Raw genomic sequence first — 113,173 nt, 5'->3', positions numbered from 1 at the left:
GGGAGGGGCTTACGGGACCCGGACGACCTGGCCCGCGTACGACAGGTTGCCGCCGAAGCCGAAGAGGAGGACCGGGGCGCCCGAGGGCAGTTCGCCGCGCTCCACGAGCTTGGCCAGGGCCAGCGGGATCGAGGCCGCGGAGGTGTTGCCGGAGTCGACGACGTCCCGGGCGACGATCGCGTTGACCGCGCCGATCTTCGCGGCCAGCGGCTCGATGATCCGCAGGTTCGCCTGGTGCAGGACGACGCCCGCGAGCTCCTCGGGGGCGATGCCGGAACGCTCGCAGGCCTTGCGGGCGAGTGCCGGGAGCTGCTGGGTGGCCCAGCGGTAGACGGACTGGCCCTCCTGGGCGAAGACCGGCGGGGTGCCCTCGATGCGGACGGCGTGGCCCATCTCGGGGACCGAGCCCCACAGGACCGGGCCGATGCCGGGGACGTCCCCGTCCTCCGCCTCGTCGACGGCCTCGACGATCGCCGCGCCCGCCCCGTCGCCGACGAGCACGCAGGTGGTGCGGTCGGTCCAGTCGCAGACGTCGGTCATCTTGTCGGCGCCGATCACCAGGACCCGGCGGGCTCCCCCGGCGCGTACCGCGTGGTCGGCGGTGGCGAGGGCGTGCGTGAAGCCCGCGCAGACCACGTTGAGGTCCATCGTCGCGGGCGACGAGGTCATGCCGAGGCGGGCGGCGACGCGGGCGGCCGTGTTCGGCGAGCGGTCGATCGCGGTGGAGGTGGCGACGAGGACGAGGTCGATGTCGTCCGGCGTGAGCCCGGCGGCGGCCAGGGCCTTGCCCGCGGCGTGCGCGGCGAGCTCGTCGACGGGCTCGTCGGGGCCCGCGACGTGCCGGGTGCGGATCCCGACCCGGCTGGTGATCCACGCGTCGTCGGTGTCGACCAGCGTCGCGAGGTCGTGGTTGGTGAGCACCTTGGCGGGCTGGTAGTGCCCGAGCGCTGCAATGCGAGTGCCCGTCATACCGGGACCCCCTCGGTGGTTCGTACATCCGGCAGGACCCCCCAGTCTTGCCAGCGACTGATGGGTAACCCCTGACGTAAACCGCCAACATTCCCCCGTATCGCTTGGCCGACCGTGACAAGGGCCCAGGTGGCGGACGGGGTGCGGGCGCTTCGCGGGAGGTGGCGGAGAATGGCCGGTGAAAGGGTCGGTTCCGCCGCGGTTTCGCGGCCGCACGGCCTCCAGGCGAGAGAAGCGGGTGCCACCACGATGGGACGGGTCACCGAACGACGGCGAGTCATACGGATCCGCGGTGGCGCGGTGAACTCCCGGCCCGACACCCTCGTCGCCGAGGAGCCGATGGAGATCCGGCTGAACGGGAAGCCGATCGCCGTCACCATGCGCACGCCCGGCGACGACTTCGCGCTCGCCGTGGGTTTCCTGGTCAGCGAGGGCGTCCTCGCCGCCGCCTCCGACGTGCGGAACATCGTGTACTGCGCCGGGGCCACGGACGACGGCCGGAACACGTACAACGTGGTCGACGTGCAGCTCGCGCCCGGGGTGGCCGTCCCGGACATCACCCTGGAGCGGAACGTCTACACGACCTCCTCGTGCGGGCTGTGCGGCAAGGCCAGCCTGGACGCGGTGCGCACCACGGCCCGTTTCCCGATCGCCGACACTCCCCCCGTACGCGTCACGCCCGCGCTCCTGTCCGCGCTGCCCGACCGGCTGCGGGCCGCGCAGAAGGTCTTCGAGTCGACCGGCGGGCTGCACGCGGCGGCGCTCTTCTCGGAGGACGGCGAGCTCCTCGACGTACGGGAGGACGTGGGCCGGCACAACGCCGTGGACAAGATCGTCGGGCGGGCGCTGACGGAGGGGCGGCTGCCGCTGGAGCGTGCGGTGCTGCTCGTCTCGGGGCGGGCCTCGTTCGAGCTGGCGCAGAAGGCCGTGATGGCCGGGATCCCGGTGCTCGCGGCCGTCTCCGCGCCGTCCTCGCTCGCCGTGGACCTGGCCGCCGAGACGGGGCTGACGCTGGTCGGCTTCCTGCGCGGGGACGACATGAACGTGTACGCGGGCGAGCACCGGATCGATACGGGAAGCCCGGCCTAGGGCCTAGTTCTTCGGCGGGTCGATCATCTGGAGGGTGAGGGTCGCCGGGGGTTCGGCGATGCCGGGGCCGCCCGCCTCCGTCCACGCGAGGATGTCGTCGAGGCAGTCCTGGTCCAGGGTGAAGCCGATCCAGGCCGCCCGGCCGCCGCGCCGCCGGCCCTCGGTGGAGGGCTGGACGACGACGATGTTGGCCTGGGCGCAGGGGCCGAGGCAGTCGCTCGTACGGACGGCGAGGCGGCCTCCGGAGGCCGCGGCGGCGGCGCGGAGGCGGGCGAGCTGGCCGGCGTGGTCGGTGCCGGGGTTCTTGCGGGGGTCGCCGCAGCAGCAGCCCCGGCAGACGACCAGGGAGCAGGGGCGGGCCCCGTACCGTATCGGGACGCGGGTCACTCGGGGCCGTCCAGGGTGATCGCGGAGACGGCGGCGACCGTGCCGAGGCGGGGGAAGTCGAGGTCGACGGAGGCCCGGTGCTCCTCGGCGGTGAGGGCGCTCATGGCGTCCTCGGCGAAGACGAGGTCGTAGCCGAGGTCGGCGGCAGCGCGGGCGGTGGACTCGACGCCGAGATTGGTGGCGATGCCGCCGATGACGAGGGTCGTGGCGCCGCGGGCGGAGAGCAGGTCGTGGAGTCCGGTGCCCTGGAAGCCGCCGATCGTGCGCTTGACGACGACCGCGTCCCGCTCGTCGACGAGGTCGGGGACGAGCCCGCTGCCGGGCGGCTGGGCGGCGACGTTCGGCCGCTCGACCCGGATGTGGACGACGGGCGCCCCGGCGGCGCGGAAGGTGTCGGCGAGCCGGGCGGAGGCCGCGAGGACGTCGGTGCCGGGCCGGGGGGCGAGGGGCAGCGCGACGATGCGTTCCATCAGGTCGACGAGGACGAGCGCGGTGCGGCCGGGATCGAGTGAGGGCATGGGAGCACCGTAGCGGTCCCGATGATCTTCACTGCGCGGGCGGGGGTGAGATCCGGCCTACGGCGGCGGGTACGGGGGCGGGCGCCGGGACCTCCGCCGGCTCCGGGTCCCGCGACCTGCGCTTCGCGATGACCGCGCAGACCATCAGCTGCATCTGGTGGAACAGCATCAGCGGGAGGACGGCGAGCGAGGCGTGCGCGCCGAAGAGGACGCTGGCCATCGGCAGCCCCGCCGCCAGGCTCTTCTTCGAGCCCGCGAACTGGATGGCGATCCGGTCGGCCCGGTCGAAGCCGAGCCGCTTCGACCCGTACCAGGTCACCGCCAGCATCACGGCGAGCAGCACCGCCTCGACGGCCAGGAGCAGGCCGAGGCGGGCCGGGGTCACGAGGTGCCAGATGCCGGCCACCATGCCCTGGCTGAAGGCGGTGTAGACGACGAGGAGGATCGAGCCTCGGTCGACGTACCCGAGGACCTTCTTGTGGCGGACGAGGAATCCTCCGACCCACCGGCGCAGGAGCTGTCCGGCCAGGAACGGCGCGAGCAGCTGGAGCACGATCTTGACCAGGGAGTCGGCGGAGAAACCGCCCGCCGCGCCGCCGAGGAGGAGGGCCGCGAGGAGCGGGGTGAGGACGATGCCGGCGAGGGAGGAGAAGGAGCCCGCGCAGATCGCCGCGGGGACGTTTCCGCGCGCGATCGAGGTGAAGGCGATCGAGGACTGGATGGTGGAGGGCACCAGGCAGAGGAAGAGGAGTCCGCTGTAGAGCTGCGTGGTGAGCACCGTCGGCACCAGGCCTCGCGCGGCGAGACCGAGCAGCGGGAAGAGGAGGAAGGTGCAGGCGAGGACGGTGAGGTGGAGCCGCCAGCGGCGGAGGCCGTCGAGCGCCTCGCGGGTGGAGAGCCGGGCCCCGTAGAGGAAGAAGAGGAACGCCACCGCCGCGGTCGACGCGCCCTCCGCGACCGTCGCGGCAGTGCCGGACGCGGGGAGGAGCGCGGCGAGGCCGACCGTGCCCAGGAGGGCGAGGACGTACGCGTCGACGGGGAGCCGCGCCAGGAGGCGGGCGGCGGTGCGACGGGGTGCGGGGAGGGTCATGGCCTTCAGCTCTGTCGTGTACGGGTGCCCTCCCATCCTGGTCCGGCGGATGGTGATCGGGAATCCCGTACAGCGCTCTGACTGTCATCGTGATTCGTGATGACAGGGCTCCGGGGGTCTCCTAGGGTCGTGCTCGTGTACGAACCCGCGCAGCTGCGCACCTTTCTCGCCGTGGCCCAGACGCTGAGTTTCACGCAGGCCGCGCGGCGGCTCGGGGTGCGGCAGTCGACGGTCAGCCAGCACGTCCGGCGCCTGGAGGAGGCGACCGGGCGGCCGCTCTTCTCGCGGGACACGCACAGCGTGGAGCTGACCGAGGACGGCGAGGCCATGCTCGGCTTCGCGCGGGCGATCCTCCAGGCCCACGAGCGGGCGGCGGCCTACTTCGGCGGGACGCGGCTGCGCGGGCGGCTGCGGTTCGGGGCGTCGGAGGACTTCGTGACGACCCGGCTGCCGGAGATCCTGGAGTCCTTCCGGCGCGAGCACCCGGAGGTCGACCTGGAGCTGACGGTCGAGCTGTCGGGGACGCTCCAGGCGCGGCTCGCGGCGGGGCGGCTCGATCTGATCCTGGCGAAGCGGCGCGGCGAGGACGGCGGGGGGCGGCTCGTCTGGCAGGACTCGCTCGTGTGGATCGGGGCGCCGGGGCTGCGCGTCGACCCGGATCGGCCGGTGCCGCTGATCCTGTTCCCGCCGCCGGGCATTACGCGCGCGCGTGCCCTGGAGGCGCTCCAGGCGGAGGGCAGGGCGTGGCGGATCGCGTGTACGAGTTCCAGCCTGAGCGCGAACGTGGCGGCGGCGCGGGCGGGGCTCGGGGTGATGGCGCACACGAGGAGCCTGGTGCCGCCGGGCCTCGTCCCGGTGCCCGGGCGGGCCGGGCTGCCGGATCTCGGCGAGGTCGACTTCGTCCTGCTCCGGGGCCGGCGGGGTGGCGCGGCGCAGGCCGCGGCGGACGCGCTCGCGGAGGCGATCCTCGCGGGCGGCGACCGGCTGCACCGGCCGCGCTGAGGGGCCGGCCGGGGCGGGCGCTACCCCCTCCCCGTACCCCCCGCGGACCGGCCACTCCGCCCGCGGACCGTCCTCCCGTGGGCAGGCGGTACAGATTCCGTGGAGATTCGCGTCCCGCGGACCCTCCGGGCGTTCGACACCAGGTGCGCCGTCGGGACGCTTCCCCCTGTTCACCTGGCCTGACCTGTGCGAACGTCGGATGTCCCGGCTTGGTGAAGGACCTCCCGCCGGGAAGGTCCGTGGGGTACCGTCACCCGCGCCGAACGGAGCGCGCCAGCGGTCCCTTTTCAGCCATCGAGCGGGCAGGCCCGGCACCCCCGAGGGAGGAGCAGGCAGTGCGCGAGTTCACCGTGCCGCCGGTCGCGGCGGCGCCTCAGGTCGGCGGTCTGGCGGACGCCGTGTTCGAGCACGCCCTCGCGGATCCCGAGCGGGTGGCTTTCGGCCGCAAGGGGCACGACGGCGTCTGGCGGGACGTGACGGCTGCGCGATTCCGGGACGAGGTCCTGGGGCTCGCGAAGGGGCTGATCGCGCAGGGCGTGCGGTTCGGGGACCGGGTCGCGATCATGTCCCGTACCCGGTACGAGTGGACGCTCTTCGACTACGCGCTGTGGACGCTGGGCGCCCAGCCCGTCCCGGTCTACCCGACCTCCTCGGCCGAGCAGGTCTTCTGGATGCTGCACGACGCCGAGGTCACCGCGTGCCTGGTGGAGCACGAGGACCACGCGATGACGATCGGTTCGGTGATCGACCGGCTCCCCCGGCTCCAGCGCCTCTGGCAGCTGGACTCGGGGGCGGGCGCGGTGGCCGAGCTGACGGAGGCCGGAGAGGGGATCGACGAGGAGGTCGTGCAGCGGCACCGGCGGGCGGTGACGCCCGAGTCCGTCGCGACCGTCATCTACACCTCGGGCACGACCGGCCGCCCGAAGGGCTGTGTGATCACCCACGCCAACCTCATGTTCGAGGCGGACACGCTGATCGCCCGCTGGGAGCCGGTCTTCCGGTCCCGCCCGGGCGACCAGGCCTCGACGCTGCTCTTCCTGCCGCTCGCGCACGTCTTCGGGCGGATGGTGGAGGTCGCGGCGGTGCGGGGCGGGGTGAAGCTGGGGCACCAGCCGGTGATGGCGGCGGCCGAGCTCCTGCCCGATCTGGCGTCCTTCCGGCCGAGCTTCGTGCTGGCCGTCCCGTACGTCTTCGAGAAGGTCTTCCACGCGGCCCGGCGCAAGGCGGAGGCGGCGGGGCGGGCGGCCGCCTTCGACAAGGCCGTCGAGGTGGCGGTCGCCTACGCGGAGGCGCTGGAGCAGAAGGCCTTCGGGGCGGGTCCCGGGCCGTCCGCCGGGCTGCGGGTGCAGCACCAGTTCTTCGAGAAGACCGTGTACACGAAGCTGCGCGCGGCCCTGGGCGGGCGGATGCGGCACGCGATGTCGGGCGGTTCGGCGATGGCCCGCCGCCAGGGGCTGTTCTTCGCGGGTGCCGGGATCACGGTCTTCGAGGGGTACGGCCTGACGGAGTCCTCGGCGGCCGCGACGGCGAACCCGCCGGAGCGGACCAAGTACGGGACGGTCGGGCAGCCGGTGCCGGGCACGACCGTGCACATCGCGGAGGACGGCGAGGTGTGGCTGCACGGCGCGCAGGTCTTCTCCGGGTACCTGGGCGATCCCGAGGCGACGGCCGCCGTCCTCAACGACGGCTGGCTGGCCACCGGCGACCTCGGCGCGCTCGACGCGGACGGCTATCTGACGCTCACCGGGCGGAAGAAGGAGATCCTGGTGACCTCGGGCGGCAAGAGCGTCGCCCCGGCCCGTCTGGAGGAGCGGGTGCGGTCGCACCCGCTGATCGCCCAGTGCATCGTCGTCGGCAACGACCGGCCGTACGTCGCCGCCCTCGTGACCATCGACCAGGAGGCGGTGGAGCACTGGCTGACGATGCAGGGGCGGCCGCACCTCTCGCCGGCGGAGCTCGTCCGCGACCCCGCGCTGGAAGCGGAGATACGCCGGGGGGTCGTCGCGGCGAACACGGTGGTCTCGCAGGCGGAGTCCATCCGGACCTTCCGGATCCTGGCGCACCCCTTCAGCGAGGAGCACGGGCTGCTCACGCCGTCACTGAAGCTGAAGCGGAAGGCGATCGAGCGGGCGTACGCGACGGAGGTCGAGGCCCTGTACCAGTGACACGAGACACCATGCCCCGGGGTCACGGTTCCTGACGGACCATCAAGTGATGGTGCGTCAGTTATTGACGGTTCGTCAGGCCGGTCACAGAATGCGGTTCACCCGACGGAGGGACGACCGACCGTGTCACGACCGATCCGCACCCTCGCCGCCGCAGCGGCGGCCCTGCTCCTCGCCACAGCCTGCAACTCCGCCTCCACCGGCGGAACTTCGGAGAAGCCCGGCGCCACCGGAACCGCCGGAGGAGGCGCCGTACGCGGAGTCACCGCCGACGCCGTCAAGGTCGGCGGCATCGTCTCCATGACCACGGCGAGCGGCTACTCGAAGAAGGACACCGACCTCGGCGCCAAGGCGCGCTACGACCGGGCCAACGCCGAGGGCGGGATCAACGGCCGGAGGATCGAGTACCTCGGCGCCGAGGACGACGGCCAGGACCCCGCGCGGAACATGGCCGCGGCCCGCAAACTCGTCCAGCAGGACAAGGTCTTCGCCGTCTCCCCCATGAGCTCGGTCACCTTCGCCGGGGCCGACTTCCTCAACGGCCAGAAGGTGCCCACCGTCGGCTGGGGCACGCTCCCCTCCTTCTGCGGATCGCCCTACCTCTACGGCTTCAACGGCTGCCTCGTCCCGATGCCCGGCGGCACCCTCAACCAGACCTGGCCCGAGGGCCTCGCCACCGTCCTCGGCGGCGCGAAGGGCAAGTCGGTCGCGCTGATCGCGGGCGACAGCGACGCCGGGAAGTTCGGCATCCGCACCTTCACCCAGGGCTTCAAGGCCGCCGGCTTCCAGCTCGCGTACGCCAAGGCCTCGGTCCCCGCGACCTCGATGCCGAGCGACTGGTCGGCGTACACCAAGGAGATCCTCCGCTCGGGCCCCGGCGGCGCCGCGCCCGACGTCGTCGTGTCCGTGATGCAGACCCCGTACAACATCGGGCTGTTCACCGCCCTCAAGCGCTCCGGCTACCGGGGCATCCTGACCGACCCGACCGACTACGACCCCGGCCTCCTCGCCAAGGACGCGACCCGGCAGGCGCTCGACGGCGTGCACGTGCTGCTCCAGTTCCAGCCGTTCGAGGCGGACACCCCCGCGATGGCGCAGTTCAAGGCGGACATCAGGAAGGCGGCGGGCAAGGACGTCCCGCTCAACATGCACATGATGACCGGCTACATGTCGGCCGACCTGTTCCTCTCCATCGCGGCGAAGGCGGGCAAGGACCTCACCCCCGAGTCCTTCCAGAAGGCCGCCGGCGGCTTCTCCGACACCGGCACCCTCGTCGGCGACCGCGCCGAGCCCAAGGGCCAGAAGGAGAGCTTCGGCTGCGGCGCGCTCGTCCGCCTGAAGAACGGCCGCTACGAGGTGGCGGTGCCGTTCAAGTGCTACCCCGCGATCCCCTTCGGCTAGGGGCTACACACCGTGGGTGACCTGCTGGGATTCGTCCTGAGCGGCCTGGTCTCGGGCGCGCTGTACGCGCTGCTCGCGACCGGGCTCGTGCTCTCCTACTCCGCCTCCGGGCTCTTCAACTTCGCGCACGGGGCCACCGCCTACCTCTGCGCGCTCGCCTTCCACGAACTCCACTCCGGCTTCGGCTGGCCCGCCGTGCCCACGGCGCTGCTGCTCGTGCTCGTCGTCGCGCCCGGCCTCGGCTGGTGCCTCGACCGGCTCATGTTCCGCAAGCTGGCCAAGGTCGGCGAGACGGCCCAGATCGTGGCCACGATCGGCCTGCTCGTCGCCCTCCCGGCCGCCGGGCTGTGGGCCGTCGAGCTCCTGCAACGGGCGGGGGCACCGGTCGTGCCGGCCGAGAACCAGTTCGGGCTGCCCGGCGTCGGCCCGAGCCCGGCCGTCGCCTGGCAGCCCCTCGACGGCGTCGGAATCGACTCCGACCAGCTGATCACCTGGATCGCGACCGCCGTCGTCGCGGCCGGGCTGTGGGTGCTCATGCGGCACACCCGGCTCGGGCTCCGGCTCCGGGCCGCCGTCGACAACCGCTCGCTGACGGAGCTCCGGGGCATCAGCGCCGACCGGCTGTCCTCCGTCGCCTGGATGCTGTCCTCGGGCCTCGCCGGGCTCGCCGGCGTGCTCGCGACCCCGCTCCTCGGCCTCTCCGCCCACGACTTCACCCTGTTCCTCTTCGTCTCCGCGACGGCGGCCGTCCTCGGGCGCTTCCTCTCCGTGCCGCTCGCCTTCGCGGGCGGGCTCGGGCTCGGGGTGCTCCAGAACCTGGTGGCCGGGTACGCCTCCTTCGCCGAGGACATCACCGGCTTCCGCACCGCCGTGCCGTTCCTCATCCTCTTCGGCGGACTCGTCTTCCTCGCCCAGCGGCGGCGCGCGGCCGGCACGGCCGCCGCCGACCCGCCGCCCGTCGACTACCTCGCGGGGAAGACCTGGGGGCGCCGGTGGGGCGGATGGCTGGTGGCGGGCGTGCTCCTCGCGGCCGCCTTCTACACCGTCACCACGCCGTTCTGGTCCGGGATCCTCGCGCAGGGCCTCGCGATCGGTCTCGTCTTCATGTCGTTCACCGTCGTCACGGGCCTCGGCGCGATGGTCTCCCTCGCCCAGGCCACGTTCGTGACGGGAGCGGCGCTCGTCGCGGGGCTGCTCATGAGCCACGGATGGCCGTTCGTGGCCGCGGCCGCCGTCGGCACGGCCGCGGCGGCACTGCTCGGCGCGGTCGTCGCGCTGCCCGCGCTGCGGCTCGGCGGCCGGTCCCTCGCGCTCGCCACCCTCGCCCTCGCGTTCCTGGCGGACCAGGTCCTCTTCCAGGTGAACTGGCTGCGCAACGGGGACATCGGCTGGGAGATCCCCCGCCCGGTCCTCGGCCCGATCGACCTCGGCGACGACCGGGCGATGGGCCTCGCCCTCGTCCTGCTCTCCGCGGCGGTCGTCGCGCTCCTGACCCGGCTGCGCGGCTCCCGCTGGGGCCGGGCCGTGCTCGCGGTCCGCTCCGCGCCGGAGGCGGCGGCCGCCTCGGGCGTCTCGGTCGTCGGCACGAAGCTCCTCGTCTTCACGGTGTCGGCGGGCCTCGCCGGTTTCGGGGGCGTCCTCTACGCCTCGTACAACACCCGGATCACGGCGACGGACTTCACCGCGATGACGGGCCTGGTGTGGCTGGCGGTCGTGGTCGCGGCGGGCGTGCGGCGGCCGCAGTTCGCGATGGTGGCGGGGCTCGCCTTCGCGGTGGTGCCGCACCTGATGACGACGTACGTGACGGAGTCGGCCCATCTGCCGGTGATCCTCTTCGGCCTGGCGGGGCTCGCGCTCGCCAACGACCCGGACGGGTACTGCGCGGCGTGGCCGGCGCGGAGGGCGGCGCGGGCGGCGCGGGCGGAGGCGGAGGCGGTGGCGGAGCCCGTACCCGTACCGGAACAGAGAACGGGGCCCGTACCCGTACCGTCCCCGGGGCCAGGGCCAGGGCCGGACGACGAGCGCACGCCCGCGCTCTCCCTGCGGGGCGTGCGCGCCGGTTACGGCGGCGCGCCCGTCCTGCACGGGGTCGACCTGGAGGTCAGGAGCGGCGAGACGCTCGTCCTGCTCGGTCCCAACGGGGCCGGGAAGTCCACCCTCTGCCGGGTGGCGGCCGGGCTGCTCCGGCCGGCCGCCGGGGACGTGCGCGTCCTCGGCAGGGACGCCACCCGGGACGACACCGTCCTGCGCTCCCGGCGCGGGGTGCGGCTCGCGCCCGAGGGGCGGGGGATCTTCGCCGGGCTCTCCATCGACGAGAACCTCGCCCTCCAGCTGCCCGCCTCCGAGGACCGCGACGCCGTGTACGCGCGCTTCCCCGCGCTCGCCGCCCGGCGTTCCGTCGCCGCGGGTTCGCTCTCCGGCGGCGAGCAGCAGCTGCTGGCGCTCGCCCCGCTGCTCCAGCGCCCGCCGGCGCTCCTCGTCGCCGACGAGCCCTCCCTCGGGCTCGCGCCCCGGGTCGTGGACGAGGTCTTCGGCCTGCTCACCGAGTTGAGGGCGAGCGGTACGGCGCTGCTGCTCGTCGAGGAGAAGGCCGCCGAGGTGCTCGGCATCGCCGACACGGTCGCCTATCTCGCGCAGGGCGGGATCGCCTGGTCGGGGACGCCGTCCGAGGTGGACACGGAGCGGCTCGCGGAGGCCTACCTCGGGACGGGAGCACGCCGATGAGCGGGAGAAACGAGGGACGCGAGGGAAGCGAGGGAAGCGAGGGAAGCGGGAGGGAGGGCGCGATGCTGTACGCCTCCGGGGTCGACGTCCGCTTCGGCGGCGTCCACGCCCTGCGCGACGTGAGCGTCTCCGTACGCCCCGGGGAGGTCTGCGGCCTCATCGGGCCGAACGGCGCGGGCAAGACCACGCTGTTCGACGTCCTGTCCGGGATCCGGCGGCCCGACGGCGGGAGCGTCGCGCTCGCCGGCGAGGACATCACCCGCCGCTCCCCCGTGTGGCGGGCCCGGCACGGCATCCGCCGGACCTTCCAGCGCCAGCAGCTCTTCGGGCAGCTGACGGTGGCCGACAACCTGGTGGTGGCCCAGGACTGGCGGGCCGGGCTGCGGCCCGGCGCGCGCCGGGAGCGGGCCGCGGACGTGCTCCGCGAGTGCGGACTCGACGCGCTCGCCGAGTCGTACGCGGGCGCGCTGCCGGTCGGACAGGCGCGCATGGTCGAACTCGCCCGGGCCCTGGCCGATCCGCCCCGCGTGCTGCTCCTCGACGAACCGGCGTCGGGGACGACCGCCGAGGAGCGCCGGGTGCTCGCGGCCGTCGTCCGTCACATGGCCGACGAGGAGGGCTGCGCGGTGCTGCTCGTGGAGCACAACGTGGCCTTCGTGATGGAGCTGTGCACGCGGGTCGTGGTCCTCGACCTGGGGCGGGTCCTGGCGGAGGGGACGGCGGCGGAGGTTCGGGCGGACCCGGCGGTGCGCGACGCGTACCTCGGGACGTCGGGCGGTGCGTCCCGGGCGGCGGAACAGGCGGGGGGCTGAGATCGTTGATCGCACGGGTGCCCCTGTTCTCCTGTTTCTCCCGTTCTCCGGGGCACCGCGACGACATGTACATCAGGAAAGGCCCACTCGTGAGCACGGACAACAAGGTCCCCTCCCTCGTCCTCAACAACGGTGTGCGGATGCCGCAGCTCGGCTTCGGCGTGTGGCAGGTGCCGGACGCCGAGGCGGCGGCGGCCGTGGGCACGGCGATCGAGGCGGGCTACCGCTCGATCGACACCGCCGCGATCTACGAGAACGAGCGGGGCACCGGCCAGGCCGTGGCCGCCTCCGGGGTCCCCCGCGAGGAGCTGTTCATCACCACGAAGCTGTGGAACAGCGAGCAGGGGTACGACTCCACGCTGCGCGCGTTCGACGCCTCGCTCGACAAGCTGGGCCTCGACTACGTCGACCTGTACCTGATCCACTGGCCGGTGCCGGCGAAGGACGCGTACGTCGACACCTACCGCGCCCTGGAGAAGATCAACGCCGACGGCCGGGCGCGGGCCGTCGGCGTCTCGAACTTCCTGCCCGAGCACCTGGAGCGGCTGCTCGGCGAGACCTCGGTCGTGCCGGCCGTCAACCAGATCGAGCTGCACCCGCACCTCCAGCAGGCCGCCTCGCGCGAGGTGCACGCGCGCCACGGCATCGCGACCGAGGCGTGGTCGCCGCTCGGCCAGGGCAAGGGCCTCCTGGAGGTCCCGGCGATCGTGGCGATCGCGAACAAGCACGGGCGTTCGCCGGCCCAGGTGGTGCTGCGCTGGCACCTCCAGACCGGGAACGTCGTCATCCCGAAGTCGGTGACGCCCTCGCGCATCCGCGAGAACATCGACGTCTTCGACTTCGAGCTCGACGCCGAGGACATGGCGGCGATCGCGGCGCTGAACGAGGACCGGCGGATCGGCCCGAACCCGGGGGAGTTCAACGTCGCGTGAAAGAGGGGACGGGGGACGGTGTGAGGCCCGTCGAGGCGGGCCTCTACCGCGTGCGGAACGTCGCGAGCGGGCTGCTCATGGAGGTGTACGAGGGCTCGGGGCGCGGCGGCGCGAAGGTCCGGCAGGGCGTCGAGTCCGGGACGCCCGGGCAGCACTGGCACGTCACGCCCGTGCCGAACGGCGGCGGGCTCTACCACCTGGTCAACGCGGCCAGCGGCAAGCGGCTCGACGTGACCAACGCGTCGACGGAGAACGGCGCCCTGATCCAGCAGTGGCGGCCGAACAACTTCGGCGCGCAGGAGTGGGTCATCGAGCAGGACCTCCAGTCGCCCGGGACGGTGGCGCTCGTCAGCTTCGTCAGCGGGCTGTACGTGGAGGTCGCCGACGGCTCCCGGGAGGCAGGCGCGGCCGTACGGCAGTGGGAGGACACCGACTCGCCGTTCCAGTGGTGGACGTTGGAGCCGGCGCCCTGACCGCCTGGGGGCCCGTCAGCCCTTGCGGGCGGTGTGAACCGTACGCGCCGTGAGGTGGAAAAGGTCGGAGCGGTGGTGCAGGGACCGCTCGTCGGCCGGGTCGAGGAGCACGTCGAGGGTCTTCGCGTCGTCCGCGTCGATCCGGTCGCCGAAGCCCTCGCGCAGCCGCCCGAAGTGCGTGAGCGCCAGCTCGCGGACGACCGGGGAGACGGGCGCGGGGATGTCGGTGAGGAAGGTGCGGGTGCCGGCGGGGGTCAGCCCGGCGGCGGCGAGCAGCGCCCGCCAGTCGTCCGGCTGGTCGACGAAGCCGGGGAGCCCGGCGCGCATCTCGCCGAACCAGTAGGCGTGGGCGGCGTCGAGGCGGGCCTCGAAGCCGGGCCGTCCGATGCCGATGTGCCAGGGCAGGTGGCGGGTGGAGAGTCCGCCCTCGAAGAGGGCGATGACCCCGCCGGGGCGCAGGACGCCGGCGAACTCGGCGAGGGCGGCGCCCTGGTCGCCGATGTGGTGGACGGAGTTGCCGGCCCAGATGAGGTCGGCCTCGCCCAGGGACGCGATGTCCTCCGGAAGCTGGGCGTGCCGGGTGGAGACCCGCGCGCCGAGCCCGTACGCCTCGGCCCGCTCCCGTACGCGCACGAGCAGCTCGGGAGTGCCGTCGACGGCGACGGTCTCGGCGGCGGGGAAGGCCTCCGCGAGCAGGCTCGTGACGACGCCGGGCCCGCTGCCAATGTCGAGGATCCGCCGCACGCCGTACACGGGCGCGAGCGTCCCGAGCCAGGCGGCGGCCTCACGGTAGGCGGGACTCGCGACCTCGGCCTGCCGCTCCAGGAGCGGGGCGAGCTGGTTCCAGTCGAGGTCGGCGCCGTCGTGGTGATGACCGTGCTGATGCTGGTGCTCGTGCTGGTGCTGCTGCTGGTCGTGGCTCTCGTGGCCGTGGTTCTCGTGGCCGTGGTGGGACGCGCGATGCTGACTCATGACTCCAGCGTGCGGCCGATGGGCGCGAAGCGCGAGAAATGTTGCCGGTCCGGCAAAGAACCGGCTCGGCTTTCTCAGCCGTACCGGAGGGCCAGCACCCGGACCGTCTCCGCCATCCGTTCGCGGAGTTCCTCCGGGGCCAGGACCTCCACCTCGGTGCCGAGGGCGAGGAAGGTGACCGTGGCGTGGGCGAGGGATTCGACGGGGAGGGTCGCGCGGGTCCAGCCGTCCCCGTCCTGGGTGCCGGTGGCGGTCAGGGCGCGGGCCGCCGCTCCTGTCAGGCGGGCGGCGCCCTCGGGGGTGAGGCGGACGACCGCCTCGCCCTCGTGGAGGCGGGCGAGGAAGTCGGTCTGGCTCGCGCGCCAGTGGGTGGCGAGGTCGAAGTCCTCCGGGCGGACGACCTCCTCGTCGGTGGCGGTGAGGGCGAGGATCTGGTCGACGCGGTACGTGCGGGGGTCGCCGGGGCCGGCGACCAGGTACCAGCGGCCGGCCTTGAGGACGAGGCCGTACGGGGCGAGGCGCCGGTCGACGTCGGTGGGGGCCTTCCAGCGGCGGTAGCGGACCTCAAGGACGCGCCCGGCCCGTACCGCCTCGGCGACCTCGGGCAGGAACGGGACCTCGTCCCCCTTCGCGTACCAGCCCGGCGCGTCGATGTGGAAGCGGGCCCGCAGCCGGTCGACGTGCTCGCGCAGCGGCGCGGGGAGCGCGGCGCGCAGCTTCAGCTGGGCGTCGGCGAAGTGCGCGCCGAGGCCGAGTCCTTCGGCGGCCCCGGGCATCCCGGCGAGGACGAGCGCCTCCGCCTCGCGCGTGAAGAGGTCGGTGAGCCGGGAGCGGTGTCCCGCGAGGAGCCGGTAGCCGCCGCGGTGCCCGGCGTCCCCGTACAGCGGCACTCCGGCGGCGTGCAGCGACTCGACGTCGCGGTAGACCGTGCGGACGGAGACCTCCAGTGTGTCGGCGAGCTCGGCGGCGGTCATCCGGCCCCGGGTCTGGAGCAGCAGGAGGATCGAGAGCAGTCGGCTGGACTTCACCGGCGCACGGCCCCTCAGCCGCGCCTGACGAAGCGGGCCAGGCGGTAGCGGGGGTCGTCGCGGGGGCGGTCCTGGTCCGGCAGGGCCGTGAGGGCGGCGGCGAGGACGTCCGTGGTCGCCGGGTCGCCGTCGTACCAGGAGGCGAAGTACCCGGCGCGCAGTTTCCGCACCGTGGCGCGCGGAGTGGCGCCCTGGCCGTGGCCGACGAAGTGGGTGCCGGGGGCGGGTGCCAGGCCGTGGGCGGCGGCGTGGCGGGTGACCGCCTCCGACCGGTCCGAGGCCACGGCGGCCGAGCGGCGGGGACGGAGGATCGCGTCGATGTCGCTGCCGACGTCGTGGGCCGCGTCCTTGTCGACGGTGGCGATCAGGACCCCGCCGGGCCGCAGCACACGCGCCGCCTCGGCGACGATCTCCGGTGCGAACGGGACGAGGTGCAGCAGCCAGACCGCCGAGACCGCGTCGAGGGAGGCGTCCGGGAACGGGAGCCGGCGCGCGTCGGCGCGCACGACGCGGCCCGGCAGCCGGGCCGCCGCCGTCCGCAGCATCGCTTGGGCGGCATCCGCCCCGTGGACGGACAGGCCCGGCCTGGTGAGGCGTTCGGTGACGAGGCCCGTGCCGCAGGCCAGGTCGAGGAGGGTACGGGCGGAGGCGGGGACCAGCCGGAGCACGGCCTGCGCCGCGGCCTCGGCACGCGGGACGCCGCCGCGGGTGCGGTCGTAGTGCGCCGCCTCCGCCTCGTAGTCGAGCAGGGTGCCCCGGCCGCCGGTCCCCGCGCCCGGCCCAGGCTCACGCATCGTCGTCACGGCACAGGCAGAAGGGGTGGCCCGCCGGGTCGAACAGCACCCGAACGTTCTCCCCCGGCTGGAACTCCGCCTCGGTGGCGCCCAGCGCGACCGCCTCCGCGACCGCTTCCTCCAGGTCGCCGACCTGGAAGTCGAGGTGCATCGTCGGGCGCTGGTCGCCCTCGGCCGGCGGCCACACCGGCGGCCGGTAGCCGTTCGCTCGCTGGAACACGAAGAACGGGCCCTGCGGCGAGGCGGCCACGACCTCCGTGTCCGGATCCTCGTGGCCGACGACGTGCCAGTCGAGCAGCTCGGCGTAGAACCTCGCGAGGGCGCCGGGGTCCGGCGCCTCGATCGTCGTGCCCCACCACATGCCGCCCGTTCGAGATCGCATGATCCGACCCTAACCGGGCGGTCCGACCAGCCGGTAGGTGTCAGCGCACGCCGTGGCCCGGGGCGATCCCCTCCACCCGTTCCGCCAGTGCGAAGTCCTTCTCGGTGACGGTCCCTCCGGCGGAGTGGGTGTTCACGGAGAGCGCGACCGTGTTGTAGCCGAGCGTCAGGTCCGAGTGGTGGTCCAACTCCTGCTGGATCTGCGCCACGTGCACGACGAGCGCCGTCGCCGCGAAGTGGTCGGCGAGGCGGTAGGTGCGGGCGAGGTGGTCGTTCTCGACGGACCAGCCGGGGAGCTCCCGCAGGCGGTCCTCGATCTCCTTCTGCGACAGCGGCTCTGTGGGCACGGTGTGCTCCCTCCGGTGGTGCGGGCCTCCAGGGACGAAAGCCTCCCGGACGGGAGGCCCCTGGGAGAAGTACCCGGGTCGTCCCTCTGGGATACCGTCTGACCATGACAACCGTCGCGACCGACACGGGCGTGGGAACGCTGCTGCGCGGCTGGCGCGAACAGCGTCGGCTGAGCCAGCTGGAGCTCGCGCTGCGCGCGGACTCCTCGGCCCGGCACATCTCCTTCGTGGAGACGGGCCGCTCCCGCCCGAGCGAGGACATGGTCCTCAGGCTCGCCGAGCACCTCGACGTCCCCGTGCGCGAGCGGAACGCGCTGCTCCTGGCGGCCGGTTACGCCCCCCGGTACGCCGAGACCCCGCTCGACGCCCCGAACCTGGAGACGCTCCGCTGGGGCATCCAGCAGCTCCTCGACGGGTACGAGCCGTACCCGGCGCTCGTCGTGGACGGCAGCTACACGGTGATCGCGGCCAACCGGGGCATCGGGCTGCTGCTCGACGGGCTCCCCGAGCACCTGCTCACGCCGCCGATGAACGCCATGCGGATCACCCTGCACCCCGAGGGTCTCGCGCCCCGCATCCGGAACCTGCGGGAGTGGCGCGGACACCTGCTCGCGCAGATGGACCGTCAGATCGCCCTGGCCCGTTCGGAGTCGCTGCGGGAGCTGTACGAGGAGGTGGCGGCGTATCCGCTGCCGGCCGAGGTCGACCCGGAGGACCGGCCGGACGCGGAGCCGTACCCGTACTTCGCGCTGCCGCTGCGGATCGAGCACGACGGGCACGTGCTGTCCTTCGTCTCCTCGATCTCGACGTTCAACACGCCGATGGACGTGACCGTCGCCGAGCTGGCCATCGAGACGTTCCTCCCGGCCGACCCGGAGACGGTCGCGTATCTGCGGGCCCTCGGGGACGAGTAGTTCTACCCCTGGGACGTCGCGCGCAGGGCCGTCCACTGGAGCGCGGCGAAGCCCGCCACGGTCATCGCCTGCATCGGGATCCAGAGGAGGCCGGCCGTGGTCGGCTCCAGCCAGGCGACCAGCGCCACGACGCTCAGGACCGCCCACAGGACGTTGGCGTCGACGACCAGCTTCACGGCGAGCGGCGACGGCTCCGGGCGGCTCGCGAGCAGGCCGACCCCGGCGGCGAAGAGAGTCAGGAAGACGCCGAGTTCGAGCAGCAGGGCCGCGTCGACGCCGAGGAGTTCCCCGAGGGGGCCGGAGGCGCCGAGGTAGGCGAGCCCGTTGGTCCCGGTGACGACGGCGTCGAGGGCGAGGAAGCGGCGCAGGGCGGTCGCCGGGCGGGTGGTGCGGGCGAGGCCGGTGAACAGGGCCTGGGACATGGCGGATCACCCTTCGTGGGGACGTACGTGCGGATGTTCTTGCAGGTGGTGGGCCCGGAGCCCGAGCGGAGTGCGCCGCCCGGGTTCCGGTGGTCACGAGCATGCCGGGCCGCCGGGGAGGGGTCGATTACCCGTCAGGTAATGACGCGGCCGCCGCGCGGGCGTTCGTCGTACTAGTCTTCGCGCCGGGGTGGCCGGAATTGGTCGCCCTCAACGGGGGGAGACAGCGCGATGGCGCGGAACAGACAGCGGAACACGCAGCAGAGCAGACCGCGGGCCGGCATGGTGGCCACGGCGGACGACCACAAGGTGACGCCCGCGGAACTCTTCTTCGACCTCGTGTTCGTGTACGCGATCACGCAGGTCACCGCCCTGATGGCGGCGCACCCCACCCCGGTGGGCGTCGTCGGCGGCATGGTCGTGCTCGCGCTGCTCTGGTGGTGCTGGTGCTGCTTCGCCTGGCTGGGCAACGTCGTCCGGGTCGACTCCGGCGGGGTGTTCGCCGTCCTCGTCACCGTCATGGCCGTCGTCCTCACGGTCTCGCTCGCCGTCCCCGAGGTCTTCTCGGACCGGCCCGGCGGCATTCCGGCCCCGCTGCTGTTCGTGCTCTCGTACGGCGCGGTGCGCGTCCTGCACCTGGCCTCGTACTGGGTCTCCAGCCCCGGCGACCACGCCCTCCGCGCGACCCTGCGCCGTACGGCGCTGGTCTCCGTGCTGCCGCCGCTGGTCCTGCTGCTCGTCGGCTGCGCGTACGAGGGACGGGTCCAACTCCTGCTGTGGCTGGGCGCGGTGGCCGTCGACTACGGCGGCATCTACGTGACCGGCTCCTCCGGCTGGCGGGTCAACTCCCCCGGCCACTTCGCCGAGCGGCACGGTCTCATCGTCATCATCGCGCTCGGCGAGTCCATCGTCGCGATGGGCGTCGGCGTCTCCGGCCTCCCCATCACCCTCGCCGTGCTCGGCGCCTCGACCGCCGGGCTGCTGCTCGCGGCCGGGCTGTGGCGGCTGTACTTCCGCGAGCTCGGCGAGGCCGCCGAGCACCGGCTCGCCTCCCTCGACGGCGACGACCGCACCCGCTTCGCCCGGGACACGTACACCTTCCTGCACCTGCCGCTGGTCGCCGGGGTCGTGCTGTGCGCGCTCGGCATGAAGAAGGTCCTCCAGCAGGTCGCCGACACCGGGCACTACGGGCTCGCGGAGCCGCTGCACGGGGTCGTGGCCTGGTCGCTGACGGGCGGCGTCGGCGTGTTCCTGCTCGGCGCAGCCGCGATCGTGCTCCGCACCTCGGGGCGGCGGCCGGTCGCCCTGGCCGTGGGCGGGGCGTGCTGCCTCGCGGCCGGGCCGCTCGTGGAGCTCGTACCGGCGCTGCCCGCGCTCGCGGTGCTCGCCACGGCGGTGGCGGTGCTGGTGTGGCTGCACGGCCACCGCGGGGTGAGGGCGGCCTCTCAGTAGGCCGCCTTCCGGTGCCGGACGAAGGCGCGCAGCCGGTCCGTGTCCGCCGTCGTCCAGCCGTCCGGCGGCAGGACGGCCGCCCAGCCGTCGACGGCACCGGCTCCGTACCGGTGGCCGTGCGGCGCGTCGACGCCGTACGAGACGGCCATGTCGATCGAGGTCTGCCAGAAGGCGACGAACGGGAACCAGCTGATCTCCGGCGTCACGTCGGGGCCGAGCGGCTCGTCGAGCCACTCGGGGCGGTCGAGGAGCAGGTCGGGCGACCACCAGACGACGGGGTCGGAGGCGTTCTGGAGGTAGACCGCGCGCGGGTGCTCCCAGGAGCCGGCGGGCAGGACGAGGTCGGTACGCGGGAACTGGGCGAAGCGGACGCGGGCGCCGCCCTCGTACTCCGGGCGCCAGACGGGGCTGGCCGGGTCGCGGTCCCGGCGGATCTCGCCGGAGATCGGGGAGAAGTGCGGCGGGCCCATGATCAGGGCGCCGTCGGTCCCGGCGAGGAGCGCGTCGGCGCTGCCGAAGCTCGCCTCGACGGCGTACGCGCCGAGGCTCTCGCCGGTGACGACGAACTTCGGCCGCCGCTCGGCGGGGAGCGTGTCGAGCTTCGCGCGGACGGCGTCGAGGAGGGCGCGGGTGGCCTGTCCGGCCTTCTCCTTGTCGACGAGGAAGGAGACCCAGCTCGGGAGGTACGAGTACTGGACGGCGACGATCGCGGTGTCGCCGCCGTACATGTACTCCAGGGACTCGGCCACGTTCGGGTCCACCCAGCCGGTTCCGGTGGTGCCGGCCACGGCGAGGACCGCGCGGTCGAAGGCCCCGGTGCGTTCGAGCTCGCGGACGGCGAGGCGGGCCTGCGCGTCGAAGGGGCTGGCGTCGGCGAAGGCGGCGGGCAGCGCGGAGGGCACGTACACCCGGACGGGTTCGCGGGACGGGCGGCCCGTCCAGGCGGTGAGGGCGGAGGGGCTGGGGGTCGAGCCGGTGAAGTTACGGCCCTGGTAGCCGAGGTCGCGCCACGGGATGAGGGAGCCCGGGCCGCCGGAGACGTGGCGGGAGACCGGGGGCTCGATGCCGTCCTTGGTGCCGCGGTTGGTGGCCTCGGCGATGCGGTCGGCGACGTCGACCACACCCCGGTCGAAGACGACGTCGCGGACGCCGACGAGGACGGCCAGGGCGGAGAGCGCGCCGCCGACGGCGAAGGCGACGCGACGGGGCATGAGTCGGCCGAGCAGCCGTATCAGGGCCAGGGCGCCGAGCCGCACGGTGCGGGCGACGAGGAGCGCGGCCAGGAGCAGGCCGAGGGCGATCAGGGCGATCATCGGCGTGTGCCAGGTGAGGGTGGGCGGGAGCCCCTGGAGGACCCGCAGCTGACGCTGCATCCGGGCGCTCTCGGAGATCAGCCAGACCGCGATGACCGGGCTGAGCAGCCAGTACGCCTGCCAGCAGCGGGTCCGGACGCGCTCTCCCGGGAGCCGGGAGGCGGGGACGAGGGCCCGGAACAGCCAGGCGAGGCTGGAGCCGAGGGCGTACCCGATGACGGCGGTGATGCCGCCGACGATCCCCTGGAGCAGCCACGGGCGGGGCACGAGGGAGGGCGTGAGGCTCGACCAGAAGAAGACGGTGGCTAACACGAGGGCGGTGAGATCGGGCCAGCGGCGGACGCGGTACGAGGGGTCGGGACGGTCCCAGTAGGGGCGCCGGGCGAAGGCGAGGAGACGGGCGGCGGGCGTCTTCGGGAGGCTCGGCGGGCCTGGGACGGGCCCGGCGGACCGATCGGGGCGGGTGTTCCGGTCGGTCGAGGTCATCCGTTCAGCCTCGTACGTCCGTACGCCTGTCCGCAATCGGAATTAAGTCCCGACCTCGGCCCGCCGGGCCTCGCCCGGCCTCACCCAGCCTCCCCCCTTCCCCTACCCGCCCCTCCCCTTGTCAGCGGACGGGGTCCTCCCGGGGGACCGGCGGCTCGGCGGTCGGAGCGGCGGTCTTCTGTGGTTCCTTCTCCGTCTCGGCGACGCGCCGGGCGCGGGCGGCCTCGGCGCGCAGCAGGGCCTGAAGGACGGCATACGGGTCGACGGGCATGGCGGAGCTCCTCGCGGTGCGAAGGGTGATGTGGGGGGTACTGCTGCCGGAGGGTCTGGCCCTCTCAGCAGCGCATCACCTCGCGCCGGGGCGCGTCACCGCGCGGGGCGGGTACGGGGGCGGGGGCGGGCACGTCGGTACGGCCCCGTCGCAGCGCCGCGCGGGACCGGTGCCGCGGAGCCGGCCGGACGCAGGTCCGGTGCCGCCTGGCCCGCCCGGGAAGCCCGGCCTCGGGAACGGCCGGGTCGAGGGTCTCGGTGGCGGGGTCGGAGGTCGGGGTGCCGGGCACGGCCGGGGACGCCGGGGCGGCTGGGCCGGCCGGGGCCACCGAGAGGACCGGGGCGGTCGCGACGAGGGGAGACGCCAGGGCGAGCGGCCCGCCCGTGCCGAGCAGGGCGGCGAGGACGACGAGGAGGACGGGCCACGCCTGCCGGACGGGCCACGCCCGTCGGCCCGGGGCGCGGCGCGGCCCGGTGCCCGCCGGGGTGGCGGGTGCCGTGGTCGTGACGGGCACGGGCCTCATGGAGATCCGTCCTGCCCCGCCGGGACACCGATAGGCCGCCCGGAGGGGCAGATCCGCCCGTGCGGCCTACACGCCGGGCCCGTGATTCACCGCCTCGGCGGTCAGGCCGCCGCGCGCTGCTTGCGGGCCGACATCCACGCGTAGATCAGCACGCCCGCGAAGAGGAACAGCACGCCCTGGTAGACGGCCGCGTAGCCGGAGCCCGCGACCAGCCAGAGGGAGAAGCCGAACGCGGCGAGGGCCAGAGCGGCGTCGCGGGCGAGGCGGGTGCCCTGGACGCGGTCGGACTGGCCGGAGAGGAGGAAGTAGATCTGCGCGGCGGTCGAGAGGAGGTACGGGACCGTGGCCGTGAAGGTGGTGACCAGGACGAGCATCTCGAAGACGCCCTGCGTGCCCGCCGTGTAGTTGTAGACCGTCAGGAGCGAGGCGAGGACGACGGTCACGGCGACGCCGACCGTCGGGACCCCGCGCCGCTTGCGGGTGAAGACCTTCGGGAAGAGGCCGTCGCGGGCGGCGGCGTACGGGGTCTGGGCGCTGAGCAGCGTCCAGCCGTTGAGCGCGCCGACCATGGAGACGAGGGCCATGCAGGCGATGGCCGTCCCGCCCCAGGAGCCGCCGAACATGACGTTCACGGCGTCGGAGAAGGGGGCGGTGGAGCCGACGAGCTGGTCGTGCGGGACGGTGCCGAAGACGGACAGCGTGCCGAGGAGGTAGATCACGGCGGCGCCGAGCGTGCCGAGGATGGTCGCGCGGCCGACGTTGCGGCGCGGGTCGCGGACCTCGCCCGCGCTGACGGCCGCGGACTCGACGCCGAGGTAGCTGAAGAGCAGGATCGCGGCGGAGGCCGAGATCGCGCCGAGGGCGCTGCCGTCGGTGGCCTGGAAGGGCCCGAGGTTGGCGCTGTCGAAGAAGAAGAGCCCGCCGACGGCGACGAGCAGCAGCGGGACGAACTTGAGCACGGTCGAGACGAGCTGCACGGCCCCCACGTACCGGGTGCCCGCGAGGTTGGCGAGCGCGGGGAGCCACTGGAGCAGGAGCGCGGCGGTGATCGTCGCGGTCTTCGACTCGTGGACCGGGATCAGGACGTCGAGGTAGCCGACGGCGGCGACGGCGAGGGCCGCGTTGGAGACCCAGGTGGTGATCCAGTAGGACCAGGCCGCGAGGAATCCGGCGAAGTCGCCGAAGGCCTCGCGGGCGTAGACGTACGGTCCGCCGGTCATCGGGAGGCGCCGGGCGAGGCGGCCGAAGACGAGCGCCAGGGCGATGGCGCCGAGGGTGAGGATGCCGAAGGCGACGAGGCTGATGGTGCCGTACGGGGCGACGGAGGCGGGCAGCAGGAAGATGCCGCCGCCGATGATGTTGCCGACGACCAGGGCGGTCGCGACCGGGAGGCCGAAGCTGCGGGCGTGCTTGCTGGCGGGGGTCGGGTCGGAGCCGCCCGCGGGCCCTTCGGGTCCGCTCTCCGTCGTCTTCGTGCCGGCCGTGCTCATCGGGTGGTGCGCCTTCCGTCGTGCAAATCCGGACCATCGTCCGGTAAGGGCGAACAGGCGGCCAAATCAGTGCGTATTGTCCCGTGCGGACGGCTCATCAACCGGAAGAAATGATTCCGCATCGCGTCCCGGCGGTGAAATCTCCAGCGGCACCTGCGGGCCCCGCCCCGCCGACTCCCGCAGCCACCGCCGCAGCACCCGGTGGATCCGCTCCGCCCCCACCAGCTCCTCCCCCGCCTCCACCGGCGCCGACAGCTCGGGCGGCGACAGCAGGAAGGGGTGGGACTGCTCGCCGCCGAGCCCACCATGGGAGCCGATCTGCTCCTCGAAGGCATGCACGGTGCCGGTGGCGGGGTCGTACATCGAGTTGACCATGATGTCCGCGACGTGCGGGAAGCCGTCCGTGCGGCGCACGGCCTCCGCCGCGCCCCGTCCGAAGAGTGCCATCGGCCCCTCGTCCGTGAGCTCGGCGACCGGCACCTCCACGCCGTCGCGGGCGAGCACCACCGAGCCGTGCTCCTCGCTCGCCACGAGCACGAAACCGACCCCGGGATGGTGGGCGAGGGTCCGCAGGAGGGCCGGGTGCCGCCGGTCGATCTCCTCGCGGGTCAGCCGGTGCGGCACGTCGGGGAAGGAGATCAGGCCGAGGTTGCCCGAGGCGAGGACGATCGGCTCGGACGGCTTGGACGGCAGCTCGCGCCCCTTCTCGCCGCGCTTGTCGAGCGGCCGGTGGAGCGCGCTGCGCAGCGCGTCCCTGGCCGCGTCCCGCGCCTCGGAACCGCTGCGGGTGCGGCCGACGCGGCGCGGCACGGGGAGCCCGCACCCGGCCCGTACGAGCTCCTTGAGGGAGAGGCCGTACGCCGACTCGAAGGTCTCCCCCGGGCTCTGGCCGTGGTCGGAGAGGAGCACGATCCGGTACGGCCTCGGGGCGTGCTCGGCGACGGTCGCGATCAGCGCGACGGCCCGGTCCATGCGGCTCAGGACCTGGTCGGTGTCGCGGCCGTGCGGCCCCGAGTGGTGGGCCACCTCGTCGTACGCGACGAGGTCGGCGTAGACGGCGGTGCGTCCGGCGAGCATGTCCCCCATCACGGCCGCGACGACGACGTCCCGCTCGACGACCGTGGCGAAGGCCCGGACGAAGGGGTACAGGCCGCCGCGCGAGACCCGGGGCTTGTCGCGGCGCACGAGGGCCCGGGTCGACTGGCGCATCTCGCGGACGATCTCGGTGACGAGCGAGCCCGCCGTGCGGACGGCGTTGGCCGGGTCGGAGAAGTACGCGAAGTACCCGGCGCGCGAGCGGTTGCGGCGGCCGCGCCGGGCGGCCATCGACAGGACGAGGGCCAGCTGGTCGGCGCCGCCGCTGAAGAGGTTGCCGCGGGAGGCCCCGTCGTACGTCAGCAGGCCGCCGCTCCCGGTGCGGGCCACGGCCCGGCGCTGGAGCTCCACGGCGCTGGCCGGGCGGTTCGACACCATGAGGCGGCCGGTGTCCTTCTCGTACCAGCGGAAGGCCGGCACGTCCTCGTTGGAGCCGTGCAGGATGCCGAGCTGGCTCGCGCCGGTCTGGCTCGACCAGTCGGTGCGCCAGGGCGTGAGCCGGTGGCCCGCGTCGATCCACTCGGCGACGGTGGGCATGAGCCCGTCGGCGACGGCGGTGCGCAGGACGTGGTGGCCGACGCCGTCGAGCTGGAGGAAGACGGTGCCGGGGTCGGCCTCGGGGGCGTCGTCGGCGGCGCGGGGGCGGGTGCGGCCCGTGAGGCGGTAGAGGCGGCGGCTGTAGGCGTCGTCGTCGCGGACGGCGAGCGCGGTGGAGGTGGCGGAGGCGACGGCCGACATGACGGCGGCGACCACCACGGCGGTCTGCGGGTCGGCGACGCCGCGCCCGTCCGGGATCAGCCAGAGGGCGACGAGCAGCAGCGAGCCGTTGAGGAAGAACACCAACAGGCCGAGGACGAGCGCCGGGACGAGGAGCAGGGCCCGGACGATCAGCGGCCAGACGAGCGCGCTGAGCACACCGAAGACCCCGGCGGCGGCGGCCGCGGTGAGCGCGGTGCGGGTGAGGCTGTCGCCGTCGGCGGACTGGAGCTGGAAGTCGGGGAGGAGCGCGGCGAGGACGAGCATCGTGAGCGTCGACACCGCCCACACCACGATCATCCGCATCACCGCTCTGCCCGCGGTACCCCAGCGGCCGGCGCCACCCCATCGCCCGTCTCCCACGCCCCATGCACCTTTCGCCCGTTTCCTGCCCCAAGCGTGGCACAACGCCCACGATCAGGCCGAGAAAGGGATACCCGGGGAGGGCCCGGGTGTGTCAGGTCGGGGGCGGGTTCGTGCGGATCCGCCGCCGGTTCGCGCGGATCCGCCGGTGGGAATGCGCCGACGGCCGTACGGGCACGTCAGCAGCCGTCGTATCCGGCCGTCGGCATGGAGAGGCGCCGGTGCACGCCCGCTCTCGCCCGCCCGTCGTACGCCGGTTCGTCCAGGGAGGCCGTCTCCAGGCGCACCCCGCGCCGCTCGCACTCCGCGCGGAAGCCCTCGACGGAGGTCAACGCGCGGGCGAGGACCCGCTCGTTGGCGGCCACGAACAGGTCCACCGCCCCCTCCTCCACGTCGGACCACAGGGCCGCGTGGTCGGGGCGGATGCCGTAGAAGAGCAGTTGGCGGGCGAGTACGTACCCCTTGTCGCGGGCCCAGCGGGCGCACATGTCGTGCTGGCCGCGCGTGTCGACCAGGAAGGGATCGGTGTCGAGCTCTTCGAGCGGGGTGAGGCTGGCGATCGCCGCCACCCGAACGTCGTCCATGGATGGACCCTACTGGGCTTCGGCACGGCCGAACATCCTCCGGAGCGCGCTCCGGACATTTACCCTCGTGGGGGAGGTACGGCACGAGCGCGGACATCGCGCCCGGCCGCCGAGGCGGTACGACGAGGTCCGAGGACCGGGAAGCGGGGGCGGCGGCATGCCGGTGGAGGTCACCTGGTGGGGTCACGCGACCTGCACGGTCGAGGACTCCGGGGTCCGCTTCCTCACCGACCCGCTGTTCACGCGGCGGCTCGCGCACCTGCGGCGGCGGCGCGGCGCGCTGCCGCCCGCCGACGCCACCCGCGCCGAGGCCGTCCTCGTCTCGCACCTGCACGCCGACCACCTGCACCTGCCCTCGCTGGCCCGGCTCGCGCCGGGGACCAGGGTCCTCGTGCCGCTCGGCGCCCCCGCCGCCGTACCGGGGCTGCGCAGGCTCGGGACGACCGCCGGGCTGCGGCTCACCGAGGTGGGGCCGGGCGACGAGGTGACGGTGGAGGGCGTGACGGTACGGGCCGTGCCGGCGTTCCACGACGGCCGCCGCCTGCCGGTCGGGCCGCACCGCTCCCCCGCCCTGGGGTACGTGGTCGAGGGCGAGGCGCGGACGTACTTCGCCGGGGACACCGGTCTCTTCGACAGCATGGCCGAGGACGTGGGTCCGGTGGACGTGGCGCTGCTCCCGGTGGGCGGCTGGGGCCCGTACCTCGGTCAGGGCCACCTGGACGCGGGCCGGGCGGCGCAGGCGCTCGCCGCGCTCTCCCCCGCCGCGGCGGTGCCGGTGCACTACGGCACGTACTGGCCGATCGGCATGGACGGGATCAGGCCGCACGAGTTCCACGCGCCCGGCGACGAGTTCGTCCGGCACGCGGCGGCGCTCGCGCCGAAGGTCGCGGTGCATCTGCTCGGCCACGGCGAGCGGGTGCGTCCGGAGGTCGCCAAGTGAGCCAAGGCCTCACGGGATTCACCGCCGCGGTCCGGGACCTTCCGCCGGAGTCGACGCAACAGGCCGTCGGCTACCCGTCGTTGTTCCTGCTCGTGACGCTCGGCGCGCTGGTCCCGGTGGTGCCGACGGGCGCGATCGTCAGCACGGCGGCCGTGGTCGCGTTCCACCAGTCCTCGCCCTTCTCGCTGCTCTGGGTCTTCCTCGTGTCGGCGTCCGCCGCGTTCCTCGGCGACATGGCGCTGTACTGGCTCGGGCAGCGCGGGGTGCACTCGCAGAGCGGCTCGCGGTGGCTGGGCGCGCTGAAGGGCCGGGTGACGCCGGAGCGGCTCGCGCAGGCGCAGGAGCGGCTCGACACCCACCACATGTCGGTGCTCGTCCTGTCCCGGCTCGTCCCCGCCGGCCGGATCCCCGTGATGCTGGCGTGCCTGCTCGCGGAGATGCCGCTGCGGCGCTTCGCCCGGGGCGACGTCGTGGCGTGCCTGGCGTGGGCGGCGACGTACCAGCTGATCGGGATCCTGGGCGGCTCGCTCTTCCCCGAGCCCTGGCAGGGGGTCGTGGCGGCGATCGGGCTCACGGCGCTGGTCAGCGTGGTCCCCGCGCTGTGGCGGCGGCTGCGGGGGACGTCCGACGCGGTGGCGGCCGGCGCGGCGAAGGCGGCGAAGGTGTCGCGTCCCTCAGGGCGCGAGCACCCGTGAGGTTCCGCCCGTCAGGGCACCAGGACCCGTGAGCCGCCGACCGGGAGGTCCCACAGGTCCTCGCGGGGCAGCCCGGCCTTCTCCCAGGCGGCCCTGACCCGGGTGAGGGGTTCGAGGACGGGCTCGGAGGAGAGGACGAAGGTGGCCCAGTGCATGGGGGCCATGCGGCGCGCGCCGAGGTCCTGGTGGGCCCGGACGGCCTCCTCCGGGTCGGTGTGGACGTCGCTGAGCCACCAGCGCGGGTCGTAGGCGCCGATCGGCAGCAGCGAAAGGTCGATGCCGGGGAAGCGGCGGCCGATCTCCCCGAACCAGTGGCCGTAGCCGGTGTCCCCGGCGAAGTGGACGCGACGGCCGGCCGGATCGGTGAGCACCCAGCCGCCCCACAGGGAGCGGCAGGTGTCCCAGAGGGTCCGCTTGGACCAGTGGTGCGCGGGGACGAAGTCGAAGCGCACGCCGTCGAGTTCGGCCGCCTCCCACCAGTCGAGCTCGGTGACACGGGTGAACCCCCGTCGGACGAACCACCGTCCGAGCCCTGCGGGCACGAACACCGCCGTGGAACGGGGCAGTCGTCTGAGGGTGGGGGCGTCGAGGTGGTCGAAGTGGTTGTGGCTGATGACGACGGCGTCGACGGGCGGCAGGTCCTCCCAGCGGACGCCCACCGGGGTGAGCCGGGCGGGGGTGCCGAAGATGCGGCGGGACCAGACCGGGTCGGTGAGGACGGTGAGTCCGCCGATCCGCAGGACCCAACTGGCGTGCCCCGCCCAGGTGACGGCGAGCGTGTCGGTTCCGGCGGCGGGCATCGGGCCCGGCTCGAAGGGGAGCAGGGGGACGTCGCGGAGCCCTTCGGGGCGGGGGCGTACGGCGCCCTCGCGGGCGAGGCGGGCCATCGCGCCGACGCCGGGGAGCGGCGCGGTGAGCCGGTCGGCGAAGGTCCGGGGCCAGTCGGCGCGGAGCCGGCCGACGGGTTGGAGGGTGGAGAAGGGAGGCGCGGGGGCGGTCGGGGCGGCCTGGACGGCGGAGGCGTCCTGGGCGTCCTGGGCGGTCGCCGAGGTGACCACCGGAGCGGGGGGTGCCGTGGGTTCGGTCATCTGCGGGCTCCGTTCTGCGCGGCTCGCGCGGGATCACCGGGTCGTGACCGGCGGGACTCGGGGCGTCGGCGGGTGGTCGGGGTCCGTGTCGGCGGTCGCGCGGCCGGGTTCACCGGAGCTCCTCCAGGGCTCCGGCGAAGTCCTCCAACGCCCGCTCCACGTGCGGGAGTTCCTCGGGGTTCCGGGCCGCCAGGGTCTCGGCTCGCTGCTCCTCGCCGGCGCCGAGGAACATCCGCGTACCGAACCGGACGCGCAGGGCGCCGAGTTCGTCGCCGAAGCGGTGGCCGCCGGGGGCGGGGGCGCCCAGGCGGTGGGTGAGGTGGTTCTCCAGCTCCAGGGAGTCGGTGACGCCGCAGGCGGCGAGTCCCGCGCGCAACGGCCCGAGGTCGACGTACAGATGGCGGCCGGCCTGCGGGGGCCGGGACAGCGCCCCGGCGGCGAGGACGGCGCGGTGCGCGGCGGCGGCGATCCGGCCGTGGACGGCGGCGGCCCGCCCGGCGCGTACGGTGACGTCCTCGGGTTCGTCGAGGGCGTGCGCGGCGGCGGGGGCGACGGGTCCGGTGACGACGGCGCCGAGGGCGGTGAGCACGTCGAGGGTCCGGGCCCTGCGGTCGGTCCAGCGGTCGGCGCGGGACGGGCCGGTGGGCGGGAAGCGGGCGACGGCGCAGGGCCAGGCGGCCGGGGTGAGCGCGCCGGACAGGTCGGCGAGGACGGTGACGTCGTCCGGGCACATCTCGGCGGGGCTGAGGAGCACGGTGTCCTGCGGGTGGTGGAGGGTGTCGCGCCAGGTCTCGTCGCTGACGACGTGCAGCCCCTCGGCGACGGCCGCTTCGCAGGCCTCGCGGACGAGTTCGGGCGGGGCGACGGTGGCGGTCGGGTCGTCGGCGACGGACAGCAGCAGGACGCGGGGGTCGCCGCCCTCGGCACGGACCCGCCGGACGGTCTCCAGGAGGGCGTACGGGTCGGGGACGCCGCCGCATTCGGCGGGGGTCGGCACGTGGTAGGCCGGACGGCCGAGGAGGCGTACCTGCGGGGCCCACCAGGCGGGACAGGGCCGGGGCATGAGCACGTCGCCGCCGTGGGCGGCGATCAGGGCGAGGAGGAGGGCGGGCGCGCCGGGGGCGGCGACCACGTCCTCGGCGTGGGACCGCAGCCCCCTGCGCCACCAGTACCCGGAGGCCGCCTCGCGCAGGACGGGACCGCCGCCGGGCGGTTCGGCGGTGGCGCGGCCGGCGGCCGCGGCGAGGAGGGCGGCGAGTCCGGGAAGGACGGGCAGGCCGCTGTCGGGCGCGGGCGGTCCGTACCGCACCGGCCCACGGCCGTCCGGGGCCGTCTGCCGCATCTCCCGTACCTCCATGAGCGCACGGGGGCGCCGGGCGGGCACCCCCGTGCCCTTTATACGAAGATTCGTGTGGTTCCGCCGCTTCAGGCGACGGTGATCGGGTGACGCACGACGGCGTTGAAGAGGTAGCCCTGCGTGTTGTGGACGGCCCGCTCCGGCTGGGTGTTCCCGGCCGCGTCGGTGGTCCGCGAGAGCAGGGTGGCGGGGCCGGTGCGGTGCGGGAGCCACGGCACGGTCCAGCGGACCCAGCCGCCCCTCCGGGGGGTGTCGAGGAGCCGGGCCGGCCGCCAGTGCTCTCCGCCGTCGACGGAGACCTCGACCCTGCGGACGGGGGCGTGGGCGGACCAGGCGCGCCCGGTGAGCCAGTGGAGCCGTCCGGCTTCGAGGGTGGCGCCGAAGGGGAGCTCGTACCCCGACTTGACCGTCTGGAGCGTGAGCGGCGCGCTGCCGCCGGGCGGGTGGGCGGGGCCGAAGAGGCGGTACCAGTCCGTGGTCCAGGGCGAGGTCAGCGGGCGGGTGGACACCTCGATGTCGCCGAGCCACTTGATCGACGAGATCCCCACCCAGTTCGGCACGACGAGCCGGACCGGGTGGCCGTGGTCGTACGGGAGGGGCTCGCCGTTCATCTCGTACGCGAGGAGCACGTCGTCGAAGGCCTTGGCGACCGGCAGCGGGCGGCGGACCCGGCCGAAGTCGACACCGCCGGAGACGTACGGGTCGTCCAGGCCGCGCGGCAGGAGGTCAACGGCGTCGCCCGCGATCCCGGCGCGGAGCAGCACGTCGGAGAGGCGCACCCCGCGCCAGCGTGCGGCGCCGACGGCTCCGAGCGTCCAGGCGGTGCCGGTGGCGGGCTCGCCCTGCTGGGTCGCGTAGAAGCTGCGGCCGTTTCCGGCGCACTCGATCAGGGCCGTACGGGTGACGGAGGGCAGGTCGCGGAGCTGTCCGTACGTGAAGTGGACCGGGTCGCGGCCGTGGAGGCCGTCGCCCCAGAGGGTGAGGCGCCAGTCGGCGGCGTCGAGGACGGGGGTGGAGGTGTGGTTGCGGACGAAGAAGCGCTCGTTGGGGGTGTGGAATCCGGTGTCCGCGAAGGCGTCGAAGCGGGCCTCGGCGTTGGTGCCGCGGACGGTGAACCACTCGGGCGGGAGGGGCTTGAGGATGCCGGGGGCGGCGGCCCCTGTGGCCGCGGAGGCCGCCGGGGCCGTGGCGATCCCGCCGAGTGCGGAGAGCGCCGGACCCGCGGCGAGCAGCTTCAGGAGGGTACGGCGGTCGGGCGCGGGCGAGTACGGCACGGAACTCCTCGGACGGTTCAGGGGGGGCGGCGGGCCGATCCTAGGGAAGCGGAGGGCTCAAGAAGAGGGTTTGGGCGGCCCGTTCATGGTGTTGTCACACGAGGGAGCGCCAGACCGACGCGCGCCGGCCGGAACGCGGAGGCGGCCGGAGCACGGAGGCGGCCGGATGCGGAGGCGGCCGAAACGCGGAGGCGGTCGCGGAGCCCGGCGGGCCAGAATGCGGCATGTCGATACGTGAAGCGATTCCCGAGGACGCCGCCGAGCTCGCCGCCGTCCACGTCCTGTCCTGGCGCGCCGCCTACCGGGACCTGCTCCCCGCCGCCTACCTGGCCGGTCTCGACCCGGACGAGCGGGCCACCGCGTGGCGCGCGCGGCTCTCGGCGCCCGACCGGCCCACCGTGCTGCTCGCGACGGATCCCGGCGGGCGGGTCGTGGCCTTCTCCTGCTTCCGCCCCTGGCCGGGCGAGGACCTGGACCCCTCGACCACCGCCGAGCTGTCGGCGCTGTACGCCCTGCCGGAGGCGTGGGGCACGGGTGTGGGCCGCGAGCTGCTCGCCGCGTCCGCCGACGCCCTCCGGGCGGCCGGGTTCCGGACGGCGGCGCTGTGGGTGTTCGCGGGGAACGCGCGGGCCCGGCGGTTCTACGAGGCGGCTGGGTGGCGACCGGACGGCGCGTCGGCATGGGACGTCACGGGCGGGAGGGAGCTGGAGGAACTCCGTTACGGGACGGCACTGTTCACCTGAGCCGATGTCCACATCGCAAGACTCAGGTCTCACTATGCGGCGAAAGTGCGTACGGTGGAGGCACGCACCCACACCGAGGGAGTCGTCCGATGACCCACGAGACCGCCACCTACACCCACGGCCACCACGAGTCCGTCCTGCGGTCGCACAGCTGGCGGACCGCCGCCAACTCGGCGGCCTACCTGGTGCCCGAGCTGCGCCCGGGGCTCGACGTCCTGGACGTGGGCTGCGGTCCCGGCACGATCACCGCCGACCTGGCCGCCCTGGTGGCGCCGGGCCGGGTGGTCGCGGTGGACGCCGCCGAGGACGTCCTGGAGAAGGCTCGGGCCGTCGCGGACGAACGCGGCCTGAAGAACGTCGAGTTCGCGGTCGCGGACGTCCACGCCCTGGACTTCCCCGACGACTCCTTCGACGTGGTCCACGCCCACCAGGTGCTCCAGCACGTCGGCGACCCGGTCCAGGCGCTGCGCGAGATGCGGCGTGTGTGCCGCCCCGGCGGGGTCGTCGCCGCCCGCGACAGCGACTACGGGGCCTTCACCTGGTATCCCGAACGGCCCGCCCTGGACGGGTGGCTGGACCTGTACCACCGGGTCGCGCGCGCCAACGGCGGCGAACCGGACGCCGGGCGGCGGCTGTTCGCCTGGGCACGGAAGGCGGGCTTCACCGACATCACGACGACGGCCGGCACGTGGTGCTACGCGACCCCCGAGGAGCGGGCCTGGTGGAGCGGCCTGTGGGCGGACCGGACGGTCGCCTCGTCCTACGCGGAGCTGGCCGTCTCCGGCGGCCACACGACCGCCGACGAGCTGGCGGCGATCGCCGAGGCGTGGCGGGAGTGGGGCGGCCAGGAGGACGCGTGGTTCATGGTCCCGCACGGCGAGATCCTGTGCCGGGTGTCCTGACGGCCCTTCTCGGACTCTCGGACTCTCGGACTCTCGGACTCTCGGACGGACTGCCTCCCGGCCTGACCCTCCCGGCCCCGACCCCGTCAGGAGAAGTCGTGGAATCCGTTGCAGTACGGATCCTGGAGCGGACAGCTCGGATGGGGAGTGGGTTCCGGCTCGGACGACGCGGGGTCGGGGTCGAAGTACCCCGGGGGCGGGGGCGGCAGGGCGAACGTCTCGCAGAGGCAGGCGCCGCACGGGCCCGAGAAGCGGGGCTCCGTGTGACGGAAGCGCGGGTGTCCGCACCGGCACTCGGCCGTCGCCCAAGCCGCCATGTCCGCCGCCTCCCCCTCCTGCGGGTCGCCCCGTCCAGCGTACTGCCCGTCAGCTCGACGGACGCATCCTGAACTCGTAGGCATACGGCAGGAGTTCATCGGTAATTTCTGCCCAGAGGTCACCGATGGTCTCGGCCCCCTCGCGGAGGTCCGCGACCTCGAAGCCCGCGTCGAAGACGGCGCGGGCTTCCGCCGTCCGCCGCTCGGCGAGCAGGAGCCGCGCTTCGAGGAGCCGGAAGGCACCCCGCGCCCGCACCGCCTCTGGCAGCCGGGCCCACACCTCCCGCGCCCGGCCGGGGCGCCCGGCGGCCAGCAGGGCGGTGAGCGTCTCGCGTCCGAGCGCGGCGGCGACCACCTGGTTCTCGCCCGCGCGGTCGGCGTGGTCGGCGAAGGCCTCGGCGAACCGCTCGGCGGCCCGTACCGGGTGCCCGTCCTCGCGGTCGGCGACCGCCAGGCAGTACAGCAGGGGCCAGCGCACGGCTGCCTCGCGCAGGCCGCGCTCCCAGCTCCGTACCGCCTGCGCGCGGTCGTCGGCGTGCCACTGGGCGATGCCGAGGTGGTACTCGGTGGAGGGGTCGGCGGGGGCGGTCTCCAGCATGTCCCGCCAGGGCGCGGAGACCAGGGGCGGTCCGGGCGGCGCGCCCTTCTCCGGTGCGGGCAGGACTCCGGCCTCCAACAGGACGCGCCAGGGCGCCTGTTCGGGTCCGAGCATCGACTCCGGGAAGGGGGTGCCGGGCAACTCGTACCGTCCGCGCAGGACTTCGAGGGCTCCCCAGCCCGATCCCTCGGCGAGGACGTCCCCGGGTTCGGCGTCGGCCGCGTGCGCGCGCCACGCCTCGTACGCCGCGTCGACCTCGGCGCGCGGCAACGCCCGCGCGAGCCCGTCCTCAACGGCCGTACGGGCCGCCGCCCAGTCCTCGCCGAGCGCCGTCGCGGGATCGGCGGCCACCGGTCCGTACGCCTCCATCCAGCTGAACTCCTCCTCGCCCGGCAGCTCCAGGTGCTCCAGCTGCGTGCGGGCGAGGCCCGCCTGCATCTCGGCGTAGCCGGGGGTGCCGGGTTCGGTGAGCCACTCCTGCCAGCGGCGGCCGCCGCAGCCGCCGCCCCAGACGAAGAGCTTGCGTCCGCGCAGGTGGTCGGTGGAGGCCTGGACGAGGCCGGTGCCGTCGGCGTCGAGGGCGGCGATCCAGCGGCGCTGCCCGTCGGGCAGGTCGTGGAACCAGTCGGCGGCGTGCTCGGCGGTGCGCGGGTACGACCGGTCGGCCCCGCCGTCCTCCGCCACGGGGAAGGGCGCGTGGCGCAGGCCGCGTTCGTAGCCGTGGTGCCAGGCGGCGTCCGCCGGAACGACGACACGGCGGTCCTCGGGTACGGCGATGTTGGACCACCAGTAGACGGGTGCCGGGCGCTCGTGCGGGTTGCGGATCCGGACGCCGACGCGGAGGAAGTCGGAGCCCTCGGGGAGCCACAGGTCGACCTGGAAGGGCAGGTCGCGCAGCCGCTCCCACTCCCAGAGGCGGAGCATCGGGCCGCCGTCGGGGGCGGGGACGAGGGCCGCGTGGAGCGGCGAGCAGGAGAGGGTGGTGTGGCCGGTGGCTCCGATGTTCCACTCGATGCCACCGGAGAACCAGGCGCCGTTGAGGGCGAAGGCGGCGGGCTGGAACACCGGGTTGCGGTAGAGGAGTTCGCGCCCCGTGGGCTTGTGGTGGAGGGAGTGGACCCGGCCGCCGAGCCCCGGGAGGACGGTGGCGCGGAGCCGGTCGTTCTCGATGACGATCGCGTCGAGACCGGTGGGCGTGCGCTCACGTCCGTACCCGTCGCGCACGGGGGCGGGAAGGAGGCTGCGGAGGGGCGCCCGTCCGAGGTTCCGGGCCATGTCGCGCGGGAGTCCGGCGAGGGTCGCCGGGTCGACCGCGTGCGTACCGTCGTGGGTCCGCAGGGCGGGCAGGGGGTTGTCCGGGCCCAGAGGGGCCGCGGGCAGCGTCAGTACGGCACGTCGTACGGTCGTCATCCACCCATGGAACACGGCGGGGCCTGCCGTGACCAGGGGTTCTACCGGCCGGAAAATCGCGGGCCCCGTCGGCGGAGCCGTCCTAGGGTGGAGGGTCGGCCGCCGCCGGGGCGGCCTCCGGGAGCACCACGGGAGTACGGGACATGAGCACGCAGCACACCTACAGGGTCATCGTGCGCGGCACCTTCGACGGCCTGTCGGAGGAGAGCCGGACGCGGCTGCTCGCCGAGGTGGAGGACCACGGCCTCGCCGCGATGCAGTTCACGGAGGAGGGCTCGCTCGCCTACGACCGGACGCTCAAGCACTTCTCGTACCGGCTCGTGGTCGTCTCGGACGCGGCGGACGGCGACGAGATGGCGGGCGCGCTCGCGGAGGAGCGGGTGGAGAACGCCCTGCGGGCGCTCGGTCACGGGTACAAGGCGCTGCGGTCGACGGTGACCGACCTCGACACGATGAAGATCAACTACAAGCGCTGAGGTCACCCGGCGGGGTCGTCCGGCGCGGTGATGGCCCAGCGCTCGTGGTCCCGCCAGGCCCCGTCGATGAACAGCATGGCGGGCGAGAACCCCTCCAGACGGAAGCCGGCACGCTGGACGAGCGCGCGGGAGGCGGCGTTGCCGGGCTGGATGTTCGCCTCCAGGCGGTGCAGCTCCAGGGGCCCGAAGGCGTACGCGAGGACGAGCCCGAGGGCCTCGCCGAGGAGCCCGCGCCCGGCGGCGTGCGCGAAGGCGCCGTAGCCCAGGGCTCCGCTGCGGAAGGCGCCGCGGACGATGTTGTTGATGTTGACGAACCCGGCGATGCGCCCGCCGTCCCCGTACCCCGTGTGCTCGCACACGAGGAATCCGGCGCGCGCGGGATCCCCGGTCAGCGCGCCCGCGTACGCGGCGTACGCCTCGGGGGTGCACGGCGGGTAGAGCCACGGCCGGTGGAGCTCGCGGCTCTCGCGGGCGCGGGCGGTGAACTCCTCGGCGTCGTCCGGGGAGAACGGCCGCAGGCCCACGCGGGGCCCGGTGGCGAGGAAGCGTCCGTGGTCGTCGGGCATGGCCTCAGAGTAGGACGCGACCACCGAGGCCGGTCAGGGGGCTGCGGGAGACGGCGGGGCCCAGCCGCCCGGCCTCGCCTTCCACGTCCTGGGCCGGGGTCGGTCAGCGCCGGGCGGTGCGGACCCGCGGCGGGCAGCTCTCGCCCTTGCGTACGACTCCGATCACGGCGGTGGCGCGGCGGCCCACGCCCGTACCGGCGGCCGGGTACTGCGTGCACACCCGCCAGTTCGACGGCCACACCACGCGCCGGTCCCGGCCGCTCGCGTCGTGGACGTCGAGGCGGGTGCGGCGCGGCAGCCGGGTGAAGACCCGCCACAGCGGCACGTCGAGCAGGTCAGGCATCGGGCGGGCCGGTATCGGCATGCCCGGCACGGCGGGCTCCTCGACCGAGCCGACGGCTACGGCGGCGAGTGCCAGGACGGCGCCCGCGCCGACGAAGGCGGCCCGCCTCACTTGCGCCTCCGGGCCGCGAAGTAGTAGCCGCAGGCGGCGCCGAGGAGGGCGGTCGCGAGCAGCGCCATGTAGAGCGGCATGGACACTTCGGGGATCAGGATCCGGATCTTGACCTCGCGGGTGTTCTCGAAGATGAAGACCAGCGTGAGGACGGCGAGCGCGATCATGGCGATCCGCCCCGGGGTGAAGGCTCCGCTGAACCGCGAGGTGCCCCCTCCTGGCGCCCCGGACTTCTGCTTGGGACTCATGGGACCCACCCTCTCCTCGGTCGTGCCGGCTTGGGACCAGAATGGGGCGCGTGAGGCCCCACCGTGACGGTGAGCAGAGCCGTACGGGTGACTTGTCAGACAACGAGGCCGGTTACGGTGGGGGCCGGACACCGCCCGGCACCGGGCGGAGAGCCGCACAGCGAGAGGCGAGGAGACGGCCGTGACGGTCAGCGGGCAGCGGCGACGGCCGGTCGTGGCGCTCTACGAGCGGATCGCGGACGCCGTCCACGACGGCACCTACCCGCCCGGTTCGACGCTCCCCTCCGAGCCGAAGCTCGCCGCCGAACTGGGCGTGAGCCGGCCCGCGCTGCGCGAGGCGCTGCTGCTGCTCCAGGAGGACGGCCTGCTCTCCGTGCGGCGCGGGGTAGGCCGGACCGTCAACGACCGGCCGCCGCGCCGCGGCTTCGAGCACGTCCAGCCGCTGGAGGAGCTGATCGGCACGGGCGGCCCGCTGCGCGTCCGGGCGCTGCTCCGGACGGTCGAGGAGCCCACCGACTTCACCACCCAGCACCTGCTGGCCCCGGCCCGCGCCGAGCTGCGGTTCTGGGAGACCGTGCTGACCGGGGAGGGCACGGCCGCGGCCCTCAGCCACGAGTGGGCGGCGGCGGACGACGTCCTGGACCGGGCGCACCCGGAGTTCGCCCGCGCCCTGCGGAGCGCGGCGGAGTCCACGGCCCCTGCGGGGCCCGCCCCCGCCGTCTCGATGCTCTCGGTGCTCGTCGGCGCCTCCCGCGAGACCGCGCTGAGCGCGCACAGCGGCATCACCGCGACGCTGCTCGGGCGGCGGCGCGGCGAGCAGCTCGGCCGCCCGGCGGACACCCCGGCGGTCCTGGTCACCCAGGTCGTACGGGTCGGGGACGTCCCGGTCCTGGCCGCGAAGCACATGCTCCCGACGGGCGCCCCGGCCCTGCCGGTCCTCCAGTCCCACTGAGCGGCGCCGAGGACCTCGGCCCGCCCCTGTCAGGGCCGTCACAGCGTGCGGTCCGGGTGTGGCGTACACTTCCCCGCCATGCACTTGTCTGACAACCCTGCCGCGCATGTCGCCCCCACCGTCTCCGAGTGGATCCGCCGCGCCCCCAAGGCCGTCCTCCACGACCACCTCGACGGCGGCCTGCGTCCCGCGACCATCGTCGAACTGGCGCGCGAGGTGGGCTACACCGCGCTCCCGACCGAGGACCCGGCCGCGCTCGCGGTCTGGTTCCGGGACGCCGCCGACTCCGGCTCCCTGGAGCGGTACCTGGAGACCTTCGCCCACACCTGCGCGGTGATGCAGACCCGCGAGGCGCTCACGCGCATCGCGGCCGAGTGCGCCGAGGACCTCGCCGCGGACGGCGTCGTCTACGCCGAGATCCGCTACGCCCCCGAGCAGCACCTCGAAGGCGGCCTGACCCTCGACGAGGTCGTCGAGGCGGTCAACGAGGGCTTCCGCGAGGGCGAGCGCCGCACCGGCGGCCGGATCACGGTCCGGACGCTCCTCACCGGCATGCGCCACACCGACCGCTCCCTGGAGATCGCGCGGCTCACCGTCGCGCACCGGGACAACGGCGTGGCCGGCTTCGACATCGCCGGCGGCGAGATCGGCAACCCGCCGGCCCGCCACCTCCCCGCCTTCCAGCACCTGAAGCGGGAGAACTGCCACTTCACGATCCACGCGGGCGAGGCCGTCGGCGCGGAGTCGATCCACGAGGCCGTGCAGGTCTGCGGCTCCGAGCGCATCGGCCACGGCGTGCGGATCACCGACGACATCGCCGAGGACGGCACGCTGGGCCGCCTCGCCTCGTACGTCCGCGACAACGGCATCGCCCTGGAGGTCTGCCCGACCTCCAACCTCCAGACGGGCGCCGCGAAGGACTACGCCTCGCACCCGATCGACGAGCTGCGCCGCCTCGGCTTCCGCGTCACGCTCAACACCGACAACCGTCTGGTCTCGGGCACCACCATGAGCGAGGAGTTCCAGCACATGGTGGACGCCTTCGGGTACGGCCCCGAGGTGTTCGAGGAGTTCACGGTCGCCGCCCTGGAGGCCGCGTTCCTGCCGCTCCCCGAGCGCCGGCGCCTGATCGACGAGGTCGTCCGCCCGGGCTACGCCGCTCTCTGACCGGCCCCGGTGCGCATCCGGCCCGGGTTCACACCAGGGCCGGTACGTCGAGGGTGAGGGTGCCCGTCTCCGCGTCGAGGACGCCGGGCACCCCCAGCGGCACGGTCAGCGCCGTCCGGCAGTGGCCGAAGCCCAGCTCCTCGACGACGGGCACGCCGAGGCCGCCGAGCCGGTCCACGAGGACCGCCCGCACCTCCTCGTACGGACCGCACTCCTCCCACGAGCCCAGGCCAATGCCCGTCACCCCGTCGAGCAGGCCCGATCTCAGCAGCTGGGTGAGGACGCGGTCGAGCCGGTACGGCTCCTCCCCCACGTCCTCGACGAGCAGCAGCCCGCCGCGCGCCGAGGCCCTGCCGGCCGGGGTGCCGAGGTCGGCGGCGAGCAGACTGACGCAGCCGCCGAAGGTGACGCCCCGGGCCCGCCCGGGGGCCAGCGCCCGGGCCGTCTCCAGGCCGAGGGTCCGTACCGACTCCGGCTCGAAGAGGGTCGCGCGCAGCGACTCCTGAGTGCGGGCGTCCACCAGGAAGGTGCCGGCCGCGACCATCGGCCCGTGGAGCGTGGCCAGGCCCGTGCGCAGGGCGAAGGCCTCGTGGAGGGCGGTGATGTCGCTGTACCCGACGAACACCTTGGGTCCGGCCGCCCGGATCGCCGGCCAGTCGAGGAGATCGACCATCCGCTGGGCCCCGTAGCCGCCGCGCGCGCAGAGGACGGCGGAGACCGTCGGGTCGCACCAGGCCTCCGTCAGCTCCCGGGCCCTCGCCTCGTCGGCGCCCGCGAGATAGCCGAGGGTCGGGTGGGTGTCGCGGACGTGCGGGGCGACGACCGGCTCCAGGCCCCAGCGGCGCAGGACGGCGAGCCCCGCCGCGAGCCGCTCCTCGGGTACGGGCCCGCTCGGCGCGACGACGGCGACGCGCGCGCCCGGCCGGAGCCGCGCGGCCCGCGTCAGGGGTTCCATGACGACCGCTTCCGCCGGGGTCATGTCCGCAGCTCCAGTGCGGGCACGTCCGTCCGGTCGAGACCGAAGGTCCTGACGTACAGGGCGAGTTCGGCCTCCAGAGCCCGGATCATCGTGTCGGCCCGCCGGAAGCCGTGCCCCTCCCCCTCGAAGCCGAGGTAGGCGTGCGGAACGCCCCGCCCCGCCATCCTGGCGAGGAAGCGCTCGGCCTGCGCGGGCGGGCAGATCACGTCGTCGAGCCCCTGGAGCAGCACGAACGGGGTGGTGATCCGGTCGACGTGCTCGATCGGGGACCGCTCCCGGTAGCGCTCGGGCACCTCGTCGAGGGGGCCGATCAGGCCGTGGAGGTACTGGGACTCGAAGTCGTGGGTCTCGTCGGTGGCCCAGCCGAGGAGGTCGAGGACGGGATAGATGATCGTGCCGCAGGCGTACACGTCCGTGGCGACGAGGGACGCCGCGGTCGTCCAGCCGCCCGCGCTGCCGCCGCGCACCGCGAGCCGCGCCGGGTCGGCGGTGCCCTCGGCGGCGAGGGCCGCCGCGACGGCGGCGCAGTCCTCGACGTCGACGACGCCCCACCGCTCGCGCAGCCGGTCCCGGTACTCCCGGCCGTAGCCGGTCGAGCCGCCGTAGTTGACCTCGGCGACGCCGATGCCGCGCGAGGTGAAGTACGCGATCTCCAGGTCCAGGACGAGCGGCGCGTGCCCGGTGGGGCCGCCGTGGGCCCAGATGACGTAGGGCGGGCGTTCGTCGGTGGGGCCGGTGAAGGCGGGGTGGTGCGGCGGGTGGACCTGCGCGTGGATCTCGCGCCCGCCGGGGCCGGTGAAGACGCGCTCGTGGGGTGCGGGGTAGTACGCGGGGTCGACGGCGTCCGCGTGGGCGGCGGCGACCACGCGCGCGTGGCCGGTGCCGGTGTCGAGCTCGACGAGTTCGTAGGAGCCGCGCGGCGACGCGGCGACGCCGACGACCCGGGTGTCCCGCACGGCGAGGGTGGAGGCCCACTCGGTCCAGGGCCCGGCCGCGTCGGCGAGCGTGCCGGTCTCGGGGTCGAGGATGCCGAGGGCGGTGGTGCCCTTGCCGTGGACGACGGCGATCAGCCCGTCGTCCAGCGGCGCGAACCAGGTGAGCCCGATCTTCCAGAGCGGCCCGGCGAACTCCTCCTCGCGCGGGCACAGCGCGACGGGTTCCGCCAGTCCCACAGCCTCCCCGGGCTCCGCCCGGTAGAGGTTCCACCAGCCCGTCCGGTCGCTCGCGAAGAGCAGCCGCCCCCGGGCGTCCCAGGCGACCTGGGGGATCGACTCCTCGGGCCCGCCGGCGACGGTCCGCTCCCGCGCGAACGTGCCGTCGGGGCCGACCTCGGCGAGCCGCAGCTCGGTGCCGTCCCAGGGCATACGGGGATGGTCCCAGGCGATCCAGGCCGCCCGGCGCCCGTCGGGCGAGAGCCGGGGACCGGTGACGAACCGGTGCCGGCCGTCGGAGAGCTCCCGCACGGCCGCGCGGTCCCCGGCGGCCGAGCCGTCGAGCGGCACGGCGACGAGGACCCGGCGCACGTCGGTCGGCGCGGGCCCGGTGAACTCCTCCAGGACGCACCACACCTCGTCCCGGTCCGGGTGGACCACCGGGTCGACCCAGCGCAGCCCGCCGCCGACGGCGGAGACGGGCGTGAGCGGCCGGGGCGCGGCGCCGGGCCCGTCTCCCCCGCCGGCCCCGGGCTCGTACACGTACAACCGCTGGTCGGGGAAGTGGCAGAAGACCACGAGCGGTCCGCCCTCGGCGCGCGGCGAAGCGGCCCAGGGCTGTCCGCCGTACTCGACGAGCCTGCTGCGGACGTTCCACGGCGCGGGGAGGACGGACTCCTCGGTGCCGTCGGCGCGCCGCCGGACGAGGGCGCGTCTGCCGCCCTCGTCCGGGCGGGGCGCGGTCCACCACAGCTCGTCGCCGACGGCCCCCACGTACTCGGGGCGGCCGTCGTGAGCGGCGGCGAGGGCCGCGTCGACGGGTGAGGGCCAGCTCCCGTACGGGGCGGTCCTCTTCATCATGGTCGCGGCCATCCCCGCTCCCCCTGTCACGGTCCCGGTCCTACGCGGACTTCAGATAGTGGTCGAGCACCCGGACGCCGAAGTGCAGCGCGTCCACGGGGACGCGTTCGTCGACGCCGTGGAAGAGCGCCCCGTAGTCGAGTCCGGGCGGCAGCCGGAGCGGCGAGAAGCCGTATCCGGTGATGCCGAGCCGGGAGAACTGCTTGGCGTCGGTGCCGCCGGACATGGTGAAGGGCACGACGTGCCCGTCCGGGTCGAAGCGCTCGACGGCGGCCCTGAGCTTGGCGAAGGTGGGCGAGTCGACGGGGGCTTCGAGGGAGACCTCGCGGTGGTGGTACTCCCACTCCACGTCGGGCCCGGTGAGCAGGTCCATGGTCGCGGCGAACTCGGCGTCCCCGCCGGGCAGGGTCCGGCCGTCGATGTAGGCGACGGCCTCGCCCGGGATGACGTTGACCTTGTACCCGGAGGACAGCATCGTCGGGTTCGCGCTGTTGCGGACGGTGGACTCGACGAGCGCTGCGGCGGGGCCGAGCTTGTCGAGGAGGAGCTCGACGTCGAGGTCGGGCGCGCGGGTGTCCACGTCGATCCCGTAGAGCGCGGCGAGCTCGGTGAGGGCGGCGCGGACGGTGGTGGTGAGGCGGACGGGCCAGGTGTGCGAGCCGATCCGGGCGACGGCGGCGGCGAGCCGGGTCACCGCGTTGGCGTGGTTCACCTTGGAGCCGTGACCGGCGCGGCCCCGGGCGGTCAGCTTGAGCCAGGCGGTGCCGCGCTCCCCCGCCGCGATCGGGTAGATCCGCGTGTCGGGCTGCGGGTGGAAGCTGAACGCCCCGGACTCGCTGATGCCCTCCGTGCACCCTTCGAAGAGGGCGGCGTGCCGGTCGGCGAGGAAGCCGGAGCCGTCCTCGGCGCTGGCCTCCTCGTCGGCGGTGAAGGCGAGGACGACGTCGCGGCGCGGCCGGACGCCCTGCCGGGCCCAGGAGCGGACGACGGCCAGGACCATCGCGTCCATGTTCTTCATGTCGACGGCGCCGCGCCCCCACACGAGCCCGTCGCGGATCTCCCCGGAGAAGGGGTGCACGCTCCACTCGGCGGGGTCGGCGGGGACCACGTCGAGGTGGCCGTGGACGAGGAGCGCGTCGGCCGAGGGGTCGGTGCCGGGGATGCGGGCCACGACGTTCGTCCGGCCCGGGGTCCGCTCCAGGAGCGTGGGTTCGATCCCGGCGGCGGCGAGCCGCTCGGCGACGTACTCGGCGGCCGGCCGCTCGCGGCAGTCGCCGTCGCCCCGGTTGGTGGTGTCGATGCGGATGAGCTCGGAGGTGAACGTCACCACCTCGTCGAGCGCCGCCGCGTCGGGGGCCGTGGGGTCGGAACCCGTGAGGTCGGGACCCCGGATCTCGTCAGCCATACTGCTCCTCCACCGCGGCCGAGACGATGGTCGTGACCGCCTTGAACGTGCGAATTGCCTCGTACATCGTCCCTCCGACGTACGACACGCGCCGCTCGCCGCTCCGCACGACCCCGGGAACCACCGTGGCGGCGGCGCCCAGGTGGTCCGCGTCGAACTCCACCTCGACGGTGAACGGGCCGCCGCGGACCGGCTCGTGCCGCACGGCGAGCGAGGTCGCGTCCTTGGCCGCCGCCCTGATGTCGGCGGCGGTCCGCGCCGGGGTCCGGCACACGGCCGCGTACCGCGAGACGTGGTCCTTGACGGCGACCTTGCGGGCCTCGGGCGCGTACCCGAGAGCGTCCTCGCAGGTCAGGTCGTCGCCGGTGACGAGGATGACCGGCACCCCGTACTCCGCCACGACGTGCGCGTTGAGCACGCCCTCGCTCGCCCGCTCACCGTTCAGCCACACGCCGGTGATCGAGTTCGCGAGGTACGTGTGCGCGAGGACGCCCTCCGCGCCGGCGCCCGTGTGGTACCCGACGAACGCGATCCCGTCGACGTCCCCGTGCTGCACGCCCTCGACCATCGACAGCGCCTTGTGCCGCCCGGTGAGCATCTCGACCCGCTCGTCGAGCCGCTCCAGGAGCAGGTTCCGCATGGTCCAGTGCGCCTCGTTGATCAGCACCTCGTCGGCCCCGCCGTCGAAGAAGCCCTGCACGGCCGCGTTCACGTCGGACGTGAACATGGCACGGCACCGCTCCCACTGCGGCGTGCCCGGCAGCACGTCGGCGGGCCAGGTCACACCGGTCGCGCCCTCCATGTCGGCGCTGATGAGGATCTTCATGCCTGGCACCGTACGCGCCGCCCGGCACCCCTACCACCCCTGTGGATAACCGCCGTTGGAGTGGACCAATGGTGCTCACCGGGACGGCGGTACGGATCAGCCGCCGAGTTCCCGATACCGCCGGGGATCCTCCTCGGCGAGTCGGCGCAGGACGGCGGCGGCCCGCTCCTCGGGCGGTGACCCGTCATCCGGAAGCCGCCAGAGGAACTGGCGTGCGTGCTGTTCCGCGTCGGGGGTGCCGTCGGCGCCCAGAGGCAGCCCGTCGAAGGTGACGACAGTGATGTCCGGCTGGTGGAAGTCCGTGGAGATCCACCCTCGTGCGAGTCCCCAGCGGCCGAGCAGGTCGGGCCGCTCGCGCAGTCCCGCGCTGATCAGCGCGGCGGTCCTGCGGGCCGGCCACGCCCAGCTCCGGTCCTGCTCTGCGCGGGCGATCTCGGCGTCGTACGCGTCGGCGTCGAAGCGGTACGCGACGGGGGCCTCCGGCAGTCCCAGCGGTGGTCTCGACGGCGTGTTCGGCCGTCGCCAGCCGTCCCAGACGACGTGGGCGCCCTCGCGCCGCACGGTCACGTAGAGGGCCCCGCAGCAGCCCTCGGTGCAGTACGCCTCCGCGAGGCGCACCTCCCGGGGCTCGGAGTCGGCCCGCAGCGCCCCGTCGTCAAGGAGTCGCTCGGGCGGCTCCGCCGGTCCGTGGCCGAAGAATGCCGGGACGAGGGGACGCCCATCGACGAGGAGCCGGGTCTCGACGACGTCCGGGTCGCCGGGGTCGGCGACGGTGACCTCGATGCGCAGCCGGGGCGTCTCCGAGGGGACGGCCGGCGTGTTCGCCCAGAGCCGCCGTGACGTGCGACGGATCCAGTCGACGCGACGGCGGGCCTCCCGGTCGAGCGGTGTGGCGGAGTCGCCGACGGCGGACAGGAGGGTGTGGATCGTCTCCTGGCGGCGCTCCGGCGGCCAGGGAAGGAGGTGCGCGGCGCCGCTGTGCAGGTCGAGGGCGAGCGAGACGAGGGAGGCCCGGTGGTCCAGGAGCGGTGGCAGCTCGTAGGCACGAGTGGCCACCGCCTCGAAGAGGGCGACGGCTTCGTCGTACGCCAGGATCTCGCTCTCGTAGTTCCGGCCGTGGCACATGCGGGTCAGCAGGTGCAGTGCGCGGGCGAGGAGACCGGAGTGGTCGGGATGCCGCCGGAGGAGGTCCGGGAGGCCGACGGCCTCCGCGACACGCCGGGCGTGCTCGGGGCCGAGTTCACGGGGTCCGGTCGGCAGGTCCACGAGGAGGTCGGCTGTCCCGTCCCCGGTGGCCAGGGCGTCGACGAACCCACGCAGGGCGTCCGCCCTGGCTCGGTGGATCAGCCACACGAAGGCGGAGGACGCACGGTCCAGGGGTTCCAGGGTCTCGGCGGCGTGCACGCCGACCTCGTCCAGGAGGCCCAGCGTGCGCAGGTACGGCACGTCCTCGGGTTCGCCGAGCCGGGAGAGGATCCCCAGCCCGGCGGTGACGGCGAGGAGGTCCGTCCCGTAGCGGGTGAGGTGTCGTCCGAACGCCCTGGCCCGGGTTCGGGAGGCGGGCTCGTCGAGCGCCGGCCAGGTCGCCACGGCCCGGTAGACGGTACGGGCGGCCGCGCCAGTCGAGGCGAGCGAGCGCGGGGCCCAGGCTCCGGCCCGGCCGGTGTCGGGATCGGCGATCAGGGGGGCGAGGGCTCCGGTGACCGCGGCACAGGCCTCACGCCAGGTGAGGCCCTCGCGTCGGCGGCCTCGTCGACGAGCTTTCTCAGGCAACGCGTACCCGCCGTCGGGCAGAGGCGCGTCAGGGGCCGCGTTCCGGAGATCGCGGGCGTAGGCGTAGAGGGAGGGTGCGAGCGTCGGGCGCTCGTGGGTGGCGCTCAACGCGCGGGGTGGAGCTCGATTCCATGAGTCATGGGGGCAGCGTGCCGGTCGGGGCGCCCGGAGCACCACCGATTTAAAAGGTCCGAATCGCGGCTCGAAAAGGGCGAAATATCGTCAACATGTGCGTATAGGCTGTCGGCCGCAGTTGTCGTACGACCTTTCGGAGAGCCCTCGGTGACCATCGCCATCACCCCGTCCGACACGTCCGCCGAAGCCGCCGAGAACGCCCCGGAGGCGATCTCGGAGCCGGAGTTCTGGGTGCCCTCTGCTCCGGAGCCCGCGCCCGTGGCGGAGAACGAGGTCCAGGACGACGACGAGGTACAGGACGAGGACGACGAGGGGGCCGACGGGCACGACCCCGTCGTCGTCCGTGACGCGCAGGACTTCGGGATCTACGCCCGGACCGGCGGCTGGGCGTTCGCGCTCAAGGTCGCGCGGAGTGTGCGGCCCGGTGGGCAGTCGGCCGAGGGGAACGCGCGGGCGAAGGTGTCGGCGAAGGCGTTCGCCGCGCTCGCCGGGTGCTCGCCCGACCGGGTCATGCGCTACTACAAGGCCTGGGACATGGCGGCCGACGACGGTCTCGTCCCGCAGTTCGAGGTCCTGGTGCCGGGCGAGGACGTCGAGCTGCCCGACGCCGACGTCTGGCTGTCGTACTACACCTCCCGCAACAGCGCCTCCTCCGTGCGCGGCCAGGCGATCACGGCGGCGGCCGAGGCCGAGGGCATCCGGCCGACCAAGGCCCTGGAGGTCGCCGAGAACCCGACGGCGCTGCGGGCCGCGATCCTCGCCGACCCCGGGACGGCCGAGGCCGCGCGCGGCGCGCTCCTCGACCGCATGAAGGAGGACCCGGCCCTCCAGACGGAGATGGCGCGGGCCATCGCCCGTACCGACGACCTGAAGAAGGCCGTGGCCAACGAGGCGAAGGCAGCCGACCGCATCGGGTACGTGCGGCAGATCGTCGAGAACGGCCAGATCAAGACCCCGGCCGGGCAGACGGTCGACGCCCCGGCCGAGCTGCGCGCCGAGGCCGAGCGCCACCTGTCGCTCATCGACGAGCTGGACGACTCCGAGGAGGCCGGCGAGTGGGCCGGCGAGGCGTACGACGCCGTGAAGGGGCTCGTCGCGAAGGCCGTCGAGGAGAACCCGGAGCTGCGGGTCCAGGAGCGGCGGACCAAGTTCTACAACAGCCTGCAGAAGGCGACCAAGGTCTTCGAGGAGCTCACCCTCGACGAGGTCATGGAGGAGGACATCTACGAGGCGGACATGCTCCAGCGCCTCGAAGCCCTCCAGGAGGCGATCGGCACCTGCATCAGCGCGCTGCGCAAGGCGACGACCACCTCCTGAGCCGTACGAGGGCCGGGTCAGTCCTGGTGGCCGAGCTGGAGGTCGCGTTCCGTGCGGCCTCCTCCGGCCATCTGGAGGACCGTGGCCACCGGCGGGTACCCGGCCGCGATGACCGTGTACTCGCCCGACGACAGGTCGACGAAGCGGAACGTCCCGTCGGCCCCCGTCGTCAGCGTGTCCATGACGTTCCCCGCCGCGTCGAGCAGGGTGACCCGGGCGTCCTCGACCGGGCGCCCGCCCCCGGCCCGTACCGTCCCCCGCAGCACCGCCCCGCCCGCCAGCTCGATGTCCTGGCGGGTCTCCCGTGAGGACTGCACGCTCACCGGCAGCGCGGCCGGCCGGAAGGCGGGGGCGCTGGCCGCGAGCGTGTACTCGCCCGCGACGAGCTCCGTGATGACGTACCCGCCCTCGCGCCCGCTGCGCGTCGAGGCGACGACCTCGCCGCGTACGTCGGTGAGGGTGACGGCCGCGTCCCGTACCGGCGTCCCGTCGGCGGTCACGACGTTCCCCGCGAGCCGCCCCGCGCCGCCGAGGACGACGTCGAGCTCCACCGGCCGGTCGCCGACGGTGACGGAGACGGCCTGCGGCTGGTGTCCGCCGGCGGCGGCGATGAGGACGTACGCGCCCCGGTCGGGGACGCTCAGCGCGTAGCGCCCGTCCTCGCCGCTCGCGCCGCGCCCGACCTGGCGCCCCTGGACGTCGATGAGCGTGAGCGCCGCCCGTGGCACGCGGCTGCCGTCGTGGTGCTGGACGGTGCCGCAGACCGCGACCCCGGAGTGGACTTCGTACGAGGACGAGGACGAGGACGAGGACGAGGACGAGGACGTGGGCACCGGCGCGGGGCCGGGGGCGGGACCGGTCCCCGGCGCGGGCGCCGCGTGCCGGGCGTGCGGGACGGCCTCGGTGAGCGGGCTGTGGTGGGTCACCAGCGGTTTCTCCTTGAGGAAGAAGGCGAGGACGAGGCCGAGCACGAGGACCGGCACGAGGTAGAGGAAGATGCGCGGCATCGCGTCCGCGTACGCCTGCACGTACGCCTCGCGCAGCGCGGGCGGCAGGGCGCGTACCGACTGCGGGGTGATCGACTCGGCCGGCGGGAGGGCCGTGCCCGCGCCGCCGTGGGCGAGGACGCCCGCCAGGCGGTCGCCGAGGGCGTCGTCGAGCCGGGAGGCGAAGAGGGTGCCGAAGACGGCCGCGCCGACGCTGCCGCCGATCTGGCGGAAGTAGTTGTGGGCGCTGGTGGCGGTGCCGAGGTCGGCGGGGCGCACGGAGTTCTGGACGGCGAGGACGAGGACCGGCATGACGAGTCCGATGCCGGTGCCGAGGACGGCCTGCCAGAGGCTGTGCTGGAGGCGCGGGGTGTCCGTGTCCATGCGGGAGAGCAGCCACATGCCGAGGACGGAGACGGCCCCGCCGACCACCGGGTAGATCTTGTAGTGGCCGGTGCGGCTGATGAGCTGCCCCGAGACGACGGAGGCGACGACGATCCCGCCCATGAGCGGCAGCATCAGCAGCCCGGACTCGGTGGCGGTGGCGCCCTCGACCATCTGGAGGAAGCTCGGCAGGTAGCTGGCGGCGCCGAAGAGGGCGATGCCGACGACCGCGCCGACGAGCGCGGTGACGGTGAAGACCGAGTCGCGGAACAGCCGCAGCGGGATGAGCGGTTCGGGGGCGAAGCGCTCGACGACCAGGAACAGGAGGGTCGTTACGAGGGCGCCACCGGCCAGGGCGAGGATGGTCCGCGACCCCCAGGCGTACTCCGTGCCGCCCCAACTGGTGAGCAGGACCAGGCAGGTGGAGGCGGCGGCGAGGAGCAGCGCGCCGAGGACGTCGAACCGCGCCCGCGCCACGGGCTTCGGCAGCTTGAGGACGACGGCGACGACGGCGAGGGTGACGAGCCCGAAGGGCACGTTGAAGTAGAAGCACCAGCGCCAGGAGACGTGGTCGGTGAAGAAGCCGCCGAGCAGCGGTCCGGCGACGGAGGCGAGGCCGAAGGCGGCGCCGATCAGCCCCATGTACCGGCCGCGCTCCCGGGCCGGGACGATGTCGGCGATGATCGCCTGGACGCCGATCATGAGCCCGCCGGCGCCCGCGCCCTGGATGGCGCGGAAGGCGATGAGCTCGTCCATGGACCGGGACCAGCCGGCGAGTGCCGAGCCGATGACGAAGACGACGATCGCGAAGAGGAAGACGCCCTTGCGGCCGAGGAGGTCGCCGAGCTTCCCGTAGACCGGCAGGCCGATGGTGGAGGTCAGCAGGTAGGCGGTGATGGCCCAGGACATCCGGTCGAGGCCCTGGAGCTCGCCGACGATCCTCGGGAGCGCGGTGGCGACGATCATCTGCTCCAGCGCGGCGAGGAGCAGCGCGAGCATCAGGCCGCAGAAGACGAGCCGGACGCGGCGGGGGTCGTGGACCACGGGGTCGGGATCGAGGGCGGGGCCGGGGCCGGACTGCGGACCGGGATGGGAACCGGGACCGGCGGGCGGGCCGTCCGCGGTCAGCGGCTCCGCGCCCCCCTCCACGTCTTCCGCGATGGTGATCGCACCCATGCACCTGCTCCCCTCGTCACGGCGTCTGCGCCGCGCGCATTCTTCGCATGCGGCGCGAACCGGGAGCAAGTCGGGCGGTACGGAGGCTCAGTGGGGTCCCGTGCGCCGAACGTCCCTGCGGTACGGCGCACTTGGGTCGCTCATCAGCGCGTTTACGGGAACGCCCGCGCCCCCTCGGTGCGCGGGGCTCCGGTACGGGGGGCGCGGGCGAACCACTCGAATCGGTGAACGCCCAGGGCGTTACTTCTCGACCTTCGCCGCCAGGTTGGCGAGCACGGCGTCGTGGATCCGGGCCAGGCCCTTGGGCGCGAAGGTCCGCTCGAAGAAGCCGCCGATGCCCCCGGCGCCGTTCCAGACGGTGGAGACGACGGCCCGGGACTTGCCCTCGCCGGCCGGGGTCACGGTCCAGGTGGTGACCATGGAGGAGTTGCGGTCCTTCTCCACGAGCTGCCCGTCGGTGGGCTCGGTGACCTCCAGGAGGCAGTCGCGGATCCGCTTGCTGGTGGCCTGGAGCTTCCAGTGGACGAGGGTGCCCTCGCCGTCGCCGCCCTCGCGGACCTCGTACTCGCTGTACTGCTCGGGGAGCACCTCGCCGCGCGTACCGCTGTAGTCCGCCAGGGCGTCGAACACCGTCTCCGCGTCCGCGGCGATGATCCGTTCCGTGGTGGCTTCGACCTGCGCCATTGACTTCCTCCAGCTCGTGGTTCCTCAGGGGTGTGGCCCAAGCGAACCACGCGGGGTCCGGGGCGCGAAATCCGGGCCTCCCCGGCAAAGGGAACGGATGCGCCGGACCGGGGCACCGGGCATGCCCACCCGAGACACCGGGCACCCCGACCCGGGGCACCGGGCACGCCGACCCGGGACACCGGGCACGCCGTCCACGGCACCTGACACGCCGTCGGATCCCCCTGACACGCCGTCCCGTCCCCTCCGTTCGGGTCAAGTCTGGGCGAATCGGGTCCTCACGGGCCCCGCACGGGACACAAACGCCCTATGACCCCACGCGCAGGAATGCTGATCGCCGCTGGAGCGCTGGTCGCCGGGACGGTCACCGTCCTGCCCGCCGCCTCCGCGGGCGCCGGTGAGCCGACCCCCCGACCGCTGCTCCCCCGACTCGCCTGGACCGGCTGTGCCACCCAGGCCTATCCGAAGCTCCAGTGCGCCACCCTGAAGGTGCCGCTCAACCACGACGACCCGGCCGGGCGGAGCATCACCCTGGCCCTCACCCGGGTCCCGCACACGTCGAGGACCTTCCAGGGCCCGCTGCTCGTGAACCCGGGCGGGCCGGGCGGCAGCGGGCGCGGGATGGCCGGGTACGTGGCGGCCTCGCTGCCGCCGAAGGTGGCCGCCGAGTACGACGTCATCGGATTCGACCCGCGCGGTGTCGGCAAGAGCGAGCCCGCGCTCGACTGCCGGCCCGGCCACTTCGCGCCGGTCCGCCCGGACTCGGTCCCGCGCGGGGCGGACGCGGAGAAGGCGGCCCTGGAGCGGGCCCAGTCCTTCGCCGAGGCCTGCGGCAAGAAGTACGCGGACGTCCTGCCGTACATCGACACCGTGAGCACCGCCCGCGACGTGGACGCCATCCGCGCGGCGCTCGGCGCGCCGCAGGTCAACTACCTCGGCTACTCGTACGGCACCTACCTCGGCGCGGTCTACGCCCGGCTCTACCCGGAGCGGGTGCGGCGCATGGCGCTCGACTCCGTCGTCAACCCGCACGGGGTCTGGTACGAGGACAACATCGCGCAGGACTACGCCTTCGACACCCGCCACAGGGACTTCATGGCCTGGGTGGCGCGCAAGGACACCACGTACAAGCTGGGCACGGACCCGGCGGCGGTCGAGGCGGCCTGGTACCGGATGCGGGACGCGCTGCGCGACAGCCCGGCCGGCGGGAAGGTCGGGCCGGGCGAGCTGGAGGACACCTTCCTGCCCGGCGGGTACTACAACGGGTACTGGCCGCGCCTCGCGAGCGCCTTCTCCGCGTACGTGAACGAGGGCGACGGGGAGCCGCTGAAGGAGGCGTACGAGCGGTACGGCGAGGCCGACGCGTCCGCCGACAACGGGTACTCCGTCTACACGAGCGTGCAGTGCAGGGACGCGGCCTGGCCGCGCGACTGGAGCGTGTGGCGCAAGGACAACTGGGACGTGCACGCCAAGGCGCCCTTCTCGACCTGGAACAACGCCTGGTACAACGCGCCCTGCGCCTTCTGGCCGGTGGCCTCGCTGACGCCGCCGGACGTCGCCAACGACCGGGTGGCACCGGTCCTCATCCTCCAGGCGACCGAGGACGCCGCGACGCCGTACGAGGGCGGGGTCGCCCTGCACCGGCTGATGAGCGGCTCCAGCCTGGTCGTCGAGCAGGGCGGCGGCAACCACGGCGTGACGCTCGGCGGCAACGACTGCCTGGACGGGCACCTCGCGGCCTACCTCGCCACGGGCACGGTGCCGCGCGGCAAGGACGGGGCGGAGGTGGACGCGGTCTGCGAGGCGCTGCCGGAGCCGGAGCCGGACCCGGTGGCGCCGGCGGCGAAGAAGACCGCTCCCGACAACGGCTCCACCGGCAACCGGGTCGGCGCTCTGCGCGCGGAGCCGACCGGCATGACCCTGCACGGGCTCCTCGGTCACGTGCGCTGACGCCTCCTCCTGACCTGGCAACGCCCGCGTCCTCCCAGGTCGCGGGCGTTGTCAGTGGCGTGCGCGAGGATGTGGGACATGACCAGCCACCTCACCCACGTGCCCGCTCCCGACGGCATCGCCCCCAGCCCCCAGTACAGCCACGTCGTGTGGGGGACCGGGCGGTTCGTCGCGATATCCGGGCAGTGCGCGCTGGACGCCTCGGGCGCGGTCGTCGGGGAGGGCGACGCGACGGCCCAGGCCCGGCAGGTCTTCGCCAATCTGGAGCGCTGCCTCGCCGCCGCGGGCGCGGGCTTCGGGGACGTGGTGAAGCTGACGTACTTCGTGACGGACGTGGCCCACCTCCCGGCGGTGCGGGACGCCCGGGACGCGTACTTCGCGGGCGCGCCGCTGCCGGCGAGCTCGGCGGTCCAGGTCTCGGCGCTCGTCCGGCCGGAGCTGCTGATCGAGATCGAGGCGTTCGCGCTCGTCCCGGAACAGGTCACGGACGGGGCCGGGGCGGATCTTCGTTTGATACGTTGACGCGCATGTTCCTCTTCCGTGCGTAGGAGTCCGCAGGTCGGCCCGTGGCCGACCCACAGGACCCTGCTGCCCTTTTCGAGGAACATCCGAGGTACTTCGCCATGTCCGCGACCTCCCCTGCCCCCGCACCCGTGCGTCCCGTCGCATCGGCCCCCTCCTACGCGGCCGTCCTGAGGCTGCCGCACGTCCGCCGCGTCTTCCTCTCGGCGCTGTTCGGGCGGCTCTCCTTCGGGATCGTCTCCTTCTCCCTGCTCCTCACCGTCAAGGCGAGCACCGGCTCGTACGCGGCGGTCGGCACGGTGATGGCCGTGTGGGGCCTCGTCACCGTCCTCCTCTCCCCCGCCCGTGCGGCCCTGGTCGACCGCTACGGGCCGCGTCGCGCCCTGCCCCCGCTCGCCGTCGGGCACGCGCTGATGTACACCGCGCTCGCGGTGACGGCGGCCCGGGGCACGTCGTCCGTGCTCGCGCTCGCCGTCCTCGCCGCCGCCGGGGGCGCCCTCACCCCGCCGCTGGGGCCGGTGACCCGGGCCCGGATGAGCGTCCTGATCGCCGACCGGGACCTGCTGCGGCGCGCGTACAGCCTGGACACGGTGGCGGAGGAGCTCCTCTTCGTCTCCGGTCCCTTGCTGGTGGGGCTGCTCACCGGCTTCGCGCCGCCCGCGGCCGGGCTCGCGGTCTGCGCCGGGCTCGTCCTGGCGGGGACGGCCGCCCTCGTCACGGCGCCGGGGATGCGGGGCGCGGGCGGGACGCGGCACGAGGACGCGGCGGAGGCCCCCGGGACGGGGTCGGCGGCGGCCGGGGCGCGTGCCGGGGTCGTACGGGCCGTGGCCGTCGCCGCCTCCCTGGGCGTCTGCCTCGGCGGCTTCGACCTCCTCCTGATCGCCTTCGCCGAGGAGCACCAGCGGCCGGGGGTCGTGCCGTGGGCGATGTCGGCCCTCTCGGCGGGCAGCGCGGTGGGCGGTCTGGTGCTCGGCGCCGTGGACGTGCGGATCCCCACCTCCGTACGCCTCGCGCTGCTCACGCTCGGGCTCGGCACGGTCCTGGCGACGGCCGGGCTGGCCCCGCACCCGTACGTCCTGGTCGGCTGGGTCGCGCTCGGAGGCCTGTGTCTGGCGCCCGCGCTGACGAGTGCCTATCTGCTCGCCGACGAGTCGGCGGCTCCCGGCCGCCGCACGCGGACCGGCGCCTGGGTCAACACCGCGTTCAACGCGGGCACGACGGCCGCCACCGCCGGGGCCGGGCTCCTCGTCGGCCGACTGCCGCTCGCCCTCTGCTTCGCGCTCGCCGCGCTCCCGGCCGTCGGCACGGCGCTCGCGACGCTGCTGCCGTCGGCCTCAGCCGTCGGAGCCGATCCGCGCGAGTGACTCCCGCGCCGCGCGGCCGAGCCGGGGGTGCGGCAGCGCGGCTTCGAGCGTCGGGCGGGCTCGCCGGTCCCCCAGGGTCCCGAGCCCCTCGACGCAGGCGAGCCCGACCCGCCAGTGCGGGTCGTCGGCGGGAAGTCGCCGCTCCAGAACGGCGATCAGGGACGGTACGGATTCCGGTGCGCGGAGCGAGGCGAGCAGCCGGACCGGCAGGAGGGCGTAGGCGACGCGGAGTTCGTTGGTGGCGAGCGCGGCGGCGGCGCGCGCGGTGCGCGGGTCGCCGAGCCGGACGAGGGCGTGGGCGGCGGAGACGCAGCGTTCGGGGTCGCGGTGGTTGAGGAGGAGGACGAGTGCCTCGAACGCCCGCCGGTCGCCCGCGAGTCCGAGCTTGAAGGCGGCGATCTCGTGGGCCCAGAGCGGCTGCCCGGGGGTGGCGAGGACGCGGTGCAGTTCCTCCGGATCGGTGGTGTCCGCGAGTTCCGTGAAGAAGGCGGGGAGTTCTCCGCCCGCATTCCCGATCTCTTCCCGCAATCGATCGATCATCGAGCAGAATTCGGGGTCCCGGGCGAAATCCTCGGCGTATTCCATGAATCCGACCCTATCCGCGATCCAGATCACATTTTCCCGACTCCCCAAGGCTGGCGCGCTCGTTACCGGCCGGTTAGTCTCAGGTGAGCGGGCCACCCCCCGCTCCGCACGACGGCCTGGTGACGCAGCCGTCCGTGTCTGTACGTCGGTTCGGCAGTTTCGACGGGACTCCGGGACAGAGTCCGTCGCCTTCTCTCCTCTCTTTTCTCCGCGCCCTTTTCGCGCGCGCTTCGCACTGCCCTCAGTCGTCACTCTTCCTCCCAGGAGTCCCCTGATGGACACCCCTCTCTCCACCATCGCCGTCGTCGGCCTCGGCACCATGGGCACCGGCATCGCCGACGTGCTCGTCCGGGCCGGCCGCGAGGTCATCGGCATCGACATCGACGACACCGCCACCGCCCGTTCCGTCGCCGCCCTCGAGGCCTCCACCGCCCGCGCGGTGGCCCGCGAGCGGATCACCGAGGAGGAGCGGCAGGACGCCCTGGCCCGCTTCCGCACCTACTCCGACCTCCAGGCGGCCGCCGAGGCCGACCTGGTGATCGAGGTCGTGCCGGAGTCGTACGAGGCCAAGCAGGAGGTCTTCCGGGCGCTCGACGGCATCGTCCGCGCCGACGCGATCCTGGCCACCGGCACCAACGCGCTCTCCGTGACCCGCCTCGCCGCCGACTCGGCGCACCCCGAGCGCGTTCTCGGCCTCCACTTCTTCACGCCCGTGCAGGCGATGAAGCTGGTCGAGGTCGTCTCCTCGGTCCTGACGGACCCGCGCGCGGTGGAGGCCGTCACCCGTCTGGCGGAGGAGCTCGGCAAGGAGCCGGTGGCGGTCGGGGACCGGGCCGGTTTCATCGCGGACGGGCTGCTCTTCGGCTACCTGAACCAGGCCGCGGCGATGTACGAGGCGAAGTACGCGTCCCGCGAGGACATCGACGCGGCGATGAAGCTGGGCTGCGGACTGCCGATGGGCCCGCTGGCGCTGCTCGACCTGATCGGCATCGACACGGCCCGTACCGTCCTCGACGCCATGTACGCCGACTCCCACGACCGGCTGCACGCCCCCGCGCCGATCCTCAAGCAGCTCAGCGAGGCCGGTCTGACCGGCCGCAAGACAGGCCGCGGTTTCTACACGTACGCGGCTCCGGGCTCGGCCGAGGTGGTGCGGGACGCCCTCACCCCGCTCACCTCGGCCGACGACGCCACGGGCCGCGAGGTCCGTTCGGTCGGCGTCGCGGGCTCCGGCACCATGGCCTCCGGCATCGCCGAGGTCTTCGCGAAGGCCGGGTACGAGGTCGTCCTCGCCGCCCGTTCCCAGGAGAAGGCGGACACGGCGAAGGCGCGGATCGCGAAGTCGCTGGCCCGTTCCGTCGACAAGGGCCGGATGACGGCCGAGGCGCGGGACACCACGCTGGCCCTGATCACCCCGGCGGGCTCGCTCGACCCCTTCGCCACGGTCGACCTCGCGGTCGAGGCGGTCGCCGAGGACCTGGCGGTCAAGCAGGAGCTGTTCGCGCGGCTCGACAAGATCTGCAAGCCGGGCGCGGTGCTCGCCACCACGACCTCCTCGCTGCCGGTCGTGGCCTGTGCCCGCGCCACCACGCGCCCGCAGGACGTCATCGGGATGCACTTCTTCAACCCGGCCCCGGCGATGAAGCTGGTCGAGATCGTCCGTACGGTGCTGACCGCCGACGACGTCCACGCCACCGTCCGCGAGGTCACGGCGAAGATCCGCAAGCACCCGGTGGACTGCGGCGACCGCGCCGGCTTCATCGTGAACGCGCTGCTCTTCCCGTACCTCAACAACGCGATCAAGATGGTCCAGGACCACTACGCGACCCTGGACGACATCGACGCCGCCATGAAGCTGGGCGGCGGCTACCCGATGGGCCCGTTCGAGCTGCTCGACGTGGTCGGCCTGGACGTCTCGCTCGCGATCGAGCAGGTGCTGCACCGCGAGTTCCGCGACCCGGGCCTCGCCCCCGCCCCGCTCCTGGAGCACCTCGTGGCGGCCGGCTGCCTCGGCCGCAAGACGGGACGCGGCTTCCGCGAATATGCCCGCCGCTGATCCGCGCACGACGGGCTGGGGCGGTCTCCTGAGCTCCCCGGGCGCCTCCGGTGCCCCGGGGGGCGCCCCCGGGAGCTCCCCGCCCCCACCTGGGCACACTCCCACTCCGATGCAGTACGTTCGGACCATGCCCAAGGCCGCGAAGACACCCCGTGCCACCTCCCCGTCGGACGCTCCCGAGAGCGCCGCCGGGACCCGCGCCGCCGCGCAGCGGCTCAAGATGCGCCGGGAGCTCGCGGCGGCGGCGATGGAGCTCTTCGCCACCAAGGGGTACGAGGCGACGACCGTCGACGAGATCGCGGCCACGGCCGGGGTCGCCCGGCGCACGTTCTTCCGCCATTTCCGCTCCAAGGAAGAGGCGATCTTCCCGGACCACGACGACACCCTCGTCAGGGCGGAGGCGGTGCTCAACGCGGCCCCGTCGCACGAGCACCCGCTCGACACGGTGTGCCGGGGCATCAAGGAAGTCATGAAGATGTACGCGGGGTCGCCCGCGGTCTCGGTGGAGCGCTACCGGCTCACGCGCGAGGTCCCGACCCTGCGCGAGCGCGAGATCGCCTCGGTGGCCCGCTACGAGCGGCTCTTCACCCGCTATCTCCTCGGCCACTTCGACGAGCTCGACCACCACGACGGCAACGACGACCCGCTGCTCGCCGAGGTGGCGGCCTCCGCCGTCGTCACCGCGCACAACCACGTCCTCCGGCGCTGGCTGCGGGCGGGCGGTCAGGGCGATGTGGAGGCGCAGCTCGACCACGCCTTCGCGATCGTCCGGGAGACCTTCGGGACGGGCATAGGCGCGGGCCGTCCGGCCCCCGCCACGGAGTCGAGGGAGGCCGCGCCGGCGCCCGTCGCGCAGGCCTCGGCCGCGGGTGACGTGGTGGTCGCCGTGGCCCGCACCGACGCCCCGCTCGACGAGGTCATGCGCACGATCCAAGAGGCGCTCAAGAAGGCCTGAACACCTCCACAGACACCTCTCGCACGAAGGCCGCCCCCGGTTTCCGGGGGCGGCCTTCTGCGTATCGTCCCAGTTCAGGGCGGATTTCGATCGATCATCGCTCATCCGAGACGCCCCGATGACAACTGAGAGAAATTGTTGGCACTGGGTGCCTTGTCACGTGACACGGCGTGCCATACGTTGATGTTGTCCGGGCGGCCGGAGCAGCGGGAAAACCCGCTCGCCGGCTGTCCCCGCGGGCCTTGGTCCCGTGCGCCCGGACGCCTGCGTCACAGGCACCCTCGCGCCCACCCGCGCGGCCACCGCACCACCCCGCGCCGAACCGACGGCACACCTCCACAGCAGCAGCAGCAGTCAGCTTCGTACCCCTCAGGCGTCCCTCCCTCAGGACGCTCACCGCCGGAGGCAACCCGTGAAGGAAATCCTGGACGCGATCCAGTCCCCGGACTCCTCGTCCGCCGACTTCGCGAACATCAAGCTCCCCGAGTCGTACCGCGCCATCACCGTCCACAAGGACGAGGCGGAGATGTTCGCCGGGCTCGAAAGCCGTGACAAGGACCCGCGCAAGTCGCTCCACCTCGACGACGTCGCGCTGCCCGAACTCGGCCCGGGCGAGGCCCTGGTGGCCGTCATGGCCAGCTCGGTCAACTACAACTCGGTCTGGACCTCGATCTTCGAGCCGGTCTCGACCTTCGGCTTCCTGGAGCGCTACGGCCGCCTCTCCGAGCTGACCAAGCGCCACGACCTGCCGTACCACGTCATCGGTTCCGACCTCGCGGGCGTCGTCCTGCGCACCGGCCCGGGCGTCAACTCCTGGAAGCCCGGCGACGAGGTCGTCGCGCACTGCCTCTCGGTCGAGCTGGAGTCCTCCGACGGCCACAACGACACGATGCTCGACCCCGAGCAGCGCATCTGGGGCTTCGAGACCAACTTCGGCGGCCTCGCCGAGATCGCCCTGGTGAAGTCCAACCAGCTGATGCCGAAGCCCGGCCACCTCAGCTGGGAGGAGGCCGCCTCCCCCGGTCTCGTCAACTCCACCGCGTACCGCCAGCTGGTCTCCCGCAACGGCGCCGGCATGAAGCAGGGCGACAACGTCCTCATCTGGGGCGCGAGCGGCGGACTCGGCTCGTACGCCACGCAGTTCGCCCTCGCCGGCGGCGCCAACCCGATCTGTGTCGTCTCCTCCCCCGAGAAGGCCGACATCTGCCGCTCGATGGGCGCGGACGCGGTCATCGACCGCAACGCCGAGGGCTACAAGTTCTGGAAGGACGAGAACACCCAGGACCCGCGCGAGTGGAAGCGGTTCGGCTCCAAGATCCGCGAGCTGACCGGCGGCGAGGACATCGACATCGTCTTCGAGCACCCGGGCCGCGAGACCTTCGGTGCCTCGGTGTACGTCACCCGCAAGGGCGGCACCATCACCACCTGCGCCTCGACCTCGGGCTACATGCACCAGTACGACAACCGCTACCTGTGGATGTCGCTGAAGCGGATCATCGGCTCGCACTTCGCGAACTACCGCGAGGCCTGGGAGGCCAACCGCCTGATCGCCAAGGGCAAGATCCACCCGACGCTCTCGAAGGTCTACTCCCTGGAGGAGACCGGCCAGGCCGCGTTCGACGTCCACCGCAACCTGCACCAGGGCAAGGTCGGCGTGCTCGCGCTCGCCCCGCGCGAGGGACTGGGTGTCTCCAACCCCGAGCTGCGCGAGCAGCACATCGACGCCATCAACCGTTTCCGCAACGTCTGAGAGCCCGGGGACCACTGATGACTGAGCGCAAGAAGGACCGTCCGTGGCTCATGCGGACCTACGCCGGTCACTCGACCGCCGAGGCGTCCAACGAGCTGTACCGGCGCAACCTCGCCAAGGGTCAGACCGGCCTCTCGGTCGCGTTCGACCTGCCGACGCAGACGGGCTACGACCCCGACCACGTCCTCGCCCGCGGCGAGGTCGGCCGGGTCGGCGTCCCCGTCTCGCACCTCGGTGACATGCGCCGGCTGTTCCAGGACATCCCCCTGGAGCAGATGAACACCTCGATGACGATCAACGCCACCGCGATGTGGCTCCTTGCGCTCTACCAGGTGGCCGCCGAGGAGCAGGGTGCGGACATCACCAAGCTCCAGGGCACCACGCAGAACGACATCGTGAAGGAGTACCTGTCGCGCGGGACGCACGTCTTCCCGCCCGGCCCCTCGCTCCGCCTCACGACGGACATGATCTGCTACACGGTCAACAACATCCCCAAGTGGAACCCGATCAACATCTGCAGCTACCACCTGCAGGAGGCCGGGGCCACGCCGGTCCAGGAGATCGCGTACGCGATGTCCACCGCGATCGCGGTCCTCGACTCGGTCCGCGACTCGGGCCAGATCCCCGCGGACCGGTTCGGCGACGTCGTCGCCCGCATCTCCTTCTTCGTGAACGCGGGCGTCCGCTTCATCGAGGAGATGTGCAAGATGCGCGCCTTCGGCCGCATCTGGGACAAGATCACCCGCGAGCGGTACGGGATCGAGGACGCGAAGCAGCGCCGGTTCCGCTACGGCGTGCAGGTCAACTCGCTGGGCCTCACCGAGGCCCAGCCGGAGAACAACGTCCAGCGGATCGTCCTGGAGATGCTGGCCGTCACCCTCTCCAAGGACGCCCGCGCCCGGGCCGTCCAGCTCCCCGCCTGGAACGAGGCGCTCGGCCTGCCGCGCCCCTGGGACCAGCAGTGGTCGCTCCGCATCCAGCAGGTCCTCGCCCACGAGTCCGACCTCCTGGAGTACGAGGACATCTTCGCCGGCTCCCACGTCGTCGAGGCCAAGGTCGACTCGCTCGTCGCGGAGTGCCTGGCCGAGATCGACCGGATCCAGGAGATGGGCGGCGCCATGGCCGCCGTCGAGTCCGGCTACCTCAAGTCGCAGCTCGTCTCCTCGCACGCCGAGCGGCGGGCCCGGATCGAGGGCGGCGAGGACAAGATCGTCGGCGTCAACATCTTCCAGGCGACCGAGGAGAACCCCCTCACCGCCGATCTCGACACCGCGATCATGACGGTCGACCCGGCCGTCGAGGCCCGTGTGGTCTCCGCCGTCGGCCGCTGGCGCGGCGAGCGCCAGGAGTCCACGGACCGGCAGGGCGGCGGCGACCCGTTCGTCTTCCCGACCACCCAGCAGGCCATCGAGCGCCTGAAGGAGGTCGCGCGGACGGAGGAGAACCTCATGGAGGCGACCCTGGAGTGCGTCCGCGCCGGTGTCACCACCGGTGAGTGGGCCGGGGCGCTGCGCGAGGTGTTCGGCGAGTTCCGCGCTCCGACCGGCGTCTCCTCCGCCCCCATCGCCGTGGCCGTCGAGGAGGGCTCCCCGCTCTCCGAGGTGCGCCGCAAGGTGTCCCGTACGGCCGAGGACCTGGGCATCGGCAAGCTCCGCTTCCTGGTCGGCAAGCCGGGACTCGACGGGCACTCCAACGGCGCCGAGCAGATCGCCGTCCGGGCCCGCGACGCCGGGTTCGAGGTGGTCTACCAGGGCATCCGGCTCACCCCGGAGCAGATCGTGGACGCCTCCCTGGAGGAGGACGTGCACGCGGTCGGCCTGTCGATCCTCTCCGGCTCGCACGCGCAGCTCGTCCCCGACGTGCTCGACCGCCTCCGCGAGGCGGGGGCCACGGACATCCCCGTCATCGTCGGTGGCATCATCCCCAACGCCGACGCGGCGGAACTGAAGCGGGCGGGTGTCGCCGCCGTCTTCACCCCGAAGGACTTCGGCATCACGGAGATCATCGGCCGTATCGTCGACGAGATCCGCAAAGCCAACAAGCTCAGCCCCCTTGAATGTACGGAGGTCCCCGCATGACCAGCCCCGCGACCAGCCCCGTGAACCGTCTGCGCCCGCGCCGGTCCTGCCTCGCGGTCCCCGGCTCCAACCCGCGCTTCCTGGAGAAGGCCCAGGGCCTCGCCGCGGACCAGGTCTTCCTCGACCTGGAGGACGCCTGCGCCCCGCTGGCCAAGCCGGAGGCCCGGCACACCATCGTGAAGTTCCTGAACGAGGGCGACTGGACCGGCAAGACCCGCGTGGTCCGCGTCAACGACTGGACGACCCACTGGACGTACCGCGACGTCGTCACCGTCGTCGAGGGCGCCGGCCAGAACCTCGACTGCATCATGCTGCCGAAGGTCCAGAACGCCGAGCAGATCGTCGCCCTCGACCTGCTGCTCACCCAGATCGAGAAGACCATGGGCTTCGAGGTCGGCAAGATCGGCATCGAGGCGCAGATCGAGAACGCCCAGGGCCTCAACAACGTCAACGCGATCGCGCAGGCCTCCCAGCGCGTCGAGACGATCATCTTCGGCCCGGCCGACTTCATGGCCTCGATCAACATGAAGTCGCTGGTCGTGGGCGAGCAGCCGCCCGGCTACCCGGCGGACGCCTACCACCACATCCTGATGAGCATCCTGATGGCGGCCCGCGCCAACAACCTCCAGGCGATCGACGGCCCCTACCTCCAGATCCGCAACCAGGAGGGCTACCGGGCCGTCGCCCAGCGCGCCGCCGCCCTCGGCTTCGACGGCAAGTGGGTGCTCCACCCGGACCAGGTCGCCGCCGCGAACGAGATCTTCTCGCCCTCGCAGGAGGACTACGACCACGCCGAGCTGATCCTCGACGCGTACGACTACTACACGTCCGAGGCCGGCGGGAAGAAGGGCTCCGCGATGCTCGGCGACGAGATGATCGACGAGGCCTCCCGCAAGATGGCCCTGGTCATCTCCGGCAAGGGCCGCGCCGCCGGCATGCAGCGCACCAGCAAGTTCGAGATCCCGGAGGCCTGACCTCATGCAGTTCGGTCGCACCTATGAAGAGTTCGAGGTCGGTGCCGTCTACAAGCACTGGCCCGGGAAGACGGTCACCGAGTACGACGACCATCTCTTCTGCCTGCTCACGATGAACCACCATCCGCTGCACATGGATGTGAATTACGCCGAGAACACGACGGACTTCAAGAAGAACGTCGTCGTCGGCAACTACATCTACTCGCTGCTGCTCGGCATGTCCGTGCCGGACGTCTCCGGCAAGGCCATCGCCAACCTGGAGATCGAGTCGCTGCGGCACGTGGCGCCGACCTTCCACGGCGACACCATCTACGGCGAGACCACGGTCCTCGACAAGACCCCGTCGAAGTCGAAGAGCGACCGCGGCATCGTCTACGTCGAGACCAAGGGCTACAAGCAGGACGGCACCCTGGTGTGCGTCTTCCGCCGCAAGGTGATGGTCCCGACCGCCGAGTACATCGAGGCGCGCGGCGGCGAGCAGGCCGGCCGCCCGGAGCTGAAGGAACAGGGGAAGTAGTCATGGCGCGACTCGCCCAGACCCACGGTCTGACCGATGTCCAGCAGGAGATCCTCGCCACGGTCAGGGACTTCGTCGACAAGGAGATCATCCCGGTCGCGACGGAGCTGGAACACCGCGACGAGTACCCCCAGGAGATCGTCGACGGGCTCAAGGAGCTCGGCGTCTTCGGTCTGATGATCCCCGAGGAGTACGGGGGCCTGGGTGAGTCGCTGCTCACCTACGCGCTGTGCGTGGAGGAGATCGCGCGCGGCTGGATGTCGGTCTCCGGCATCATCAACACCCACTTCATCGTCGCGTACATGCTCAAGCAGCACGGCACCCAGGAGCAGAAGGAGTACTTCCTTCCGCGGATGGCGGCCGGCGAGACGCGCGGCGCGTTCTCGATGTCGGAGCCGGGCCTCGGCTCGGACGTGTCCGCCATCACCTCGAAGGCGGTCAAGGACGGCGACGAGTACGTCCTCAACGGCCAGAAGATGTGGCTGACCAATGGCGGTACGTCAACCTTGGTCGCCGTTCTCGTCCGAAGTGACGAAGGACACCCGGAGGGCACCGCCCCCCACAAGTCGATGACGACCTTCCTCGTCGAGAAGGAGCCCGGCTTCGGAGAGGTCCGTCCCGGCCTCACGATTCCCGGGAAGATCGACAAGATGGGTTACAAGGGCGTCGACACGACCGAACTCATCATGGACGGACTGCGCATTCCGGCCAATCGGGTCCTTGGCGGCACCACGGGCCGAGGGTTTTACCAAATGATGGACGGCGTGGAAGTCGGCCGCGTGAACGTGGCGGCGCGTGGTTGCGGCGTCGCGCAGCGTGCTTTCGAACTCGGTGTCTCATATGCCCAGCAACGTCACACTTTCGGCAAGGCCATCGCCGAACACCAGGCGATTCAGTTCAAGCTTGCCGAGATGGCTACCAAGGTCGAGGCCGCTCATGCCATGATGGTGAACGCAGCACGCAAAAAGGACTCCGGGGAACGAAACGACCTGGAAGCAGGGATGGCGAAGTACCTCGCCTCCGAATACTGCAAGGAGGTCGTGGAGGATGCCTTCCGCATTCACGGTGGATACGGCTTCTCGAAGGAGTACGAGATCGAGCGCCTCTACCGCGAGGCGCCGATGCTGCTCATCGGTGAAGGTACCGCCGAGATCCAGAAAATGATCATTGGTCGTCGGCTCCTGGAGGAGTACCGATTCCAGGGCTGATTGTCGGTTTTGAGTCGGTTCGGCCGCGAAGAAGATCACACCCCGTGTTCGTCTTCCGGCCGTCGACTCGGTTCCTGGCTTGCCCAGTTGCGCCCCGCAACCGATAGCATCGCCGGAAAGCCGCCGTCCCCCCGTTGCCAGTGCGGCATCATCCGCTACGAAGGTCATTCATGCCCGACAGTCGAACCTCTGCACACCGCGACAGCCTCAAGGGCGTACGCATCGCACGCGGAGCATCGCCGTGGCTTCTGCCGACCGTGGCCACCGCGGCGCTCAGCCTCGTGCGCTCCCGCAGCTCGAAGCGCGCCGCGGCCATCGCCGTGCCGACCACCGCTCTCGCGGCCGGCATGCTCTGGTTCTTCCGCGACCCCGAGCGCGAGATCGCTCAGGGCCGGGTCATCTCCCCCGCCGACGGCGTGGTGCAGAGCATCATGCCGTGGAAGGACGGGCGCACCCGGGTCGCCATCTTCATGAGCCCGCTGAACGTCCACGTCAACCGCGCGCCGCTGGCCGGCACCGTGACGTCCGTGGAGCACGTCCCGGGTGGGTTCGTGCCGGCGTTCAACAAGGAGAGCGAGAACAACGAGCGCGTTGTCTGGCACTTCGACACCGAGCTCGGCGACATCGAGATGGTGCAGATCGCGGGTGCCGTGGCGCGGCGCATCGTGCCGTACATCCCGCAGGGGACGAAGGTCGAGCAGGGTGATCGGATCGGTCTGATCCGCTTCGGCTCGCGCGTCGACATCTACCTTCCGGAGGGTGTCGAGGTCGCCGTCGAGGTCGGCCAGGCCACGACCGCGGGGGTGACTCGCATTGACCGTGATTGATCCCGACACACGGGCTGCCGACTGGGCCGCCGACGCCGACACGGAGGCGGCCGAAGAGGCCGAGGAGATGCCGCTGTCGTTGAGGCTGTCCATAGCGGACGCCCTCACGCTCGGTAACGCCACGTGTGGCTTCATGGCGGTCTACTTCACGACGACCGGCATCCTGATCCCGCACCTGACCGGCAGCAGCGAGACCGGCATGGCGCGCAACAGCGCCGCCACCGCCGTCATCCTGATGCTGGCCGCGGCGATCTTCGACCTCTTCGACGGCATCGTGGCGCGCAAGCTCCGCAGCTCGCCGATGGGTGCCGAGCTCGACAACCTGTCGGACCTCATCAGCTTCGGTCTGGCCCCGGCCTACTTCGTGCTCGTGTACGGCATGGTCGCGGACGACGCGCAGCAGAAGGTCTCGGCGGTCGCCGCGATCGTGGTGCTGCTGGCCGTGGTCCTGAGGCTCGCGAGATTCTCGTGCGTGACGATGAAGGACGGCATGTTCCAGGGCATGCCGAGCCCCTTCGGAGCGCTGACGGTCGTCTCGATCGTGCTTCTCGAGCTGCCGTTCATCCCGACGCTCCTCGCGATCATCGGTGTCGCCTGGCTGATGGTGAGCCGGGTCGAGTACCCGAAGCCGCGGGGCATCCTCGCGGTGGCGATGCTCAGCTGGATCGTCGGAGCGATGGCCATGCTGGCGGCCTGGGCGTTCGACGCCCCCGGCGGGGCGTTCCTGCTCCAGACCGGGTGCGCGCTCCAGGTGGTGCTGGGCGCCGTGATCCCCCTCTTCGCGACGGCCCGCCGAGTGAACACCTTCCGCGGCAACCGGCGCGAGAGCCGGGAGGCACGGGCGGCGCAGCTGCCCTAGCGGTACGAGCTGTACGAGAAGGGCCCCGGAGGCGACAAGCCTCCGGGGCCCTTTCGCATGTCCTATGTCCTCTCAGAGCCGCTTGTAGTACAGGGTCGTGGCCCTGAGCGTTCCCGCCGGGTCCGCCGCGAACTCGGGGATCGTGCCGGCCGGCGTCCAGCCGGCCGCCCGGTAGAGGCGCTCGGCCGGGCTGTCGGTCTGCGTGTCCAGGACGAGCAGCCGGAGCCCCGTGGCGGCGGCGTGGGCCTCCGCGGCGGACAGGAGGGTACGGCCGAGGCCGCGGCCCCGGGCGGAGCGGTGGACGAGCAGGCGCGCGATCTCGCCGCGGTGGCGTCCGTTGGCCGTGGCGGTACGGACGAGGGTGACGACGCCGGAGAGGGACCCGTCCGGGCCGGTGGCCGCCCACACGTCCCGTACACCCGCCTCGGCGTCCTCGGCGGCACCCGACCACCACCGGGCCGCCTCGGAGTGCTCCAGGGGTGCCAGGAAGCCCACGGAGGCCCCGCCGTCGACGGCGTCGACGAGGAGCTCGGCGAGGGCGCCGGCGGCGTGGGACCGTACGTCCTCCGGGGACAGCCGGACGACGGGGGCGTCGAGGGGCTTGCGGAGGCAGAGCAGGTCCGGGCGCTCGTCCCAGGGGTCGACGCGCTCGAAGCCGAGGCTCCGGTAGAGCGCGAGCGGCTCCTCGCGCCAGGCCCAGCAGGTGAGGCGCGCGGCGGGAGCGCCGGTGAGGGCCGCGCGGCGCAGGACCTCGGCCATGAGGGCCCTGGCGAGGCCCTTGCGGCGGGCCTCGGGCGCGACCCAGAGGCGCTTGATCTCGGGCGGGAGCCCGTCCTTGGCGGCCTTGAGGACGACGCACCCCGTGGGGTCGTCGTCCCCGGGCGCGGTGGCGAGGAGGACGGTGTCGGCGGCGAAGGCGGCGGCCGGGTCGACCACCTCGGCGCGGTATACGGCGGGCAGCTCGGCCGCGCTGCCCACCGGCGCCCCCTTCTCGGCCTGGTTGGCGAGATGGGAGGCGCCGAGCAGGGCGGCGAGGCGCGGGTGGGAGCGGTTCTCCTCGATGCGGGGTGCGGTCGTGCCGGGTGCGTTCATGGGGCCGACCCTCACACCGGAGTGTTTCCGGAATGTTCCGGACGGTTTACGGCGTGTACGACCCTGCCGCCTCGGCGACGAAGGGCTGCCGGACCGCGCGCATGCCGCCGGGGAGCGACTTGTCCGGCTGGATGATGACGGACTCTCGGGAGGAGGGGGCCTTCGGGTCGCTCAGGTCGTGGGTGATGCCGAAGCCCGCGTCGTAGGCGTTCAGGGTCAGGAGCGCCTTGTCCACGCCCTCACGGGTGAGGTCCTTGTCGGCGCAGGCCTTCTTCAGGGCCTCGCCGAAGACACCGGCGGCCGTCCAGCCGGCGACGATGCCGTTGTCGAGGTTGTCGCCCGGGTAGGCGGCCCGGTAGTCGGCGACGAGCTTCCTCGCCGTCGGGGTGTCGGCGCCGACGGGCAGGCTCGGCGAGGCGAACCAGTACATCTTCTCCAGGGCGGGACCGGCCTGCGTGCCGAGGAGCTGCGGCGCGAACGCCGAGTTGTTGCCGACGACCGGGACCTTCAGGCCGGTGGCCGCGGCGACGCCGACGAACGAGGCGGCCTGGCGGGGGCCCGCGCTGATGACGACGGCCTTGACCCCGGCCTGCTTGAGCGCCGCGACCTGCGCCGACATGTCGTTGTCGGTGGGCTTGATCTTCTGCTCGACGACGGTCAGGCCCGCCTTCCCCGCCGCGTGCTTCGAGCCCTTCAGCGCGTTCTCCCCGTAGTCGCCCTCGAAGTAGACGTGGCCGAGCTTGTCGCCGGACCTGAGGCCCTTCTCCTTGAGGAGGAAGTCGACGGCGTTGATCGTCTCGACGTCGTACGTGGCGCCGAGGACGCGGATGTACGGGGAGCCGAGCAGCGAGGCCGACCAGGCCTGGGGCAGGACGAGGCCCTTGTCCTTGCCGTCGACGCGGGGCTTCACCGCGGCGACGAACGGTGAGCCGATGAACTGGGTGTAGCCGACGACCTTCGGCTCCAGCTCGGTGTAGGCGGCGAGCGCCTTCTGCGGGTCGTAGCCGTGGTCGCGGACCGTCAGCTCCAGCTGTCTGCCGCAGATGCCTCCGGCGGCGTTGACCTGCTTCACGTACAGCTGCTGCGCCTGGGTGACGCTCTTGCCGAGGGTCGCGTACACGCCCGTCATGTCGGTGAGGGCGCCCAGCGAGATCGTCGTGTCGGTGACGCCGGCGCCGGTCCTCACCCCGCCGGCTCCGGTCTGCTTCCCGTCACCGGTCTTGGCCTTCGAGCTGCATCCGGCGGCGGTGAGGGCGACCAGCGCGGCGAGCGCGGCGGTCAGGCCCCGCACGGCCTGTCGTCGGTGGTTCATCGTGCCTCCCCTGAGGGTTCGGTGGAGATGGTCTTACGGGTACGGGTACGGGTACGGGTGCCGGTTCTGGTGCCGGCGCGGACGGTCAGCCGGGCCAGGCCGCCGGGCAGGAAGAGGACCACGGCGACGACGGCCGCCCCGTAGAGGTAGCGGGAGGCCTCCCCCGGGGTGATCCCGCCGGTGCCCGGGGCGGAGACCAGGGGCAGCGCGTCGCTGTACCGGGTGAGGAGCTGCGGCAGGAGGGAGACGAAGACGCCTCCGGCGACCGCTCCGGCGACCGAGCCGAGACCGCCGATGACGATCATGGCCAGGTATTCGAGGGACAGCGCCATGCCGAAGTACTCCGGCACCGTGCGCTGGAAGACCAGGGCGAGCAGGACGCCCGCGAGGCCCGCGTACAGGGAGGAGAGGACGAAGACGGCGGCGCGGTGGCGGGCCACGGGGATGCCCATGACGCCGGCGGCGATCCGGTGGTCCCTGATGGCGTTCATGGCGCGCCCCGGACGGCCCCGGAGGACTCCGCGGGCGAAGAGGACCCCGGCGAGGAGCAGGACGAGTCCCAGGTACCAGAGCTTCTCGACGGCGCCGAACGGGACCTGGGCGACGAGGAGTTCGCTGTCGTCGAAGGTCAGACCGAAGAGGGAGAGCGGCGGGACGGCCCGGCCGTTGTAACCGCCCGTCAGGTCATGGGCGTTGAAGAGGACGTGCTGACCGATGAAGATCAGCGCGAGGGTGGCGATGCCGAGGTACGCGCCCCGCAGCCGCCCCGCGATGGGGCTGAACACCCCGCCGGCCAGGCCCGCGAGGGCCACCGCGAGGACGGCGGCGAGCCAGCCGGGCAGGCCGAGACCGGCGAGGCCGTCCGAGCCGTCACCGGCGAAGAAGCAGTAGCCGTACGCGCCGACGGCGAGGAAGAAGGCGTGCCCCATGGAGAGTTGGCCCGTCGCGCCGGTCAACAGGTTGATGCCGATGGCCCCGAGGGCGGCCGCCATGGCGAACAGGCCCGCCTGGAGCCAGAACCGGTCCAGGTAGAACGGGAGGGCGAGGAGGACGAGGGCGGCCGCGGCCGCCCCTCCGTACAGGGCCGGTGCGCGGACGGCCTTGAGTCCGTCGCGGGCGGGCGCCTCAGACACGGGCGAGCTCCTTCGTACCGAAGAGTCCGGCCGGGCGGAGCAGCAGCACCGCGACCATGACGAGATAGGGGGCCAGGTCGCCGATGCCCCGGCCGAGGAAGGCCAGGTCGCTCTGGTAGCCGGTGGCGAGGGACTCGGTGACGCCGACGAGGAGTCCGCCGACGAGCGCGCCCGTGGTCGAGTCGAGACCGCCCAGGATCGCGGCGGGGAAGGCCTTCAGGGCGGCGAGCGAGGTGGCCCGCTCCAGGCCCGGTGTCGGGAAGACCGTGAGGAAGAGCGCGGCGACGGCGGCGAGCGCGCCCGCGACCGCCCACGCGCCGAGCGACACCCGGCCGAGCCTGATGCCCATGAGGGCGGCGGTCTCCTGGCTCTCGGCGGCGGCCCGCATGGCGACGCCCCAGGACGTGTACCGGAAGGCGAGCAGGAACGCGGTGATGAGCAGGGCCGCGACGAGGAGCGCGGCGATCCGGGTCTGCGCGACGGTCACCGGGCCGACGGTGACGACGGCGTCGCCCCACGGGCCGCCGAGGGCGAGGATGTCCGTGCCGATCCGGCGGGTCAGCTCGGTCGCCAGGAGGATGTCCACGCCGATCGTGACGATCGCGAGGACGCTGTGGTCGCCGCCCCGGTGACGGCGCATCACGAGGAACTCGACGGCCGCGCCGACCACCGCCGCGCCCGCGATCCCGGCGAGCAGGGCGGGCCAGAAGCCGATGTCGTCGTGGAGGACGGCGGTGACGTAGCCACCGGCCAGGAGGAGGGAGGCGTGGGCGAAGTTGACGACCTCGGTGGCCCGGAAGATGACGACGAAACCGAGGGCGATCAGGGCGTAGACCGAGCCCAGCGAAAGGCCGTTGATCAGGAACTCGGCGAAGGTGCTCACGCGGGGGTCTCCTCTCCGAGGTAGGCGCGGACGACCGCGGGGTCGTTCTGGATGTCGGCGGGGGCCCCGTCGGCGATGCGGCGGCCGAAGTCGAGGACGGTGACGGAGTCGGCGAGCCGCATCACCAGGCCCATGTCGTGCTCGACGAGGAGGACCGAGATGCCGAGGCCGTCGCGGACGCCCGCGATGACGGAGGCGGTACGGCGCCGCTCGTCGGCGGTCATGCCGGCGACGGGTTCGTCGAGGAGCAGGAGCTTCGGCTCCATGCAGAGGGCGCGGGCGAGTTCGGCGAGCTTCTGCTGCCCGTACGGGAGGGAGCCCGCGGGCCGCGCGAGCTGCTCCTCCAGGCCGACGAAGGCGGCGATCTCCCGGACCCTGGCCCGGTGGCGGGCCTCCTCGCGGGCGGCGGACGGCAGCCGGAGGCCGGCGGCGAGGAAGCCGGTACGGGTGAGGCGGTGGCGGCCCAGCATCAGGCTGTCCTCGACGGTCGCGCGGGGCGGGAGCGCCAGGTTCTGGAAGATCCGGCCGACGCCGAGGTCCGCGATCCGGTGCGGGGGCAGGGCGGTCAGCTCGTCCGTACCGAGGCGCACCGAGCCGGAGGTGGCCCGGTAGACGCCGGAGAGCACGTTGAAGCAGGTGGACTTGCCCGCGCCGTTGGGGCCGATGAGGGCGTGGACGGTGCCGGGGCGGACGGTGAAGCCGACGCCGTCGAGGGCGGTGAGCCCGGCGAACCGTACGGTGAGGTCGCGGACTTCGAGGGTGGGCGGGGCGCCGGTCGTCGGGGCTCCGGTCATCGGGTCTCCTCCCAGCGGGACAGGACCGGGTGGGCGGTGCGGGCATCGGCCGCGTCGGCGGCGGCGCCCTCGTCGACCACGCCCAGGTAGCGGCGGCGGACCTCGTCGGAGGCGGCCAGCTCGGCGGCCGGGCCCGAGAGCGTGACCTCGCCGACTTCGAGGACGTACGCGTGGGAGGCGAGGCGCAGCGCGAGCGCCGCGTTCTGCTCGACGAGGAGCACCGCCGTGCCCTGGGCGTTGATCTCGCGGACGGCGTCCGCGATCCGGGCCGCCATCAGCGGGGCGAGACCGAGGGACGGCTCGTCGAGGAGGAGCAGGCCCGGCGCGGCCATCAGGGCGCGGCCGACGGCCAGCATCTGCTGTTCGCCGCCGGAGAGCAGCCCGGCCTGCTGCCGGGCGCGGTCGGCGAGGACCGGGAAGAGCTCGTGGACCCGGCGCAGGGCGCCCGTCCTCGCCGCGCGACCGGCACCGCGACGGCCCAGCGCGCCCGCGCGCAGGTTGTCCTCCACCGTCATCCGGGCGAAGACCTGGCGGCCCTCCGGCACCTGGGAGACACCGGCGGCGACCACCCGGTCGGGCGTGAGCCCGTCGAGCGGGCGGCCGTCGCGGCGCACCGTCCCGGAGACCACGGACCCGCCGTGGAAGCGGAGCGTGCGCGAGACGGCCCGCAGCAGGGTCGACTTGCCGGCGCCGTTGCCGCCGAGGACGGTGACGACGGCGCCCGCCGGCACGGTCAGCGACACCCGGCGCAGCGCGCGCACCGGTCCGTATCCCGCCGTGAGGTCCTCGACCTCCAAGGCGGGCGCGGTTCCTCCCATGGATCCACCCTCCCGTTCTTCGGTGGCGCTCACCCCAGCACCGGGCCGGACCGCCCGTCCACGGCTCCCGGCCGAATCGCTGCCGGTGACCAGTGGCGGCGGGGATGGGCTGTGCATGCGCACAACGCTGCGGTTCAGGGGCTGTTCCGGGCGCTCCGGGCGGTGGATGCTCCGGGCATGGGACGGCGCAGAAGGCGGACCGGTGACGACTGGAAGGTGCTCGCCGAGGCGTGCACGGCGCTCCTGGAGCGGGTGCCCGAGCTGGTGGACGAGCACCTGCGGGAGCTGCACGCGTACGAGCCCGCCTACGGGCGGATCCTGCCGTACGACCAGCACTGGCAGGAGGCCCACGAGGCGATGCGGATCGGGGTCGAGATGATCGCGGCGCCGCGCAGCTCGCCGCGGCGGGACCTGGAGTACGCGGAGCAGATGGGCGGGCGGCGGGCCGCGCAGGGCATGCCGCTCGAACTCGTCGTGCACGCCTACCGGCACGCCGGGCACCTCGTGTGGGACGCGCTGATCGAAGGCGCCGGGGAGGACACGGCGCAGCTGGCGGCGCTGATGCAGTCGGCGACGACGGTGTGGTCGGCGGTGGACGCGCAGGCGGACACGGCGTCGGAGGCGTACCGGGCGGCCGAGGCGGAGCTGCGGCGCCGCACCGACGAACAGCTCCAGGCGCTCCTGGACGCGCTCCTGCACGGGCAGGGCTCCCCCGAGCTCGTGTCCCGCGCGGCGGCCGGGCTCGACCTGCCCGAACAGGGGCGGTACGCGGTGGTGGTGCTCCGCTACGACCGGCGGGAGGAACGCGAACCGTTCCACCGGCAGGTGCAGGGCGAGGGCGTGCGGTTCCTGTGGCGGATGGGCGCGGACTGCGAGATCGGGGTCGTGGCGCTCGCGGACTCCACCGGACTCGACGCGCTCTCCGAACTCCTCGACGGCCGGTGCCCCGGCCCCGGCGGGATCAGCCCCGTCGTCGTCGGCCTCACCGAACTCGGCCGGGCGCGGCGGCTCGCGGAACTCGCCCTGCGGACGTGCCCGCCGGGGAACCGGCGGATCGTACGGCTCGACCGGCGGATGGCGGGAGCGCTGGTGGTGGGCCAGCCGGAGATGGCGAGCCTGCTGGTCTCGGACGTCCTCGGCGGCCTCCTGGAACTGGACCCGGCGGACCGGGCGGTCCTCCTGGAGACGCTGGACGCGTGGCTGGACTGCGACGGGTCCGCGGGGCGGGCGGCCGGGCGCCTGTACTGCCACCGGAACACGGTCTTCAACCGCCTGCGGCGCCTGGAACAACTGACGTCACGGTCACTGTCGCGCCCGCGGGACCTCACGGAAATGACCTTGGCCCTGGACGCGTTCCGCCTGACGGCACCGGGCTGACACCCGGGCGGGCGGCGCGCGCCTGGGGGCCGTCGCCCACTGCCGTGCGCCCGCGCCCGCTGGGCGGTGCCCGCCCCTGGGACCGTCGCCCACTGCCGTGTGGGCAGTCGTCCCGCAGGGCCGGGGGTCCCCCCTGCTCGAAGAGCTTGGGGGCGGGTGGGCACACGGGACGGCGCCCTCAGCGGCGCCTCGCACATCGCGCCTGAAACCGCACCGGTATCGCACCGCACTGGGGGTGCGGGTCCAGGCGCGGAAGTCTAGGCCCGGCAGGGGCGCCGTTCCGTTGTGCCCACCCGTTCCGCCCCAGCGGAACGACTGCCCACAACGAAACGGCGGGGCGCAGCCCGCACGGAGGGCTATGGGGCTTCGCCCCGCGGCGGGTGGGGGTTACGTCAGGTGGTCGTGGGCGATGGTCGTCGCGACTTGTTCCAGGAGCGGGCCCGCGTTCGGGATGGACTTGGCGGGGTCCGGTTCCAGGGACGACAGGGGGTACGCCTGGGAGATGCCCGCGCCGGCGAGGGCCTCCGGCGTCAGGGCCAGGCGGCCGCAGACCGCGACGACCGGCTTGCCCGCCGCCCGCGCCGCCGCCGCAACCCCCGCCGGGGCCTTCCCGTGGAGGGTCTGCTCGTCGAGGGAGCCCTCGCCGGTGATGACGAGGGTGGCGCGCTCCAGGGCGGGGGCGAAGCCGAGGACCTCCAGCATCAGCTCGATGCCGGGTCGGAAGCTCGCGCCGAGGATGAGCGCGCCGTAGCCGATGCCGCCCGCCCCGCCCGCGCCGGGCGCGACCGCCGCTTCGGCCGCCTTGGGGCCGATGGCCTTCTCCAGGACGGTGGCGAAGTGGGCGAGCGCCGCGTCGAGGGTCCGGACGTCGTCCGGGGTGGCGCCCTTCTGGGGGCCGTAGACGGCGGGCGCGCCCTTGGGACCGGTCAGGGGGTTGTCGACGTCGCTGGCCAGGATCAGGGAGATCGCGGCGAAGCGGGGGTCGAGGCCGGTGAGGTCGGCGGTCTCCAGGGAGGACAGGGCCGCGCCGCCGGGGGCCACCGGCTCGCCCGACGCATCGAGGAACCGCGCGCCGAGGGCGGCGAGCATGCCCGCGCCGCCGTCCGTGGTGGCGCTGCCGCCGACGCCGAAGACGATGGTGGTGGCGCCCGCGTCGAGGGCGGCGCGGAGGAGCTCTCCGGAGCCGTACGTCGTGGACGTGAGGGGGGCGAAGACGCCGGCGGGGAGGAGCTGGAGGCCGGAGGCCTCGGCCATCTCGACGACCGCCGTGGTGCCGCGCAGCGCGTACGCGGCGGTGACCTGCTCGCCGAGCGGCCCCGTGACCCGTACCTCGCGCCGCTCGAATCCGGCCGCGACCGCCGCCGCGACGGTGCCGTCGCCGCCGTCGGCGACCGGGAGCGTCTCGACGGCGAGGTCGGGGACGACCTGCCGCAGACCCGCGGTCACCCGCTCCGCGACCTGTACGGCCGTGAGCGAGCCCTTGAACTTGTCGGCCGCCACGAGCACGTGAGCGACCTGAGTTGCTGCTCCGTCCGTCACCTTGCATCCCTTGCTTTCGAACGTGCAGTCGCGCCAGCGCCGACCCTATCCGTACGACCAGACGGCGTGCCACCCCCTGATAAAGCGATATTCCGCACCATAGTGGGGTCACATGAGTACGGAAAAGATCGCTCCGGATGTTCCGGACGCGCCGGACGGCAGGCCGGACGGCAAGGTCATCGGGATCGGGATCGCGGCTGTCGTCGCCGTCGTGGCCTGGGCGGCGCTGGGCGAGGATTCCTTCGACAGCGCCTCCTCCTCGGCGCTCGACTGGGTACTGTCCAACTTCGCCTGGCTGTTCGTGGTCGCCGCCGACACCTTCCTCGTCCTGTGTGTCGTGATCGCCCTGAGCCGCTTCGGCCGGATCCGGCTGGGCGCGGACGACTCGGAGCCGGAGTTCACGAACCTGGCGTGGATCGCGATGATGTTCAGCGCCGGCATGGGCATCGGTCTGATGTTCTACGGGGTTGGGGAACCGCTCCAGCACTTCCTGAGCCCGCCCCCGGCGAGCGGGGCGCAGGCGGGGACCGGCGAGGCGGCCCGTACGGCCATGGAGTACTCGTTCTTCCACTGGACGCTCACCCCGTGGGCGATCTACGGCATCGCGGGCCTCGCCCTCGCGTACGCGGGCTTCCGCAAGGGCCGGGGCAACCAGCTCAGCTCGGCCTTCGTGCCGCTGATGGGCGAGCGGCGGGCGAAGTCCTGGCCGGGCAAGGCGATCGACCTGCTCGCGGTGTTCGCGACGGTCTTCGGCACGGCGACGAGCCTCGGCCTGGGCGCGCTCCAGGTCGCGGAGGGCCTGAACATCACGATGGACGTGGAGAACTCCACGGCCACGCAGCTGATCATCATCGTCGCGCTGTCGGCGGCGTTCGTCCTGTCGGCCTTCTCGGGCCTGCACAAGGGCGTGAAGTGGCTGTCGACGCTGAACATCGTCCTCGCCGGCTGCCTGATGGTCTTCGTCTTCCTCCTCGGCCCGACGGTCTACATCCTCGACACCATCCCGGCCTCGGTCGGCGGCTACCTGCACGACCTGCTGCCGATGGCGAGCCAGACCGGCGCCTTCAGCGACCCCGACTGGCTGGGCGCCTGGACGATCTTCTACTGGGCGTGGTGGCTCTCCTGGGCCCCGTTCGTCGGCACCTTCATCGCCCGCATCTCACGCGGCCGCACGATCCGCGAGTTCCTGGTGGGTGTCCTCCTCGTGCCGTCCGGCGCGACGGTGGTGTGGTTCTGCGTGATGGGCGGTACGGCGATCCGTCTGGAGACGACCGGCGAGGCGGACCTCGCCGGGGCGGTCAAGGACGGGGCCGAGGCCTCGCTGTTCGCGATGCTGGAGGCGCTGCCGATCGGCACGGTCACCTCGGTCCTCGCGATGATCCTGGTGATGACGTACTTCATCACCAGCGCGGACTCCGCCTCGCTGGTCATGGGGTCGCTGACGAGCCGGGGCTCGCTCCACCCGCCGACCTGGCTCGTGGTGACCTGGGGCATCCTCATGGCGGCCGTCGCGGCCGTCCTCCTCGTCGTGGGCGGTCTGAACTCGCTCCAGACGGCGACGATCCTGGTGGCCCTGCCGTTCGTGGTGGTCATGCTGGCGCTGTGCTGGGCACTCGTACGGGAACTCCGCGAGGACCCCGGCGCCGGACCCGTCCGGCACCACCCGCTGCACGGCATGCGGGACGCCGTGCGGGCGCTGGTCGGCGAGGCGATGACCGAGCAGGGCGGCGGCGACCGCCACCACCGGCTGCGGAGAGCCGCGAAGGCCCGTACCGACACGGAGACGCGTACGGACACGGATCCGCCCCAGGAGGGGTGACAGCGGCGGCGAACCAGCCGGGCGGCCCGTCCGGCTGGCTACGCTGGCGCCATGACCACCACCGATTACGCCACGTACATCGCCAGTCTGCCGCGCGTGCTCGCCGGTGCCGCCGCGCTCTTCCGGGACGCGGAGGGTCGGGTCCTCGTCGTGGAGCCCAACTACCGCGAGGGCTGGGCCCTGCCCGGCGGCACGGTCGAGTCCGACACGGGCGAGACGCCCCGGCAGGGCGCCCGCCGGGAGACCGCCGAGGAGATCGGGCTCGACGTGGAGCTCGGCCCGCTGCTCGCCGTCGACTGGGTGCAGGGCACGCAGCCGCGGCCGCGACCGCCGATCGTGGCGTACGTGTACGACGGCGGGGTCCTGGACGAGGAGGGTTTCGCGGCGATCCGGCTCCAGGAGGAGGAACTGCTCTCCTGGAAGCTGATCGACCGCTCCGAGGTCACCGCCCACCTGCCGGGCTCCCTCGGCCTCCGGGTCCTCGCCGCGCTGGACGCCCTGGCGGACGGCCGGGGGCCGGTGGAGCTGGAGAACGGCCGCCCGGCCCGGGGCTAGCCCCCCCAGCGGGCCTCAGCCCTGCGGGGGCTCGGGCGGCAGGACGTCGTGGCGGGCCTGCGGGTCGGTGCGGTCGGCGACGATCGCCTCGGTGCGGTGTCCGCGCGCGATGTAGTCGCGGACGACCGCCTCCACGGCGTCCTGCGGGTTCCCGACCCCCGCGAGGACCATGACTTCCACGACGAGTTCGGCGTCGAGCGCGATGTTCACCTTGGCCATGCGGGGAACGTAACACCCGGAAACGCGTTGGCGGGAGCGGTTTCGGGATGCCTATCGTCGGCGGCATGACGATGGTGGCGATTCTCAGCGGAGCCGGTATCTCGACGGACTCGGGCATCCCCGACTACCGGGGGCCGAACGGCCTGTGGCGGCGGGACCCCGAGGCCGAACTGCTCGTCACCTACGGGCCGTACATGAACGACCCCGACATCCGCCGCCGCTCGTGGCGGATGCGGCTCGACGCGCCGGTCCTGACGGCCGAGCCGAACGCGGCCCACCGGGCGATCGCGGAGTACGAGCGGACGAGCGGGAACGCGCTGCGGGTCATCACCCAGAACGTCGACGGGCTCCATCAGGCGGCCGGGGTGACCGAGCGGAAGGTCGTCGAACTCCACGGCTCCGCGCGGTCGGTGGTGTGCACCGCGTGCCACGCGCGCTCGTCGATGGCGGAGGCGCTCGACCGGGTGGTGGCCGGTGAGGACGATCCGGCGTGCCGGGTGTGCGGCGGCATCCTGAAGACGGCGACCGTGATGTTCGGGCAGCGGCTCGACCCGGAGGTGCTCGCGCAGGCCATGGCGATCGCCAAGGGCACCGAGGTGTTCGTCGTGGTCGGCAGCAGTCTCCAGGTGCAGCCGGCGGCCTCGCTCGCGGGGATCGCGGCCGAGCACGGGGCCCGGCTGATCATCGTGAACGCCGAGCCGACACCGTACGACCCGGTCGCCGACGAGCTCGTGCGCGAGCCGATCGGGACGGCGCTGCCCGCGCTGCTCGACCGGCTGCGGTAGCACGTTCCTGGAACAGCGCGTCCTAGAACAGCGCGTCCGGCTCCGCCGCCCCCGCCTCCCCCGCCTCGAAGGCCAGCAGCCGCTGCTTGCGGGCGAGCCCGCCGCCGTACCCCGTGAGGCTGCCGCCCGAGCCGATCACGCGGTGGCAGGGGACGACGATGCTCACCGGGTTCTTGCCGTTGGCGAGGCCGACGGCGCGGGAGGCGGCGGGGTTGCCGAGGGCCTCCGCCAGTTCGCCGTACGTCCGGGTCTCCCCGTACGGGATGCGGCGGAGCTCCTCCCAGACGCGGAGCTGGAACGGAGTGCCGACGAGGTGGAGCGGCAGGTCGAACTCGGTGAGCTCGCCCGCGAAGTAGGCGTCGAGCTGGCGGACCGTCTCGTCGAAGGGGCGCGGGTCGGGCTCGCCGAAGGTCTCCTCGGGCGGGCGGTGCCGCTGGTCGGTCATGTGGATGCGGCTGAGGACGCCGTCGACGGCGACGAGGGTGAGCGGGTCGTAGGGGCTGTCGACGACGGTGTGCCGGATGGTCGGCATGGAGGGGTTCCTTACGCCGGGAGGTGGTTGATGGGGTGGTCGTCCGTGGCCCAGAGGTACTGGACGGCGTAGGCGCGCCAGGGGCGCCAGTCGGCGGCGCGGGCGGTCAGCGCGCCCGGGGAGCCCGGGAGGCCGAGGCCGACGGCGGCGCGGCGGATGCCGAGGTCGCCGGAGAGGAAGGCGTCGGGGTCGCCGAGGGCGCGCATGGCGATGATCTCGGTGGTCCAGGGGCCGAAGCCGGGCAGGGCGAGGAGTTTCGCGCGGGCCTCCTCGCGGTCGTCGGCGGGGCCGAGGGTGAGGGAGCCGTCGGCGAGGGCGCGGACGAGGGTGAGCAGGGTGGTACGGCGGCTGCGGGGCAGGGCGAGGGTCTCGGGGTCGAGCTCGGCGAGGACCTCGGGGCCGGGGAAGAGGTGGGTGAGGCCGCCCTCGGGGTCGTCGACGGGGGTGCCGTGGGCGGTGACCAGCCGGGCGGCGTGGGTGCGGGCGGCGGCGGTGGAGACCTGCTGGCCGAGCACGGCCCGTACGGCGAACTCGGCGGCGTCGACGCTGCCCGGGATGCGACGGCCGGGGGCCGCGTCGACGAGGGGCGCGAGGAGCGGGTCGGCGCGGAGCCGGTCGTCGACGGCGACGGGGTCGGCGTCGAGGTCGAGGAGCCTGCGGCAGCGGCTGATGGCGTGGGTGAGGTCGCGCGGGTCGGTGAGGGAGAGCCGGCAGGCGATGTGGTCGGCGCGGGGTGCGAGGGCGACGATGCCGTGCCCGTACGGGAGGCTCAGCGTGCGGCGGTAGGCGCCGTCGCGCCACTCCTCGACGCCGGGGACGGCGGTGGCGGCGAGGTGGCCGAAGAGGTTGGAGGGTTCGAGGGGGGCGCGGAACGGGAGGCGGAGGGTGATGACGCCGGGGGTGCCCGATGCCGCCCCCGTCTCCGTACGGCCGCCGGTGGCGCGGGCGCGGAGTTCGCCGGGGGTGAGGCCGAAGACCTCGCGGACCGTGTCGTTGAAGGTGCGGATGGAGGCGAAGCCGGCGGCGAAGGCGACCTCGCCGAGCGGCATAGGGGTCGTCTCGATCAGGACGCGGGCCGTCTGGGCGCGCTGCGCGCGGGCCAGGGCGAGGGGGCCGGCGCCGAGCTCGGCGAGGAGCTGGCGCTCGATCTGGCGGGTGGACCAGCCGAGCCGCCGGGCGAGGCCGGGGACGCCCTCGCGGTCGACGACGCCGTCCTGGATGAGGCGCATGGCGCGGGCGACGGCGTCGGCCCTGACGTGCCACTCGGGCGAGCCGGGGCTCGTGTCGGGGCGGCAGCGCTTGCAGGCCCGGAACCCGGCGCGCTGGCAGGAGGCCGCGCTGGGGTGGAACTCCATGTTCTCGGGCTTGGGCGGGACGACCGGACAGCTGGGGCGGCAGTAGATCCGGGTGGTGCGGACGGCGGTGAAGAAGACGCCGTCGAAGCGGGCGTCCTTCGACTGGACGGCCCGGACACAGCGCTCGGTGTCGTGGTGCATGGTTCCAGGATCGGGGACGGCGAGCGCGGGGGCTGGCGAAAAAACGACATCAGCGTCAGCCCCCGTGAACGCCCCTGGGGCCGCTACTCGAAGCGGGACGCGTCGCCCGCCCCTCGGCGGACGATCTCGGGCTCGCCGCTGGAGAAGTCGACGACGGTGGTCGGCTCGGTGCCGCAGTCGCCGGAGTCGAGGACCAGGTCCACCTGGTGGTCGAGGCGCTCCTTGATCTCCCAGCCCTGGGTGAGGGGCTCGTCCTCGTCGGGCAGGAGGAGGGTGCTGGAGAGGAGCGGCTCGCCGAGCTCGGCGAGGAGCGCCTGCGTCACCACGTGGTCGGGGATGCGGACGCCGACCGTCTTCTTCTTGGGGTGGAGGAGCTGGCGGGGCACCTCCTTGGTGGCGGGCAGGATGAAGGTGTACGCGCCGGGGGTCGCGTTCTTGACCGCGCGGAACACGTCGTTGTCGATGTGCACGAGCTGGCCCAGCTGGGCGAAGTTCTGGCACATGAGCGTGAAGTGGTGGCGGTCGTCGAGGTCGCGGATCGCGCGGATCCGCGCGATGCCCTCGCGGTTGCCGAGCTGGCTGCCGAGCGCGTAGCAGGAGTCGGTGGGGTACGCGACGAGCCCGCCGCTCCTGATGCTGTCGGCCACCGAGCCGATGGTGCGCGGCTGGGGGTTGTCGGGGTGCACGTCGAAGTACTTGGCCATGGGGGCAGTCTATTTTCGCTCGGCCGCCAGGGCCTGTCCGACCCTGATCCGCCGGACAGGCCCTAACCGCGCAGGCGGCGCCAGACGGCCTTCGCCGCGTTGTGTCCGGACATGCCGTGGACGCCGGGTCCTGGCGGGGTGGCGGAGGAGCAGAGGAAGACGGCCGGGTGCGGGGTGGCGTAGGGGCGGAGGGAGAGGGTGGGGCGCAGGAGGAGCTGGAGGCCCCGGGCGGCGCCGCAGGCGATGTCGCCGCCGACGTAGTTGGCGTTGCGGGCGGCGAGTTCGGCCGGGCCGGCGGTGGCGCGGGCGAGGACGCGGTCGCGGAAGCCGGGGGCGAAGCGCTCGATCTGCCGCTCGATCGCCTCGGTGAGGTCGCCGCGCCAGCCGTTGGGGACGTGCCCGTACGCCCAGAAGACGTGCTTGCCCTCGGGGGCGCGGGAGGGGTCGACGAGGCTGGGCTGGGCGGTGATGAGGAAGGGGGCGTCGGGGGCGGTGCCGGAGGAGGCCTGGCGCAGGGCGAGGCCGATCTCCCCGGCGGTGGGGCCGATCTGGACCGTTCCGGCGCGGCGGGCCTCCTCGGCGGTCCACGGGACGGGGCCGTCGAGCGCGTAGTCGATCTTGAAGGCGGCGGCGCCGTACCGGTAGTGGTCGTAGTGCCCGCCGAAACCGGCGATGCGGGCGAGGGCGGTGGGCGAGGTGTCGAAGACGTAGGCGCGGGCCGGGGGGAGGTCGTCGAGGCGCTTGACCTCGAAGTCGGTGTGGACGGCACCGCCGAGGTCCTTGAGGTACGCGGTGAGGGCGTCGGAGATCGACTGGGAGCCGCCCCGGGGCATGGGCCAGCCGCCGGCGTGCGCGGCGAGCGCGAAGACGAGACCGACGGCTCCGGTGCCGATGCCGCCGAGCGGGGCCATGACGTGGCCGACGAGTCCGGCGAACAGCGCGCGGGCCTTCTCGTCGCGGAAGCGGCGCATGAGCCAGGTGGACGGCGGCAGTCCGGCCAGGCCGAAGCGGGCGAGGGTGACGGGGTCGCCCGGCAGGGCGGTGAGCGGGAGCTGCATGAAGTCCCGGGCCAGGGTGTCCCACGTGCCGAGGAAAGGGGCGACGAGGCGCCGGTACGCGCCCGCGTCGTACGGCCCGAAGGAGGCGGCGGTCTCGGCGACGGAGCGGGCGAGGACGGCGGCGGTGCCGTCGTCCCACGGGTGGGCCATGGGCAGTTCGGGGTGGAGCCACTCCAGGCCGTACCGGTCGAGCGGCATCGTCTTGAAGACGGGCGAGCCGGCGCCGAGGGGGTGGACGGCGGAGCAGGGGTCGTGGCGGAAGCCGGGGAGGGTGAGCTCCTCGGTCCTGGCGCCGCCGCCGACGGTCGACTCGGCCTCGAAGACGGCGACGGAGAAGCCGCGCCGGGCCAACTCCACGGCGGCCGTGAGTCCGTTGGGGCCAGCCCCCACGACGACGGCATCGAGCATCGACGTCTTGTTCGTCACCTTCGGACTCCTTCGTCAGCCGGTGCCTCAGGACCTCAGGATAGGACCGGGGCCTTGAGCGCCCTTGAGCGCCCTTGAGCGCCTCACTCGCCCGGGAGTTCGCCCCGGAGTTCGCCCCGGAGCTCCCCCCGGAGGAGGGCAACGATCCGCTCGGCGGTCGCCGTGTCGCGCGCGGCCGTGAACGGCAGGGCGTTGCCGCCGGTGATGCGGAACGGCTCCCCGGCGACGGTGGTCTGCGCGCCGCCCGCCTCGGCGACCAGGAGGAGTCCGGCGGCGTGGTCCCACGCGTACTCCCAGGAGAACGCGGTGCCCGCGAGCAGTCCGCGCGCGATCGCGAGGTACTCGAGCCCGGCCGAGCCGCAGGGGCGCGGGGCGACGCCCTCGACGCGCAGGCCGAGCAGGGCGCACTTCTGGTCCGGCGTCGTGTAGTCGGGGTGGGAGGTGGCGACCTCCAGGACCTCGCCGGGCTTCGGCGAACCGGACCGGATCGCCTCGCCGTTGAGCGTGGCACCGCGCCCGCGCACGGCCACGGCCATCTGGTCCAGGGCGGGGGCGAAGGTCCAGGAGGCGAGGAGCTCGCCGCGCCGGGCGAGGGCGACGAGGGTGCAGAACCCGGGGTCGCCGTGGACGAACTGGCGGGTCCCGTCGACGGGGTCGACGATCCAGACGGGCGCGTCGCCGCGCAGCGCCTCGTACACCGACGGGTCGGCGTGGACCGCCTCCTCGCCGACGACGACCGAGCCGGGCAGGAGCGCGGTCAGGGCGGCGGTGAGATGGGCCTCGGCGCCCCGGTCGGCGACGGTGACGAGGTCGTGCGGCCCGTTCTTCTGCAGGATCTCGTGCTCGGCGAGCTGCCGGAAGCGCGGCATGATCTCGGCGGCGGCCGCCTTGCGGACCGCCTCCTCGACCTCGGTCGTCCGGCCGCCGAGGACGTGCTCAAGGAAGTCTTCGATCATGCTTCCAGCTAAGCACGTCCACATGACGACGGGAACGCGGCATCCACCCCTTATCGGCAGCCGCCGACCGGCACCCGACGCGCCCCTCCGTGAGGATGTGAAGAACATAAAGGATGTATGGGTACATTACGGATCCGGTGTGCTTCCCTCCCTGGAGACGAATCCATGCGTCCGCAACGCCGTCGCCTCGCCCTGGCCGCTGCCGCCCTCACCCTCTCCGGCGTGTCGGCGCCCGGAGCGAGGGCCGACGTCCCGGCACCCGCCGCCGGCACGTCGGTGATCACCGTGCGGACCGGAGGGGACAGAACGGGTGACATGGACGTCACTCCCCTCGCCGGAGTGACGCTCGCCCTTTTCGCGAACGAGACCGACACCCAGCCGGTCGCCGCCGCCTGGGCGCGGTGCACCTCCGACGCGGACGGGGACTGCGGCTTCACCGTCCCGGACACGGGGAGCGGCGGCGCGAACGCCGGGGCGCGGTTCTGGGTGCGCCAGCTGCCCGACGGGGTCCCGGCGGGCTGGTTCGTCAACCCGTCGCTGCGTACGGGCAAGGGCAACGGTTCGGGTTCGACGGAGTCCCCGTACCAGTTCCGGACGCCCGCCCTCACCGGCGGGGAGACGTACTCCTCGCTCACGGACTTCATGCGGAGTTCGGACTGGGCGGCGGTGCCGTACGTGGCCTCCCGCGGGATCTGGCAGCAGTCGCGCGTCAACCCGCCCCTGCCGTCGGCGTGCGGCCTGGACGTGGCGGTGGTCCTCGACCTGTCCTCGTCGGTCGGCAGTGCGCTGCCGGACCTCAAGGCGGCCACGGACAAGCTGACGGACACACTCACCGGGACGCCTTCCCGGCTCGCGCTGTTCTCCTTCGACCGGAACTCGCCCAGCACGGGCACCGTCAACCATCCCGCGCTCATGCCGGTCTCGACGAAGGAGGGCGCGCAGGCGTTCAAGGACCTGTACCAGGGGTGGACCCTCGGCTCGGGGACGAACTGGGACCAGGCCCTGAACGCGGTCGCACGGTCGGCCCCCTCGTACGACCTGGTGGTCGTCCTCACGGACGGCAACCCCACACGGTTCGGCAAGCCGTACACGGGCGACGGCAGCAACACCCACTTCGCGGACGTCGAGGGCGGGATCTTCTCCGCCAACGCGGTGAAGGCGGAAGGAGCGAGGATCGTCGCCGTCGGCGTCGGCAAGGGCGTCGAAGGGATCTCGGGGATCAACCTGAAGGCGATCTCGGGGGCTGAGGCCTTCGATCCGGCGGCTCCGGCTCCGCAGACCGCCGACTACTACCAGACGACCGACTTCACCGCGGCGGGCGAGGCCCTGCGGAACATGGCGCTGGCCCAGTGCGAGGGCACGCTGTCCGTGATCAAGCAGATCGTGCCCGAGGACCGGGAGGGCGAGGACGTCACCGGCGCGGAACCGGCGGGCGAGGGGTGGCAGTTCGACGCCTCGACCACCACGGCCGGGGTCGGCGGGCTGCCGGACTCCGCGACCACGGTGGACGACGGGACGGGCGGTGTCGTCTTCAGGCCGGTCTACCCGGCGGGGACCACGGGGGCGGACGTCACCGTCGCCGAGGTCCAGCAGCCCGGTTTCGAGCTCGTCACCCAGGGGGCGAGGAACGCCGTGTGCACCAACCTCGACGACGGCCGGCCGGTCGCCGTCACGAACACGGGGACGGGGTCCGCTCCCGGCTTCACCGTGGACGTGCCGCGTCTGGCGGCGGTGAGCTGCGTCGTCCACAACCGCCCGATCCCGCCGACCCCGACCCCGACCCCGACTCCGACTCCGACTCCGACGGAGCCCACGCCGACGCCCACGCCCACGCCCACCTCTCCGGAGCCCACCACCTCGTCCACGCCCACGCCCACGCCGTCCTCGACGGAGCCGGCACCCGGACCGACACATTCGGCGCCCGGGCCCGGGGGCGGGCCCGGCGGCGACGGGGAGGAACTGGCGGAGTCCGGTGCGGCCTCGACGCGGTCGCTCGGTCTGGTCGCCCTGCTCCTCGTCACGGTCGGGTCCTCCTTCGCCGCGTGGCGACGGCGCCGACGCGGCACCCGGGCATCCCAGGGGTGACGCGCCGGGCAACCGCTCAGCGGCGTACGGCAAGGACCGCCGTGGTGTCGTCGGTGAGAGCGCCGGAGGCGTGGCGGGTCAGGTCGTCGCCCAGGAGCGGGAGGACCTCGTCCGCGGGGTGGGCCGCCCAGGACCTCGCTCGGTCCTCCAGGGGGTAGAAGTCCCCCGCGGCGTCGCGCGTCTCGCTGACGCCGTCGGTGAAGAGGAGCAGCCGGTCGGCGGGGGCGAAGGGGATCTCGACGACGTCGAACTCGTCGTTCGCGAGGCCCGGCAGGTTGACGGGGAGCGCCGGGTCCGGGAGGGGCACGGTGGTGACCTGGCCGTCGTGCTGGACGAGCGGCGCGGGGTGGCCGCAGCTCAGGACCCGGGCGACGGCCCCGTCGTCGGGGATCTCGACGAGCAGGACCGTGGCGAAGCGTTCCGCCGCCTCGGAGTCGGGGCAGAGTTCGCCGTGCCGGCGCATGGTGGCGTCGAGGCGGCGGGCGACCTCCGGCAGGTCGTCGGCGGTGTACGCGGACTCCCGGAACGAACCGAGGAGGAGCGCCGACGCCTCCACCGCGCCCAGGCCCTTGCCCTGCACGTCCCCCACCATGAGCCGCACCCCGCCCGGGACCGGCACTGCCTGGTGGAAGTCGCCGCCGACGCGGGCCCCTCGGGCGGACGCCTCGTACAGCAGGTGCAGATCGGTCCCGCCGAGCCGGGACGGCAGGGGTCGCTGCACGGCCCGCTGGGTGGTGTCGGCGATGGCTCCGACCTGCCGGAGCTGTCGTTCCCGGCGCTCCCTGAGCGCGCTGGAGCCCGCCGACACCAGGGTCAGCAGGAGCAGGGCGACGACGGTGGAGTAGGGGAAGCCGAGGTTCTCGAATCCCGACCGGCCGACGTAGAGGGCGAGTGTCGCCGCGGTGGCGATCAGGCCGGTCCCGGCCGTCGCGACCGGTCCCCACGCGACCGCCGCGAGCGCGGGGACCGCGAAGAGGAGGCGGTCGAGGCGGTGGGCGTCCGTGGTGGCCAGGTCGGCCACCACGGCGACGAGCAGGACCAGGAAGGGCAGCGCGCGGCCGATCGAGGCCGCCTTGTCGGCGGTCGGGCGGGGCGGGGGTGTCGGGCGGGGCAGGGGCGGCGGGGTCATCGTGCTGCTCCTCTGGTCGGCTGCCCCCTCCGGCTCCCTTGCACCGTACGCACCGGCTACCGCGCCCCGGCAGAGGCGTAAGGCCCGTCCTCGCCCGATCCCGTCCCGCCTGTTCCCGCCCCGGCCTGTTCCCGTCCCGGCCTATTTCAGTGCCGGGTCCTGGTGGGTGCGGGGCACCGGCCGCAGGTCCGCCGTCCTGCGCGCGCAGATCCGGCTGACGATCACGGCGCTCACGGCTGCTCCGAGCACCGCCGAGGTGGCGGGGTGGGTCCAGACGGCGGGGTCGAGCTGCTGGGCCAGGACGAAGACGCCCATCACCACGACGAACCAGCCGAACGCCTTGCGCAGCGCGTCCTGGGGGATGCGGCCCGCGAGACGCGCGCCGACGAGGCTGCCGGCGACCGCCGCCACCGTGACCGTGACGGCGAGGCCCCAGTCGATGGAGACGCCGTTGAGGTGCCCGGCGAGTCCGGCGAAGGACTTCATCGCGATGACCAGGAGCGAGGTGCCCACGGCGATCCCCATCGGCAGTCCGCCCAGGATGGCCAGGGCCGGAACCACGAGGAACCCGCCGCCGGAACCGACCAGGCCGGTCACGGCGCCGACGACCAGGCCCTCGACCGCGATGTGCTTGAGCGGCAGGTCGCCGTGGTCCGGCCGGGTCTTCTTCCGCGCCCCGTCACGCGGCTTGCGGAGCATCGCGTAGGCGGTGGCGAGCATCATCAGCGCGAACGCGACGAGCAGGACGGTGCCGGGGATGTACTCGGCGAGCCGGCCGCCGCCGTACGCGCCGACCATGCTGAAGGCGCCGAAGAGCAGTCCGGTCCTCCAGCGGACCCGGTGGGCCCGGGCGTGCGGGACGAGGGCGGCGAGGCTGGTGACGCCGACGACGAACAGCGAGGTGGCGATGGCCTCCTTGGTGTCCTGCCCGGCCAGGTAGACCAGGATCGGGACGGTGAGGATCGAGCCTCCGCCGCCGAGGATGCCCAGGCTGACGCCGATGAGGAGCGAGACCGCGACGATCAGCGCGGTCACGACGCGCTCCGCAGCTCCGCGATCACGGTGCGGACGTCGGTCCGGGGGCCGCGGTTGTAGGGGAGCTTGGAGAGCAGGACGCCCATGGCACAGGTGTTGCTGAGGGCGGCGTAGGTGAGGCCGGCGCCGACGGCCGTGCCGATGAGGTGGGCGCCGGGGACGAAGACGCCCACCAGGCCGGTGGCGAGCACGATCGAGCCCGCGACCAGGCGGACCTGACGCTCCATGTCCCAGCGCTCGGCGCCCCGCTCCACGGGGGCCGAGACGGCCTCCCAGGCGGTCATGCCGCCTTCGAGGACGCGGAGGTTCGGCAGGCCGGCCTCGGCGAGGGCCTTCTCGGCCTCGCGGGCCCGCTGCCCGGAGCGGCAGACGAGCACGACCTCCTCGTCCAGGTGGGACCGCAGCTCGGCGCGGTGCTCGCGCAGGGTGTGCAGGGGGACGTTGTACGAGCCGGCGATGTGGACGGTACGGAACTCGCCGGGGGTGCGGACGTCGAGCAGGCGCGGGGCGCGGCCCTCCTGGACGAGGCGGAGCAGGACGGCGGGGCTGATCGACTGGACGGTGCGCTCGGCGCTCATGCGGTTTCTCCGGGAGGAAAGGGAGGGGAAGGGGCGAGGGGAAGGGATGGGGAGAGGAAGAGAGAGGGGGCGGGGGACGGAGGCAGTGCGGCCTCCGGCCCCCGCCGGGGCCGGCGCGGGACGGACGGTGGGGGTCCCGTCCGTGCCCGGCCGGCGGTCTGGGGCCGTCAGACGGCCGCGGGCTCCGCCGCGAGGGCCCAGGCGGCCCAGCCGCCGAGGATGTCGGAGACGTCGCGGAAGCCGCGGTGGCGGAGCAGGCTGGCGGCGATGGAGGAGCGGTGGCCGCCCGCGCAGTGCAGGACCAGCGGCCGGTCGGCGGGCAGCTCGCCGGCGCGGGCGGGCAGCTCGCTCAGCGGGATGTGCAGCGCCTCGGGGATGAACCCGTTCGCCTCGCGCTCGCCGCAGGTGCGCACGTCCACCACCAGGGGCGGGTTGTCCCCGGCGAGGGCCGCCTTGAGGTGCGCGGCGGTGATCCGGCTGGCGGGGGCGACCTCGTCGGCCATCACGCGCAGGGCGTCCTCGGGGTTGCGGACGTAGCCCACGACCCGGTCGAAGCCGATGCGGGCGAGGCGGGTGACGACCTCCTCCTCCCGGTTCTGCGGGGCCATGACGAGGATCTCGTCCGCCGGGTCCAGGACCGTGCCGGCCTGCTCGGCGAAGCGGCCGTCGGCCGGGATGTTCACCGCGCCGGCCAGGTGTCCGGCGGCGAACTCCTGCGGGTCGCGGGCGTCGACGACGACCGCTCCCCCGGCGCGCAGCTCGCCGAACCCGTCGAGCGAGAGCGGCCGGGCCGCGACGGTCGCGTCGTACAGGGTGCGGTCCTTGCGGTTGAGGTCGGCGTCGTAGGCGAAGTACCCCGGTGCCGCCGACTGTCCGGCGGTGACGAGGGCGACGAACTCCTCGCGGCCCATCGGCGCGCAGGCGTAGTTGGTGGCCCGCTGGTCGCCGATCGTGGAGGACTTCTCCGTCGAGAGGTTCTTGCCGCAGGCGGATCCGGCGCCGTGGGCGGGGAAGACGCGGACCTCGTCCGGCAGGCCCATCAGCTTGTTCTGGACGCTGTCGTGGAGCATGGCGCCCAGCTCCTCGGCGGTGACGCCGACGGAGGCGAGGAGGTCGGGGCGGCCGACGTCGCCGATGAAGAGCGCGTCGCCGGTCAGCACGCCGTACGGGACGGTGTCCTCGGCCCGCTCGTACACCAGGACGCTGATCGACTCCGGGGTGTGCCCGGGGGTCTCCATGACCTCCAGGACCACGTCGCCCAGGGCGATCCGCTCGCCCTCGGCGAGGTGCCGGATCGGGTACTCGGTCTCGGCGCGCGAGCCGTAGCCGATCCAGGCGCCCGTCTCGGCCGCCATCTCCAGGTGTCCGGCGACGAAGTCCGCGTGGAAGTGCGTGTTGATCACGCCGACGACGGTGAAGCCGTGGGCCCGGGCGTCGGCGAGGTACTCCGAGACGTCCCGGCGCGGGTCGACGACCACGGCCTGACCGGTCTTCTCGTCGCCGATCATGTACGAGGCCTGGGAGAGGCAGTCGAGGTAGTACTGAGCGAAGAACACGGCGATCCTTTCGAGGGAAGGCACGCGCAGGGCGGGGCCCTGCGGGAGGGGGAACTGCGGGTCAGGCGGCGGGCGCCCGTTCAGGCGGCCCGGGTGTGCGGTCAGGCGGCGTGGGCCTCCGCGCCGCGGACGACCGGGCGGCCTGTGCGGACCCAGCCGGAGGTGCCGCCCGCGACGGAGAGCGCGGCGAAGCCGGCGGCCTCCAGGTGCTCGGCGGCCCAGGCGCTCCGGTTGCCGCTCGCGCAGATGACGTAGACGGGCCGGTCGGCGGGCAGCGCGGCGAGGTGGGCACCCAGTTCGGAGAGCGGTGCGGTCCGGACTCCCGGCACGTGGCCCGCCGCGAACTCGTCCGGCTCTCGTACGTCGATGGCGAAGGCACCCTTCGCCAGCTCGGACGCGAAGGCGTCCAGATCCACTTCACGCATGAAGATCACTCTTTCGGATACCCCCCGGGGTACTTATGACATGGACTTTAGACAGAGTCGGAAGGCCGCGTCAAATACCCCCCTAGGTATCCTGCATCACAGCACTCTCATACCCCCAGGGGTATGGTGAGCTGCATGTACAGCCACACCACGACGACGCGACCCGTCCCGGGCGCCGACCCGGGCACCCACCCGGGCACAGTCCGGCTCGGGCTCCGGGAGAACCGGGGGCAGTTCGTCCTGCTCGTCCTGGTCACGGCGGCGGTCGGGGCGCTGGTCGGTCTCGAACGGACGACGGTCCCGCTGATCGGCACCGAGGTCTTCGGGCTCGCGGGCAACCTCGCCGTCTTCTCGTTCATCGTCGCCTTCGGCCTCGCCAAGGCCCTCACGAACCTCGCCGCCGGTGTCCTCACCGCCCGCTTCCGGCGCAGGCAGCTGCTCCTGGCCGGCTGGGTGATCGGCCTCCCCGTGCCGTTCGTCCTCGCCTGGGCCCCGTCCTGGTGGTGGATCGTGGCCGCGAACGTCCTCCTCGGCGTCAACCAGGGGCTGACCTGGTCGATGACCGTCAACATGAAGATCGACCTCGTGGGACCCGCCCGCCGGGGACTCGCCACCGGGCTCAACGAGGCCGCCGGTTACGTCTCCGTCGGCGCCACGGCCCTGCTCACCGGCTACCTCGCCACCCAGTACGGGCTGCGGCCCGCGCCCGAGCTCGTCGGCGTGGTCTTCCTCGCCGCGGGGCTCGGCCTGTCCCTCCTGGCCAAGGACACCGCCGCCCACCTGGCCCTCGAACTCGCCCGCCACCCGGCGCCCCCGCACGGCGAGACGGACGCCAGGCCGTCCTTCAAGGAGACCTTCGCCCGTACGTCATGGCGTGACCGCTCCCTGCGCGGGGCCGGCCAGGCAGGGCTGGTCAACAACCTCAACGACGGCCTGACCTGGGGCGTCTTCCCGCTGCTCTTCGCCGACCACGGCCTCGGCATCGCGGCCATCGGCCTGATCAAGGGGCTCTACCCGCTGCTGTGGGGCCTCGGCCAGATCCCCGCCGGCCACCTCGCCGACCGCGTCGGCCGCAAACCGCTCGTCGTGACGGGCATGCTGGTCCAGGCGGCGGCCCTGCTGCTCGCCCTCCTGCTCCTCGACCGCCCCCTGCTCGCCGGGGTCCTCTCCGCCGTCGGCCTCGGTCTCGGCACCGCGCTCGTCTACCCGGCGCTCATCGCCTCCGTCTCCGACCACGCCCACCCCTCCTGGCGGGCCCACGCGCTCGGCACGTACCGGTTCTGGCGTGACATCGGGTACGCGGCGGGCGCCCTGGTCGCCGGGGTCCTCGCCGACGCGCTGGGCCTCGGCGCCACCGTCCTCGCCGCGGCCGCCCTCACGGCACTCTCGGGCCTCCTCGCCGCCCGCTGGATGACCGACCGGCCCCGCGCCTGAGGGCGGCTGTCCTACAGTGCAAGGGACGGTATGCAGGGATCTGTCCCCGTCGACACACCCCAGGAAGGGAACGAAGCGGTGCACGGTGAGTACAAGGCCCCCGGCGAGAAGCTCGTCGTCGTCGACCTGGACGTCGAGGACGCCGTCCTCCGGAACGTCCGGGTGGCCGGGGACTTCTTCCTGGAGCCCGACGAGGCGATCCTCGCCATCGACCGCGCCCTGGGGGGCGCCCCGGCCGACACCGACGCCGCGGGGCTCGCGGCGCGGATCGACGCGGCGCTGCCGGCGGGCACGCAGATGTACGGCCTGACGTCCGAGGGCGTCGGGGTCGCGGTCCGGCGGGCCCTCGCGCACGCCACGGACTGGACGGACTACGACTGGCAGCTCATCCACGAGTCGCCGCGCTCCCCAGCCCTCCACATGGCGCTCGACGAGGTCCTGACCGCCGAGGTCGCGGCCGGCCGCCGCCCGCCGACCCTGCGGGTCTGGGAGTGGGGCGCCCCGGCGGTGGTCATCGGCAGCTTCCAGTCCCTGCGCAACGAGGTCGACCCGGAGGCGGCGGAGCGCCACGGCATCCAGGTGGTGCGCCGGATCAGCGGCGGCGGCGCCATGTTCATCGAGCCGGGCAACACCATCACGTACTCCCTCTCCGTGCCCGACGCGCTCGTGCAGGGGCTCTCCTTCACCGACAGCTACGCCTATCTGGACGACTGGGTGCTCGGCGCGCTCGGCGACATGGGGATCAAGGCCTGGTACCAGCCCCTCAACGACATCGCGACGGAGGCCGGGAAGATCGCGGGCGCGGCGCAGAAGAGGATGGTGGCGGGCGAGGGCGCGGTCCTGCACCACGTGACGATGGCGTACGACATCGACGCGGACAAGATGACGGAGGTGCTCCGCATCGGCCGCGAGAAGCTCTCCGACAAGGGCACGAAGAGCGCGAAGAAGCGGGTCGACCCGCTGCGCCGGCAGACGGGCCTGCCGCGCGAGGCCGTCATCGACCGGATGATCGCCTCCTTCCGGGGCCGGTACGGCCTGACGGAGGGCGTCGTCACGGAGGACGAGCTGACGCGCGCGAAGGCGCTCGCGGAGGAGAAGTTCGGCACGGCGGAGTGGACGGCGCGGGTGCCGTAGGGCGGGCGCCATGGGGGTGCCCCGGAGTGACCTCGTCCCGGCTTGGTCGTTGAAGTCGGGACGGGCCTGAGGAAACGTCTCCGCAGGGAGGCGCGCGGATTCCGGTCCGGGACGACCGTTGCCGTGCGTGGGGAGATTCCGTGGGACCGATGCGACGGTTCGTGGCCGCGGTCGCGGGGGCGGTGCTCGCCGCCGGGCCGGCCGGCGCGGGGTCCGCCCGGGCCGTCGTCGGCGGGCAGGAGGCCGTCCCGCACCAGTACCCGTTCATGGCCGGGCTCGTCGACCTCGAACAGCGGCGGGTGATGTGCGGCGGGGTGCTCGTCTCGGAGCGGTACGTGCTGACCGCCGCGCACTGCCTCACCGGGTCGTACGCCGACACGGCGCGGGTCGGGGTGCTGCTCGGCGACCACGACCTGACCGTGCGGAAGGACTCGCCGAACGCCGTGCTCGCCTCGCCGGAACGATTCCTCGTCCACCCCGGCTACGACCCGGCCGCCCAGCGGAACGACATCGCGCTCGTACGGCTCGCCCGCCCGGTCGCGTACACCCGGGACGTGAGCCCGGCCGGGCTCCCGGACCCGTCCGCGTCCGGGTCCCTGGACCGCGTGCGGGTCGAGGCGCCCGGCTGGGGAGCGACCTCCTACGGGGGCGGCACCTCCGACGTCCTGCGGGTCGTCGCGCTCGACACGATGAGCAACGCGGCCTGCGTGGCGCGGGGCATGACCGCCGTCACCGGGCAGCAGCTCTGCACGTACTCCCCGGGCCGCGACACCTGCCTGTACGACTCCGGCGGCCCGCTCGTGCACCGGGTCGCCGGACGGCCGTACGTCGTCGGGCTCGTCTCGTACGGGAAGGGGTGCGCGACCGAGAGTCCGGCGGTGAACACCCGTGTCTCCTCCTACCTCGGCTGGATCGGGCGAGCGGGCGTCTGAGCGGCGCCCGGAGAAGAGATCCACTCGGGGTCTTGTGTCCGTGGCCGGATAGGTGCGATGGTCTTCGCCATCCCCCCTCACCATCTGACGGAATTTCACACCCTTGAGGTCCGTTCATTGTCTACGCGCGTAACTCACCGCCCCCGCTGGACGGTTGTCGCCCGGATGGCCGCACTCGTCGGCATCCTGGCCTCCTTGTTCCTCGCCGCCCCCGGCACCACCGCCCCCGCCCAGGCCGCCCCCTCCTGTGCCGTGCTCGCCTCCGGCGCCGCGTCCCAGGCCGTCGCCGCCGTCAACTCGGCGTGCGCGCAGATCGGGACGCCGTACTCCTGGGGCGGCGGGCACGGTTCCAGGCCCGGCCCCTCGTACGGACTCTGCGACCCGGCCAACGGCGCCCCCAACGACTGCAACGTGAGGGGGCTCGACTGCTCCGGCCTCGTCCGGTACGCCTACTACCTGGCCGTCGGCACCGACGTCCTCAACGGCACCTCGCGTACGCAGTGGACCAGTTCACGAGCGGTGGACCGCTTCTCCCGGTCCGAGGGCACCGCGCCGCTCGTCCCCGGTGACGTGGTCTTCTTCGGCGACACGGCGTCCTCCATCCACCACGTGGCCCTCTACCTCGGGCAGGGCTACATCGTCGAGGCGCCGTACTCCGGCGGGTACGTCCGCGTGGTCGCGCTCTCCTCGCACGACGACTACTACGGCGCCATCCGGCTCTACGACGGCAACGGCGGCTCCACCACCACGCCGATGCCCGACCCCGAGCCCGTCCCGGCCCCGCCGGCCTCCACCGGCAAGTACTGGGTGGACACCTTCGCCAACGCCTCCGTCTACTCCTCCCCCACCAGCACGACCGCGACCGGCACCCTCTACCAGGGCACCAACTACGTGTACTGCAAGGCCTGGGGACGGAACGTCAGCTCCGGCGGCTCGTACAACCACTGGTGGCTCAGGACCGACCCCGACAGCGGTCCGTCGGGCCAGTGGGTCTCGGCCTTCTACCTCTCCCGCTGGGGCAACGACCAGGCCAAGGACAACAACGGCACGGTGATCCCGGACTGCCCGGGCGGCACCACGGGCCCGTCCACTCCGGCGCCCACCGGCAAGTACTGGGTGGACACGTTCGCCAACGCCTCCGTCTACCCCTCCCCCACCAACACGTCGGCCAGTGGCACCCTCTACCAGGGCACCAACTACGTGTACTGCAAGTCCTGGGGGCGGAACGTCAGCGACGGCGACAACTACAACCACTGGTGGCTGAAGACCGATCCCGACAGCGGGGCGGCGGGTCAGTGGGTGTCCGCCTTCTACCTCTCCCGCTGGGGGAACGACCAGGCCAGGGACAACAACGGCGTCGTCATCCCCGACTGCTGATCCTTCGGTTGCCGGCTCAGCGCACCCCCGCCCACAGGAGCCTCTCCCGTGGGCGCGGGTCGTCGACCGGGCCGGTCTCGGACGCGTCGCCGAACACCATCGTCGTCCGGGTCGCCCCGTCGTACGCCTTCCAGCCCGGGTCGCCCGTCTTCGCGAAGGCGACCCAGGCCGCGTGCATCGCGTCCGCGAGGCCCTGCGGCGGGCGGTCGCCGACCATCGGAGCGTACGAGGGGTCGTCGAGGCGGTCGAAGACGAAGGGCAGTTCCAGAGCGTGGCAGGCGCCGAGTCCACCACCGGGCGAGTCTCCGAACCCCGGTGAGCGCCAGGCGAATTCGTACAGGTGCGAGCCCGGTACGGACTCGGCGAGGCGCACGGCGGGGATGCGGTAGAACCAGTCGGTCGCGACCGCCGAAAGCAGCTCGCCGGGCGTGGCGTCGGGGCGGCCTGCCCGGTAGACGGGGAGGGCCGCGGCCGGGTCGAGGCCGTAGGCGGCCGTCAGGGCGTGGAGCGCGGGCTCCGGCACGGCGGGCAGGCGGCCCGTCGGGACGAGGAAGAGCCGGTACTCCTCGCGGTTGCTGCCGACGAGGAGATCGACGCCGAGGTCGGGGCCGGGGAGGACGAGGTCCGGGAGGACCGGCTCGAAGGGCATGATGTTGAGCGCCGCCTCGCCCCACCGCGCCGGATCGGGGTCGGCGCCGACCTCTCCGCGCAACTCCGCCTGGGCGGCCAGGAGTTCAGGGAGCTCGACGGCCTCGAAGGCTTCCGCCGTCGGCGCGATGCCGAGCTTCTCCGCCAGACGGGCCGTGATGCGCGCGGCCGACGCGGGGCGCAGGAAGTGGTGGCAGGCCCCGCTCTGGAGGACGGCCCGCCGGAACAGGCCCCGGGCGGCCTCGGTGGTGAGGAGGGTGCCGATGCTCATCGCGCCCGCGGACTCCCCGAAGACCGTGACCAGGTCCGGGTCGCCGCCGAACGAGGCGATGTTGTCGCGGATCCAGCGGAGGGCGGCGATCTGGTCGAGCAGCCCGCGGCTGTCGGGGCGGCCGGGCACGCTGAGCCAACCATCCGCGCCCAGGCGGTAGTTGAGCGTGACGCAGACGACGCCGTCGCGGGCGAAGGCGGTGCCGTCGTACGCGGAGGCCGACCCGGAGCCGTTGGTGAACGCCCCGCCGTGCAGCCACACCATGACAGGAAGCCCCGCACCGGGTTCCGGGGCGGGGGTCCAGATGTTGAGGTTGAGGCAGTCGTCGCCCGGGATGTCGTTCTCGGGGATGAGGACGTCGAAGGGCGGCGCGTAGGGCGCGTGGGGCGCCGTCGGGCCGTGGGCCGTCGCGTCACGGACGCCTGTCCACGGTTCCGGCGGGGCCGGTTCGCGCAGCCGCAGCGCGCCGACGGGCGGTGCGGCGTACGGGATGCCGAGGAAGGACGTCACACCGCAGGGCAGGGCGCGGCCACGGACCGCGCCCTGCCTCGTACCGCACACGGTCATGCGGACAGGACCTCCAGGAGGGCCTTGCCGAACTCCTCGGGCTTCTCCAGGTGGACGGAGTGCCCGGCGTCGGCCACCGCGACCTCCCGGACCCGGCCGCCGGCGGCGGCGTACGCGTCGAGGACGTGGCGGGTCTGCGCGATCATCGGCTGGGCGGGCGTGCCGTCCCAGCCCGGCACGGCGCCGATCGCGCCGAGGTGCGCCAGGTCGAAGAGCGAGGTGTCGGAGACGATGACGTCGTCCTCGCCGCGCACCCACAGGATCGGCGGCTTGGGCTCGACGAGGTGCAGGTCGTCGACGCGGAAGTGGGTCGGGGCCATGCAGTTGAGGACGCCGCGGGTGCCGGGGGCGATGCCGGGCCAGGAGGCGGAGGTCGTGCTGTCGCCCGGGTAGTGGTCGTCGCCGAGGCGGGTGGCGAGCATGGACTCGACGAACGCGTCCTCGACCTCGCGGTCGAAGCGCAGCGGCGGCTTGACGTAGCAGGCGGTGAGGACGGAGCGCGGGGAGACCGGGGTGTCCTCGCCGCGGTCGAGCTCGGCGAGGAGCCGGACGAACTCGGGGTTGGCCGTGCCGCCGCCGGACCCGGCGCCGTCCGGGGAGTTGAGGGTGCCGTCCGCCTCGCGCGTACCGCCGAATCCGTACGGGGAGACCGGGTTGACGAGGGTGAGAGAGCTGACGCGGTCGGGGTGGTCGCGCAGGTACTGGAGGACGATGCCGCCGCCCATGGACCAGCCGACCAGGTGGGCCCGCTCGACGGAGAGCGCGTCGAGGAGGGCGCCGAGGTCGTCGGCGTAGTCGCGCAGGCCGCGGGTGGCGTCGACGGGCGGCGCGTCGGTGCCGCCGAAGCCGCGGAGGTCGACGGCGAGGGCGCGGTAGCCGGCCGGGAGGGCGGTGAGGGTGGAGTGCCAGAACGTCGAGGAGGAGACGTTGCCGTGGACGAAGACGACGGTCTCGCCGTCGGCCGGGGCGTCGGCGACCTCGGTGATCTGCTGCGTCAGGCGGTCGGTGGCCACGCGGCGGGTGTGCAGTGACGTCATTGTCGGGTCCTTCTGCTGTGCGTGCGGGAGCGGGGTTACGAGAGCCAGGTGGCGATCTGGGCGGTGACCGAGCTGTGCCAGCCGAGTTCGAGGTGGTTGGCGCCGGTGACGGTGGCCTTGCCGCCGACGGTGGGGATGCCGGTGGTGTCGAGGGCGCTGGAGATGAAGACGACGCCGTCGCTCGGGCCGCGGTTCTCGTTGAAGATGCCGACGATGTCGGCGGAGCCGCCCGCGAGGAGGTACGTGGGGACGGAGGCGGGGATGCCGGCGCTGTGCAGCGGCGCGATGAGCGAGCCCGCGTCGATGGCGGCCTGGATGCCGCTGCCCGCGGTGTAGAAGCCCTGGCCGCCGTAGTAGGTCGTGTACCAGTCCTGGGCGGCGCCGTCGACTCCGTACACCCCGTCCCAGCGGGCGAGCATCTGGCGCTGGCCCGGGTAGTTGTCGTAGCCGTTCGACGGCGTCATCGAGAACTCGGGGCGCGCGGTGTACGTGCCGTAGCAGGTCATGTGGGAGTGCGGGGAGGGCGCGTTGACCTGGCCGCCGCACGCGGGCCAGATGGAGAAGTCGTGGGCCCAGCCGTGGGCGTACGGGTAGTCGTAGCCGCCGTTCGGGCCGCCGATCGTGACGAGGCGGCGGACGTCCCCGGCGTACGGGCGGCCCCAGCTCGGCTTCACGGACGACACGTACGCCCGGGTGGACATCTGGCCCTTGCTCCAGCCGACCAGGTCGACCTGGGAGACGCCGAGCTTGGCCTTGATGACGGCGATGGCGTCGCCGACGATCTGCGCCTGCATGAGGTTGTCGCCCTGCTTGTGGGCGAAGCCGACGGCGAAGACGCGGTGGCCGCGCGAGGAGAGGTACTGCATGAGCCCGGTGGACGGGCAGGTGGCGGCGCCGCAGCCGTAGCCGCCGGACTCGCCGGGGTTGGCCCAGGCGCGGTCGGCGGTGTCGTTGGCCCCGTGGACGAGGAGGACGGGGGTGGTGCGGGTGCCGGTGTTCCAGCCGGGGGCCGAGTAGAGGAGGAACTTGCCCGAGGAGGGCCGGGAGACGCCGCCGAAGTAGGTGACGCGCTTGCCGTCCTGGTCGCCCCGGCCGTCCGGCGGGAAGCCCTCGGTGCGGAAGCCGGTGGTCGAGTCGGCGTACCGCTCGACGCTCTGCCAGCCGTTGCTGACGGTACCGGCTCCGTACGTGGCCTCCAGGGTGAGGTACGCGGGCGGAGCGGCGGCCGCGGCCGCGGCGGGCGGGGCCACGACGGCCGCCACGACGACCCCGGCCACCGCCAGGGCCCGCGCGGCCCGCTGCCGCCACCGACGCCCCGGATTCCGTCTGTCCACCATGTCCCGGCCTCTTCCCCTCGTGCGCTCGTGGCGCGTTCCGCCCGTTGCCCGTCCCGGCATCGGGTCTGCACACGCTAGGCGGAGGGCCCCGCGACCGGGCATGTGGGTGAGCCACATAAAGGGGAGAGAACCCATGGGCTGAGAACGCAGACGGGACGGCTGAGAACTCAGACGGGACGGACATGACGGGCGGGACGCGCCGCGGAACCCCGCGACGCTCCCTCTACCTCCTCCGGTCTCTCCCCGGGAACCTCCCGGGCGGGCTCGTATGCGGTCGCCCGGCCCCCCGCACCCTCGGGGAGCGTGTCGGGCGCGGGCGTCGGGGCGGGAATCGGCGCAGGTCGGACGAGTGCATAAAAGAAAGGATCGTTCATATGTCCATCGTGCAGATGTTCGGGTATCTCACATCTCGGCCATCGGCCGAACGAGTGACAGGCGGCGGACGGCGGGATGCCGGGCGTACGGGGCCAGCGCGGCGCGCATCGCGCGGGAGGCGTCCGTGACCGTACGGGACCGGAGACCCTCACGGGCCTGGACGAACTGCCCCCAGGCCGCGCACGCCTCGTCGAGCCGCCCGCAGGCGAAGAGCAGCTCGGCCTGCCGGGCCAGGGTCAGCGCGACCGCCCGCCGCTCGTGCGGCACGCGCGCGCGTACCGAGCGGTTCAGCGCGCGCAGCGCGAGCGCCGGACGGTCCAGGAGCCGGAGGGTCTCGGCCGACTGGAAGGCGAGTGCGCTCTCCGGGTACGAGCGGAACGGGCTCTCTCCGGCGCCACCGTCCGAGGCCCGCTCCCCGTCGCCGTCGCCGTCGCCGTCGCCGAGTGCCTGCTCGGCCTCGTCGAGCGTGCGCAGCGCCGCCCGTTCGTCCTTCAGTGCCGCCTGGACAACGCCGAGCTGGGAGAGCGTGTACGCGCGGACGGCGCCGGGCGACCGGTCCGCCGTCGCGTCGACGGCCGCGAGCGCGCACTCCCGCGCGGCGGCACGGTGGCCGAGGGCGAGCGCCTGCGCGGACTGCGCCCGGAGCCCGATGGCCCAGGCCGTCTTGTCCCCGGCCTCGCGGGCCAGGGTGGCGGAGGTCGCGAACGAGCGCTGCGCCCGGCCGTGCTCTCCCATGTCGGCGTGCATCAGGCCGAGGACGAGGGCGAGATGCGCCGTCTCCCGGCGCAGCCCCCGTCGTATCTCCTCGTCGGCCGGGGCCCGCAGCCAGGACGCGGCCGTGTCGGAGAGGTAGACGGAGAGGGCCCGGCGCCCGTGGGCGCCGCCGTGCGTGGCCATCGCCCGCGCGAAGTGCCGAACGGCGTCCCCGAGCAGCTCGGCCTCGCTCGACCCCACGCGCGGCGGGGCGCCGCGCCCGTCGGCGACGGCCCGCCGCTCGGCGAGCTCGCGCCAGCGGGGTGCCGGCGTCGGCACCCGGTAGGGCGGCACGGACGCGTCGGCGCCGACGGCGGCGAGGAGGGAATCGGCCGGTTCCGGTGCGGCGGCCTGGGCGAAGCCCAGTTCCTCCCGGGTCACCGCCCGTCCGATCCTGCGCGTGAACGCCTCGGCGAGGAGCCGCGGAACCGGCTCGTGCGGCTGGGTGCCGGCCAGCCAGTGCGCCACCGCCGTCCGGTCGTACGCCAGCCGGACGGCGACCTCCACGCCCACCGCGTTCACGGCGCGGGCGCATGCCTCCTGGGTCCACTGTGCCTCGCGCAGGAGGGAGCGCAGGCGGTCGTTGGGGGCACGGCGTGGGGTCATCTCTCTCCGTCTCGTCTCCGGATGATCATTTCCTCCTTCGTGTGCGTTCCCGTCGAAAACACGACAGACACACCGCAAACCGATAAATCTCACACGGCGCCGGGGGCTTCGAGATGGCCGTCGGAGAGACAAGGACCGTCGCCCGCCGCGTCGGTGAGGGTCCGGAGGACGCCCGGGACGGCTCCGACGGCGCGCCGCACCTCGTCGACGCGCTCGGGGGTCGTCAGGACATGGACGTTCGGCCCGGCGTCGATGGTGGCGCAGGCGTCGATTCCCCCGTCCCGCAGGGCGCGGACGGCGGCGAGGACCGCGAGGGTCGCCGGGCGCCAGTAGAAGGTGGCCGGCGAGGCCGACATGGCGATCAGGTGCAGGTCGACCGCCTCGGTCTCGACAGCCTCGGCAAGCCGCGTGAAGTCCCGTTCACGCAAGGCCTGTTCGACGACGGCGGTCCGCTCGGGCAGCAGCTCCAGACGGCGGGCGAAGTACGGACTGGTGAGGGCCCTGCGGTGCCCCTCGCGCGAACTCGTCCCCTTGGGCCGGTCGTCGACGACGGCGATGACGTCGCACAGCGGGAAGCTGTCGGCGGGCGCCACCTGCGCCGCCGGACCCGCCGGGTCCTCCGGGGTCGCGGGCCAGCGGACGTACCCCCCGTACGCGGAGCGCGCGGCCGATCCGGAACCGGAGAGCCGGGAGAGGACGGAGAGCCGGTCGGGCTCCGGCCGTCTCCCGTCGAGGAGGGTCGTCACGGCGAGGGTGAGCGCGGTGAACCCCGAGGCCGAGGAGGCGATTCCGGCGGCCGTGGGGAAGGTGTTGCCGGTGACGATCCGCAGCGGCGGCCCGCCGGGCTCGCGCAGCCGGGCCAGGTGGCGGCGGATGCCGTCGGCGACGGGCTGCGGCGCGGGACCCGTCTCGCCGTCGGCGGTGCGCCACCAGATCTCGTCGACGCCGCCGTCGAGACGGCGCGCGGTGCAGCGGGACACGCACGTGTCGAGGGTCATCGAGAGGGAGGGGTTGGCCGGCAGGACGGCGGCCTCGTCCCGTACGCCCCAGTACTTGATGAGGGCGATGTTGGCGGGGGCGACGGCCGTCACGACGTCGGTCGCGATGTCGCTCAGGGTCTCGGTCTCGGTCACAGAGTTTTCTCCCACTGGAGTCCGGGTACGCCGAGGGGCGCGCTGATACGGGTCGACGCGTCGAGACCGGGAATCGGCGGGCCCCCGCCGGGCGGCCGGACGACGAGGAGCGCCCCGGCGCCGGGCCCTCGCAGCGAACCGGCCCCGCAGATCTTGGCCGCCCCGCCCGCCGCCTCGACGGCGCGGACGGTCCGGGCCACGGGCGGCGGGACGACCCCGAGACCCTCCAGGAACCGCGCGCTCTCCCGTACTGCCTCGATCACGGCGGCCCGGTCCGGCTCGCGCCCCGAGTCCCGCTCGCCCCCCGAGTCCGGCTCGCCCCCCGAGTCCCGGGCGGCCGAGGTCAGCGCGTCGCGCAGGGCCGTCGTGGCCCGTTCGGCCCGGTCGAGGGCGCGCGGTGTGAGGCGGGGCCGTACGGCCGCGACGACCTGCCCGGTCGATTCGGCCGCCGGGCCCGTGTGGTGCAGCTCGAACAGGCCGAGGGCCTCGGCGGAGACGGAGAGGGGACGCACCCGGACCGCGCCCCGCCCGTCGGGCGCGAGCCACAGCACCCCTCCCCCGCGCACGGTCGCCGTGTCGATGCCCGAGGGGGTGCCGTGCTGGAGCTCCTCCGTGCGGGCGGCGACCTCGGCGACCGTACGGGCCTGGGGGCGGCCCTGCTCGTGGGTGAGGAGGGCCGCGCAGGTGGCGACGGCGACGGCGGCGGAGCTGCCGAAGCCGGAGCCGGGCGGGAGCGCCGACTCGACGGTGAGGGTGACGCCGCCGGGGACGCCGGGCAGACGTCGGAGGGTCTCGCCGAGTGCGGCGAGGACGACGTGGGCCGGGTCGTCGCCCCGTACGGCCGCGAAGTCCGCCACCTTGCGGCCGGACTTCCGCGCGGCCCACCGGGCCCGCGCGGACGCCGCGTACAGGACGACCGAGGGCCAGTCGGTGAGCCGCCGCACGCCGAGGCCGGGCAGGATCAGGGCCACGCGGTCGTCGTGGCGGGGCGCGATCGAGGCGGTGCAGAGGCGGCCGAGGGCCGCCGTGAGCGCCGGGCGGCCGAGGACGGCGGCGTGCTCGCCGGAGAGCACGACCTTGCCGGGGGCCGTGGCCAGGACGGTGAGGCCGGGGTGTCCGACCGGAGCGGGCCTCACGGCGACGCCACCGGGCGGCCGAGCTTCTGGTGCGCGGAGGCGAGGGAGCCGCCGGCGAGGGCGGCGAGGAGGTTGAGCTCGCCGGCGAGGACGACGGCCCCGAGGATCTCGGCGAGCCGCAGGGCGTCTGCGCCGGGCTCCCGTTCCGCGCCGGGCACGCCGATGCCGAGGAGGGCGAGGGCCTCGCGCTGGGTGTCGAGGCCGGTGCCGCCGCCGACGGTGGCGAGCGGCACGTCGGGCAGGAAGACGGAGACGTACACCCCGCCCTCCTGTCCGAGGGGTTCGACGCAGGTGATGCCCTGGCAGGCCTCGGCGACCTGGGCGAGGTCCTGCCCGGTGGCGAGGAAGAAGGCGGCGACCATGTTGGCGTAGTGCGCGTTGAACCCGCCGAGCGATCCCGCGGCGGCCGAACCGACCAGGTTCTTGCGGTAGTTGACCTCCACCAGGCGGTCGCGGTCGGTGCGCAGCACGCGCGAGAGGACGTCCGCGTCGAGCCAGGCCTCGGCGGTGATCCGCTTGCCGCGCCCTTCGAGGAAGTTCACCGCGGCGGGCTTCTTGTCGGCGCAGTAGTTGCCCGAGAGGGCGACACAGCGGACGCCCGTGGCCGGTTCGATGTGCTCGCGGACGATCCGCTCGCAGGCGACGGTCGCCATGTTCATCCCCATGGCGTCGCCACAGGCGAAGCGGAACCGCAGGTAGACCGAGCGGCCGACGATCTGCGGCCGGATCTCCCGGAGGCGGAGGTGGGCGCTGCCCTCGGCGGCGACCGCGGCGAGCCGGTCCTCGTTCTCGGCCACCCACGCGACGAGCCCCCGGCTCTCCTCGATGCCGGAGGTCGCGAAGAGCGGGGCCCGGGTGATGCCGACGTCCTCGACGCGGACGGTGACACCCCCGGCCTCGCTCAGCGCGCGACAACCCCGGGCGACCGAGGCGATGAGGGCACCCTCGGTGGTGGCGAGCGGCACATGCAGGTCCTCTCCTTCGACGTGTTCCCCGTGGACGGTGACGGGACCGGCCACTCCCAGCGGCACCTGTACGGCACCGAGGACGTTCTCGCAGCGGGCCCGGCCGAGGTCCATCGTGTAGGCGCCGACGCCCGGCAGGGTGACGCGGTGGCGGTGTTCGAGTGCGGTACGGCGCAGGCGAGCGGCCTCGTCGGCGCCGAGTCCGGCCGGCAGGTCGTGCAACGACCGCAGGCCCGTGGCCAGTTCGTCGATCAGACCCGCCAGGTCGGACGGGACCTCCGGGTTCACCGGAGGCGCCGACTTCAGCTCGTGGTGTGTCGTCATCTGTCGTGCCGCCTCAGTACTCGTACGCGTAGTAGTCGACCGCGAGGTCCTGGAAGTCCCGGTCGTAGCGGTCGCCCGTACCGATCACGGTGAACCGGTCGGTGGGGTGCAGGTGGAGGCCGGGGACCTCCCGGCGGTCGTGGAGCGCCTCGTACAGCTCCTGGTTGAGGTCGACGGGGTGGTCGAGGGCGCGGGCGAAGCCGATGCGGCGCGCGGCGGTGCGCCAGTCGGGGGCGGGGGTGAAGGGGAGGGCGAGGGCCGCGTCGCCGCTGCCGTACCCGAGGGCGAGCATCGACGTGCGGAAAGGGTCCTCGGCGGCGGAGTCGAGGCCGTCCGGGTCGGCGGCGGCGGTCTCCAGACCGGCGGCGATCCAGGCGGGCAGGGCGGCGGTGTACAAGTTCCCCACCTCGTCGACGAGTTCGTGGCCAGGGCCGAGGGCCGAGCGCGCGAAGGCCTGGAACGCGGTCGACCGGCGCAGGTGCGTGGCCAGCGCCACGGTGGCCGGGTACGGGTCCGGGGCGACGGTGCCGGCGAGCACCTCGGCGTACAGGTCGGGCCGGTGGCCGAGCTCCGCCCGTACGTCGTCGACGGCGGCCCCGCACTCCAGGCAGTACGCCTCCAGCTCCTCCCGCCGCTCGGGAGAGGCGGCGAGGGCACGGGCGTACAGGAAGGAGAGCGCCTGGAGCGGCATGCGGCGGAACGGCCGGTGCAGGAACACCGCGCCGAGGGCGTCGAGTTGCTCGGCGGGGCTCGCGTCCCCCCGGCTCCACAGGGACTCGACGGCGCCGGTGACCGCGTCGAGGTAGGCGGTGGCCGAGTACCGCCCGCTGAACACCGGGAAGTCGCTGGGCCGTTCGGTCCGCTCGGCGTACCCGGGCACGCGGTGGCGCGCGACCGGCTTGCGGAAGTCCGGGCCCCGGTACGAGGAGACTCCCGCGGCACCCGCGAGGTCGATCTCGACGAGGGCGGGCGCGCGCTCGACGAGCATGGCGACGGCCCCGGCGCCCTGCGTCTGCTCGCCCGAGCTGCCCCGCTCGTACTCGGCGACGTCGGCGGCCACGACGATCCCGTCCCGGCCGCGCGCGTCGCACAGCACGAACCGGGCCGCGCCGCAGAGCGCGTACATGCCGCCGAGGCAGGCGTGCTTGTACTCGGGTATCTCCACGTCCCTGGGCAGGGGCGGCAGCCCGCGCCGCCGCAGCTCGCGGTCGACCATCCCGCGCACGGTGGCCGCGCCGACGGCGTTGTCGGTGCTGGACTCGGTGCCGAGCGCTAGGAAGCCGATCTTCCCGGGGTCGACGCCGTTGTCCAGGATCAGCCGGAGGACGGCGGTAGCGGCCATCGTGTAGACGTCCTCGTCGGGCCCGCACATCCGGAAGGCCCGGCCCGTGACGGCACCGACCTTCCCCCAGTCGTTCCCGGTCCACGCGGACCACTGCCGCAGGTCCACCCGCAGCCGGGGAAGGTACACGCTCATCGCCCCGATCCCGACCGCCCCGCCGTCGGCTGCCCCTGCTTTCACGCGCGCCCTCCACTCCGTACCCGCCGCACGTGCCGTGCGATGCCGTGCGATGCCGTTCCGGAGAGAGCCTTGCCCGGGGGGCGGGTCGACACCCCGGGTGCCGGACCGGGATGTGTTGAAGGTGTTGAACGGGCAGGTCAGGGCATGAGCGCGACGCAACCCCTGGCCTGCCGACGCTCCACGAGCTCGTCTCCGCCAGAGACCCGCTACGCCTTGAAGCGGGGGCGCGGTGGCGGTCCGGGCTGTGTCGGGATCTCCGGGGGTTTCGGGGCATGCGGTGTGCCGGTGATCGTCCGGAGTTCGGCGGCGGCCTCGGCCCGGCGTGGGCTGTGGTGCTCGGTGAGGGTCGCGACGGCGGCGGTCACGACCGCGCGGGCCTCGACGGGTCGGTCGAGGTGGCGCAGTACGCGTCCCAGGTCGAGTTGGGCCGGTCCGGTCCAGGCGGGCATGTCGAGTCGCGCGAACGTGGTGAGGGCCTGCCGCAGGGGTGCCTCCGCCTCGTGCCAGCGGCCGAGGGCCGCGTAGTCGTCGCCGAGGTGGCGCAGGGCGACGGCCTGGTAGAGGACGAGCAGGTCGGGGGCCTGCCCGGGAATCCCTTCCTCGCATATCGTCAGGCTGCGCCGGTGGTGCACGAGCGCCTCGCGCACGTCACCACGGCAACGGAGCGTCTCGCCTAGTGTGTTGAGGGTGGTCAGGAGCGCGAGCTTGCCCTCGGGCGAGGTGTTCTCGCGATGGCAGGCCTCTGAATCGCGAAGCCAGGAGACCGCCTCCTCCGTCCGGCCCAGGCGGTGCAACGCGCCGGCTCCGTAACTCAGGGCCCAGCCCGTCTGCAGCGGGTCACCGCACACGCGGGCCGCGTCGAGGGCGCGGAGAGCCGCGTCGAACCCGGCCTGGGGGTCATGGGCACAGATGTTGTGGGCCCAGGCCTGATAGTTGAGATGGGTCGCCGCCTCACGGGGATCACCGAGGGCGAGGGCCGATTCGGCCCCCCACCGGAAGACGTCCACCCACTCTTCCCAGTGCTGGGTCCGGTCGGAGAACCAGTGCATCGCCTCGGCGGTGTCGACGACCTGGCGGTGCCATCCGGCGGAGGCGGCGTGGGCCAGGGACGCGAGCCACTGGGGCCGCTCGGTTTCCAGCCATGCCCGGGCGCGTGTGCGCCCGGCGGGGGCGGTCGCCGGGTCGGGGTCGCCCGTCGGCGCGTCGTGCCGCTCGGCGTCGAAGTGGAGCGCGGCGGCCGTCGCCCGGGAGAGCATCCACCGGGCGGTCCGGTCCATGGCCTCCTGCCGCGTCACCGCCTCGTCCTCGGCGGCCAGGCGTTCGGCCGCGAACAGTCCCAGCAGGTCGTGGAAGCCGTAGCGCTCGGCCGCCGGGTCCGCTTGCAGGAGCCCCTTGTCGCACAGCGCTTCCAGGCGGAGCCGCGTGTCGGCGAGCGGCGTTCCGGACAGGAGGGCGGCCGTCTCGGGACTGAAGTACGGGCCCGTGGCGAGCGCTCCGCGCCTCAGCAGGAGCCGGGCGGCCGGATCCAGCTGCCGGTAGGACATCGAGAAGGCGGCTCGTACCCGCAGATCGCCGGCCTGGAGGGCGTCCAGTCGGCGCTCCTCGTCCTCCAGCAGGGCGGCCAGCCTGGCGAGGCGCTCCCGTGGGCGGGCGGCCAGGCGCTGTCCGGCGATCCGGATGGCCAGCGGCAGCCGTCCGCACAGATCGGCCAGATCCCGCGCGGCCTGCGCCTCCCGTGTCACCCGCTCGGCGCCCACGATCCGGCTCAGGAGCTCGACGGCTTCCTCGCGTCGCAGCAGGGGGAGCTCGAACCGGTGGACCGCCTCAAGGCCGGCCAGGGCGTGACGGCTGGTCACAACCGTGAGACTCGCGCCCGTGCCCGGCAGCAGGGGGCGTACCTGACCCTCGTCCACGGCGTTGTCCAGGACCAGGAGCATCCGGCGCCCGGCGACGAGCGATCGCCACAGCCCCGATCGGTCGTCGAGGTCGCGGGGCAGGGACCGCTCGGCCACGCCGACGGCGCGCAGGAGCCGGGCCAGGGCGTCGCCGGGAGCGACGGGGCGCGGATCCATCCCGCGCAGGTCGAGCCAGAACCGTCCGTCGGGGAAGTCCGCCGCCAGCAGATGTGCCGCGTGGACGGCGAACGCGGTCTTGCCGAGGCCGGGCGAGCCGGAGACGACCGCGACGGGCGGGTGGGCGGGATCCGCCGTCGCCGCGAGGCCGCGCAGCGCCGCGACGTCCTGGCTCCGCGCGGTGAAATCGGCGGCGTCCCTCGGAAGCGCGAGCGGCGCCGACGATGTCAGGTCGGTCCGCGTGCCGGGTCGGGGCCGGCCTCGCGCGGCCGCCGATTCGAGGAGTTCCTCCTCGGCGGTGCCCAACTCCATGGCACGGGCCAGGGCCCGCACGGTACGGCGCTGGGGACCGCGGGTCCTGCCCCGTTCCAGGTCCGCCAGCGTCCGCACACTCACGGCGGCGGCATGAGCCAGGCGCTCCTGGCTGAGACCGGCACGGATCCGCAGGGAGCGCAGACGCGGCCCGAACTCCTCGGGTTCCTCTGTGCCGTTCATGACCCACGCCCCTCTCTCCGCGGATCCGGATGGTCCGGCAGAAGTAGCACGGGGAGTAATTCTGCCGGGTGTTCTGTCTGGTCACAGCAACCTCACAGCATGTGGACTCGACGTCGACGTGCGCCCCGACAGAAAGGTTGTGTTCCTTGCCGTTCGATGGACAACCCGCCCCCGCGTCGCCCCCGGCGGCCGTGGCCGCCCGCCGAAAGCGGGTCCGCCGGAGGGTCGGACTCGCGGGTGTACTGGCGCTGCTGGCCGTGCCGGCCGCCACGACTCCTTCCGTTTCCTCCTTCGCGTCCCCCTTCGCGTCCCCGGCGGCGAAGACGTGGGTCGCACCCGCCGGTTCCGTCCCCGCCCCCGCCTCCTCGGGCTCCGCCTCCTCGGACAAGGCGCCGGCGCGGCCTTCGAAGGAAGCCTCGCCCGTGCCCGCGGGGCCGGTCTCCCAGGCCGGGCGGGTGAACGGCTCCGTCCCCGCGCCCTACGCCTCGTGGGACCAGGTGCTGGACGTCCAGGGGAAGATGAACGCGACGGCCGCGGCCCTCAAGTCGTCGCCGGGCCAGGGCGCGAAGGGCTCGTTCGTCGACGTCACCGCCGGTCCCGACGACCGCCAGGTGGTCCTGTACTGGCACGGAGACCTGACGCCGGCGGCCGAGGCCGTCATCGCGGCGAGCGCCGTCCCCGTGGTCGTCAAGCCCGCCGGGCACACGGCGCCGGACCTGAAGCGGGCGGCGGACCGGGTGGCCGAGGCCGCGGAGTCCGCGAAGATCAGAATGGTGGACGTCACCCAGGTTCAGGGCGGCGGTCTGCGGGCCTCGATCGAGGGCGGCGCGGCGGAGGCGGCCAGGCTGCGCACCGCGGTGGCGGCCGTGGGCGTTCCCGTCGAGGTCGTTCCGGGCGCGGAGCCCCAGGTCGCGCTGGGCGACCGGAAGAACGGCCAGTACGCGGGAGGCGCTGCCCTCGCCACGCCGATCTGCAGCACGGGGTTCGCGGTCGTGTACCAGGGCCAAGAGATGATGATGACCGCCGATCACTGCTTCCCCACGTGGGCGGAGACGAACGAGAGGTTCGGCCTCGACGAGCGGCTCGGGGTGGACTCGTTCAACCTGTTCGGCGACCTGGCGTCGCCGAAGGACACCGTGCGCGAGAGCACGACGCGCGTCGACGTGGCGACCATCCGGCCCCGGTCCAACAAGTGGGTCAACCCGGAGATCTGGACGGGGAAGTCGTACAACGACCCCTCCGGTCAGGCCGTGGCCAGTGTGATCGGCGCGGAGGCTCCCCAGATCGGGAACTTCGTCTGCCAGTCGGGGGCCCGGTCGGGTACGAAGTGCAACCTGAAGGTCGTCAGCTCACAGTTGTACTACTGGACCGGCGAGAACTCGGGCGGCGTCCAGACCCGCTACAACCACGGGATGGTCGCCGAGCTGATGACGCCCGGCACGCAGGTGTGGGCCGCCATGCGAGGGGACAGCGGCGGCCCCGTCGTCTTCGGGACGGAGGACCAGGTCAGGCTGGGCACCAAGGTGCACGCGGCCGGGATCGTCTCCGCGAGCCACGGCGGTGTCAGGCCCTGCCCGAGCGGGCCGCACGCGGGTCAGAACATCTGCACGAACGCCTTCACCTTCGTGCCGATCGACCGGGCCCTGAACTACCTCGACGCGGGGATCCTGTACGACGGGTTCAACGAGATGGGGCTGCCCGAGGAGCTGACCAAGAAGTTCACGGAACTCCCGCCCAGGGACCCCTTCGGGAACCCCCCGGCGAAGGACGAGCTGAAGAAGCGCGAACTCCACGACGTGCACAACGAGATCGCCTCGGCCAACGGGACCGTCATCGGCTTCGCGACGGCGATGGGCGGGTTCTTCGGCACGCACAGCGGATCCGACGCCAGGTCGCGATGGATCGCCCGGCAAGCGACCGACGGCGGCTGGTACTTCGTCAACGTCGCAGACCCGTACAACGCCATGGGTGTCTCGGTGGACGTCGGCCTCCAGATCGTGGAACTCACCGCGGGCTGGTTCCAGATCCGCATGCCGGACGGGAACTGCGTCCACCTGGAGCCCGACGCCCCCGACGTGGGCGAGGTGATCGCGGCCGTCCTCAGCAGGCCCTGTGACAGCGGGGACATCGACCAATGGATGCACCTGGTCGCCTCCAGCAGTGATCTGTCCGTGTCGATTCCGACGGATTCCGCGTGGTACAAGCCGCCCGTCGGGGGCTCGCCCGCGACCGCCCGGCTGGCCGTCATGCCGCTGGGCGACTCGATCACCCTGGGCGTGGGCAGCACCACCCGCACCGGCTACCGCCCCGGACTCGCCGGACGTCTGGCCGGCGCGGCGGGCTCCGTGGAGTTCGTCGGATCGCAGTCGGACACCGACGGCACGCGCCACGAGGGCCACTCGGGCTGGCGCATCGATCAGATCCAGGCCGACATCGAGACCTGGCTGGCGGCGGCGAAACCCAACGTCGTCACGCTGCACATCGGCACCAACGACATGAACCGCGACTACCTGGTGAGCACGGCGCCCGATCGCCTGGGCACGCTCCTCGACCAGATCCACGCCGCGTCGCCGGACACCGCGATCGTGCTCGCCTCGCTCGTCCCGGCCACCGACCCCGCCGTCCAGGCCCGCGTCGACGCGTACAACAAGGCGATTCCGGGGCTGGTCTCGGCCCGCACCGCCAAGGGGCACCACATCGTCCAGGTCAGCATGGGCGCACTCACCACCGCCGACCTCAACGACGACCTCCATCCGAACAACGCCGGCTACACGAAGATGGCGGCGGCGTTCCACGACGGAATCCAGACGCTGATCCGCAGAGGCTGGGTGAAGGAGACCGTCGTGGTCAACCCCGCGCCCCCGAAGCGCAAGGCGGGCATCGGCGACTACAACGTCGACATCAACGGCGACCGGCGGGCGGACTACCTGATCGTCGAGGCGAACGGTGCCACGCGTGCGTTCCTGAACACGGCCGACGCCACCGGCAAGGTGAAGTTCACCGACAACGGGTACATCGCCACCGGCTCCAGCTCCTGGTCGGGTAACCAGGTGCGGTTCGCGGACATCAACGCCGATCAGCGAGCGGACTACCTGATCGTCGAGGCCAACGGCGCGACGCGCGCGTTCCTGAACACGGCCGACGCCACCGGCAAGGTGAAGCTCACGGACAGCGGGTACATCGCCACCGGTTCGACGGCCTGGTCCGGTGACCAGGTGCGGTACGCCGACATCAACGCCGATCAGCGGGCGGACTACCTGATCGTGGAGGCCAATGGCGCTACCCGCGCCTTCGTGAACACGGCCGACGCCACCGGCAAGGTCAAGTTCACCGACAACGGGTACATCGCCACCGGCTCCACCTCCTGGACCGGCGACCAGGTGCGGTACGCGGACATCAACGCCGATCAGCGAGCGGACTACCTGATCGTCGAGGCCAACGGCGCGACGCGCGCGTTCCTGAACACGGCCGACGCCACCGGCAAGGT

98 protein-coding genes are annotated in these 113,173 nt (G+C 73.4%); 40 read left to right on the top strand and 58 right to left on the bottom strand.

What is annotated here, in order from left to right:
• Positions 1-9: 9 nt before the first annotated feature.
• On the bottom strand, positions 10-969 hold the full coding sequence (locus ACFC0Z_RS00550) for a beta-ketoacyl-ACP synthase III (protein ID WP_376431212.1): 960 nt from the start codon (positions 967-969) through the stop codon (positions 10-12).
• Positions 970-1,218: 249 nt separating this feature from the next.
• Here ACFC0Z_RS00550 and fdhD point away from each other — a divergent pair, with 249 nt between their 5' ends.
• Positions 1,219-2,058: a formate dehydrogenase accessory sulfurtransferase FdhD gene (gene fdhD, locus ACFC0Z_RS00545; protein ID WP_376431210.1), complete on the top strand. Its 840-nt coding sequence runs from the start codon at positions 1,219-1,221 to the stop codon at positions 2,056-2,058.
• A 3-nt stretch (positions 2,059-2,061) separates the two neighbouring features.
• On the opposite strand, the gene ACFC0Z_RS00540 is transcribed toward fdhD, so the two are convergent.
• From ACFC0Z_RS00540 to ACFC0Z_RS00530, 3 genes are read right to left on the bottom strand one after another with little or no spacing between them, the layout of a single operon-like run.
• Positions 2,062-2,445, bottom strand: a complete 384-nt coding sequence (locus ACFC0Z_RS00540; protein WP_376431208.1) for a (2Fe-2S) ferredoxin domain-containing protein — start codon at positions 2,443-2,445, stop codon at positions 2,062-2,064.
• Complete coding sequence (locus tag ACFC0Z_RS00535) at positions 2,442-2,963, bottom strand: isochorismatase family protein (RefSeq protein ID WP_376431206.1); 522 nt, start codon at positions 2,961-2,963, stop codon at positions 2,442-2,444. The genes ACFC0Z_RS00540 and ACFC0Z_RS00535 overlap by 4 nt, the downstream gene beginning before the upstream one ends.
• 28 nt (positions 2,964-2,991) lie before the next feature.
• A complete protein-coding gene (locus ACFC0Z_RS00530) occupies positions 2,992-4,053 on the bottom strand; it encodes a bile acid:sodium symporter family protein (protein ID WP_376431204.1) in 1,062 nt (353 codons plus the stop codon).
• A gap of 135 nt (positions 4,054-4,188) precedes the next feature.
• Here ACFC0Z_RS00530 and ACFC0Z_RS00525 point away from each other — a divergent pair, with 135 nt between their 5' ends.
• The 7 genes from ACFC0Z_RS00525 to ACFC0Z_RS00495 all read left to right on the top strand — a co-directional run bounded on the left by ACFC0Z_RS00525 (position 4,189) and on the right by ACFC0Z_RS00495 (position 13,562).
• Positions 4,189-5,055 (top strand): LysR substrate-binding domain-containing protein, encoded by an 867-nt coding sequence (locus tag ACFC0Z_RS00525; RefSeq protein WP_376431202.1) that lies wholly within the window; start codon positions 4,189-4,191, stop codon positions 5,053-5,055.
• Between the two features lie 335 nt (positions 5,056-5,390).
• Positions 5,391-7,220 (top strand): AMP-dependent synthetase/ligase, encoded by a 1,830-nt coding sequence (locus ACFC0Z_RS00520; protein ID WP_376431200.1) that lies wholly within the window; start codon positions 5,391-5,393, stop codon positions 7,218-7,220.
• 123 nt (positions 7,221-7,343) lie between these two features.
• On the top strand, positions 7,344-8,621 hold the full coding sequence (locus ACFC0Z_RS00515; protein ID WP_376431198.1) for an ABC transporter substrate-binding protein: 1,278 nt from the start codon (positions 7,344-7,346) through the stop codon (positions 8,619-8,621).
• Between the two features lie 12 nt (positions 8,622-8,633).
• Positions 8,634-11,345 (top strand): ATP-binding cassette domain-containing protein, encoded by a 2,712-nt coding sequence (locus ACFC0Z_RS00510; protein WP_376431196.1) that lies wholly within the window; start codon positions 8,634-8,636, stop codon positions 11,343-11,345.
• Between the two features lie 62 nt (positions 11,346-11,407).
• Positions 11,408-12,157 carry an ABC transporter ATP-binding protein gene (locus tag ACFC0Z_RS00505; protein ID WP_376431194.1) on the top strand — a complete coding sequence of 250 codons (750 nt, stop codon included), beginning with the start codon at positions 11,408-11,410 and terminating at the stop codon, positions 12,155-12,157.
• A 140-nt stretch (positions 12,158-12,297) separates the two neighbouring features.
• Entirely contained in the window at positions 12,298-13,089 is a 792-nt protein-coding gene (locus ACFC0Z_RS00500; RefSeq protein WP_376433394.1) for an aldo/keto reductase, read from the top strand.
• Between the two features lie 20 nt (positions 13,090-13,109).
• Positions 13,110-13,562, top strand: coding sequence for an RICIN domain-containing protein (locus ACFC0Z_RS00495; protein WP_376431192.1), 453 nt, complete (start codon positions 13,110-13,112; stop codon positions 13,560-13,562).
• 15 nt (positions 13,563-13,577) lie between these two features.
• On the opposite strand, the gene ACFC0Z_RS00490 is transcribed toward ACFC0Z_RS00495, so the two are convergent.
• From ACFC0Z_RS00490 to ACFC0Z_RS00470, 5 genes are all read right to left on the bottom strand, one after another.
• Positions 13,578-14,534, bottom strand: a complete 957-nt coding sequence (locus ACFC0Z_RS00490) for a class I SAM-dependent methyltransferase (protein ID WP_376431190.1) — start codon at positions 14,532-14,534, stop codon at positions 13,578-13,580.
• Positions 14,535-14,608: 74 nt separating this feature from the next.
• The gene (locus ACFC0Z_RS00485) at positions 14,609-15,562 is read right to left on the bottom strand and encodes a helix-turn-helix transcriptional regulator (protein ID WP_376431188.1); all 954 of its coding nucleotides are present in this window, start codon (positions 15,560-15,562) and stop codon (positions 14,609-14,611) included.
• Positions 15,563-15,576: 14 nt separating this feature from the next.
• Positions 15,577-16,311 (bottom strand): class I SAM-dependent methyltransferase, encoded by a 735-nt coding sequence (locus ACFC0Z_RS00480; RefSeq protein ID WP_376433392.1) that lies wholly within the window; start codon positions 16,309-16,311, stop codon positions 15,577-15,579.
• Positions 16,312-16,348: 37 nt separating this feature from the next.
• Entirely contained in the window at positions 16,349-16,738 is a 390-nt protein-coding gene (locus ACFC0Z_RS00475; protein WP_376431186.1) for a VOC family protein, read from the bottom strand.
• A 40-nt stretch (positions 16,739-16,778) separates the two neighbouring features.
• Complete coding sequence (locus tag ACFC0Z_RS00470; protein WP_376431184.1) at positions 16,779-17,084, bottom strand: 4a-hydroxytetrahydrobiopterin dehydratase; 306 nt, start codon at positions 17,082-17,084, stop codon at positions 16,779-16,781.
• 104 nt (positions 17,085-17,188) lie between these two features.
• Between ACFC0Z_RS00470 and ACFC0Z_RS00465 the strand changes: the two genes are divergently transcribed.
• Positions 17,189-17,998 (top strand): helix-turn-helix domain-containing protein, encoded by an 810-nt coding sequence (locus tag ACFC0Z_RS00465; protein WP_376431182.1) that lies wholly within the window; start codon positions 17,189-17,191, stop codon positions 17,996-17,998.
• A gap of 2 nt (positions 17,999-18,000) precedes the next feature.
• Here the strand turns inward: ACFC0Z_RS00465 and ACFC0Z_RS00460 are convergent, their stop codons facing one another.
• Positions 18,001-18,420, bottom strand: coding sequence for a hypothetical protein (locus ACFC0Z_RS00460; protein ID WP_376431180.1), 420 nt, complete (start codon positions 18,418-18,420; stop codon positions 18,001-18,003).
• A 231-nt stretch (positions 18,421-18,651) separates the two neighbouring features.
• Here ACFC0Z_RS00460 and ACFC0Z_RS00455 point away from each other — a divergent pair, with 231 nt between their 5' ends.
• Positions 18,652-19,872: a low temperature requirement protein A gene (locus ACFC0Z_RS00455; RefSeq protein ID WP_376431178.1), complete on the top strand. Its 1,221-nt coding sequence runs from the start codon at positions 18,652-18,654 to the stop codon at positions 19,870-19,872.
• Here ACFC0Z_RS00455 and ACFC0Z_RS00450 read toward each other — a convergent pair.
• The 6 genes from ACFC0Z_RS00450 to ACFC0Z_RS00425 form a co-directional block, all read right to left on the bottom strand.
• On the bottom strand, positions 19,866-21,671 hold the full coding sequence (locus ACFC0Z_RS00450) for an alpha/beta hydrolase (protein WP_376431176.1): 1,806 nt from the start codon (positions 21,669-21,671) through the stop codon (positions 19,866-19,868). The two genes, ACFC0Z_RS00455 and ACFC0Z_RS00450, sit on opposite strands and share 7 nt — an antisense overlap.
• 121 nt (positions 21,672-21,792) lie before the next feature.
• Positions 21,793-21,942, bottom strand: coding sequence for a hypothetical protein (locus ACFC0Z_RS00445; RefSeq protein WP_376431174.1), 150 nt, complete (start codon positions 21,940-21,942; stop codon positions 21,793-21,795).
• Positions 21,943-22,006: 64 nt separating this feature from the next.
• Positions 22,007-22,465: a hypothetical protein gene (locus ACFC0Z_RS00440; protein ID WP_376431172.1), complete on the bottom strand. Its 459-nt coding sequence runs from the start codon at positions 22,463-22,465 to the stop codon at positions 22,007-22,009.
• Between the two features lie 101 nt (positions 22,466-22,566).
• Positions 22,567-23,955, bottom strand: a complete 1,389-nt coding sequence (locus ACFC0Z_RS00435; protein ID WP_376431170.1) for an amino acid permease — start codon at positions 23,953-23,955, stop codon at positions 22,567-22,569.
• Positions 23,956-24,021: 66 nt separating this feature from the next.
• On the bottom strand, positions 24,022-26,112 hold the full coding sequence (locus ACFC0Z_RS00430; RefSeq protein WP_376433390.1) for a phage holin family protein: 2,091 nt from the start codon (positions 26,110-26,112) through the stop codon (positions 24,022-24,024).
• Between the two features lie 236 nt (positions 26,113-26,348).
• Positions 26,349-26,753: a hypothetical protein gene (locus tag ACFC0Z_RS00425; RefSeq protein ID WP_376431168.1), complete on the bottom strand. Its 405-nt coding sequence runs from the start codon at positions 26,751-26,753 to the stop codon at positions 26,349-26,351.
• A 157-nt stretch (positions 26,754-26,910) separates the two neighbouring features.
• Here ACFC0Z_RS00425 and ACFC0Z_RS00420 point away from each other — a divergent pair, with 157 nt between their 5' ends.
• Positions 26,911-27,693, top strand: a complete 783-nt coding sequence (locus ACFC0Z_RS00420) for an MBL fold metallo-hydrolase (protein ID WP_376431166.1) — start codon at positions 26,911-26,913, stop codon at positions 27,691-27,693.
• On the top strand, positions 27,690-28,388 hold the full coding sequence (locus ACFC0Z_RS00415; RefSeq protein ID WP_376431164.1) for a DedA family protein: 699 nt from the start codon (positions 27,690-27,692) through the stop codon (positions 28,386-28,388). Before ACFC0Z_RS00420 ends, ACFC0Z_RS00415 begins: the two co-directional genes overlap by 4 nt.
• 11 nt (positions 28,389-28,399) lie before the next feature.
• On the opposite strand, the gene ACFC0Z_RS00410 is transcribed toward ACFC0Z_RS00415, so the two are convergent.
• The 3 genes from ACFC0Z_RS00410 to ACFC0Z_RS00400 all read right to left on the bottom strand — a co-directional run bounded on the left by ACFC0Z_RS00410 (position 28,400) and on the right by ACFC0Z_RS00400 (position 32,107).
• The gene (locus ACFC0Z_RS00410; protein WP_376431162.1) at positions 28,400-29,476 is read right to left on the bottom strand and encodes an MBL fold metallo-hydrolase; all 1,077 of its coding nucleotides are present in this window, start codon (positions 29,474-29,476) and stop codon (positions 28,400-28,402) included.
• Between the two features lie 109 nt (positions 29,477-29,585).
• Complete coding sequence (locus tag ACFC0Z_RS00405) at positions 29,586-30,818, bottom strand: aminotransferase class I/II-fold pyridoxal phosphate-dependent enzyme (RefSeq protein ID WP_376431160.1); 1,233 nt, start codon at positions 30,816-30,818, stop codon at positions 29,586-29,588.
• A gap of 83 nt (positions 30,819-30,901) precedes the next feature.
• The gene (locus ACFC0Z_RS00400; protein ID WP_376431158.1) at positions 30,902-32,107 is read right to left on the bottom strand and encodes a sulfite oxidase; all 1,206 of its coding nucleotides are present in this window, start codon (positions 32,105-32,107) and stop codon (positions 30,902-30,904) included.
• Positions 32,108-32,331: 224 nt separating this feature from the next.
• Here ACFC0Z_RS00400 and ACFC0Z_RS00395 point away from each other — a divergent pair, with 224 nt between their 5' ends.
• Positions 32,332-32,850: a GNAT family N-acetyltransferase gene (locus ACFC0Z_RS00395; RefSeq protein WP_376431156.1), complete on the top strand. Its 519-nt coding sequence runs from the start codon at positions 32,332-32,334 to the stop codon at positions 32,848-32,850.
• Positions 32,851-32,939: 89 nt separating this feature from the next.
• Positions 32,940-33,752 carry a methyltransferase domain-containing protein gene (locus ACFC0Z_RS00390; RefSeq protein ID WP_376431154.1) on the top strand — a complete coding sequence of 271 codons (813 nt, stop codon included), beginning with the start codon at positions 32,940-32,942 and terminating at the stop codon, positions 33,750-33,752.
• A gap of 366 nt (positions 33,753-34,118) precedes the next feature.
• On the opposite strand, the gene ACFC0Z_RS00385 is transcribed toward ACFC0Z_RS00390, so the two are convergent.
• Positions 34,119-36,077, bottom strand: coding sequence for a DUF5107 domain-containing protein (locus ACFC0Z_RS00385; RefSeq protein ID WP_376431152.1), 1,959 nt, complete (start codon positions 36,075-36,077; stop codon positions 34,119-34,121).
• A gap of 143 nt (positions 36,078-36,220) precedes the next feature.
• Between ACFC0Z_RS00385 and ACFC0Z_RS00380 the strand changes: the two genes are divergently transcribed.
• Positions 36,221-36,553, top strand: coding sequence for a DUF6204 family protein (locus ACFC0Z_RS00380; RefSeq protein WP_376431150.1), 333 nt, complete (start codon positions 36,221-36,223; stop codon positions 36,551-36,553).
• 2 nt (positions 36,554-36,555) lie between these two features.
• Here the strand turns inward: ACFC0Z_RS00380 and ACFC0Z_RS00375 are convergent, their stop codons facing one another.
• The 3 genes from ACFC0Z_RS00375 to ACFC0Z_RS00365 form a co-directional block, all read right to left on the bottom strand.
• Positions 36,556-37,119: a GNAT family N-acetyltransferase gene (locus tag ACFC0Z_RS00375; protein WP_376431148.1), complete on the bottom strand. Its 564-nt coding sequence runs from the start codon at positions 37,117-37,119 to the stop codon at positions 36,556-36,558.
• A gap of 103 nt (positions 37,120-37,222) precedes the next feature.
• A complete protein-coding gene (locus ACFC0Z_RS00370) occupies positions 37,223-37,573 on the bottom strand; it encodes a hypothetical protein (protein ID WP_376431146.1) in 351 nt (116 codons plus the stop codon).
• Positions 37,570-37,821: a DUF1049 domain-containing protein gene (locus tag ACFC0Z_RS00365; protein WP_376431144.1), complete on the bottom strand. Its 252-nt coding sequence runs from the start codon at positions 37,819-37,821 to the stop codon at positions 37,570-37,572. Before ACFC0Z_RS00365 ends, ACFC0Z_RS00370 begins: the two co-directional genes overlap by 4 nt.
• Before the next feature lie 181 nt (positions 37,822-38,002).
• Between ACFC0Z_RS00365 and ACFC0Z_RS00360 the strand changes: the two genes are divergently transcribed.
• Together ACFC0Z_RS00360 and ACFC0Z_RS00355 are read left to right on the top strand one after the other, a co-directional pair.
• Entirely contained in the window at positions 38,003-38,773 is a 771-nt protein-coding gene (locus ACFC0Z_RS00360) for a GntR family transcriptional regulator (protein WP_376431142.1), read from the top strand.
• Positions 38,774-38,851: 78 nt separating this feature from the next.
• Positions 38,852-39,940 carry an adenosine deaminase gene (locus tag ACFC0Z_RS00355; RefSeq protein ID WP_376431140.1) on the top strand — a complete coding sequence of 363 codons (1,089 nt, stop codon included), beginning with the start codon at positions 38,852-38,854 and terminating at the stop codon, positions 39,938-39,940.
• 28 nt (positions 39,941-39,968) lie between these two features.
• Here the strand turns inward: ACFC0Z_RS00355 and ACFC0Z_RS00350 are convergent, their stop codons facing one another.
• The 5 genes from ACFC0Z_RS00350 to ACFC0Z_RS00330 form a co-directional block, all read right to left on the bottom strand.
• Positions 39,969-40,919 carry an LD-carboxypeptidase gene (locus ACFC0Z_RS00350; RefSeq protein WP_376431139.1) on the bottom strand — a complete coding sequence of 317 codons (951 nt, stop codon included), beginning with the start codon at positions 40,917-40,919 and terminating at the stop codon, positions 39,969-39,971.
• The gene (locus tag ACFC0Z_RS00345) at positions 40,916-42,928 is read right to left on the bottom strand and encodes a prolyl oligopeptidase family serine peptidase (protein ID WP_376433388.1); all 2,013 of its coding nucleotides are present in this window, start codon (positions 42,926-42,928) and stop codon (positions 40,916-40,918) included. Before ACFC0Z_RS00345 ends, ACFC0Z_RS00350 begins: the two co-directional genes overlap by 4 nt.
• A 43-nt stretch (positions 42,929-42,971) precedes the next feature.
• Positions 42,972-44,336 carry a M20/M25/M40 family metallo-hydrolase gene (locus tag ACFC0Z_RS00340; protein WP_376431137.1) on the bottom strand — a complete coding sequence of 455 codons (1,365 nt, stop codon included), beginning with the start codon at positions 44,334-44,336 and terminating at the stop codon, positions 42,972-42,974.
• Positions 44,329-45,162: a M55 family metallopeptidase gene (locus ACFC0Z_RS00335; RefSeq protein WP_376431135.1), complete on the bottom strand. Its 834-nt coding sequence runs from the start codon at positions 45,160-45,162 to the stop codon at positions 44,329-44,331. Before ACFC0Z_RS00335 ends, ACFC0Z_RS00340 begins: the two co-directional genes overlap by 8 nt.
• Before the next feature lie 96 nt (positions 45,163-45,258).
• Positions 45,259-47,043, bottom strand: a complete 1,785-nt coding sequence (locus ACFC0Z_RS00330) for a hypothetical protein (RefSeq protein WP_376431133.1) — start codon at positions 47,041-47,043, stop codon at positions 45,259-45,261.
• A gap of 174 nt (positions 47,044-47,217) precedes the next feature.
• On the opposite strand from ACFC0Z_RS00330, the gene ACFC0Z_RS00325 reads away from it, so the two are divergent.
• The gene (locus ACFC0Z_RS00325; protein ID WP_376431131.1) at positions 47,218-48,387 is read left to right on the top strand and encodes a hypothetical protein; all 1,170 of its coding nucleotides are present in this window, start codon (positions 47,218-47,220) and stop codon (positions 48,385-48,387) included.
• Positions 48,388-48,404: 17 nt separating this feature from the next.
• Here ACFC0Z_RS00325 and ACFC0Z_RS00320 read toward each other — a convergent pair whose 3' ends face one another.
• Together ACFC0Z_RS00320 and ACFC0Z_RS00315 are read right to left on the bottom strand one after the other, a co-directional pair.
• The gene (locus ACFC0Z_RS00320; protein WP_376431129.1) at positions 48,405-50,933 is read right to left on the bottom strand and encodes an MFS transporter; all 2,529 of its coding nucleotides are present in this window, start codon (positions 50,931-50,933) and stop codon (positions 48,405-48,407) included.
• A 240-nt stretch (positions 50,934-51,173) separates the two neighbouring features.
• Positions 51,174-51,617, bottom strand: coding sequence for an SRPBCC family protein (locus ACFC0Z_RS00315; protein WP_376431127.1), 444 nt, complete (start codon positions 51,615-51,617; stop codon positions 51,174-51,176).
• A gap of 309 nt (positions 51,618-51,926) precedes the next feature.
• On the opposite strand from ACFC0Z_RS00315, the gene ACFC0Z_RS00310 reads away from it, so the two are divergent.
• From ACFC0Z_RS00310 to ACFC0Z_RS00300, 3 genes are all read left to right on the top strand, one after another.
• Entirely contained in the window at positions 51,927-53,567 is a 1,641-nt protein-coding gene (locus tag ACFC0Z_RS00310; RefSeq protein ID WP_376431125.1) for an alpha/beta hydrolase, read from the top strand.
• 78 nt (positions 53,568-53,645) lie between these two features.
• The gene (locus ACFC0Z_RS00305) at positions 53,646-54,089 is read left to right on the top strand and encodes a RidA family protein (protein WP_376431123.1); all 444 of its coding nucleotides are present in this window, start codon (positions 53,646-53,648) and stop codon (positions 54,087-54,089) included.
• 101 nt (positions 54,090-54,190) lie between these two features.
• Complete coding sequence (locus ACFC0Z_RS00300; RefSeq protein WP_376431121.1) at positions 54,191-55,453, top strand: MFS transporter; 1,263 nt, start codon at positions 54,191-54,193, stop codon at positions 55,451-55,453.
• On the opposite strand, the gene ACFC0Z_RS00295 is transcribed toward ACFC0Z_RS00300, so the two are convergent.
• Positions 55,424-56,038: a HEAT repeat domain-containing protein gene (locus tag ACFC0Z_RS00295; RefSeq protein ID WP_376431119.1), complete on the bottom strand. Its 615-nt coding sequence runs from the start codon at positions 56,036-56,038 to the stop codon at positions 55,424-55,426. The two genes, ACFC0Z_RS00300 and ACFC0Z_RS00295, sit on opposite strands and share 30 nt — an antisense overlap.
• A 274-nt stretch (positions 56,039-56,312) precedes the next feature.
• Between ACFC0Z_RS00295 and ACFC0Z_RS00290 the strand changes: the two genes are divergently transcribed.
• From ACFC0Z_RS00290 to pssA, 9 genes are all read left to right on the top strand, one after another.
• Positions 56,313-58,094 (top strand): 3-hydroxyacyl-CoA dehydrogenase family protein, encoded by a 1,782-nt coding sequence (locus tag ACFC0Z_RS00290; RefSeq protein WP_376431117.1) that lies wholly within the window; start codon positions 56,313-56,315, stop codon positions 58,092-58,094.
• Positions 58,095-58,221: 127 nt separating this feature from the next.
• Entirely contained in the window at positions 58,222-59,049 is an 828-nt protein-coding gene (locus tag ACFC0Z_RS00285; RefSeq protein ID WP_376431115.1) for a TetR family transcriptional regulator, read from the top strand.
• Positions 59,050-59,461: 412 nt separating this feature from the next.
• Entirely contained in the window at positions 59,462-60,799 is a 1,338-nt protein-coding gene (ccrA, locus tag ACFC0Z_RS00280; protein WP_376431113.1) for a crotonyl-CoA carboxylase/reductase, read from the top strand.
• Between the two features lie 17 nt (positions 60,800-60,816).
• Positions 60,817-62,877 carry a protein meaA gene (locus ACFC0Z_RS00275; protein ID WP_376431111.1) on the top strand — a complete coding sequence of 687 codons (2,061 nt, stop codon included), beginning with the start codon at positions 60,817-60,819 and terminating at the stop codon, positions 62,875-62,877.
• On the top strand, positions 62,874-63,851 hold the full coding sequence (locus tag ACFC0Z_RS00270) for an HpcH/HpaI aldolase/citrate lyase family protein (protein ID WP_376431109.1): 978 nt from the start codon (positions 62,874-62,876) through the stop codon (positions 63,849-63,851). The genes ACFC0Z_RS00275 and ACFC0Z_RS00270 overlap by 4 nt, the downstream gene beginning before the upstream one ends.
• 4 nt (positions 63,852-63,855) lie before the next feature.
• A complete protein-coding gene (locus ACFC0Z_RS00265) occupies positions 63,856-64,368 on the top strand; it encodes a MaoC family dehydratase (protein WP_318101974.1) in 513 nt (170 codons plus the stop codon).
• Between the two features lie 2 nt (positions 64,369-64,370).
• The gene (locus ACFC0Z_RS00260; RefSeq protein ID WP_376431107.1) at positions 64,371-65,576 is read left to right on the top strand and encodes an acyl-CoA dehydrogenase family protein; all 1,206 of its coding nucleotides are present in this window, start codon (positions 64,371-64,373) and stop codon (positions 65,574-65,576) included.
• Between the two features lie 170 nt (positions 65,577-65,746).
• Positions 65,747-66,403 (top strand): phosphatidylserine decarboxylase, encoded by a 657-nt coding sequence (locus ACFC0Z_RS00255; protein WP_376431105.1) that lies wholly within the window; start codon positions 65,747-65,749, stop codon positions 66,401-66,403.
• Positions 66,396-67,262, top strand: a complete 867-nt coding sequence (pssA, locus tag ACFC0Z_RS00250; protein ID WP_376433386.1) for a CDP-diacylglycerol--serine O-phosphatidyltransferase — start codon at positions 66,396-66,398, stop codon at positions 67,260-67,262. Before ACFC0Z_RS00255 ends, pssA begins: the two co-directional genes overlap by 8 nt.
• A gap of 72 nt (positions 67,263-67,334) precedes the next feature.
• Here pssA and ACFC0Z_RS00245 read toward each other — a convergent pair whose 3' ends face one another.
• From ACFC0Z_RS00245 to ACFC0Z_RS00220, 6 genes are read right to left on the bottom strand one after another with little or no spacing between them, the layout of a single operon-like run.
• Entirely contained in the window at positions 67,335-68,354 is a 1,020-nt protein-coding gene (locus ACFC0Z_RS00245) for a GNAT family N-acetyltransferase (protein WP_376431103.1), read from the bottom strand.
• 46 nt (positions 68,355-68,400) lie between these two features.
• Positions 68,401-69,666 (bottom strand): ABC transporter substrate-binding protein, encoded by a 1,266-nt coding sequence (locus ACFC0Z_RS00240; RefSeq protein ID WP_376431101.1) that lies wholly within the window; start codon positions 69,664-69,666, stop codon positions 68,401-68,403.
• Positions 69,663-70,748, bottom strand: coding sequence for a branched-chain amino acid ABC transporter permease (locus tag ACFC0Z_RS00235; protein ID WP_376433384.1), 1,086 nt, complete (start codon positions 70,746-70,748; stop codon positions 69,663-69,665). The genes ACFC0Z_RS00240 and ACFC0Z_RS00235 overlap by 4 nt, the downstream gene beginning before the upstream one ends.
• A gap of 43 nt (positions 70,749-70,791) precedes the next feature.
• Positions 70,792-71,682, bottom strand: a complete 891-nt coding sequence (locus tag ACFC0Z_RS00230) for a branched-chain amino acid ABC transporter permease (protein WP_376431099.1) — start codon at positions 71,680-71,682, stop codon at positions 70,792-70,794.
• Positions 71,679-72,476 carry an ABC transporter ATP-binding protein gene (locus ACFC0Z_RS00225; protein ID WP_376431097.1) on the bottom strand — a complete coding sequence of 266 codons (798 nt, stop codon included), beginning with the start codon at positions 72,474-72,476 and terminating at the stop codon, positions 71,679-71,681. The genes ACFC0Z_RS00230 and ACFC0Z_RS00225 overlap by 4 nt, the downstream gene beginning before the upstream one ends.
• Positions 72,473-73,294, bottom strand: coding sequence for an ABC transporter ATP-binding protein (locus ACFC0Z_RS00220; protein WP_376431095.1), 822 nt, complete (start codon positions 73,292-73,294; stop codon positions 72,473-72,475). Before ACFC0Z_RS00220 ends, ACFC0Z_RS00225 begins: the two co-directional genes overlap by 4 nt.
• A gap of 177 nt (positions 73,295-73,471) precedes the next feature.
• On the opposite strand from ACFC0Z_RS00220, the gene ACFC0Z_RS00215 reads away from it, so the two are divergent.
• A complete protein-coding gene (locus tag ACFC0Z_RS00215; RefSeq protein WP_376431093.1) occupies positions 73,472-74,671 on the top strand; it encodes a PucR family transcriptional regulator in 1,200 nt (399 codons plus the stop codon).
• A 387-nt stretch (positions 74,672-75,058) separates the two neighbouring features.
• On the opposite strand, the gene ACFC0Z_RS00210 is transcribed toward ACFC0Z_RS00215, so the two are convergent.
• Entirely contained in the window at positions 75,059-76,210 is a 1,152-nt protein-coding gene (locus ACFC0Z_RS00210; RefSeq protein ID WP_376431091.1) for a glycerate kinase, read from the bottom strand.
• Positions 76,211-76,322: 112 nt separating this feature from the next.
• Between ACFC0Z_RS00210 and ACFC0Z_RS00205 the strand changes: the two genes are divergently transcribed.
• Entirely contained in the window at positions 76,323-78,029 is a 1,707-nt protein-coding gene (locus ACFC0Z_RS00205; RefSeq protein WP_376431089.1) for a BCCT family transporter, read from the top strand.
• 51 nt (positions 78,030-78,080) lie between these two features.
• Entirely contained in the window at positions 78,081-78,584 is a 504-nt protein-coding gene (locus ACFC0Z_RS00200) for an NUDIX domain-containing protein (protein ID WP_376431087.1), read from the top strand.
• A 15-nt stretch (positions 78,585-78,599) separates the two neighbouring features.
• Here ACFC0Z_RS00200 and ACFC0Z_RS00195 read toward each other — a convergent pair whose 3' ends face one another.
• Positions 78,600-78,803, bottom strand: a complete 204-nt coding sequence (locus tag ACFC0Z_RS00195; protein WP_376431085.1) for a type II toxin-antitoxin system VapB family antitoxin — start codon at positions 78,801-78,803, stop codon at positions 78,600-78,602.
• 65 nt (positions 78,804-78,868) lie between these two features.
• Here ACFC0Z_RS00195 and ACFC0Z_RS00190 point away from each other — a divergent pair, with 65 nt between their 5' ends.
• Positions 78,869-79,588, top strand: coding sequence for an NAD-dependent deacetylase (locus ACFC0Z_RS00190; RefSeq protein ID WP_376431083.1), 720 nt, complete (start codon positions 78,869-78,871; stop codon positions 79,586-79,588).
• A 22-nt stretch (positions 79,589-79,610) separates the two neighbouring features.
• Here ACFC0Z_RS00190 and ACFC0Z_RS00185 read toward each other — a convergent pair whose 3' ends face one another.
• From ACFC0Z_RS00185 to ACFC0Z_RS00165, 5 genes are all read right to left on the bottom strand, one after another.
• Positions 79,611-80,120 (bottom strand): methylated-DNA--[protein]-cysteine S-methyltransferase, encoded by a 510-nt coding sequence (locus ACFC0Z_RS00185; protein WP_376431082.1) that lies wholly within the window; start codon positions 80,118-80,120, stop codon positions 79,611-79,613.
• Positions 80,121-80,131: 11 nt separating this feature from the next.
• Positions 80,132-81,616, bottom strand: a complete 1,485-nt coding sequence (locus ACFC0Z_RS00180; RefSeq protein ID WP_376431080.1) for an AlkA N-terminal domain-containing protein — start codon at positions 81,614-81,616, stop codon at positions 80,132-80,134.
• Between the two features lie 83 nt (positions 81,617-81,699).
• Positions 81,700-82,320 (bottom strand): L-threonylcarbamoyladenylate synthase, encoded by a 621-nt coding sequence (locus ACFC0Z_RS00175; protein WP_376431078.1) that lies wholly within the window; start codon positions 82,318-82,320, stop codon positions 81,700-81,702.
• A gap of 62 nt (positions 82,321-82,382) precedes the next feature.
• The gene (locus ACFC0Z_RS00170) at positions 82,383-83,786 is read right to left on the bottom strand and encodes a phytoene desaturase family protein (protein ID WP_376433382.1); all 1,404 of its coding nucleotides are present in this window, start codon (positions 83,784-83,786) and stop codon (positions 82,383-82,385) included.
• 101 nt (positions 83,787-83,887) lie between these two features.
• A complete protein-coding gene (locus ACFC0Z_RS00165) occupies positions 83,888-84,760 on the bottom strand; it encodes an inositol monophosphatase family protein (protein WP_376431076.1) in 873 nt (290 codons plus the stop codon).
• Positions 84,761-84,925: 165 nt separating this feature from the next.
• Here ACFC0Z_RS00165 and ACFC0Z_RS00160 point away from each other — a divergent pair, with 165 nt between their 5' ends.
• Positions 84,926-86,845, top strand: a complete 1,920-nt coding sequence (locus tag ACFC0Z_RS00160; protein ID WP_376431074.1) for a vWA domain-containing protein — start codon at positions 84,926-84,928, stop codon at positions 86,843-86,845.
• 16 nt (positions 86,846-86,861) lie between these two features.
• Here ACFC0Z_RS00160 and ACFC0Z_RS00155 read toward each other — a convergent pair whose 3' ends face one another.
• From ACFC0Z_RS00155 to ACFC0Z_RS00135, 5 genes are all read right to left on the bottom strand, one after another.
• A complete protein-coding gene (locus ACFC0Z_RS00155) occupies positions 86,862-87,974 on the bottom strand; it encodes a PP2C family protein-serine/threonine phosphatase (protein WP_376431072.1) in 1,113 nt (370 codons plus the stop codon).
• 141 nt (positions 87,975-88,115) lie between these two features.
• Complete coding sequence (locus ACFC0Z_RS00150; protein WP_376431070.1) at positions 88,116-89,009, bottom strand: sulfite exporter TauE/SafE family protein; 894 nt, start codon at positions 89,007-89,009, stop codon at positions 88,116-88,118.
• Entirely contained in the window at positions 89,006-89,587 is a 582-nt protein-coding gene (locus tag ACFC0Z_RS00145; protein WP_376431068.1) for a rhodanese-like domain-containing protein, read from the bottom strand. The genes ACFC0Z_RS00150 and ACFC0Z_RS00145 overlap by 4 nt, the downstream gene beginning before the upstream one ends.
• 167 nt (positions 89,588-89,754) lie before the next feature.
• Positions 89,755-91,143, bottom strand: coding sequence for a rhodanese-like domain-containing protein (locus tag ACFC0Z_RS00140; protein WP_376431067.1), 1,389 nt, complete (start codon positions 91,141-91,143; stop codon positions 89,755-89,757).
• Between the two features lie 101 nt (positions 91,144-91,244).
• On the bottom strand, positions 91,245-91,568 hold the full coding sequence (locus ACFC0Z_RS00135; protein WP_376431065.1) for a rhodanese-like domain-containing protein: 324 nt from the start codon (positions 91,566-91,568) through the stop codon (positions 91,245-91,247).
• A 135-nt stretch (positions 91,569-91,703) separates the two neighbouring features.
• Here ACFC0Z_RS00135 and ACFC0Z_RS00130 point away from each other — a divergent pair, with 135 nt between their 5' ends.
• From ACFC0Z_RS00130 to ACFC0Z_RS00115, 4 genes are all read left to right on the top strand, one after another.
• Positions 91,704-93,002: an MFS transporter gene (locus tag ACFC0Z_RS00130; RefSeq protein WP_376431063.1), complete on the top strand. Its 1,299-nt coding sequence runs from the start codon at positions 91,704-91,706 to the stop codon at positions 93,000-93,002.
• Positions 93,003-93,080: 78 nt separating this feature from the next.
• On the top strand, positions 93,081-94,136 hold the full coding sequence (locus ACFC0Z_RS00125) for a biotin/lipoate A/B protein ligase family protein (protein WP_376431061.1): 1,056 nt from the start codon (positions 93,081-93,083) through the stop codon (positions 94,134-94,136).
• A 149-nt stretch (positions 94,137-94,285) separates the two neighbouring features.
• The gene (locus ACFC0Z_RS00120) at positions 94,286-95,068 is read left to right on the top strand and encodes a serine protease (protein WP_376431060.1); all 783 of its coding nucleotides are present in this window, start codon (positions 94,286-94,288) and stop codon (positions 95,066-95,068) included.
• A gap of 165 nt (positions 95,069-95,233) precedes the next feature.
• Positions 95,234-96,445 carry a C40 family peptidase gene (locus tag ACFC0Z_RS00115; protein WP_376431058.1) on the top strand — a complete coding sequence of 404 codons (1,212 nt, stop codon included), beginning with the start codon at positions 95,234-95,236 and terminating at the stop codon, positions 96,443-96,445.
• Between the two features lie 16 nt (positions 96,446-96,461).
• Here ACFC0Z_RS00115 and ACFC0Z_RS00110 read toward each other — a convergent pair whose 3' ends face one another.
• From ACFC0Z_RS00110 to ACFC0Z_RS00070, 9 genes are all read right to left on the bottom strand, one after another.
• A complete protein-coding gene (locus tag ACFC0Z_RS00110) occupies positions 96,462-97,931 on the bottom strand; it encodes a carboxylesterase/lipase family protein (RefSeq protein ID WP_376431056.1) in 1,470 nt (489 codons plus the stop codon).
• Positions 97,928-98,968, bottom strand: a complete 1,041-nt coding sequence (locus ACFC0Z_RS00105; RefSeq protein ID WP_376431054.1) for an alpha/beta hydrolase — start codon at positions 98,966-98,968, stop codon at positions 97,928-97,930. The genes ACFC0Z_RS00110 and ACFC0Z_RS00105 overlap by 4 nt, the downstream gene beginning before the upstream one ends.
• Before the next feature lie 35 nt (positions 98,969-99,003).
• Positions 99,004-100,305 carry an esterase/lipase family protein gene (locus ACFC0Z_RS00100; protein WP_376431052.1) on the bottom strand — a complete coding sequence of 434 codons (1,302 nt, stop codon included), beginning with the start codon at positions 100,303-100,305 and terminating at the stop codon, positions 99,004-99,006.
• Positions 100,306-100,707: 402 nt separating this feature from the next.
• The gene (locus ACFC0Z_RS00095) at positions 100,708-102,039 is read right to left on the bottom strand and encodes a hypothetical protein (RefSeq protein ID WP_376431050.1); all 1,332 of its coding nucleotides are present in this window, start codon (positions 102,037-102,039) and stop codon (positions 100,708-100,710) included.
• 89 nt (positions 102,040-102,128) lie between these two features.
• On the bottom strand, positions 102,129-103,172 hold the full coding sequence (gene mvaD / locus ACFC0Z_RS00090; RefSeq protein ID WP_376431048.1) for a diphosphomevalonate decarboxylase: 1,044 nt from the start codon (positions 103,170-103,172) through the stop codon (positions 102,129-102,131).
• Positions 103,169-104,308 (bottom strand): mevalonate kinase, encoded by a 1,140-nt coding sequence (locus tag ACFC0Z_RS00085; protein ID WP_376431046.1) that lies wholly within the window; start codon positions 104,306-104,308, stop codon positions 103,169-103,171. Before ACFC0Z_RS00085 ends, mvaD begins: the two co-directional genes overlap by 4 nt.
• On the bottom strand, positions 104,305-105,597 hold the full coding sequence (locus ACFC0Z_RS00080) for a hydroxymethylglutaryl-CoA reductase (protein WP_376431044.1): 1,293 nt from the start codon (positions 105,595-105,597) through the stop codon (positions 104,305-104,307). Before ACFC0Z_RS00080 ends, ACFC0Z_RS00085 begins: the two co-directional genes overlap by 4 nt.
• A gap of 13 nt (positions 105,598-105,610) precedes the next feature.
• A complete protein-coding gene (locus ACFC0Z_RS00075; protein WP_376431043.1) occupies positions 105,611-107,119 on the bottom strand; it encodes a hypothetical protein in 1,509 nt (502 codons plus the stop codon).
• 206 nt (positions 107,120-107,325) lie between these two features.
• Complete coding sequence (locus ACFC0Z_RS00070; protein WP_376431041.1) at positions 107,326-109,686, bottom strand: tetratricopeptide repeat protein; 2,361 nt, start codon at positions 109,684-109,686, stop codon at positions 107,326-107,328.
• Between the two features lie 422 nt (positions 109,687-110,108).
• Between ACFC0Z_RS00070 and ACFC0Z_RS00065 the strand changes: the two genes are divergently transcribed.
• A partial coding sequence (locus tag ACFC0Z_RS00065) for a GDSL-type esterase/lipase family protein (RefSeq protein ID WP_376431039.1) occupies positions 110,109-113,173 on the top strand: 3,065 nt, incomplete at its 3' end.

Origin of the sequence: Streptomyces sp. NPDC056144 (assembly GCF_042264145.1) — a bacterium.
GTDB lineage: Bacteria > Actinomycetota > Actinomycetes > Streptomycetales > Streptomycetaceae > Streptomyces.
The sequence above is the reverse complement of the archived record's forward strand: the minus strand, read 5'-3'. Positions and strand labels throughout refer to the sequence as shown.

Bases quoted from the DNA above. Each gene is read 5' to 3' on its own strand.
- ACFC0Z_RS00145 (WP_376431068.1), bottom strand. From the start codon at position 89,587: ATGAGCGCCGAGCGCACCGTCCAGTCGATCAGCCCCGCCGTCCTGCTC.
- ACFC0Z_RS00260 (WP_376431107.1), top strand. From the start codon at position 64,371: ATGGCGCGACTCGCCCAGACCCACGGTCTGACCGATGTCCAGCAGGAG.
- ACFC0Z_RS00080 (WP_376431044.1), bottom strand. From the start codon at position 105,597: ATGACGACACACCACGAGCTGAAGTCGGCGCCTCCGGTGAACCCGGAG.
- ACFC0Z_RS00165 (WP_376431076.1), bottom strand. From the start codon at position 84,760: ATGATCGAAGACTTCCTTGAGCACGTCCTCGGCGGCCGGACGACCGAG.
- ACFC0Z_RS00365 (WP_376431144.1), bottom strand. From the start codon at position 37,821: ATGAGTCCCAAGCAGAAGTCCGGGGCGCCAGGAGGGGGCACCTCGCGG.
- ACFC0Z_RS00160 (WP_376431074.1), top strand. From the start codon at position 84,926: ATGCGTCCGCAACGCCGTCGCCTCGCCCTGGCCGCTGCCGCCCTCACC.
- ACFC0Z_RS00550 (WP_376431212.1), bottom strand. From the start codon at position 969: ATGACGGGCACTCGCATTGCAGCGCTCGGGCACTACCAGCCCGCCAAG.
- ACFC0Z_RS00465 (WP_376431182.1), top strand. From the start codon at position 17,189: ATGACAACCGTCGCGACCGACACGGGCGTGGGAACGCTGCTGCGCGGC.
- ACFC0Z_RS00345 (WP_376433388.1), bottom strand. From the start codon at position 42,928: ATGAAGAGGACCGCCCCGTACGGGAGCTGGCCCTCACCCGTCGACGCG.
- ACFC0Z_RS00460 (WP_376431180.1), bottom strand. From the start codon at position 18,420: ATGTCCCAGGCCCTGTTCACCGGCCTCGCCCGCACCACCCGCCCGGCG.
- ACFC0Z_RS00500 (WP_376433394.1), top strand. From the start codon at position 12,298: ATGCCGCAGCTCGGCTTCGGCGTGTGGCAGGTGCCGGACGCCGAGGCG.
- ACFC0Z_RS00070 (WP_376431041.1), bottom strand. From the start codon at position 109,686: ATGAACGGCACAGAGGAACCCGAGGAGTTCGGGCCGCGTCTGCGCTCC.
- ACFC0Z_RS00185 (WP_376431082.1), bottom strand. From the start codon at position 80,120: ATGCCGACCATCCGGCACACCGTCGTCGACAGCCCCTACGACCCGCTC.
- ACFC0Z_RS00215 (WP_376431093.1), top strand. From the start codon at position 73,472: ATGGGACGGCGCAGAAGGCGGACCGGTGACGACTGGAAGGTGCTCGCC.
- ACFC0Z_RS00305 (WP_376431123.1), top strand. From the start codon at position 53,646: ATGACCAGCCACCTCACCCACGTGCCCGCTCCCGACGGCATCGCCCCC.
- ACFC0Z_RS00275 (WP_376431111.1), top strand. From the start codon at position 60,817: ATGACTGAGCGCAAGAAGGACCGTCCGTGGCTCATGCGGACCTACGCC.
- ACFC0Z_RS00200 (WP_376431087.1), top strand. From the start codon at position 78,081: ATGACCACCACCGATTACGCCACGTACATCGCCAGTCTGCCGCGCGTG.
- ACFC0Z_RS00490 (WP_376431190.1), bottom strand. From the start codon at position 14,534: ATGAGTCAGCATCGCGCGTCCCACCACGGCCACGAGAACCACGGCCAC.
- fdhD (WP_376431210.1), top strand. From the start codon at position 1,219: ATGGGACGGGTCACCGAACGACGGCGAGTCATACGGATCCGCGGTGGC.
- ACFC0Z_RS00180 (WP_376431080.1), bottom strand. From the start codon at position 81,616: ATGCACCACGACACCGAGCGCTGTGTCCGGGCCGTCCAGTCGAAGGAC.
- ACFC0Z_RS00300 (WP_376431121.1), top strand. From the start codon at position 54,191: ATGTCCGCGACCTCCCCTGCCCCCGCACCCGTGCGTCCCGTCGCATCG.
- ACFC0Z_RS00240 (WP_376431101.1), bottom strand. From the start codon at position 69,666: ATGAACCACCGACGACAGGCCGTGCGGGGCCTGACCGCCGCGCTCGCC.
- ACFC0Z_RS00295 (WP_376431119.1), bottom strand. From the start codon at position 56,038: ATGGAATACGCCGAGGATTTCGCCCGGGACCCCGAATTCTGCTCGATG.
- ACFC0Z_RS00395 (WP_376431156.1), top strand. From the start codon at position 32,332: ATGTCGATACGTGAAGCGATTCCCGAGGACGCCGCCGAGCTCGCCGCC.
- ACFC0Z_RS00195 (WP_376431085.1), bottom strand. From the start codon at position 78,803: ATGGCCAAGGTGAACATCGCGCTCGACGCCGAACTCGTCGTGGAAGTC.
- ACFC0Z_RS00530 (WP_376431204.1), bottom strand. From the start codon at position 4,053: ATGACCCTCCCCGCACCCCGTCGCACCGCCGCCCGCCTCCTGGCGCGG.
- ACFC0Z_RS00475 (WP_376431186.1), bottom strand. From the start codon at position 16,738: ATGCGATCTCGAACGGGCGGCATGTGGTGGGGCACGACGATCGAGGCG.
- ACFC0Z_RS00380 (WP_376431150.1), top strand. From the start codon at position 36,221: ATGAGCACGCAGCACACCTACAGGGTCATCGTGCGCGGCACCTTCGAC.
- ACFC0Z_RS00170 (WP_376433382.1), bottom strand. From the start codon at position 83,786: ATGCTCGATGCCGTCGTCGTGGGGGCTGGCCCCAACGGACTCACGGCC.
- ACFC0Z_RS00100 (WP_376431052.1), bottom strand. From the start codon at position 100,305: ATGGTGGACAGACGGAATCCGGGGCGTCGGTGGCGGCAGCGGGCCGCG.
- ACFC0Z_RS00390 (WP_376431154.1), top strand. From the start codon at position 32,940: ATGACCCACGAGACCGCCACCTACACCCACGGCCACCACGAGTCCGTC.
- ACFC0Z_RS00255 (WP_376431105.1), top strand. From the start codon at position 65,747: ATGCCCGACAGTCGAACCTCTGCACACCGCGACAGCCTCAAGGGCGTA.
- ACFC0Z_RS00270 (WP_376431109.1), top strand. From the start codon at position 62,874: ATGACCAGCCCCGCGACCAGCCCCGTGAACCGTCTGCGCCCGCGCCGG.
- ACFC0Z_RS00315 (WP_376431127.1), bottom strand. From the start codon at position 51,617: ATGGCGCAGGTCGAAGCCACCACGGAACGGATCATCGCCGCGGACGCG.
- ACFC0Z_RS00340 (WP_376431137.1), bottom strand. From the start codon at position 44,336: ATGGCTGACGAGATCCGGGGTCCCGACCTCACGGGTTCCGACCCCACG.
- ACFC0Z_RS00285 (WP_376431115.1), top strand. From the start codon at position 58,222: ATGCCCAAGGCCGCGAAGACACCCCGTGCCACCTCCCCGTCGGACGCT.
- ACFC0Z_RS00225 (WP_376431097.1), bottom strand. From the start codon at position 72,476: ATGACCGGAGCCCCGACGACCGGCGCCCCGCCCACCCTCGAAGTCCGC.
- ACFC0Z_RS00430 (WP_376433390.1), bottom strand. From the start codon at position 26,112: ATGCGGATGATCGTGGTGTGGGCGGTGTCGACGCTCACGATGCTCGTC.
- ACFC0Z_RS00190 (WP_376431083.1), top strand. From the start codon at position 78,869: ATGACGATGGTGGCGATTCTCAGCGGAGCCGGTATCTCGACGGACTCG.
- ACFC0Z_RS00105 (WP_376431054.1), bottom strand. From the start codon at position 98,968: ATGACGTCACTGCACACCCGCCGCGTGGCCACCGACCGCCTGACGCAG.
- ACFC0Z_RS00435 (WP_376431170.1), bottom strand. From the start codon at position 23,955: ATGAGCACGGCCGGCACGAAGACGACGGAGAGCGGACCCGAAGGGCCC.
- ACFC0Z_RS00410 (WP_376431162.1), bottom strand. From the start codon at position 29,476: ATGACCGAACCCACGGCACCCCCCGCTCCGGTGGTCACCTCGGCGACC.
- ACFC0Z_RS00115 (WP_376431058.1), top strand. From the start codon at position 95,234: ATGGCCGCACTCGTCGGCATCCTGGCCTCCTTGTTCCTCGCCGCCCCC.
- ACFC0Z_RS00130 (WP_376431063.1), top strand. From the start codon at position 91,704: ATGTACAGCCACACCACGACGACGCGACCCGTCCCGGGCGCCGACCCG.
- ACFC0Z_RS00420 (WP_376431166.1), top strand. From the start codon at position 26,911: ATGCCGGTGGAGGTCACCTGGTGGGGTCACGCGACCTGCACGGTCGAG.
- ACFC0Z_RS00310 (WP_376431125.1), top strand. From the start codon at position 51,927: ATGACCCCACGCGCAGGAATGCTGATCGCCGCTGGAGCGCTGGTCGCC.
- ACFC0Z_RS00505 (WP_376431194.1), top strand. From the start codon at position 11,408: ATGCTGTACGCCTCCGGGGTCGACGTCCGCTTCGGCGGCGTCCACGCC.
- ACFC0Z_RS00535 (WP_376431206.1), bottom strand. From the start codon at position 2,963: ATGCCCTCACTCGATCCCGGCCGCACCGCGCTCGTCCTCGTCGACCTG.
- ACFC0Z_RS00155 (WP_376431072.1), bottom strand. From the start codon at position 87,974: ATGACCCCGCCGCCCCTGCCCCGCCCGACACCCCCGCCCCGCCCGACC.
- ACFC0Z_RS00120 (WP_376431060.1), top strand. From the start codon at position 94,286: ATGCGACGGTTCGTGGCCGCGGTCGCGGGGGCGGTGCTCGCCGCCGGG.
- ACFC0Z_RS00455 (WP_376431178.1), top strand. From the start codon at position 18,652: ATGGCGCGGAACAGACAGCGGAACACGCAGCAGAGCAGACCGCGGGCC.
- ACFC0Z_RS00205 (WP_376431089.1), top strand. From the start codon at position 76,323: ATGAGTACGGAAAAGATCGCTCCGGATGTTCCGGACGCGCCGGACGGC.
- ACFC0Z_RS00425 (WP_376431168.1), bottom strand. From the start codon at position 26,753: ATGGACGACGTTCGGGTGGCGGCGATCGCCAGCCTCACCCCGCTCGAA.
- ACFC0Z_RS00220 (WP_376431095.1), bottom strand. From the start codon at position 73,294: ATGGGAGGAACCGCGCCCGCCTTGGAGGTCGAGGACCTCACGGCGGGA.
- ACFC0Z_RS00335 (WP_376431135.1), bottom strand. From the start codon at position 45,162: ATGAAGATCCTCATCAGCGCCGACATGGAGGGCGCGACCGGTGTGACC.
- ACFC0Z_RS00095 (WP_376431050.1), bottom strand. From the start codon at position 102,039: ATGACCCCACGCCGTGCCCCCAACGACCGCCTGCGCTCCCTCCTGCGC.
- ACFC0Z_RS00320 (WP_376431129.1), bottom strand. From the start codon at position 50,933: ATGGGTGCGATCACCATCGCGGAAGACGTGGAGGGGGGCGCGGAGCCG.
- ACFC0Z_RS00355 (WP_376431140.1), top strand. From the start codon at position 38,852: ATGCACTTGTCTGACAACCCTGCCGCGCATGTCGCCCCCACCGTCTCC.
- ACFC0Z_RS00445 (WP_376431174.1), bottom strand. From the start codon at position 21,942: ATGCCCGTCGACCCGTATGCCGTCCTTCAGGCCCTGCTGCGCGCCGAG.
- ACFC0Z_RS00175 (WP_376431078.1), bottom strand. From the start codon at position 82,320: ATGGCCAAGTACTTCGACGTGCACCCCGACAACCCCCAGCCGCGCACC.
- ACFC0Z_RS00405 (WP_376431160.1), bottom strand. From the start codon at position 30,818: ATGCGGCAGACGGCCCCGGACGGCCGTGGGCCGGTGCGGTACGGACCG.
- ACFC0Z_RS00375 (WP_376431148.1), bottom strand. From the start codon at position 37,119: ATGCCCGACGACCACGGACGCTTCCTCGCCACCGGGCCCCGCGTGGGC.
- ACFC0Z_RS00245 (WP_376431103.1), bottom strand. From the start codon at position 68,354: ATGAACGCACCCGGCACGACCGCACCCCGCATCGAGGAGAACCGCTCC.
- ACFC0Z_RS00110 (WP_376431056.1), bottom strand. From the start codon at position 97,931: ATGACCGTGTGCGGTACGAGGCAGGGCGCGGTCCGTGGCCGCGCCCTG.
- ACFC0Z_RS00290 (WP_376431117.1), top strand. From the start codon at position 56,313: ATGGACACCCCTCTCTCCACCATCGCCGTCGTCGGCCTCGGCACCATG.
- ACFC0Z_RS00265 (WP_318101974.1), top strand. From the start codon at position 63,856: ATGCAGTTCGGTCGCACCTATGAAGAGTTCGAGGTCGGTGCCGTCTAC.
- ACFC0Z_RS00440 (WP_376431172.1), bottom strand. From the start codon at position 22,465: ATGAGGCCCGTGCCCGTCACGACCACGGCACCCGCCACCCCGGCGGGC.
- ACFC0Z_RS00135 (WP_376431065.1), bottom strand. From the start codon at position 91,568: ATGCGTGAAGTGGATCTGGACGCCTTCGCGTCCGAGCTGGCGAAGGGT.
- ACFC0Z_RS00350 (WP_376431139.1), bottom strand. From the start codon at position 40,919: ATGACCCCGGCGGAAGCGGTCGTCATGGAACCCCTGACGCGGGCCGCG.
- ACFC0Z_RS00385 (WP_376431152.1), bottom strand. From the start codon at position 36,077: ATGACGACCGTACGACGTGCCGTACTGACGCTGCCCGCGGCCCCTCTG.
- ACFC0Z_RS00450 (WP_376431176.1), bottom strand. From the start codon at position 21,671: ATGACCTCGACCGACCGGAACACCCGCCCCGATCGGTCCGCCGGGCCC.